We start from the raw sequence: 112,282 nt of genomic DNA, 5'->3' as shown, positions 1-112,282 counted from the left end.
GGCGCTATCACAGGCCCGCATGTGGATCTCGATATCGTCAGCGTTCATCGTACACTCGCGTCTTTGTTAAAGACGAGAGCATCCATGCCGCCATCCGATGCAATCTTATTCATGAGTGTTTGAGGTGTCATATTCTGCAAGACTGACCATCCCATCGTTTTGTTTCTATGATAGCGAAAAATGTCGAACATTCTCCTAAGAGCTCCCCGCTTTTGAGGCAGGAAGTTCTATTGATCACTATGAACGGGAATGTGGGCAGAAACTGTTCTCTACGAGACACAAAGGCGTGAAGTACACTGAATGGGCGTGCTTTGTACCGGCTTCATAACGTGGGTGTGAAGGCGCAGCGTCAAGGCATCCCTCGAATTCGCTTAGATAAGTTGCGCAGTTCGCAAAGCACAACCAGATGCGATCACATCTGCTGAACTCGCCGTCAGATGGCTTGGATAAGTGTTGAAAGGCACCGCTTCTTACTAAGGCGCCTTATATCCTCGAGCAGGTATCTCTTTTTAAATCAGCATCTTGGAGATGATGTTGATGTTCTGATCTTCCTGATTTGCCTGTAACGCCTCAATTCCAGCCCGCATGCCTTTTACCAGCGTATCCACGGACATGCTTGGTGCACCGAGATTTTGGATCATGGCGGCGACTTCAGGCAGATGGGGCAGATGCACCCAGCCTGCGCGGATGGGAAGTTTGTTTTCTGCAATGTGGTGCAGGATGCCATACATGAGGTGATTGCAGCAGAAGGTGGCAGCTGAATCTGAGATATCCGTTGGCACTCCAGCATCCCGCATAGCCTGTGTCATGGCTCTAAGGGGAACTGTGGCGTAGTAACCAACCGGGCCATCAGGCACCGTCAGTTCTCCTTGAAGCGTGACGCCTGCGGTATCAGTGACGTCGTAACGCGCACAATCATTTAGGTTTTGCGCTAGACGTTCCAGCGTGATCATGGAGCGGCCACCGTACTCGCCCAGCATGAGGACAGCGCTGGGTTTCAGCTCTTCCATGGCGGCGACAGTCTCTTCAATGCAGCGGAAATACGCCCCGGAGACAATGCGGGAGACAATCTTTGCGCCTGCGATCTCTTCGCCATCCAACGCCAGTGCCAGTTTTTCAGCGGGATTGGTCGGCGTGTTGGCATAAGCGCCGAAGCCGGTGATGAGAATGGTGTCCATGGGATGCCTGCTCCTTCTCACTGTGTTCCACCATCAGTATCGGGAGCAGCTTAAGTCTTTGTTCAAGAGACAAAGACAGATGGAGCGAGTTGCAAGCAGATCAGGCTTCTTACAACTCGCTATAATATAGATCGTATGTCTGAAACCGATGCTTAAGATGCAATTTTCACCGTAAAGGAGAGATCGTCGGCGCCACTCCAGGTCGTAACATCTACATTTATGTTCTTGAGCCAGTTCACAACAACAGGACGATTATTTAATCCATGTTCAGCGGTTGTTACACAGACCCAAAACTCACCTTGATCAGCTAACTGATATCGGATCATTGCTTGAATTTTGTTGTTTGAATCTCCGGCTAAGCTAAATGCACTTTTACTGCTGTGAGCAGGTATCTTCGAGATGGTTTCCACGAAGGATCCATTGTAAGCGGAAGCTCCGATGATCGTAGCATCGTAGTTGCTCGTGTTTTCCATTTCGCAGTAAGCATGCTTCTGCCGTGCCATTGCCTCAGTCATATCCCAACACCTCTGTCTTTGAGCCCAGCGTAAATGCCAGCAACAGGCATCATGAAAGGCTCATACACAGATGCAATCCCCGAGATTTACATCTGCATATGTACCGAGGTAATGAGGCCACTCCCCTACAAAGCGCTCTCGATTTCAGCGACTACAGCTTCGGCTGCGGCGCGGGGGTCTTCTGCACGGTAGATTGGGCGGCCGATGACGAGGTAGTCGGACCCTGCTTTGATGGCATCGTATGGGGTCATGATGCGGCGCTGGTCGCCAGCATCGGAGCCTTTCGGACGGACACCCGGCGTCACGATGCAAAGCTTGTCGCCAACCTTTGCACGCATTGCAGCAGATTCCACCGGAGAGCAGACAATACCGCCAACGCCAGCTTCAACTGCATCAAGCGCGCGCTGTTCGACAAGGTTTGCAGTTGGGCCGACATAGCCAGCGTCTTTTACGTCCTGCTCGTCCATGGACGTGAGGACGGTGACACCCAGCAGGCAGAGGTCTTTGTTGCCAACTTCTTCCAGTGCCTTCACCGCTGCACGCATGTTTTTCGGGTACGCATGGATGGTCATGAACTTCATGCCCATTTTTGCGACGTTTTTCACTGCGCTGGTGATGGTGTTGTCGATATCCAGCAGCTTTACATCAAGAAAGATGGAGTGTCCTTCTTTGGCCAGCTCTTCCGCGAACTGCAGGCCACCTGCAAACTGGAGCTGCATGCCGATTTTGTAAGTGCCGACAAGCCCTTGTGTCTTCTTGACGAGCTCACGCGCTTCATCAACTGTTGGAACATCCAGAGGGAGGATCAGGCGATCGACTGCATTTGCTGGGCGATAAGACATGCGAGGCTCCAAATATCTGCCGGATAAAGCCGTTTGCTTTTAATGCGATGGACGTGAACTGCTTCATCCTCATTTCTCAAGCGTATTCTCATCCGAAAACCGAAATCACTTTTCGGGAATACGCTGCAAACGGCCCAGTTCCTAACAGTTTGTGCCGAGAAATACCAGAGGGAGTAGCAGATCCTAGCTTTTTCATCTTTGGGTATTTGCAGCGATCCCTTAGCCTGTTAAAACGGCGCGTCTTTAAATGCTTGTGCAGGGGTTTTGCATGAGTATAAGGGCTATAAACTTATCAAGGGACATCCCATGCGTCAGGCCACTATTGCCCGCGGCACTAAAGAAACGACGATCTCTGTTTCCATCAATCTGGATGGCACAGGCAAGTATGACATCAAGACCGGTGTTGGTTTCTTTGATCATATGTTGGAACAGCTTTCCCGACATTCGCTCGTGGACATGACCATTCGCGCAGATGGTGACACCCATATTGACGACCACCACACCACAGAGGATGTGGGCATTGCTCTGGGACAGGCGTTTAAAGAAGCGCTTGGCGATATGAGCGGCATCACCCGCTATGCAGATACGCATCTGGCGATGGATGAAGCCCTGACCCGTGTGGCACTGGATGTTTCCGGTCGTCCTTTCCTTGTCTGGCAGGTGGACTTCCCACGGGACAAGGTTGGCACGTTTGATGTTGAGCTTTTTGAAGAGTTCTTCCGTGCGTTTGCCATGAATGCAGGTTTCACTCTGCACATTGCAAACCTTTATGGCACCAACTGCCATCATATTGCGGAAACATGCTTTAAAGCGGTTGCGCGTACAGTACGCACAGCTATCGAACCAGATCCACGCCAGAGTGGACGCGTGCCGACGACGAAAGGTCAGCTTGGCGGCTAACCTTTTTCGGCCCGCAGCTCTACCAGTTATGGAGAATGCAATTGGCTGTCTATTATGTCATGACCGAACCAGGGGTTTCTCTTGACCACCTGAAGGACGAGGACGCACGAAACATCAAATTCGTGAAAGACGGCTTTTCGTGGTGGGCGATGCTCTTCCCCCTCCTCTGGTCTCTCTATAACCGCATGTGGCTGGTCTTCCTTGGCTATCTGGCCGCGATCATTGCATTGGTGTTTGTCGCCGATGCCTTTGGCTCGACTACAGGCGGTTTTATCACCGTGCTTGCTACGCTGTTCTTTGCGATGGAAGCCGGGTTCCTGAAAAGCTGGAGCCTGCGCCGCAAGAACTGGCAGACCGTCGGTTTCATCACTGCCTCCAATCTGGATGAGGCAGAAATCCGTTTCTTCGACCGTGTTTCCCGTCGCAAAGGCGAAGCGCGGCCTCCACAGGGGCCTCAGGCTCCACAAACCAGCGACACAGATGTCGTTGGAATGACACTCAAGCGATAACAGGAGTTCCTTCATGAGTGTGGCAATTATTGATTATGGTTCTGGCAACTTGCGCTCCGCGGCAAAAGCGTTTGAGCATGCAGCCCATAACCATCATCATACTCATGAGGTGACGGTGACTTCGGATCCAACCGTTGTCGCCAAGGCTGACCGCATTGTGCTGCCGGGCGTTGGCGCGTTTGCGGATTGTCGCCGCGGCCTGCAGGCTGTTGATGGCATGGAAGAGGCGCTGGCGGAAGCTGTGCTGACTAAGGGCAAGCCGTTCATGGGCATTTGCGTTGGCATGCAGCTGCTGGCAACCCGCGGGCTTGAGTTTGAGAAAGCTGAAGGGCTGGACTGGATCAGCGGTGATGTGACCGCGATGAAGCCAGCTAATCCTGAGCTAAAAATTCCTCACATGGGTTGGAACACCATCAACGTGACTGGTGATGAGCACCCGGTTCTTGAAGGTATCAAAACCGGCAGTGATGGCCTGCACGCTTACTTCGTGCATTCCTATCACTTTGCTACTGCCAACTCTGCACACCGTTTGGCAAGCTTTGACTATGCGGGTGAGTTCACTGCGATGGTGGGACGAGACAACATCGTCGGCACGCAGTTTCACCCTGAAAAGAGCCAGAAGCTCGGCCTTTCCCTGATTTCCAATTTCCTGAGCTGGGCGCCGTAACGGCTGCCCGCTTTCAGTGACACAGACAAGTCCAAGGACAGAATTATGATTATTTTTCCAGCGATTGACCTTAAAGGCGGCCAGTGCGTTCGTTTGAAACTGGGCGACATGGATCAGGCAACCGTGTTCAACGATGATCCAGGTGCGCAAGCGAAGGCGTTTCAGGATCAGGGTTTTGAATGGCTGCACGTTGTTGATCTGGACGGTGCGTTCGCAGGTGAGAGCAAAAACGGCGAGGCTGTTGATGCGATCCTTGCCAACACCAGCAATCCGGTTCAGCTGGGCGGCGGCATCCGCACCATGGAGCACATCGACAACTGGCTGGCGAAAGGCGTTGCGCGCGTCATTCTCGGCACCGTTGCTCTGCGCGATCCTGAGCTGGTGAAGGAAGCTTGCAAGAAGTATCCGGATCGCATTGCCGTTGGCATCGATGCCAAAGGCGGCAAGGTTGCCGTTGAAGGCTGGGCAGAGACTTCTGAGCTGACCGTGATTGAGCTGGCGAAACAGTTTGAAGATGCTGGTGTTGCAGCCATCATCTACACGGACATTGATCGTGACGGCGTTCTGAAGGGCCTGAACATCGAGAGCACCCTGGAACTGGCTAATGCTGTGAGCATTCCAATCATCGCTTCTGGTGGCCTTGCAGACATCAAGGACATTGAGCGTCTGATTCAGCCTGATTGCGATATTCTGGAAGGTGCGATCTCTGGCCGTGCGCTGTATGACGGTCGCCTTGATCCTGCTGAAGCTCTTGATCTGATCAAGAAGAGCCGGGAGGGCCTCGCATGACCCTGAAGGCACGTATTATTCCATGCCTTGATGTGAAGGATGGCCGTGTCGTGAAAGGCGTCAACTTTGTTGACCTGATCGACGCTGGTGACCCAGTTGAGGCAGCGAAAGCCTATGATGCGGCGGGTGCTGATGAGCTGACGTTCCTTGACATCACGGCCTCCAGCGATAACCGCGATACGATCTATGATGTTGTGCAACGCACCGCGGAAGCCTGCTTTATGCCGGTGACTGTTGGCGGCGGTGTGCGCACCGTGGAAGACATTCGCAAGCTGCTGAATGCGGGTGCAGACAAAGTTTCAATCAACACTGCAGCGGTGAAAAATCCTGAGTTTATTCGGGAAGCAGCACAGAAGTTCGGCAGCCAGTGCATTGTTGTCAGCATCGACGCTAAGCGTGTTTCTGCCGAAGGTGAGCCTGAGCGCTTCGAAATCTTCACCCATGGTGGCCGTACACCAACGGGCATTGATGCGGTGGAGTTTGCCAAGAAAGCCGTGGACTTGGGCGCTGGTGAGCTGCTGGTGACCTCCATGGACCGTGATGGCACGCAAGAGGGCTACAATTTGCCGCTTACCCGTGCAATTGCGGATGCTGTACATGTACCGGTGATTGCTTCCGGTGGGGTTGGAACTCTGGATCATCTGGTTGAAGGTGTCCGTGATGGGCACGCGACTGCTGTACTTGCTGCTTCGATCTTCCACTTTGGGACTTACAGTATTGAAGAAGCCAAGCAACACATGGCAGATGCTGGAATTCCTATGCGTCTGGATAAGTAAATTTCGCTCAGGTATTGAAAGTAATCCTGAAGCGGCCTCAACAAGGCTAGTCAAATGACCAATTTTACCCTTTCGGACCTAGAGGCTATCATTGCTGCACGTGCGAACAGTGATGATGAACTGTCTTATACCCGTAAGCTCATTTCCAAGGGCGTTTCCAAGTGTGCACAGAAGCTTGGAGAAGAAGCCGTTGAAACTGCGATTGCGGCTGTAGAGCGTGATAAGGAAGGCGTTGCTTCTGAAGCAGCTGACCTGCTTTATCACCTACTTGTTGTTTTGAAGGTTTCCGATGTGGCGCTGGACGAAGTTCTAGCAAAGCTTGCAGCACGCACCGGACAAACCGGACTGGAAGAAAAAGCCTCCCGTACGGACGGCTAGGTTTCTTCTTGTCATGCGAAGTGGGAGGCACGACGGGCCTTGAGCGCTAACGCTATGCATAAAGAACTCGCTCCAGTTCAGGAACTGGATCTGTCTCCCTACTCTGTGTTTACAGAGACTGAATGGGCGTCTTTACGTGCAGACACGCCGATGACGTTGAGCGTGCAGGAAATTGAAGACCTGCAATCGCTCAATGACTTTGTGTCTCTGGAGCAGGTGAAGAATATTTACCTGCCCCTTTCACGTCTGCTTGCCTATTATGTGGAAGCTTCCCAGAGCCTTCAGTTTGCGACGAAGCGCTTTTTGGGCATGCAGCTAACCCGTACGCCGTTCATCATCGGCATTGCGGGCTCAGTGTCTGTCGGCAAATCCACCACTGCCCGTCTTTTGCAGGCACTCCTTTCGCGCTGGCCAGCCAGCCCGAAGGTGGACCTGATTACGACAGATGGTTTTCTGTACCCGAACTCTATTCTGGAAGCAGAAGGACTGATGCGCCGGAAGGGTTTTCCGGAGAGCTATGACCGTTCTGCCCTGCTAAAATTCCTGACCGACATCAAGGGTGGGGAGCGTGAAGTGCGCGCCCCGATTTACTCTCATTTCTTCTATGATGTGATGCCGGGACAGCATGTCACAGTCGAACAGCCAGACATTTTGATTGTCGAAGGGCTGAACGTTTTGCAGACATCTCACCAGCCGAAAGCGGCAAAAGCCGTGCCCTTTGTCTCTGATTTCTTTGACTTTTCCATCTACATTGATGCGGAAGAGCAAGTGCTGCAACGCTGGTATCTGGAGCGTTTCATGCGTCTGCGTGAGACCGCGTTCCGCGATCCAGGTTCATATTTCCATAAATTTTCCACAATTTCGAATGATAAGGCGCAAGAGATCGCGAAGGACCTTTGGCAGAACATCAATCTGGAGAACCTTCGCCAGAACATCTTGCCGACGCGACCACGCGCTGATCTGATCCTGACAAAGGGTACAGACCACAGCATCGAGACAGTGGCGCTGCGCAAGATCTAAACGAGCAAACGCGCTCTTACATCGCTGACTGACAGACTGGCACCAAGAGGCAGGCGCCAGCCTGTATTGCATTTGTTTGAGCGCTGAGTGCCTGCGGGCTTTCCTTGTGAAGGCTTGCCGGACATTTTGCCTGCCGGCGTGCGAGATGCCCCCCAGCAGGAGCTTGCGTCAGTAAAACGACAGCTGCGCACCATCATCAGACTGGCATGAACCACGAAGCGCGTGAGCGCCTCGACTGTTTCCTATTGCCATCTTTCAGTAATCTCGTGCTGCAACGCGCGCGGGAACCGGTGCTGCTGTGCCTAAAAAGGCTTTCGGAGGGATTATGCTACAGCTTGCAAAAGTATCCGCGTATGCAGGGTTTAGTTTTCTGGTTCTCACGACTGCAGTGGCTGCAGGACCAAACGCTTCTTTTGGTGAACTATCCTTGCCAGAGGAGCCAGTTTCACTGGTTTCCGGCGAAGATACTCTTCCGCAAAACAAGATGACCACCTCCGGCAACTACAATGTCGCCAAGCCAATTCTTGCAAAGGGCTGGACAGCGGCAGATGACGGAACAGTTGGCGCTTCTCTACAGCAGATCCTGCCCGTTGGCGCTCAGTTGAGTGTTCTGGACTGGGCAACAGACGCTACCAAGGGTGAGCTGGTTCGCCTTGGCGTTGATCAGCCTGAAGAAGACGGCGACATTGCCTCTGATATTTACGTTTCCAAAGCAGATTTTTCCAAATACGCATTGACTGAAGTGGCTACACTGAGCCGCGATGAGGCCAACAAAATCGCCGGTAGCGAAGAAGACAGCTACATGGGCTATGCCAGCGCCGTGTTGGCAGCCAGTTCTGGCGGTGTTCGTTCTGCCCGCCGTCGCCGCGGCATGACCTACTGCTACCGCTATGTGAAGAAGCACCTTCTTTCCGAAGGGCTTGTAGATACCTATATTCCAGGTGGATCAGCTTACATGGCAATCAAAGCGCTGCCTAAGTATGGCTTCAAGCGCTTGCGCGTTAGCAGCCCAGACCGCGCTCCAGACGGTTCTATCTGCGTTTACGATCGCGATAAACGGAACCGCCACGGCCACATCGAGGTGAAGAAGAGCGACACCTGCTACTGGTATGGATATGGCTGTAGCAAGAACTCGATGTACGGGCGGCGAGATTTTTATGACTGCTTTGCCAAAGGTGACATCAAACGGAGTTTCTGGGCGTTTACATCATCGAGGAGAGACGATGATGACGATACGAAGGGATCTGCTTCTCTGGTGAGAAAGAACGATCCTTCTGAACGCCTGTAATCAACCTTGATGACGAACCCTGACCGAGAGGTCGGGGTCTTGTCATTTTGGTGTTGTAAACTTTCCAGACCGGGACATTCCGAGGAGCTTTAAAATGCTTGCATATCTAGCTGCACTGAAATCAGTAGAGAAGGCTGAAAAAGATCCTTCTCAAAACCAGAACGAACTGGGGCAGGTTGTCGGTGATGATATGTCTGACTGGACTTCAGCCAAGCAGCCGACAGATGAGACCATGGTTGGTCACTTCTGCCGATTGGAGCGACTGGACCCAGCCAAGCATGCAGAAGACCTTTATGAAGCCTTCAGCGTAGACACTGAAGGCCGGAACTGGACCTATCTGGATGAAGGCCCGTTTCCTGATTTCGAGAGCTTTGAGGCTTACGTTAAAGAGCTTGCGACAGGAAATGATCCGTTCGCCTTTGCCATTATTGAGCAGGAAGGTGGAAAAGCGCTCGGTATCGCCAGCTACATGAACATTGTGCCAGAGACTGGCAGCATCGAAGTTGGACACATTCACTTCTCCCCTCTGCTGCAACGCAAGTGCGGTGGTACTGAAGCGATGTTTTTGATGATGCAGCGGGTGTTCGATAAATGGGGCTACCGTCGTTATGAATGGCGCTGTAACGCCCTGAACAAGGTTTCCCGTAAGGCTGCGGTTCGTCTTGGTTTCAGCTACGAAGGCACATTACGTCAGGCCTCTGTCGTGAAAGGCAAAAACCTTGATACGGCTTGGTTCTCTGTTTTGGATAGTGAATGGCCGGTACTTCGTGCGTCCTTCGAGAAGTGGCTTTCTCCTGCGAACTTCAAAGAAGATGGCGCACGCATCAAGACCTTGAGTGAGCTGATTGCGCGTGAAGAGACACGGGTGTTCTAGCAGCGGTTTCGCAGTCTGCGAGATGATGAAGCCTCGGGCAATCCCGAGGCTTTTTTGTGCGTGCACTTGCCGCAAAAGGACCTATTACGCTCGCTTTTTTGCTGTGCTAGTCTCACCAGCACCTACCTAAGCTTTTCTTTGATACACTTCTGAATGCGATATTTCCTATGCTTGTTTATGCAGATTACATTGGCTATCTCGCGGCCATTATCGGCACATTGTGCTGGCTTCCGCAGACTTTGAAAACGTGGAAGACACGCGAGACAAAAGATCTCTCTCTAGCGGCGAACCTACTTGTGCTGAGCACTGTATTGCTCTGGTTTATCTATGGCATCATGACCGCCGCCTGGCCGCTTGTTGTCGGCAACGTCATCTCCATTATCGCCGTCGGAGCTATTGTGACGGCCAAGCTGATCTACAAGTAAGATTGGGGCAGAAAGATTGGAATTGATTAGATAGAGGTGTGCTCCATTAAGAGCAGGTTCAGCACACCTTTCGGGACGCAATAGACAGAGACGCTGGTTTAAATTCATATCTATCGGGAGGATATGTTTTGACACTCAAGAAGGAACCAGCATGTTCGACCTCAATAAAAACAACAAGAACGCCGCCGCCCAACAAGAACTGAAAGCGCAGTTGGAAGCGCTCCGTTCGAAATCAGGAACAAAGGTCGAAGAAGAACGCGTCGAGGGCGTTCAAAAGAGCGTGCTTGATCGCGCTGCTGCCCCTCGTGAAGTGCAATTGACCCACGATATAGCTGCAGCACGCGAGAAGTACCGCGCAGCCTCTTCCGAAGAAGATAAGAAAGCAGCCATGAAGCATATCTCTGACCTTGAGATGCGTTTGGCCATGGAAAAAGAGAAAAACGCCAAGAGCTGAGTGCTCTGGTTTCAGTAAAGAAAACCCCGGTGCAGAGGGCTGCACCGGGGTTTTGTTTTGAGCTTTTTGCGAAGCTTAGTTTGCCAACTCTGCCAGCATGCCAGCTGCAACGGAGAACTTGGAAACCGACAGGTTCTTCTCCAGAATTTCGCTGGTTGCCTGCTGTGTTCTTTCCGCTTTGCCTGCGTTGCGCTCCAGCCAGCCGTCGAAGCCTTTTTCGTCTTCAAGAGCCTGAGCTGCCAGATCACGCAGTGCGTTTGCAAGGATCGAACGGGAGCGGTCGAGTGCCAGACCGTCGTAGTAGTCACGAATGACAAACTCACGAGCCAGCTCTTCAATCGCGCCGAACTTGAAGTGTTCAGCAACGCGGAAGTAAGAGGCTGCAACTTCGTCAACATCACGGTTGGCTTTCTCAGAGACCAGAACGATATCCGGAATGACCATTTCACCGATCAGGCGAGCAATGCGTGCTGCGATCATGATTGGAACGCCAGCTTCTACCAAACGGTTGGTTTCCGCCTTGAGCATTTCCGCGCGACCTTCTGAGAGGAAGGTTTCCAGACGCGGAGACAGACGCTTCACCGTATCGCGGAAGCGGTTGATCGCTGCTTCCAGGCCATCCTCGAAGGACACATTGCGCAGGAACCAGATGACCATGCCGAGCACCAGATCCTGAACCAGAGTGTAGAGCTCCAGCTGCAGATCACCAGAGATGGTGTTGTCCAGACGGTCAATCTCTTCGTTCAGCTGTGTCAGACCGAAGGCATCACGAACGACCGCGAATGCACGCGCTACATCAGCTACAGACGCGCCGGTCTGGTCGATGATACGGGTCAGGAATGCTGGGCCACCACGGTTGATGATGGAGTTTGCCAGCATGGTCGCGATGATTTCGCGGCGCAGACGGTGGCTCTCAATTTCCTGAGAGTAGGTGTCTGCCATCTCTTTCGGGAAGTAGCGGTACAGCTCTTTCGCGAGGTATGCATCATCCGGCACAGAGCTTTCGAGCAGCTCATCATGCAGAGTGAGCTTTGCGTATGCCAGCAACACGCCCAGCTCTGGACGGGACAGATGCTGACCAGCTTTCTCGCGCTCTTCGATGGTTGCATCGTCCGGCAGGTCTTCCACCGCACGATCCAACAGATCCTGAGATTCCAGCTGGCGCATCATGCGCACCTGATAGCCAAGATCTTCCAAGCCACGGCGATCACAGAGTGAGATTGCCAGTGTTTGCAGGTAGTTGTTACGCAGCACCAGCTGTGCAACTTCATCTGTCATATCAGCCAGCAAGACGTTGCGGTCTGGAGTGGTCAAGGTGCCCTTCTTCACTGCAGCGCCCAGCGCAATCTTGATGTTCACTTCCATATCGGAGGAGTTCACACCAGCGGAGTTATCAATCGCGTCGGAGTTACAACGACCACCGGCACGTGAGAACTCAATACGCGCTTTCTGGGTGATACCGAGGTTTGCACCTTCACCAATAACCTTTGCACCAACTTCAGCAGCCGTGATGCGGATGGAGTCGTTGCCACGATCACCCACTTCAATGTTGCTTTCATCAGATGCGCGGATGTAGGTGCCGATGCCACCGAACCACAGCAGGTCTGCCTTCATCTTCAGAATGGCCGTCATAACCTCCTGAGGAGATGCTTTTGCCTTATTGACGCCGAGCATCTTCTGAACCTGAATGGACAGAGGAATAGACTTGGAAGAACGTGGGTAGATGCCACCGCCTTCAGAAATCAGTTCCTTGTTGTAGTCCTGCCAGGAAGAACGGCCCAGATCGAACATGCGCTTACGCTCGTCCCAGGTCACAGATGGATCCGGGTTCGGGTCGAGGAAGATATCGCGGTGATCGAAGGCTGCGACCAGCTTGGTTGCTTTGGAGAGCAGCATGCCGTTGCCGAATACGTCACCAGACATATCGCCGACACCACAAGCGGTGAATGGCTCTTTCTGGATGTCGCGGTCCATTTCACGGAAGTGACGCTTCACAGCTTCCCAAGCGCCACGTGCGGTGATGCCCATTTTCTTATGGTCATAACCAGCGGAACCACCGGATGCGAAGGCATCACCGAGCCAGAAGCCTTTGTCTTCAGAGATCGCATTTGCGGTGTCTGAGAAGGTTGCTGTGCCTTTATCCGCTGCCACAACGAGGTATGGATCATCCTGATCGTGACGAACCATCAGCTCTGGTGGCAGGATGAGGTCAGCGTCCAGGTTATCTGTCAGATCCAGCAGAGAGGAGATGAAGATCTTGTAGGCTTCTGTGCCTTCAGCGATCCATTCATCACGGCTGCCAGTTTTTGGAAGCTGTTTCGGCAGGAAGCCACCTTTTGCACCAACCGGAACAATCACAGCGTTCTTAACCTGCTGTGCTTTCACGAGACCAAGCACTTCTGTGCGGTAATCCTGTGCGCGATCAGACCAACGCAGGCCACCACGGGCTGCTGGGCCGAAGCGCATGTGAACACCTTCCACGCGTGGGCTGTAGACGAAGATCTCGCGGTACGGCAGAGGCTTTGGCAGACCTTCCACTTTGTGTGGGTCCAGCTTGAACGCAAAGGTTGCTTTCGGCTGGCCAGCATCATCCAACTGGAAGAAGTTGGTGCGCAGAGTTGCGAGGATCAGGTTCTGGAAACGACGGAGGATTCGATCGTCATCCAGGCTCGTTACTTCGTCCAGGCTTGCGGAAATCTCATCAATCAGACGGCTCTCCTTACCCGAACGTTCAAACGTTCCGAGTGTAGGATCGAAGCGTGTATGGAACAGGTGAACCAGCTGCTGAGCGATCTGTGGATAGCGGTTAAGAGTTCCCCACATATAATCTTCAGAATAGAGGATTCCTGCCTGACGCAGGTAGCGGGAGAGCGCGCGGATCATCGCAATGTCGCGCCAAGCCAATCCAGCGGTCAGTGCGAGGGCGTTATAACCATCGTTTTCAGCCTGTTTATTCCAGACTGCGAGGAACAAAGCACCGAGTCGTTCGATGTCCGCTTCAGTGAAGTTGCGGAAGCGGTTCTCATCCAGATGCAGAGTGGTGTCGTGCAGGTAGCTCAGCTCACGATCCGCTGGTGTAATCCGGTAGGTTCTCTCGTTGATGACTCGGAAACCTAGGTTTTCCAGCATCGGAACACGGGCAGACAGCGGAATCGGTTTGTTGAGATGGTATGCACGCAGAGAAATCTGGCCCTTACCTTCACGCTCACGCTTGTAGAAGCTGATCACCAGAGGACGCTTCTCACCGAGCTGCTCGATGCGGCGGATATCTTTGGTTGCGGTCGCTGCTGGTGTTGCAGACGTATAAGCACCATCAAACGCAGAACCATAGCGCTTTAGAAGCGCACCAGAAATCGCATTGCCATAGACGGAGCGCAGAGCTTCTCTCAGGCTGTCAGTCCATGTGCGGACGATTTCCTGAATGGAAGCTTCCAGCTCTGCCTGAGATGGCTGAGGCGTATCACCAACATAACGGCCTACAATGTAGTGGACACGGACCAGAGGGCCTTCCGGGAACGTTGCATACCAAGCGGAAAGACGGCCTTCGTAGACGTTTGCCAGATACTTGCCGACACGCTCACGGATGCTCGTGGTGAAGTGATCACGCGGAATATAGGTGATGATGGAGACGAAGCGGTCAAACTTGTCGGTTCTGGAGAGAACGCGCACACGTGGGCGCTCATTCAGCTGTAGAATAGCGTCTGCGAAGTTGGAGAGCGTATCGACATCAATCTGGAACAGGTCATCGCGTGGATAGCCTTCCAGAATATTGCGAAGCGCGCGACCGCTGTGGCTTTCCGGATCAAAGCCGTGGTTCTTCATTACCTTCGCGGTCTTATGGCGAATGTAAGGAATGGAGCTTGTTGACCGGGTGTAGGCTGTTGCTGTGAAGAGACCAACCACTCGCAGCTCGCCGCGCAGTTTGCCTTCTTCATCAAACAGCTTGACGCCGATATAATCCATATGCACGTGACGGTGCACGCGGCTGCGGATGTTGGCTTTGCCGATGATCAGCGGTTCCGGCTTTAGCAGGAACTCTCTGATTTCCGGTGTCATTACAACGAACTCGGAGCCTTTGCGCAGCACGCGGACGTTAGGATCGGTCAGGATACCCAGACCAGAACCTTCGATCAGGGAAAGTTCGCCGTTTTCGCTGGTATCGTCGAAGATGAACTCACGAATACCGAGAAGAGTGAAGTTGTCAGCGGCCATCCACTCAAGGAAAGCAATCGCTTCGTCAAACTGCTTGTTGTCTGCTTTTGCGCGGACCTGCTGGTACTCCTCAACAGCCAACTGAATTCTGTCGCGCATTGGGCGCCAGTCGTTCACGGCCTGACGAACATCATTGAGAACAAGATCGAGGTTTTCCTCGAGTTGCTTGATGTCCTCATCGGAGTTCAGACGGGTCAAGTGAATATGGATGAGACTTTCGCGGCGAACGGATGGTCCTCCCAGACCAACGGTGCCGTGGAATTTCTGGAGGCCACCGTCATCATCGCGCTCGACAACGAAGAGTGGGTGCAGAACGAGGCGAACTTCGTAACCAGCTGTCTGGATTGCCCCCATTACGGAGGATACGAGGAAGGCCATGTTATCGTTGACTATTTCAACGACGGTGATGTCTTCGAGCTGCTTGCCGTCAGCATTTGGCTGCGGATTGAAAACACGAATTCGATGGGTCCCCAGTGGGTGATTTGCGAAATCAGCCCAGGCTTCCTGCGAAACAACAGCAAGCTCTGATGGGGTGTAGTTCAGGAGATCTTCTGCATCGGCGTGAGAGAAGAGGTCTTCGGCAAACCTTGCTTCGTCTTCGTTTTCGTCAATCAGCAGTGCACAGGTATCGGCAATAAGCCCAGCTTTAGCCTCGGTTGTCGTTCCAGACATTCAGGCGTTCCTCATCCAACATTATAGTCGGCACAGGCTGCGCGAACATGCCACATGGACGCGGCCTATGCCTTTGAAACCTATTAAGGTGCATTTGTTCAATTTTTCAATGCGAAACGCGATAAGAACACCGTAAAAACGTCCTTTTCAGTAGAATGTGTTCGGATGTGAGCGACATACGGGAATTCTTGTAATATTCGAAAAGCCCGCCCGGCGAACCTCTGGTTGCTTGAGCCTCCCTCAACTGCCAATTGAGGACAGAGGTCTAAAAAAACGCACCCTATTCTGTGACAATGGGTGATGGACGTTGTACAACCCCTGAACCTATTCCAACTACAAGCTCCAAGGAGTCAAAAATGTCGGTGCGCGTGTTCATTGATGGAGAAGCCGGAACTACGGGTCTGCAGATCCGCGAGCGTTTGGCTGGGCGCCGTGACATTGAAATCCTAAGCATCACTCCAGAGCGCCGCAAGGAACTGGACGCACGTGCTGAGCTTTTGAATTCTGCTGATGTTGCAATTCTGTGCCTGCCTGATGCAGCTGCACTGGAGAGCGTCTCGCTCATTACCAACGACAGCACCCGTGTGATTGATGCCTCTTCCGCGCATCGTGTTAATCCAGAGTGGGCCTATGGCTTCCCTGAGATGACAAAGGATCAGGCGGAGATCATCTCCAAGGCACGTTTTGTATCAAATCCGGGTTGTTACCCTCAGGGTGTGATCGCAACTATTCGTCCGTTGCTTGAAGCTGGCCTCATCCCATCCACCCATGCGTTCACTGTGAATGCGATTTCCGGGTACACCGGTGGTGGTCGTCAGATGATCGAAAAGTACGAAGGCAACGATAAGGCGTCCTCTTACTGGCCATATGGTTTGCAGTTCGGTCACAAGCACCTGCCAGAGATGCAGTTCTACGCTGACCTTGCTCATGCTCCTTTGTTCCAGCCTGCAGTTGGCAACTACGCACAGGGCATGATGACATTTGTGCCGTTGCAGCTCGGGCAGCTTCGCAACGCTCCAACTGGCAAAGACCTGCACGAAGCGCTTGCTGACCATTTCTCCAGCGTTGCTGGTGATGTGGAAGTGGCTCCGCTTGAGAGCGTGAATGCAATCGAAGACCTGAGCCCAGAGATGTTCAACGGCACCAACAAAATGCAGTTGCACGTGTTTGCCAACGACGATCGGCACCAGGCTCTGTTGGTTGCTATCTACGACAACCTTGGTAAGGGCGCTTCTGGGGCAGCTGTCCAAAACCTGAATATTATGATGGGCCTGAACGAGAGCATCGACCTCGCTGTTGCCTAAGAAAAATTAGAGAATTCCAGAGATCCGAGGAGAGTATTCCATGGAAAAGTTTACAGTACTGACAGGCGTTGCTGCACCTTTGCCGTTGGTCAACATCGACACCGATATGATCATCCCGAAGCAGTTTTTGAAAACCATCAAGCGTTCGGGCCTTGGCACTGCACTTTTCCATGAGATGCGCACCAACGACGACGGCTCCAAGAACGAAGAGTTCGTGCTGAACAAGCCAAGCTATGAGAAAGCTCAGATCCTCGTTGCTGGCGATAACTTCGGCTGCGGTTCTTCCCGTGAGCATGCTCCATGGGCGCTGCTGGACTTCGGTATCCGCTGTGTAATCTCCACCAGCTTTGCTGACATCTTCTACAACAACTGCTTCAAGAACGGCATTCTGCCAATCATTGTAAGCCAGGAAGACCTCGACAAGCTGATGGACGATGCTTCCCGCGGTGCAAACGCGACTCTGACTGTTGATCTGGAAGAGCAGGAAGTTCGTGGCCCAGACGGTGGTGCGATCAAATTCGACCTGGATCCACACCGCAAGCACTGCCTGCTGAACGGCCTTGATGATATCGGTCAGACCTTCGAGAAGACCCAGCACATCAACAGCTACGAAGACAAGCTGGAACTGAGCCATCCTTGGCACTGATTAAATCAGAAGTTTTCAAAGTTTTTCAGGGCGCCCTCGTGGCGCCCTTGCTATATGGAAAGCTCACAAGGCAGGCTCGGAGAGTTAGGTGAGCAAAGATACCGCTACAGGCTTCTCATTCAAATGGCCGCTCACGTTGGGCTTAGTGATTTTGCTTCTGTCAGTCTGGATTGCAGGTTTCACTTCCAGCATTTTTGCAGGAACCTGTAGAAAGCCTGAGATCTCAGAAGTAAGAAAGGTTCGTGCTTGCAATATTGCTCTTAAACTAGAGTTCTGGAACAGCTTCGTCAGTTCTGAGGAGCAAAAGCTGGCTATTTTGTACTTGGAACGCGGAATTGCTCAAAGTCATCTTGATCGCTCCCATGAAGCAGTTGATGATTTTCGGATCGCTATACAAAAAGCAACCGGACTAACCATCAGAGAGCTGACCCAACGCTTAGAAGCTCATGTAGATACAATCGAACACTTCAAGGACAGTCCTGAGATCAAGGTCGATGGAAATCCCTTATCAGTTCTTGAGATTTCTAAACAGAGACGGTTTCAGGAGTTGCTTATAAGAATATCTAAGGAAAAGCCTAGTTCCAAAGCGCGGGCAAGTTGGGAGCGACTACTGCAGGAAGCAGAAAGTCAGCGCAATCCGACATTTCAATAACGTCTCCCTCAGCTCGCACTAGTCTTCCAGCAACTCCACAATCTCCGTGTGGCCTTTGTTTCGGGCGTGGTCGATTGGAAGGTTGCCGTTACGGTCGGCAATAGTTTTGCTGGCGCCGGCATCAACCAGCTTTTCGACGATTGCCTGATAGGGCTCGCTGCCATCACCTAGGATGGTTGCCTCTAGAAGGGCAGTCCAACCGAGGTTGTTGACGTGGTCTAGAGGCGCACCCGCGTCAATCAGCATGGACACAATTTCGACCGCGCCCTGATGGCTGCCATAGATCAGTGCTGATCCTTCATAGACAGATGTAACCATCGCAGGATCGATGCCCAGATCCAGAGCGCGTCGGGCTAAGTCTGGGTTTCGCGTCGTGATCGCGATGTTCAGGACATCACGCTTATTGGCATCTTGCAGGTTGATATCCGCTCCAAGCTTGACCAGATGTTCAAGCAATGCGAGATCACCACGCCGTGCGGCGATGATGATTGCTGTATCGCCTTCTTCATTGCGAAGATCCAATGAGCTTCCAGCTTGAGCGATTTGATCCAGCTTCCTCAGATCTTTCGCTTTGACTGCGGCAAAGAACTCTTCTGGTGAAGTGTTCTGCGCAAGCACAGAGGTGCTTGGTGCTGCAACTGCCAACAGCATTGCCAAGGCAGAGCTTGCGAGTGCTTTGGTGAGTGAGCTTGGCATCGAAGGGCTTCCTCTTTGAGCGAGCTGTTCCATCTCAGTCAAAGCGGCAAACTATGACTGCATGAGGGCATCATGCAGTCATATCACAAGCTTGTGGCTTTATAGGCCGTGTGCTTTTCACATGTTCGTGCAGATGGCTTTAGGCCATATCAGCAACGACCATGGAGATGCCAACGGCGAAGACGCAGAGACTGGCGAGCATAGAGACGCGTTTGCCATTGTTGCTGTTTGCGAGCCATAGGCGTGCAGGGCCGGATACGAGGCTGCCGACGCCATAGTAGACAATCAGGCAGAGAAGGCTGGCAACCATGCCGAAGATCAATGCATAGACCCAGAATGGCATGACCTCAGGCACATAAAACTGCGGCAGTAAAGAGAAGTAGAAGAGCATGCCCTTAGGGTTGAGCAGGCTGGTCAGGAAGCCGAACTTCAGATCGTTGGTCTCAGCCGGTGCTTGCTGTTCTTCTTCGGAGGTCCACATACCGCCAGCAAAAAACAAGCGATAGGCCAGATACATAAGGTAGGCCAGACCCATCCAGCGGATTGCCTGAAACAGCCTTGGTTCTGCAAGGAAGAGGGACTGGAAACCGGCAGCAACCAGCACAGTGAACACAAGGTATCCAGCTGAGATACCGAGAGATGCCTTCAGAGCGGCGGGGCGACCGCTCGCGAGAGCGCGGCTGGTCACGTAGAGCATATCCGGACCAGGAACGATGATCAGACTGAGAATGGTGATGAGAAAAAGGAGAGTATTCGCTGCCATTGGGAGTAAATTCTTGCGGGGGTTTTATTCCAAATTTTCTCCGAATATACTCCTGCCACCACCTTCAGAATATCGAATAGATTCCGAAAAATGAACTCATACGCCCACCTAGACCGAACAGACTTCGCTATATTGGAGATTTTGCAGAATAATGCACTCCTACCCAATAAACAGGTCGCAGCGGAGATAAATCTCAGTCCATCGGCTTGTCATGAACGCATTAAGCGATTGAAAGACAGTGGCATTTTAAAGAGCAGCCACGCTGTTGTGGACCCGAAGGCCTATGGCGTTGGGTTTGAGGCTATGTTCTTCATACAGCTGGACCGGCACGAGGCTCTTTTGGTGGAGGAGTTCATGCAGGAGGTGGTCGGGCTACCGGAAGTGAAATCGGTCACGCTGATCAGTGGGGTTTACGATATCATTGCGCATCTACGTGTGCGCGATATCGATCATCTGAAAAGCCTTGCCTTTGAGAAGTTCACGAAACGGGCTTACATCACCAAGATTGAAAGCTCGATTGTCTATGATTTTAAAGAGAGCAGAGTGCAAAAGCCGCTTTAGTTAGCTTGTGTTTTAGCTGCGCTTTGCCGCGACTTCTTGCTTATGACGTTCGTTGAGAGCGTCCACTTCATCCAGCTTTCGGCCAACGCGCGCCAAAGCAGCGGCTGCGGTGGTGAACTCGTTTGCTTTATCGACGTAAAGCTTGCGAGCAGTTTCAGGAAATTCCTGAAGCATGCGGGAGAAGAGTGCGCGGCGAATGCGGATCAGCTCACAGTTTTCGAGAGCAACTGCGCGGGCTGGGCGTTTGCCTTCAGCCATCAGAGCGTTTTCGCCAAATAAAGTGCCGGGGCCATAAGTGCCGCGGGGACGCGAGTCGCGCCCCATCCCGGTCTCAAGCTGCACCTTGCCAATTGTCAGCACGATGCCGCCGTCTGCCCGCTCACCTTCATTAAAAACGGTTCCACCTTTTGACACCTGCATGGTTTCCGCACTGAAGGCGAGCAGGCGCAGCTGGTCCTCTGTAAATTGCGAGAGGAGTGGAACGCGTCTTAAGATTTCAATGTCGCGGGCTAGACTCATAGTTCTTGAATTAGCCGCTTATGCCTCAAGGCACAAGCTTATATCCACCAGCTTCTGTCACGAGCAGCTCCGCATTGGACGGATCACGCTCAATTTTCTGGCGCAGACGGTAGATGTGGGTTTCCAGCGTGTGAGTGGTAACGCCGGAGTTGTAACCCCATACCTCATGCAGCAGCACGTCGCGTGTTACTGGCTTTTCACCTGCACGGTAGAGGAACTTCAGGATGGAAGTCTCTTTTTCGGTCAGACGAACCTTCGTGCCATTATCGTCCTGCATGGACTTTGCAGCTGGCTGGAAAGAGTAACGGCCAATGGTGAACACAGCATCTTCGCTCTGCTCGTGCTGACGCAGATGCGCACGGATACGAGCGAGCAGAACAGCGAACTTGAATGGCTTGGTGACGTAGTCATTTGCGCCAGCTTCCAAACCAAGAATGGTGTCACTGTCAGTATCATGACCGGTCAGCATGATGACAGGAGCGCCAAAGCCTGCTTTGCGCAGCAGCTTTACAGCTTCACGGCCATCGATGTCTGGCAGACCAACATCCATCAAAACGAGGTCAAAGTGATCTTCTTTTGCTTTTTTGATGCCAGCAGCAGCACTGTCTGCTTGAGTGGTTTCAAATTCATCATAAAGCGACAGCTGCTCAACAAGCGCTTCGCGCAGATCGTTATCGTCATCTACAAGCAGAATTTTACGTGCAGTCATATTCTCACCCAATCACCAATCTTTGGTGCTAGCCCTAAAACTTATCTCACATAAATACATGAAGGGTTGCCGAAAAAAAGGCGAGCAAAAACGTGGTAAATCTCAAAGTTTTTCGTAAAATCTCCTTCACGCGTAAGTGACCCCCGCTTTATTTGGGAGTGTTTCTCCCGGTGTTTTCCGCAGGACAACAGGTTCATCAATGCTCCCTCTCGCAGTACCCACTCCCCCCGCAAAGTTACTTAAAAAGACCCAAAAGACCCTATTTGTGCGGCATACAGGTAACGAGCCTCACACAGGAACGTTGACTTTGGGTGCGGTAACATTTGCGTGTGCACTGGGAAGGTCCGGTTTGACGCACACAAAGCACGAAGGCGATGGTGCGACGCCGATTGGACGTTTTGAACTGCTGAATGTGTATTACCGAGCTGATCGCGGGTCGTGTCCAGTGACCTATCTGCCGGTTTCGCCGATATCTCAGAGTGATGGATGGTGTGATTCTCCCAAGGATGCTCTTTATAACCGCCCAGTCGATCTGCCCTTTGAACCGAGCCACGAGAAGATGTGGCGGGATGATCACCTTTATGACATCGTTGTCGTGCTGGATTGTAATATGTACCCGGCGGTGAAAGGCGAAGGCAGTGCAATCTTCTTTCACGTCGCACGTGAAGGCTTCCTGCCAACGGAGGGATGTGTCGCTGTTTATCCTGAAGTGATGCGAGAGATTCTGAAGGAAATGGCTCCCGGGGATGTGCTCGAAGTCTGTGCGGAATAGTGCAAAACCAGAGGATTCGATTAGGGAGGCTTTAAAGCTGGCCTCTCAATTGTCTCAGGGGAGGCTTTTCCCTGCATTTTCCCTAGTAATCTAAAGTAATTTACTCCATATAGTGCCTTCTTGACGGATTACGCATGAATGGAAGCAAGCTCATGGCGGATACGCTGGTTCCCTTTTTGAAAATGAACGGTTTAGGCAATGACTTCGTGGTGTTTGACAGCCGCGAGAAAAAGATTGTCTTAACTCCGGCGCAAATCGCGACTATCGGAGACCGGGAAAAGGGTATCGGCTTTGACCAGATGATTACGGTCGAGCCTGCAAGTTCCGATGCTTATGCTTTTATGCGCATCCATAATCGCGATGGCAGTGAAGTTGATGCTTGCGGTAACGCAACACGCTGCATTGGCCGTCTGCTAATGGGTGAGGCTGGCACTCCAAGTGTGACCATTCAGACCAACGCTGGCTTGCTGATTGCGCATGCTTCTGACAGTGAAACGCTGGTGAGCGTTGATATGGGCAGGCCTCGCCTTGAGTGGGACCAGATTCCGCTTGCCGAAGAGTTTGCTGATACGCGCGCTATTGAGTTGCAGATCGGGCCAATTGATGCACCGGTATTGCACTCACCAAGCGTTGTGAATGTTGGTAATCCGCATGCAATTTTCTGGGTGGATGATATTGAAGCCCATGACCTTGAGCGATTTGGACCACTGCTTGAGTGTCATCCGATGTTCCCTGAAAAGGCGAATATCTCCCTTGCTCAGATTATCGGCGAAAACGAAATCCGCCTGAAGGTCTGGGAACGTGGTGTTGGCTTGACGCGAGCCTGTGGCACCGCAGCCTGCGCAACTGGTGTTGCTGCAGCGCGTACTGGCCGGGCTGCACGCAAGTGCACCGTCCACTTGCCGGGAGGACCACTGGGTATTGAGTGGCGTGAGGACAACGACCACATCATGATGACCGGTGAAACCGCAATTGAATTTGAGGGCGAGCTTAATCTCGACACCCTCGCCTACACAAAGACCGCTTCGGGGGACGCGGCAATGGAGCCTACGCAGTGAGCATTGATGTTGTGACATTCGGCTGCCGACTGAACGCATATGAGTCGGAAGTGATGAAGAGCGAAGCGGAGGCCGCTGGCCTTAAAGATGCTGTGCTGATCAACACGTGTGCCGTGACCAACGAAGCTGTCCGCCAAGCACGACAAACTATTCGTAAAACACGCCGTGAGAATCCAAATGCACGCATCATAGTAACTGGATGCGCAGCACAAACTGAAGCCGAAACCTTTGCTGAAATGGGCGAAGTGGATCTGGTTCTTGGAAACTCCGAAAAACTGGAGCGCGCCTCTTATGGCCGCGTCGCTCAATTTGGCATTGAAGAAACCGAGAAGGTTCGCGTCAACGACATTATGAGCGTGCGCGAGACCGCGGGCCATCTGATTGATGGGCTGGAAGGACGCTCCCGTGCATTTGTTCAGGTTCAGAACGGCTGTGACCACCGCTGCACCTTCTGCATCATCCCTTATGGTCGCGGAAACTCTCGTTCCGTACCAATGGGTGTGGTGATCGACCAGATCAAACGCCTAGTCGACAATGGTTATGGCGAAATCGTTCTGACCGGCGTTGATATCACCTCTTACGGAGCTGACCTGCCGGGCGAGCCAAAGTTGGGTACGCTCTGTGCCAAAATCCTGAAGCTTATTCCGGACCTCAAGCGCCTGCGCCTGTCCTCTATCGACAGCATTGAAGCAGATGATGAGCTGATGGAAGTGATCGCGCATGATCATCGTCTGATGTCACACCTGCACCTTTCTCTACAGGCTGGCGACAACATGATCCTGAAGCGCATGAAGCGTCGTCACTCCCGTGAGGACACCATTCGCTTCTGCGAAGATGTGCGCAAGATGCGTCCTGATGTTGTGTTTGGTGCTGACATCATTGCTGGTTTCCCGACCGAAACCGACGAGATGTTTGAAAATACGCTGCGCATTGTTGATGAATGTGGCCTGACACATCTGCATGTGTTCCCATTCTCTCCTCGCCCGGGCACTCCTGCTGCACGCATGCCTCAGCTAGATCGCAAGATCATCAAAGAGCGCGCTGCGCGCCTTCGTATCAAAGGGCAGGAAGCTCTGCTGGCGCACTTGCGCGCTGAAGTGGGTAAGAAGCGCGAGATTTTGATTGAGCGTGAAGGGCTTGGTCGTACTGAGCAATTTACTCAGGTTGAACTGGATGCGAATATCGCCGGAAGTCTTGTCTCCGCACGCATTACAGGGCATACCGAGAGACATCTGATTGCAGAACCAATTGGCAAAGCAGCTTAAGCTTTTACATTTCAAAGGTATCTTTCCGGCATGAGCGAAAAGAAGCGCGGTTTTTTCAGTCGCCTATTTGGCGGTTCTTCAGAAGAAACACAGAGCGAGCAGGAGCAAAAAGCACCTGATAGTGCAGAGCTGCGTGAGTCTCTTGAAGGCGTTCAATCCGTTCCGCTTGACCCTGTAAAAGGCCTCGAAGAAACAGCTGAAGCGGTCGCAGATGAAACTCTTGATCTGGAAAATCCAGAGCTTGTTTCAGAGACTGGAGCAGCAGTTGAAGAGGAAGCTTCTGAGAAGCCTCATGATTTGAATGAGACTGAAACCAAAGCCCTCGAAGAGACTGCATATCTGGACACCGACGATCTGACTGAGGAAAATTCAGCAGACTCTCATCCCGAGCAAGATATACTTTCCCCTAAGGTCAGCGATGATGCTGTGCCCGTCGCTGAGGATACTGCCGATGAACGACCGGTTCTCACACATGAGATCACTGAAGCATCAGGAACAGAGGAAGGACCTGAAGAAGCAGGAAGCTCTGAAAGTGTTCGGGAGCACGGAGACGCAGGAGCAGGTGAAGAAGGTCGAGAGATCGAAGAGAGCGGATCGGCTGAAGAGACTGGAGAAACTCCGGGAACTGAGGAAACTGGCGAAGATCTTCCAGTAAAAAAAAGCTGGTTCCAGCGTCTTAAAGCTGGGCTTTCCCGTTCCTCAAATGCACTGACAGAAGGCATCAGCTCTATCTTCACCAAGCGCAAGCTGGATGCGGATACGCTTGAAGAGCTGGAAGACATCTTAATTCAGGCAGACCTTGGCATAGACACTGCAATCGCGATTACGGATCGTGTTTCTGACGGTCGTTATGACAAGGAAATTTCAGGCGAAGAAGTTCGCGCTATTCTTGCTGATGAGATTGAAAGCGTTCTTGAGCCTGTTGCCAAACCACTGGACCTCAACATCGGCCACAAACCGCACATCGTGCTGATGGTGGGTGTGAACGGCACGGGGAAAACCACCACAATCGGTAAGCTGTCTTCTCTGCTTCATGAGCAGGGCAAGAAGGTTATGCTTGCAGCGGGCGATACTTTCCGCGCGGCAGCCGTTGAGCAACTGAAGGTTTGGGGCCAGCGCACCGGCGCTGAAGTTGTTGCACGCGATACTGGCGCAGATGCCGCCGGGCTTGCTTATGATGCGGTTGATGCGGCTCTCAGCAACGACACAGACGTACTGCTGATCGATACCGCTGGCCGTTTGCAGAACAAAGCTGAGCTGATGGACGAGCTTGAGAAGATCATTCGCGTGATCCGCAAGCGTGTTCCAGATGCACCGCATACTACTCTGCTGACACTCGACGCGACTACTGGCCAGAATGCCCTGTCTCAGGTTGAGATCTTCGGCAAGGTTGCTGGCGTGACCGGGTTGGTGATGACCAAGTTGGACGGCACAGCGCGCGGCGGTATTCTGGTCGCAATTGCCCGTAAGTATGGCCTACCGGTGCACTTCATCGGTGTCGGTGAAGGCGTTGACGACCTTGAGCCATTCTCCGCAAAAGACTTCGCAGCTGCTATTGCTGGTAAAGACGACGAGCTGAACTAAGCTAGTGAAAAGACTCGGAAAGGCGCAAGTTGCCTTTCCACTCCTATCTGGTTTCTACAAATTTCACGGAGCTCAATAGACAGGCTCGCACTATCGGGTAGACTGGCAGCTTAATTGCCTCCCCTATCAATTACGAGCCTTCCAATGACTCTTGAGTATCTTCTGACTTCCCTCATTGTTGTTCTGCTACCCGGCACTGGCGTTCTATACACAATCGCGATTGGCCTCGGCAAAGGGCTGAGACCGAGTGTTGCCGCTGCCTTGGGCTGTACGCTTGGTATTGTTCCAGCTGCCTTAGCTAGTATTGTTGGCCTTGCAGCCATCTTTCACAGCAGTGCCCTTGCCTATCAGGTTCTCAAGTATCTCGGCGTTGCTTACCTGCTCTACATGTCTTGGAGCATTCTGCGCAGTGGCGGTGCGTTGGAAGTGAATGATGAGAAACGTGAGCGGACGCTGTATCGCACTGCTCTTGATGGCATTCTGCTCAATGTTCTGAACCCTAAGCTCTCCTTGTTTTTCCTTGCGTTCCTGCCTCAGTTTGTTTCTCCTGGTAGTGAAAATGCGACCTACGCTCTGCTGCTTCATGCATTTGTGTTTATGCTGCTGACCTTTATCGTCTTCATTGCTTATGGAGCCATGGCATCGCTTGCGCGCGATTATGTGATCAACCGCCCAAAAGTTATGGCTTGGCTTAAGCGGGGCTTTGCAGCTACGTTTGGCGCTCTTGGTGTGAAGCTGGCACTCTCTGAGAGCTGACACAGCGAGCTGCAATTCTGAAAAGACAAACTACTGGAACACAATGGATAATCTAAAACTCAGGTTCCCGCCGGTTATGGTTTTTGCTGGCTTTGCGGTTCTTATCTGGCTGGTTGCTCTGCTTCTACCCGGAGACATCAATCTGCACGGTGCAGAGACAGCCTTTCTCGTGATTGGTATTGGAGCTGGCGGCTATTTTGGCGCGACCGGCCTCTCCGAATTTCGACGGGCCCGGACGACAACCAGTCCATCCCATCCTGAGAATGCAAGTGCCATCGTTTCTGATGGGATATACTCCAAGACCCGAAACCCGATGTATCTGGGCCTGCAGTTCATTCTGCTGGGCTGGGCAGTCTTTCAGGGCAACCTGTTTGCGATTCCGGTTGCTCTGGGGTTTGCGGTTTACATCACAGCCTTTCAGATCAAGCCGGAAGAAGCCATTTTGGAGGAGAACTTCGGCAAAGACTATCTGGATTACAAAGCACGCGTCCGCCGCTGGATGTAGCTGACAGCTGTCGAGGCAGATGCTTCAACCTCCACTCCCTTTTGTTACCCTATGGTAAGAATGCGCAAGTAGTGTCCCTAGCGTGATACTGGCCGTTGATCCAAGAAAACAACAAGAGGGAGATCCTGATGGCCGTTCTAATGAAGTTCGATGATATCGATCAGGTCTACAAAGAAACCAGCAAAATCAAAGCTGCACTGAAGAAAGCCAAGGTTGACGAAAAGACCGAAGACGCTTTCATGAAAGAGCTGAACCAGAAGAAGAAGCGCGCCGAGACCAAGTTTCTGGATGAAGTGAACAACGACTCCAAAATCAAAAACTTCAAGGCCGAGTCTCTAAAGGGCGACGGTGGCTTTACAAAAGCGCTCAAAGAAGCTGCTAAGCGGACACCCATTCAGCTGATGGAAGCGAGTGGCAAGGTTACGCTTAAAGTTGGCAAGGATATTGTCGTTGGAACTTAAAGCAGATCGCGTTGAAGCTGAAACGCTGGAACTGCTTTAGTTATTGTATTTGCGTATCTTTATCCGCAAACCGGTTCCCACTTTTCGGCGATACGCTGTAGGTTCCGCTTCTAAGCATTCTATCCGGAACGACCATGGCCGAGAGCTCGGCCATGGATACTTTTGTGTTCTAAGTCTGCGAACTATGTACTGATCACGCCGCCTTCGATGGCTTCCATACGGAACGCTGCAGCCATGAGGGCCTTGGTGTAATCCGTCTGCGGGTTATCGAAGACTTCATCTGACGTCCCTGCCTCCATCACTTTGCCATGCTGCATAACCACCACGTCGTTGGCGAGAGCACGAACGACCTTGAGATCGTGCGAGATGAACAGATAGGCCAGCCCGTGCGCTTTCTGAAGGTCACGCAGCAGGTCCACTACCTGTGCCTGCACGCTCATGTCCAGCGCTGAAGTTGGCTCGTCCAGCATCACGAACTTTGGTTCCAGCACCATAGCCCGCGCGATGGAGATGCGTTGGCGCTGACCACCGGAGAACTCATGCGGGTAACGGAAACGAGTGGCAGCATCCAGCCCCACCTCTTCCAGTGCCGCAGCAACCTTGGCTTCACGCTCTTTAGCAGAAAGATCCGGCATATGGATCTTGAGGCCTTCACCAACAATCTCAGAAACTGACATGCGTGGCGACAAAGAGCCGAACGGATCCTGGAACACGATCTGCATGTCTCGGCGGAGCGGACGCATTTGCTTCCAGGAATGCTCCTGAATATCCGAGCCGTTGAAGCTGATGCGACCATTTGAGGAGATCATACGCAGGATCGCGAGGCCGAGCGTGGTTTTGCCCGATCCACTCTCTCCCACGATGCCAAGTGTCTGCCCGGCACGCACAGTCACGTCGATGCCATCGACAGCCTTGATGTGGCTAACGGTTTTACGCAGGAAGCCGCGTTTGACCGGGAACCAGACTTTGAGGTCTTTCGCTTCGACAATAATCGGCTGACTGGTATCACCAGCGGGTGGATGGCCCTTTGGTTCAGCAGCCAACAGGTGCTGAGTGTACTCGTGTTTGGGGGTCTCGAAGATATCTTCGGTGTTGCCCTGCTCTACGATCTTGCCCTGTGTCATCACGCAGACGCGATCTGAGATCCGTCGCACGATGCCAAGGTCATGCGTGATGAAGAGCATGGCCATGCCGGTACTCTTCTGCAAGTCCTTCAGCAACTGCAGAATTTGTGCCTGAACCGTCACATCAAGTGCAGTTGTTGGTTCATCCGCAATCAGCAAGTCCGGCTCGTTTGCCAGTGCCATGGCGATCATGACACGCTGGCGTTGACCACCAGAGAGCTGATGCGGATAGGACTTCAGGCGCTCTTCCGGGTTCGGGATGCCAACCTGATGCAGGAGCTCCAGAACGCGCTTTCTGGCGTTTGTATCGCCCAGACCACGGTGGATCTTCAGGATCTCCGCAATCTGCTGCTCAATGGTGTGTAGCGGGTTCAGAGAGCTCATTGGCTCCTGAAAGATCATGGAGATCTTGTTACCGCGTACATGGCGCATTTCGCTTTCGGACGCTGCAATCAGGTCTTCACCCTGATAGACAATCTTGCCCGTTGGATGGCTGGCAGACGGGTATGGTAGAAGCTTAAGCACTGACAAAGCCGACACGGATTTGCCTGAGCCACTCTCTCCCACCAGTGCAACAGTCTCACCTTTCCTGATCTCAAAAGAGATCTGATCAACGGCGAGGTTTGTTTTCTCGCCCTGATGGAAGGCGATGGACAGATCCTCAACAGAGAGGAGCGTTTGATTATCGGTCATATGCGATCCTCCCTTCTTCAGTTCATCGTTTTGCGTGGATCAAAGGCATCGCGAACGGCTTCACCAATGAAGATCAGCAGGCTGAGCATGATGGACAGAACAAAGAAGCCTGTCATGCCAAGCCATGGTGCCTGAAGGTTGTTCTTGCCTTGCTTGAGCAGTTCACCCAGTGAGGCTGATCCCGGAGGCAGACCGAAGCCGAGGAAGTCGAGCGCAGTCAGCGTGGAGATAGACCCGTTCAGGATGAACGGCATGAAGGTGAGTGTTGCTACCATCGCATTTGGCAGTAAGTGACGGCGCATGATCGTCCCGTTGGAGACGCCCAGCGCACGTGCTGCGGAGATGTACTCAAAGTTTCGTCCTCGCAGGAACTCTGCACGGACAACACCGACCAACGCGACCCATGAGAATGCGAGCAGGATTGAGAACAAGATCCAGAAGCCCGGCGTCAATACCGAGGATATGATCAGAATGAGGTAGAGCGTCGGCATTGCGGTCCAGATTTCAATGAAACGCTGGAAACCAAGGTCAACCCAACCACCGTAAAAGCCCTGCACAGCACCAGCGCCGATACCGATGACAGACGAGGCTAATGTAAGAGCCAGGCCAAAGAGTACAGAGATACGGAAGCCGTAGACAAGACGAGCAAGCACATCGCGGCCCTGATCGTCTGTGCCAAGCCAGTTCCAGTTGCCGATGGTGCAGTTTGGATCGTTCACGCCATCCGGATAGCGCTCACAGCGCTGTTCCTTATCCATCATCCAGCTTGGAGGAGCTGGTGCTGGAACGGGGATCTCGTTGTTCACTGTTTGATAGGAGTAGCGGATTGGCGGCCAGATCATCCAGCCATTGGCCTCAATCTCTTCCTGAATAAACGGATCGCGATAGTCAGTGGTTGCGAGGAAGCCACCGAACTTCTCTTCCGGGTAGTCCACGAAGATCGGTGACAGCAGCTCGCCTTTATAGGAGACTAAAAGCGGACGATCATTCGTGATGAACTCGGCACAGAGCGTTAGCACAAACAGGACGAGGAAGATCCAGAGAGACCAGTATCCGCGCTTGTTGGCTTTGAAGTTTTGCAGACGGCGCTGATTGAGCGGAGACAGCTTCTGCTTCTTTTCAGGCGGCTGTGTCTGCTCTGGCAGTGGATTGATTGTTTCGTAGCCCTGATCCTGAAGGCGTTTTTCGAGTTGCGTGTCCATTGCTCGTCACACCTCCCGGCTTTCAAAATCGATCCGGGGATCAATCCACGTGTAGGTGAGATCTGAAACCAAATTCACAATCAGGCCCATTAACGAGAAGATATAGAGCGTGGCAAACATGACTGCGTAGTCACGATTGAGGGCAGATTCAAAGCCCAGCAAACCTAGACCATCCAGCGAGAAGATTGTCTCGATGAGGAGTGAGCCTGCAAAGAATGCTGAAATGAACGCGCCTGGGAAGCCAGCAACAACGATAAGCATGGCATTGCGGAATACATGACCATACAGCACCTGACGCTCTGTCAGGCCCTTGGCACGCGCGGTTTGCACATACTGCTTTCTGATTTCGTCCAGGAAGGAGTTCTTAGTCAAAAGGGTTGTTGTCGCGAAGGCTGAGAGCGCCATTGCTGTCAGTGGCAGCACCAGATGCCAGAAGTAATCTAGGATACGTTCCGGCCACGACATATCGCTCCAGCCTTCCGAGGTGAGGCCTCTGAGCGGGAAGAAGTCCCAGAAGGAGCCACCTGCAAACAGAACGATCAGCATGATTGCAAAGAGGAAGCCCGGAATTGCATAGCCCACAATGATGATGCTGGAGGTCCAGACATCAAACGAGGTGCCATCCTTGACTGCTTTACGGATGCCCAGCGGGATAGAGATCCCATAGGAAATCAGCGTCATCCAGAGGCCAAGCGAGATAGAAACCGGGAGCTTTTCGACGATCAGATCCACAACGGCAATATCGCGGAAGTAGCTCTCCCCGAAATCGAAGGTGGCGTAATCCAAAATCATCCGGCCAAAGCGTTCCAGCGGTGGTTTGTCGAAACCAAACTGAGCTTCGAGCTCTTTGATGAATTCAGGATCAAGCCCCTGAGCACCGCGATACTTCGATCCTGCGCTGTCTCCACTGCCCTGATTGGCGGCAGCCGAGCTACCAAAATCACTGCCACCACCTGAGATGCGGCTGGTTGCTGATACACTATCCCCTTGCAACTGCGCGATGACCTGTTCAATTGGTCCACCCGGTGCAAACTGGATAATGACAAAGTTAATCGCCATGATACCGATGAGTGTCGGGATCATCAAAAGCAATCTACGCAGAATATAGGCGCCCATGGGCTTCTTTTGTCCCTAACTTTCCTTGCCGATGCGAGCGGCTTTTTCCGAGTCTACCCACCACGTTGTTTCAACGGGGAAGTCGTAGGCAGGCATGTCATTCGGAATGCCGAACATGTCCCAGACAGCGACTGTGTGGAAGGCTTTGAACCACTGAGGCACCCAATAGAAGCCTGCTCGCAGAACTCTATCCAATGCTCTGGCAGCGGTTATCATTTCCTCACGCGACGACGCATTAAGCGCTTTTTCCACCAGATCATCGACCGCAGGCACCTTGATGCCTGACAGATTGTAAGATCCGAAGGTTTCAGCAGCTGATGATGTCCAGAAATTGCGGATGCTTGGTCCAAGCGTTGGCGTCAACGCGAAACGGTGCCCAACAATGTCATAATCAAAATCATCTACACGCTTCTGAAATTGTGCTGGATCGACAACCCGGAAGCTTGCTTCAATGCCTAACAGTCTGAGATTCTTGACGTATGGCAGTACAATTCGTTCGAAAGCAGGCGAGTTGGAAAGAAACTCCATGACCAACTGCTTTCCGTCAGGACCAACAAGTTGCTCGCCACGTCTGTAGTAACCTGCCTCTTTCAGCAGGAGAGATGCTTCTCTGAGAAGCTTGCGATCCTGACCGGAACCGTTAGAAATCGGCTGGGTGATCGCCTCACCGAAAACCTCTGGCGGCAAGTCCTTCTTGAAAGGCTCCAGCAAAGCCAGTTCCGCTTCACTTGGCTGGCCAACTGCTTTCATCTCTGAGTTTTCGAAGAAAGACTGCGTTCTGGTGTAAAGATCATAGAACAGGGCTGAGTTGGACCATTCAAAGTCGAACGCGTAGCCCAGTGCCTCACGAACCTTCGGGTTAGCGAACTTCTCTTTCCGCGTGTTCAGGAACCAGCCTTGCGCTCCGGATGGGAGGCGGATGGCGAACTCCTTCTTTACAACGCGTCCTTCTGTGAGCGCCGGGAAGTTGTATTCCGTTGCCCATGTCTTGGAGGAAAACTCTTCGTGGAAGGTCAATCGACCCTTCTTGAAGGCCTCAAAGGTTGCCTGACGATCACGGAAGAAATCGAGGCGAATGATCTCGAAGTTGTGGTGACCCTTTGTTACCGGGAGATCTTTTGCCCAGTAGTTCTCGACCTTCTTGTACTCGATGTAACGACCAATCTCGTAGCGGCCCACCATATACGGCCCGGAAGACAATGGCGGCGTCAGCGTTGAGGCCTCAAAGTTGTAGCGGGTGTAGTAGTTCTTCGAGAAGATAGGGAGAGTTGCTATCAAAAGGGGAAGTTGCCTACTGTGATTGCCCGAAAAGGCCACAGTGACAGTGTGTTCATCCGGTGCAGTCGCAGAAACCATCTCCTTGATGGACTGACTGATGATCGGATGGCCCTTCTCCTTCAGGGTCATCAAGCTGAAGACTACATCTTCCGCATTGAGCACTGAGCCATCATGGAAGCGGGCTTCCGGGCGGATCTTGAAGGTGACGAAGTTGCCATCTTCTGAGACCATCGCACTTTCAGCAACCAGACCATACACTGCATCCGGCTCGTCATAGGCGCGGATCATCAAGCTGTCGAAGCAGCGCTCCATGCGTGGTGGGGCATCCCCTTTGAGGATGAAGGTGTTGAACGTGTTGAAGGTCTGAGGATTTTGATTATAGCCCCAGCTTGGAGCCGTCATGGCGATCTTGCCACCAACAGGCGCTTCCGGGTTGACGTAGTCAAATGACGTGAAGTTGGCTGGATATTTCAGATCACCAAAGACCGACAGACCATGGCTCCAAGTGCCAGCCTGCACGGGCAACGCGCCCCCCGGAACGAGGAACGCTGCTGCTGTTGCTGCACTGAACTGCAGGAAGCTGCGTCTATTGATATGGCTTAGCTTCATCAATTGGCCTCCTGTATTTTCTTCGCTTTTTCTTCGTCCCACCACCACACGGTCGGGAAGCCGATACTGAACTCAGGAAGTCGCTTTGGATGGGAGAAACGATCCCAACGAGCGACGCGGCTGAATGGAGAGGTCCAACCCGGCACAACGTACTGCTCCCACATCAGGATGCGGTCCAGAGCTTTTGTGGCCGCGACCAGATCATCGCGATCATGCGAGTTGATGATGATCTCGATCAGCTCGTCAATTGCAGGGTTCTTGATGCCAGCGTAGTTCTGGGAGGCTTCACTATCAGCGGCGTTAGAGCCCCAGTATTCTCTCTGCTCATTACCTGGAGACAGAGACTGGGCCCAGCCGGTATAGATCATGCCGAAATCACGGCTACGGACGCGGTTTACGTATTGTGAGCTGTCGACCACGCGTAGCTGCAGATCAATGCCTAGCTTCTTCAGGGATGCCTGGTAACGCAGAGCGACACGCTCAAAACGGCCACCGTTCAGCAGGTACTCAATGGTGAACGGCTCACCAGTTTCTTTGTTGACTAGCTTGCCTTGCTTTTGAACATAGCCAGCTTCTCTGAGAAGGCCGATTGCTTTTCTCAGGTTGCTGCGTTCTTGACGTGAATCTTCAGAAACCGGATTTTCATAAGGTTCAGTGAAGACTTCAGCAGGTACAGGCGATTTCAGGGATTTCAGGATTTCCAGCTCACGCCCTTCTGGCAGGCCTGCTGAGGCCAGCTTGGTGCCGTCAAAATAGCTGGTGAACCGGCTGTATTGATCGAAGAAGATCGTACGGTTCATTTCCTCAAAGTTGAGAGCATAGTTCAGTGCGCGGCGAACGCGGCGGTCCTGAAACTTCTCTTTACGAGTGTTGAGGATGAAACCCAGCATGAGGCCGCTGCCACGGTATGTCTGAGGAAATTTCTCCAAGACAATGTGGTTCGCTTTCACCGCAGGAATGTCATAGGCGGTCGCCCAGTTTTTCGCGGTGGTTTCTGTGCGCCAGTCAAAACGGTCGGCCTTGAAGGCTTCCAGCTGCACGGTTTCGTCGCGATAGTAATCGTAGGCAATCGTATCGAAGTTGTTGGAACCAACATTCACGTTGAGATCTTTGGCCCAATAATCATTAACACGATCAAATGAGATAGAACGACCCGGGACAACCTTTCCGATCCGGTATGGACCTGATCCAAGAGGCACTTCCAGTGTACCTCTGGAGATGTCGCGTGGGTTGCCGTCAGCGTCTTTCCCAGTCCACCAATGCTTTGGCATGATGTAGAGAGAGCCAAGGATTTGTGGGGCTTCTCTATTACCAGGCTTATCAAAGTTAAACCGGATCTCAGTTGGGCTCAGAATGTCGTAGCCCGTTACATGGCGATAATAGTACTTTCGGGATGGGTCCTGCGTAGTCCATTGGTCAAATGACCAACCCACATCCTCTGTCGTGATTGGCTTTCCATCATGCCAGCGTGCATCAGGGCGCAAACGGTATACCACCCACGCATAGTCATCAGGATACTTCATCGCATCTGCGATCAAGCCATATTCCGTAGAGGACTCACTCATGGATGGGGTCATCAGCGTATCGTAGATGAGGCCAAGACCGCCGGCGCGGACGCCCTTTGATGCGACGATGTTCAGGCTATCGTACGTCCCTGTTGTCGAGAGCCGTACTTTGCCTCCCTTTGGGGCATCCGGATTGACATACGGGAAGTGCTTAAAGCCCTTCGGCATCTGAGGTGTACTGATGAGAGAGTCTGCGTACCGCCACTCAGGTTCATTCGTTTCAGCAATTGCTGCGGAGGACGTCAGGCTTGCGAGAGCAAGCGCCAAACCTGTTAGTGAGCTATATAGTTTGGTACGCACAACATTCCTCCATAAATACAATCAGTAGTTCTAGCGTAGAAAAGTCACCACGCGCTGAAAATTGAGCTTTTCTTGCAGCTTTCAGCTAAACTTAAACTAAGATTACGGCTGAAAACACTTCTGCGACAACGTCTTTTGCCAAGATGACAAAAATTTAACTGGAAGAAACGAGGAAAAGGTTAGCATTCACCAGAAAGTAGACAATAAAAAAGCCGGGATTAAATCCCGGCTCTTTGACAATTCTACCCTCACATATGCGGGAGGGATATAAATTCAATTTTAGTTGATTGGCACTGGGTTGTCTGAGAGTGAACGCAGGTAAGCGATCAGATCAGCACGTGGCTTGTCTTTTTTCAGACCAGCATAACCCATGGAAGTACCAGCAACGTGTTTCTTAGGTGCTTTGATGAACTCGTTCAGCTGCTCGAAAGTCCACTCAGGATTGTTTGCTGCGAACTCCTGCATTGCTGCGGAGTAAGAGAAACCACCGTGAGAGGCAGGCGCGCGACCTACGATACCCCAGAGAGCAGGACCAACCTTGTTTTTGCCGTCCTGATCAAAGGTGTGACACGCTGCACACTTCTTAGCTTGCTTTGCACCAGCATCTGCATCAGCAGTTGCGAGCAGTTCCTCAATTGAGACAACCTTGGTTTCTTCCGCAGCTTCTTCACCTGCACCGTTGTCGGCACCAGCTACTTCGATTTCAAAACCGCGTTTTTCGTCTCCATGAGGCGCGAAAATAATGTCTGACAAAACATTCAGGCCCATGAATGCAACCAAAGCGAACAGAATTGCGCCGGCAATTTTGTTCAGTTCAAACGAGTTCATAGCTCACACGCTCCGAATATTGGTTAGGCTAGCCGTATTGCAGCAGGCATGGCACCTAACTCGATCTGTGTATTTTGCTGGGAAACTACAGTTATTTTCGGGCACTTGTCCATAATTTAATTAGTGTTTTTCCTAGGACTTTTGAAGTGATGTGGACCAGAGGTTGATCTTTACGATCTGAAAAAACCAATGAACACAATGCCTCTCGCACGGCAGCAGTTTAAAATCGCTATAAACTACTGATTTATTCATAGATATCCCGCTCAGCACGATTTTGATTGCACCTTAAGGCGCAGTGCAACCATTTTACCTGGGCTCAACTGTATGCGACAAAATATCACACCAAAATTGTTTCCCATCTGGGGATTTTACGGTGGAGGACCAAATGTGCCCGTGGCAAACGCCATTCTTGAGGTCTTTTCACCTTATGTTTCGCCTCTGAGTATTATTAGAGTTTGCAATCCCTCATATCTAGGGCAATTTGTGAGAGTGATTGTTTCGCAAAAGTTGGCGAAGCCTCAAATGTACCATGATTTAAGATTGCCGTGAGTGTAGTGATGTCAGATCAGCGCAAAGTCGTGTTTCAAGGAGAAGTGGGAGCTAACTCCCACATGGCGTGTAACGCCGTTTACCCAGAGTACCAAGCTATCCCTTGCCCGACTTTTGAAGACTGCTTTCACGCGATCGAGTCCGGTGACGCCGAGCTTGGCATGATCCCGATCGAGAATTCGGTCGCAGGACGTGTTGCGGACATCCATCACCTGCTTCCTCGCAGCAATCTGCACATTATCGGCGAGTACTTCATGCCGATTCGTTTCCAGCTGATGGGCATCAAAGGCACCAAACTGGAAGAGCTGAAGAGCGTTCAGAGCCACATTATGGGTCTGGGCCAGTGCCGAAACTTCATTCGTGATCATGGCCTTAAGCCAATCATCGGTGCTGATACCGCAGGCTCAGCTCGTCAGGTTGTGGAAGGCGGTGATAAAACTGTTGGTGCTTTTGCTCCTGAACTTGCTGCGGATGTGTATGGTTTGGATATCCTCGCACGTGATTGTGAAGATGCGGCACATAACACCACCCGCTTCGTTATCCTCTCTCGTGAGAAAAAGCAGGCCGTCAATACCGGCCAGCCGATCATTACTACTTTCATCTTCCGTGTTCGCAACGTTTCTGCTGCTCTTTACAAAGGGTTAGGCGGATTTGCGACCAACAACGTCAACATGACGAAGCTGGAATCCTATCAACTTGAAGGCCAGTTTTTCGCTTCAATGTTTTACGCAGATATTGAAGGACACCCAGAAGAACCCAACGTAGCCCTTGCACTTGAGGAGCTGGCGTTTTATTCGACTGAACTGAATATTCTTGGGGTGTACAACGCTAGTCCGTTCCGCGAAAAAATTCGGGAACCTGAGGCTAATCGTGCCTTGCGTCCTACACCAGGAAAATAACAGTTGTAGGCCTGCTCCAGCGGTGAGCCACCTATGTATCGATCCGGACAGTACTGAGCCGGGCTAGTTACAAGGACTTTACATGTCTGAATTCAAGTTTGATGCATTGTGCATCGGCAATGCAATCACTGACGTCTTCTCTCATGTGGAAGATAGCTTTCTCGTTGATCAGTCTTTAGTAAAGGGCTCCATGCGTTTGGTCGATACAGACGAAGCTTTACGTCTGTACGACCTGATGGGTCAAACAACCCGTATTTCCGGCGGCAGTGCTGGCAATACTGCAGCAGGTATTGCGTCTCTTGGCGGCACGCCTGCATTCATCGGCAAAGTAGCTGATGACGAGATTGGCGAAGTTTATCGCCATGACATGAACAGCATTGGTGCGCATTTCCAAACCAGTCCACTTCGTGATGATCTGGCATCTGGCCGTTCAATGATCCTGATCACCCCGGATGGTGAGCGGACCATGAACACTTACCTGGGATCCGCAACCAAGCTGACAGCGCTTGATATCGATCCTGAAGTGGTTTCCAACTCCGCGATCACCTACATGGAAGGGTATCTGTGGGACGAAGAAGCAGCTAAGAAAGCCTTCCTTGAAGCTTCCCGCGTTGCTCATGAAGCCAGTAAACTGGTTTCTCTCTCCCTTTCCGATAGCTTCTGTGTTGACCGTTTCCGCGATGAGTTCCTGGAGCTGATCCGCGAAGACAAGGTCGACATTCTGTTTGCCAATGAGCACGAGTTGAAAGCGCTCTATCAGACATCCGACATCGAAACCGCGATTGCTCTGGTTCGTGAAGACTGCACGCTGACCGCTCTGACCCTTGGCTCTGAGGGTGCGATGGCGATTTCCCGCGAAGAGACCGTACACGTTCCGGCAACAGCGATTGTTGGCGGCGTGCGTGACCTGACCGGCGCTGGTGACCTGTTTGCCTCTGGCTTCCTGTTTGGTCTGGCTCGTGACTTCAGCCTGAGCGACTGCGCTGAGCTTGGCTGCTTGTGTGCTGGTGAAGTGATCAGCCACGTTGGCGCCCGCCCAGAAAAGCCTCTCAACCAGATTGCAGAGCAGAGTGGTTTCACTCTGGAAGCCTAAAGCAATTTGCGTTCAGGCAGTGATGATTTAGGCGGCTCTCGGGCCGCCTTTTTTATTTGTAGATCTGCTGAATGTCTTCTGCGTTGTTGACCTGAAAGAAGAGCGGCTGTGCAGTTCCGATATGCAGACGCTCGGTTTCTTCCTGTCTGAGCTTGCAGAGCTTTGAGATCAGTCCTCTGATTGTATTACGATGCGACGAGATGAGGATATTTTTCCCGTTAGAGAGCTGAGGCAGGACGCGATGCCGGAACACTCCCAGCGCTCTGTTCGCTGTCATCTCCAAACTCTCCCCGCCCGGTGGAACGGCATTCAATGAGTGTCGCCATTTGTGGACTTGCTCTACACCGTGCTGTTGGCAGACTTCTTCGATTGTTTTGCCGGTTAGCTCACCATAAGCACGTTCGTTGAAAAGCTTATCTTCAATCACATGCAGATGAGACTGTTCGGCTTCCTCAAGAATGTGCTCCAGCGTCTTGCGTGCTCGTGTCAGGGCTGAGGAGTAAGCAAGGTCAAACTGTATTGCATGGGCTTTTAGAGCGCGGCCCGCGCTTTTGGCTTCTTCAATGCCTTTGGGTGTCAGGTCAGGATTGCCCTGCCCTGAGAACACTCTGCGAGCATTCCATTCGCTTTGCCCGTGGCGTACCAACACCAACAATCCCATAAGACACGCCTCGTCGATCTTCCTTACTGCGTGTCTTATATAGTTTCATTTGCAGGCCTAAACCCGACTTTCGTTGAAACATCCCACAGTGATTTTACGCAGGTTCCAGAATGTTCGTGGGCAAGCCGTCCAGGCTGGTAGCGTTGTGCTTGCGCCAGTAGTTCTCCAGCTCTTCACGATCCATTGTTTCATAGTAAGGCAGGAACTCTTTCTCAACACGCGTATCAACCAGATCCATGCGAGGAACTGTTGAGCCGCAGGAGGTCTGGATGAGTTCGATATCAAGATCGAAGATCTGGCGGCATCCCGGCAGATCAGGGAAGAGGCTGATCATCTTGTCCCAATCAGCATCTCTTGGATGAAGGACACTTGCCTGACCAAACACGCGCAATGTGAGGCGTTGTTCGCCGAAGGAGCAGAACATCAACGTCATGCGTCCATCTTCCTGAACGTGGGTGGCTGTTTCATTGCCGATGCCCGTCAGGTTTAGCCAGATAATCCGCTCATCACTCAGCACCCGGAGCGTGTCCATGCCTTTGGGAGACAGATTGATGTGCCCCGTTGCGGCGGCTGTCGCCACGAAGAACATCTGCTGCTCTTCGATGTGCTGACGGAATCTGCGGTTCAGTCTTTTGGCTTTGATCATAATGGTCAAGAACTGCTTGAGAGATGCCTAGTCAGCATCTGCGTACTGGACGTTGATGCGGCGCTGTTCGCTTGCGTAGCTGCCGGAGCGGCCTTCGTTACGCTTGTCATAGCCTCTTGACCATGCCTGCCAGAACTCCTCTGAAGAGCTTTCCATTTCCATGATCTCAGGTTGGACCACAGGGGTCTTTGGCAAGACAGTGTTGGGCAGCTGCACCACCTGAAGCAAAGGCCGATGGCGTGGAAAGCTGATCGGCACATCCTGCTTGCGGAGCTTCACATTTATGAAGAGGGGAGAACAGAACCAGCTGGAGTCAATCATCGCTTCAAAGCAATCATATGCCGTGTTGGAGGGTAGGTTGATTGGTCCGCGAACCCAGTGGCACTGTCCTTCATCGCCGATAAGGCTGTACCCGGCGCCAATCTGGACGATATCGCCTTCTGGAAACACATCCAGAAACGGCGGATAATAGTCCTCAAGGCCTTCCGGGCAGGTATTCCTGTAGTCTTCCACAAAGTCTGTAAGATACAGCCGATCCAGCAAGGTCCACTCGCCATCTGCCCCAAGTCGGTACAGGACCTCTGATCCGGTCCACATCAGGTAGAAATCAACTGGCGGGTAGACATACCATCCCTGACGAGAAGCAGTAATGAGGGGTTCACAATACTTCATAGCCCGGGCGGGCATCATGCCAAGGTTCGTTCCATCTGCCTTTACAACGTTGGGGGCAGACTTAACCATTCTTACAAACTTCACGGAAATTCCCTCGCAGACAATACACTCTGCAAAATGAAGCGAGGCAGACTAAGCTGCCTCACACATTAAATTATTTTGGCTTTTTCTCTTCATCTTTAGGAGCCAGGCCACCGTTCAATTTTGCTGGCTTAGCTTGTGCAGATGCTGGGCGACCGTCGTTTGCTACTGAAAACTTCATAGGTTGTCCTCTCAATCAAATAACTAATGTGGTCATACAATTGCTGTATGCATTAAGAGGCTTGCACCTAAAATTACGTAGCGCAAGCTTAATAATAATCACTGCATCATTATCTATTATTGATAATCTTCAATGCATTACATTTCACGGACTTAGTATTTAATCAAAGTCTATTTGTGTGAATAATATTTATATTTTAAGATTCTAATTCAGCTACTGGCGAGGGGAATAACTGCGGGCAAATAAAAAAGCGGCTCCAGGAGCCGCTTTTATGATTCTGAGTTGTAGGGCTGGCTTAGACTTCAGCCAGATCCTCAACGGAAAGAACCTTACCTTCTTCATCCAGGCGATAAACAACTGGCTTACCTGTGCCGAGTTCACGCTTGAGGATTTCTTCAGGTGAAAGACCTTCAAGTTCCATGATCAGGGAACGCAGGGAGTTGCCGTGTGCAGCAACGATCACGCGGTTGCCTTCCAGAACTTTTGGAAGAATGTCAGAGCGGTAGTAAGGCAAGGTACGCTCTGCAGTCATCTTCAGGCTTTCGCCGCCTGGAGGAGGCACGTCGAAAGAACGACGCCAGATGTGAACCTGCTCTTCACCGAACTTCTGACGCGCTTCGTCTTTGTTCATGCCGGTGATGTCGCCGTAGTCACGTTCGTTCAGAGCTTTGTCCTGAGCGGTTGGCAGGTCTTCCTGACCAAGTTCGCCAAGGATCAGCTTGAGAGTGTGCTGAGCGCGCAGCAGGTCAGAAGTGAACGCCAGATCAAACGTCAGGTTCATTTCCTTGAGCTTCTTGCCCGCAGCTGTTGCTTCTTCAACACCCTGTTCTGTCAGGTCTGGGTTTTTCCAGCCGGTGAACAGGTTTTTCAAATTCCATTCGCTTTGTCCGTGACGGACGAGAACCAAAAGGCGTTCCATCAAACTCTCCTGGAGAGGTTATGTGTTCTTGAAAACAGTTGTCTTGGAAGACTGTTTTCAAAGGTCATTGCGCATACCCCGTTGTGTACCAGAACCCCGGGAATGCGCTGTGTATCACTCGTCGTTCAGGCCGAGAACATCAGCCATTGAGTATAGGCCCGGTTGCTGCTTGTGCGCCCAAATGGCGGCTTTCACAGCACCGCGAGCAAAAATCTGTCGGTCTGTTGCAATGTGCGAGAGTTCTATACGCTCTCCTTCACCTGCAAACATCACCGTATGTTCACCTACCACTGAGCCGCCGCGCAGTGTTGCAAAGCCGATGTCGCCTCTGTTGCGCTCACCTGTGATGCCGTCACGTGAGCGAACACTATGAGTTTCCAAGGAAATTTCACGTCCTTCAGCTGCAGCTTCACCGAGAAGCAATGCTGTACCAGACGGAGCATCGACCTTGTGTTTGTGGTGCATTTCCAGAACTTCGATGTCGAAATCTTCATCGAGGGCCGCTGCTGCCTTTTTTACGAGGCCAGCCAGCAGGTTCACACCTAGGCTCATGTTGCCGGATTTTACAATGCGGGCCGATGTCGCGGCGTGAGCCAGCTCAGTCGATTGAGCGGAGGTCATGCCGGTGGTGCCGATGACATGCACGATTGAATGACGGGCTGCGGCGTCTGCAAAGGCAACGGTTGCTTCAGGCAGTGTGAAGTCCAGAACACCGTCTGCTTCTGCGAAGGCTGCGTCGAGGTCGGACGTGATTGCAACGCCAAGCTTGCCGCATTCGGCCAGCTCACCTGCATCCTTACCGAGGAACTCTGAGTTTTCGCGTTCAATCGCTGCGGAGACTACCACTCCGTCCATTTCGTTTACGGTGCGCACCAAGGTCCGGCCCATTCGGCCAGCGGCACCGACAACAACCAGTCGCATATCACTCATCTCATTCCCCCGAGCTGCCAACAGCCCCTCCAAACTTAAGGTGTGAGTGGGTATAGCAGGCAGTTTGCATTGTTTCAAACCGATATGGCCCCAGAGGCAGCTCCAGTCGTGGTTGTGAGGTTTTCTCAACCTGCACTTTATAGAAAATGCGGATGGCACGCCTTCTATGACATAGACATCTCTCTATTTTTGCCTAGTCTGTGCAGGTCTTCATTATTGCAGCGAGCTGACTTTACGCTGGAACCCATCGGAAGAATGGGATTTTGAGAGCTCGCCCATTCTGGGTTCTACTATGGATAATATTCGCGGCAGCGCCTGGATGGTGCTGGCTATGTTGGGGTTTGCCATTGAGGATACACTCCTCAAGACTGCGACGGCTGCTGTGCCCGTCGGGCAGACGCTCATGCTTTTTGGTGCAGGTGGAACTTTTGGCTTTCTGTTGCTGACCTGGAGACGGGGTGAGCGGGCCTTTGCGCCGGAAGCTTTGAAGGCCACACTGTTTACGCGGGCTATTTTTGAGATTACTGGCCGCCTGTTCTTCCTCCTTTCTCTGGCGCTGAATACTCTTTCCAGCACCTCTGCAATCCTGCAGGCCACTCCGATTGCGGTTACACTGGGGGCGGCGGTGCTCTTTGGAGAGCGGGTGAGCTGGCAACGCTGGCTGGCCATTCTGATTGGGTTTGTTGGTGTGCTGATGATCATCCAGCCGAGTTCTGAAGCCTTTCAGGTGACGTCCATTCTTGCCATCATCGGCATGATTGGATTTGCAGGGCGGGATCTTGCGACGAGAGCTGCTCCCCCTGCCCTCTCCAACATGCAGCTTGGGGTGTATGGGTTTGGGGTGTTGATCCCCACCGGAGCGCTCTATGCATTCTGGTCCGACGGTTTTGTCTGGCCTGATCTTTACAGCGGCCTGATCATCGCTGCTGGCACTCTTGTGGGCATTGGCGCCTACTACTCCCTCACCGTAGCCATGCGCACCGGCATGGTGTCTGTGGTCACACCGTTCCGCTATTCGCGTTTGCTCTTCGGTCTGCTGTTGGGCTTTATCATCTTTGACGAGAGCGTTGATGCCATGACGCTGGCAGGGTCAGCGATCATTGTAGTGAGCGGACTGTATATCCTGATGGGGAACTCACCCCGCAAAGCTGTGGCCTCCAAGGAAGCCGCGGAGCGGGCTTAGAAGCACTTATAGCACCGCGTGGGTTTCCAGGCGGTGTTGGACTGAAGTCTCCCGTTTCTCACGGGTGGAGCAAGGCGAACAGGCTCTGCCTGCGCTACTTGTTAGAAATGTTTCTTCGGCATTGGCTGTTCGCCTCGCCCGGGCCTTTTATCATGAACACGCGGGCTCCCTCTCGAACAGACGCGACAGGCACGTTTGCGCATCATAGATGCGCTTCATGCCTTTGACAGTTTCCTGTCACCACCGGACGCCCTCCGGAACGACCCCAAGCTCCCTACTACCACTGTGGTCTCAATAGGGTATGGCGCTTCACCGGACCTCCCGACACGATACGTTACCTCATGCCGGTAGCCCAACCCCGCCCACGCCACGGAGCGGTCGGTCCACTCCTGCCCGAATGCGTGGGCACAAGATCAAGCTTAGTTAGGTTTTCGGCTAGGGGGATAAGTTTTATGAGTACGCTTTGCCAAGTTGCAAACACTCATACTGGGATGGCACCAATCACGCTTCAATTTCTCTTAGATCAACTCACTGAGTGTCTTGGCGGACAAAGCGATCATTCGCTGCGGGTGCGAGAATGTAGGTACACTGCAGGCGTTGCTGACGCAGAGGGCCATTACCGGACATTCAGGCTACTCTACCAAGGGCTGAAGCAGAATATCGAACCTATCCTTCTGTCCATACGGCTTTGACAGTGAACATGATAAAACCGCTGCTTGTAACCTCGGTTTGCTTCACATAGCAGCCACAAGACAATACGTGGCGAAGTTTGGAAGCACTTCCAGATGTCTCCAGCGAGTTCTATATAAGAAAATTCAATTTAGTTATAAAGAGTTACTTCCTAATCCAAGGTGACCGCAGATAGTGGCCTGCGTCACTCTGTCAATTTTCTTTTTCAGGTTCCCTTCAGCTTCTCTCCATAGCGTTTTTGCCGAGGGCGATAATCTAGATGTGAATACATCTTTGAATTTATAAGAGAAACTAAGAGAAGCAAATGACAAAAATCCAAGAGTCATGCGAGAGAACGCCGGATAATGGAGGGATGGGCCGGAGAGACTTTCTTCGCAAATCAGTTGCTGCGGGAGTCGGGTTAACTGCTGCTGCGCAATTATCAGCAGGAGGTGCGCAAGCAACAGTTCCTGATACTTCAAATATTCCACTTATCACTTTGGAAGAACACTTCACCACACCCGAACTTCAAAGCAAAAATACGTCGGGCGATAAGAGGCTTTTTTCTGGTGGCGGAAGTCGGCCTGAGCTACTTGACGTGGGTGCAGGCCGGATCGCTGACATGGATGAAGCGGGCATCGACATTCAAGTGCTCTCCACAGTAACACCAGGCGCTTCAAAAATAACAGGTGCTGAAGGTGTAGAGTTCACCCGCAAGTTTAACACTTGGATAGCAGAGGAAGTCATTGCCGCGTACCCAAACCGCTTCCGTGCTTTTGCTACCCTCCCCCTTAGCTCACCTGAGGCTGCAGCTGATGAACTTGAACGCTCCGTACGAGAGTATGGCTTCGTAGGCACCATGACCTATGGCCCAATTGACGGAAAGTTTCTTGATCATGCGGACTACGCACCGCTACTTGCGCGCGCTGAAGCCCTTGGCGTTCCTATCTATATCCATCCTAACTGGCCATCCCCTACTGCAATGCAGGCCTACTATGACGGACTTGGTGATGACTTAACCAGTCGTATTCTCAGTGGGCCAGGATATGGTTGGCACCAAGAAATAGCCGTGCAATGCCTGCGTTTGATTGTTGGCGGTGTGTTTGACCGCTTTCCAAACCTGCAGATTGTCGTTGGCCACATGGGTGAAGGTCTACCGTTCTATTACTGGCGTGTTGGAGAAGATTTGGATCGCATTGCTCAAAAGCGCCTGCAAAAACCAGTTCAGCAATATTTTCACGATAACCTCTGGATTACCACCAGTGCGTTCTTCCGTGATGAGCTGTTAAATCTCGCTTTGGCAACGATGGGCGAAGATCGTGTCATGTTCTCCGTAGACTATCCTATGGCAAGCGCAAAAGTCGGTGCCGACTGGCTCCGTGCAGCTGACATACCACTAGCCACAAAAGAGAAAATCGGCTCAAAGAACGCTATGAAACTTCTTGGTATAGACAAGATTTAACACAAAAAGTTGCTATTGGAAGTATGCCATACAGGCTGGTTTTTTTGTTGTTTGGATAGCTTGTTGGGATGAAAGCTCGTTACTCTCCCGCATCCTTATCCAAAACCGTTTCCGGCTTTCGGCGAAACAAAAAAAGACCGGCCCATTTCTGAGCCGGTCTTCTTTATTTCTAGCGAATTCTTGTCATTTGATTGCATCAAATGGAACGCGCTGTATTCAAGCCGAGACGCTAGGAATATTAGTCCTTAGCTTTCTCTTCTTTTTTCTCTTCGCGAGGGATTTCCTGACCGGTTTCCTGGTCAACAACCTTCATGGAGAGACGAACTTTACCGCGCTCATCGAAGCCCATCAGCTTAACGAAGACTTTGTCGCCTTCTTTGATCACGTCGGTCACTTTTGCGACTTTGCGTGGAGCCAGCTGGGAGATGTGAACCAGACCGTCACGTGCGCCGAAGAAGTTTACGAATGCGCCGAAGTCTACAGTCTTAACAACGGTACCTTCGTAGATTACGCCAACTTCTGGCTCTGCAGCGATGGAGTTGATCCAGTTCAGAGCAGCTTTAATTGCTTTACCATCGGAGGAAGCCACCTTAACGGTGCCGTCGTCTTCGATGTTCACTTTCGCGCCGGTCTTCTCAACGATCTCACGGATCACCTTACCACCAGAACCGATCACTTCACGGATCTTGTCTACTGGGATCTTGATGACTTCGATGCGAGGAGCGTGTTCGCCGAGCTCGGAGCGAGCTTCGGTGATTGCTTTCGCCATTTCGCCGAGGATGTGAACGCGGCCACCTTTAGCCTGCTCCAGAGCGACTTTCATGATCTCTTCGGTGATACCGTCGATCTTGATGTCCATCTGCAGCGCGGTGATACCGTTTTCGGAACCAGCTACTTTAAAGTCCATGTCGCCGAGGTGGTCTTCGTCGCCAAGGATGTCGGAGAGAACTGCGAAGCGCTCGCCTTCCTTGATGAGACCCATTGCGATACCAGCCACTGGAGCTTTCAGCGGAACACCTGCGTCCATCAGGGACAGGGATGCACCACATACGGACGCCATGGAGGAGGAACCGTTGGACTCGGTGATTTCGGATACAACGCGAACGGTGTATGGGAAGTCGTGGTGTGCAGGCAGCATTGGGTTAACAGCGCGCCATGCCAGTTTACCGTGACCGATTTCACGACGTCCTGGGGAACCCATGCGACCAGCTTCACCTACAGAGTATGGAGGGAAGTTGTAGTGCAGCATGAAGGTTGCTTTTTTGGTGCCTTCCAGCAGATCGATGAACTGCTCGTCTTCACCAGTACCCAGTGTTGCAACAACCATTGCCTGAGTTTCACCGCGGGTGAACAGGGAAGAACCGTGTGCACGTGGCAGCATGCCAACTTCAGAAACGATGGAGCGCACTGTAGACAGGTCACGACCGTCGATACGGGAACCGGTGTCCAGAATGCGGCCACGAACGATTGCAGCTTCAGCCTTTTTGAACAGGTCGGAGATGACGTTCGCTTCAGGAGCGCCTTCTTCACCAGTTACGAGAGCTTCAACAACTTTCGCTTTCACAGCGTCAACGGCGTTTTTACGCTCGGTTTTCGCGGTGATGGAGTAAGCAGCGCCCAGCTCTTCGTTTGCTAGTTCCTGAACTTTACCGAACAGGTCGGAATGATCAGGCAGGTTCAGTTCACGAGGCTCTTTCGCAGCTTTTTCAGCCAGCTGAATGATTGCGTCGATAACAGGCTGGAAGCCTTTGTGACCGAACATCACAGCGCCGAGCATCACTTCTTCGGAAAGTTCCTGAGCTTCGGACTCAACCATCAGAACAGCGTCGTTGGTACCTGCAACAACCAGATCCAGATTGGTTTCTTCCATCTGGTCAACTGTTGGGTTCAGAACGTATTCGCCGTTGATGTAGCCAACACGTGCACCACCGATTGGGCCCATGAATGGAACGCCGGAGATGGTGAGAGCAGCAGAAGCGCCAACCATTGCAACAACGTCTGGAGCGTTTTCCAGATCGTGAGACAGAACGGTCAGAACAACCTGAGTTTCGTTCTTGTAGCCATCAACGAACAGCGGACGGATCGGACGGTCAATCAGACGGGAAGTCAGGGTCTCGTGCTCGGACGGACGGCCTTCGCGCTTGAAGAAGCCACCTGGAATGCGGCCAGCAGCGTATGCCTTTTCCTGATAATTTACGGTGAGTGGGAAGAAATCCTGACCTGGCTTTGCGTCTTTTGCAGACACAACAGTCGCAAGAACTTTAGTCTCGCCGTAAGTTGCGATGACTGCGCCGTCTGCCTGACGGGCTACCTTGCCGGTTTCAAGGATGAGCGGACGTCCGCCCCAATCTACTTCCACGCGATGTATATCAAACATATCTTTATCCTAACGTTCGCCTCAGTGCCTGATGGTCGTCATCAAGCTCGAGGCTGTCATTTGCCAGCAATGCGCGCACGAACTCCTTGAGTATCAAGGGCGCGATGCCTTTTCAGGTCGAACGATTGCAGGCAAGACAGCAAGAAGCTCTGTGTTTGTTGCGCGTGCTTTATCCGAAAACCGGTTTTCACTTTTCGGAGGAGCGCTGCGAGCTTCTGGCAATCCTGCCAGGTCTCCATTCGCCTGCATAAATTCTGGAAGAGGCCTTCCTCCGCCAGACTATACCTCCCGCATTTTCCAGAGATACCTCGGAAATAAGAGGGAGTAAGCAAAACGCGGCGAGCTTTCGCTGCCGCGCTTCAAATTCTTCGTCTTAGCGACGAATGCCCAGACGCTCAATCAGGGACTGGTAACGAGCAACGTCTTTGCCCTTGACGTAGTCAAGCAGCTTACGACGCTGAGAAACCATTTTCAGAAGACCACGACGGGAGTGGTTGTCTTTCTTGTGACCCTTGAAGTGCTCAGTCAGAACAGTGATGCGGTGAGTCAGGATAGCAACCTGTACTTCTGGAGATCCGGTGTCGCCTTCTTTGACAGCGAATTCCTTGATCAGTTCTGCTTTTTTTTCAGGCGTAATCGACATCGATTTTTCCTTATCTAATGGCAGCCGAAGCTGCATCTTATTGAATGTGCTCTGTTACAGAGCCATGTGCTGAACTCGGGCCGTGCCAAGATGTCGTCTAGCAGGGTCAGGCCAACACATGTTGGCCGGGCAAGCGTCTGCTTCCCAGCGGCGGGACTATGACTGAAAAACTCTCAAAAAACCAGAAGAATCTTGAGATGGTTGCAGCCAGAGACCCAATGAGAGTTATTTTCTGATTTCGGCCAGTGATTACGGAAAATTTCCCGCAATCACCTGTCATATTCTGTTGTAATTGCGGGCATAACCATCAAGCACTGCGCTTAAAGATTGAAAACCCGCTTCGGCTTGAACTCGCCTTTGGAGACTTCGCCAAACGCGATCAGTTTGCCGCCTGAGACCACATAGATCTCTTCCGGGCCAATCGGTGCATCCGCGCCGCGCAGCAGAACCGGGTTGCCGCGCTTCACTTTTGCGGCAGCATCGCCGGTGATGCGCACTTCGGCAAACTGGTGCAGGGCGGTTTCAACCGGCTTGATGTAGCCAATCAGCTCAGCGTTTTCGAGCGGGTTGAGGACAGGAGGCTCTTCGCCTTCTTCCACCTCTACCATCATCGCTTCCTTCGCTGCGCGCAGCTCATCCAGCGTAACCATCTGCTCTTCGCCGAAAGGTCCAACCAGCAGTCGGCGCAGGTCGGTGACGTAGCCGCATGTTCCGAGGCGCTCGCCGAGATCGCGGGCCAGAGAGCGCACATAGGTGCCCTTGCCACACTCAGCTTCGAACACCGCGCGGTTTTCATCGATGTACTCGACGAGATCCAGACGGTGGACTTCGATCACACGGGCTTCCAGCTTCACGTCTTCGCCATCACGCGCCAGATCGTAAGCACGGTTGCCGTCGACTTTGATTGCGGAGAAGATTGGTGGAACCTGCTCAATCCGACCACGGAACTCAGGCAGGATCGCGAGGATCTCGTCCTGTGTCGGGCGGACATCAGAGGTTTTGACCGGCTCACCCTCAGCATCGTCAGAAGTGGTCTGCGTGCCCCAAGTGACCTCGAAACGGTACACCTTGCGGCCATCCATGATGTAAGGAACGGTTTTGGTCGCCTCACCGAAGGCAATCGGCAGGCAGCCAGTTGCGAGCGGGTCAAGGGTTCCTGCGTGTCCAACCTTTTCAGGATGGAAAATTCTCTTCAGCTGACCCAACGCGTCGTTGGAGGTCAGGTTCAGAGGTTTGTCCAGAACAAGCCATCCGTTTACCGGGAAACGGGGTCTACGTCGCTGCTGTCTGCGCGCCATACTTCTCAGCTCTTATTCGTAAAATCTGTGTGAGAACGACGGCGATTAATCGCGGTCGTCTTCACCCTGATCGTCTTCGTCATCAATGCCGCCATCAGCAAAGTCTTTGCGGATGCTTGGCTCATGGAGCAGACGGGTGATGAGATCGTCATCGTCGAAGCGGGTGTCTGCTACGAAGCGGAGGTCACAGGTGTACTTCATAGTGACACGGCGAGCGACCTGACCACGCAGGTACTTTGCATTACGCTTGAGGGCTTCAAGAACGACCTCTACATCGCGACCACCCATTGGCATGACGAGAACGTCTGCCCAACGCAGGTCTGGCGACATGCGAACTTCAGGTACGGTGATGATTACACCATCCAGATCCGGGTCACTTACCTGACCGCGTATCAGGATATCTGAGAGTTCTTTGCGGACAAGCTCACCTACACGCAACTGGCGCTGTGACGGCTGGCCTGCAAATTCATCGCGTGCTTTTGCCATTGTTTTCTCTTTTTATTTCAGAGTTGCACTGCATCGCGCTGATCGCCTTCATGCCGCTTGCAGTCACTCGCTCTTGTAACAGCAGAGCGCCGACGGAGTTGACCCCGCCGGCGCTACTGAATGCTTTTAGATTGAACTCAGCTCTTATCAGAGAGAGCGTGCAATCTCTTCTACCTGGAAGCACTCGATGACGTCACCGACGCGCATATCCTTGTAGTTGGTGAAGTTCATGCCGCACTCAACGCCGGACTCAACTTCTTTAACTTCGTCCTTGAAGCGTTTCAGTGTGCCCAGTTCACCTTCGTGAACAACAACGTTGTCACGCAGCAAGCGAACCTGTGCACCGCGCTGAACCACACCTTCGGTGACCAGACAACCTGCAACACGACCAATTTTGGTGATGTTGAAGATTTCTTTGATGTCTGCGTAGCCGAGGAAGGTTTCGCGACGCTCTGGAGCAAGCATGCCAGACATGGTGGACTTCACATCGTCGATGAGATCGTAGATCACGCTGTAGTAGCGGATTTCTACGCCTTCACGACGTGCGGCTTCCTGAGCCTGTTTGTTTGCACGAACGTTGAACGCCATGATCGGAGCTTTGGAGGCAATCGCCAGAGTGATATCGCTCTCGGTGATACCGCCTACGGATGCTGCAACAACACGTGCACCGACTTCGTCGTTGCCCAGTTCTTCCAGAGCACCCTGGATTGCTTCGGCAGAACCCTGCACATCGGACTTGATGATGAGCGGGAATTCTTTTTTGCCTTCTTCCTGCAAGCCCTTCATCATTGCTTCCAGAGAACCACGAGACCCAGCAATACGTGCTGCAATCTGATCGCGTTTCTGGCGCTGACGATATTCGGAGATCTCGCGTGCGCGGCCTTCGTTTTCGACAACTGCAACCATGTCACCAGCGGATGGTGTGGACTGGAAGCCAAGAACTTCAACCGGCTTGGAAGGACCAGCTTCCTTAACCTGCTTGCCGTTCTCGTCGAGCATTGCACGGACACGGCCCCATTCGGAACCAGCGATTACAACGTCGCCAACTTTCAGCGTACCCTTCTGAACCAGAACGGTTGCAACCGGACCACGGCCCTTGTCGAGCTTGGCTTCGATTACGGTACCTTCAGCTGTACGGTTCGGGTTCGCTTTCAGCTCAAGAACTTCAGCCTGCAACAGGATCATTTCGATCAGCTTGTCGAGGTTGGTGCCTTCTTTTGCGGAAACTTCCACGTCGATCACGTCACCACCCATGGATTCTACAACGAGGTCTTCGCGGAGAAGGTCGTTGCGAACGCGGGATGGATCAGCACCTGGCTTGTCCATTTTGTTGATCGCGATGATCAATGGAACGCCAGCAGCTTTTGCGTGAACAATCGCTTCCTTGGTCTGTGGCATCACACCATCATCCGCAGCAACCACGAGGATAACTACGTCGGTGGACTTGGCACCACGTGCACGCATCTGAGTAAATGCGGCGTGACCAGGAGTATCGATGAAGGTGACCTTCTGATCGTTCTGCTCAACCTGGTATGCACCGATGTGCTGTGTAATGCCGCCAGCTTCGCCAGAAGCAACGTTTGCCTTACGCAGTGCATCGAGAAGCGAGGTTTTACCGTGGTCAACGTGACCCATGATGGTCACAACCGGAGGACGGCTTACCAGTGTTGTTTCATCGTCTTCAATGGTGAAGAGACCCTCTTCAACATCCGCCTCAGAAACACGCTTAACGGTGTGGCCCATTTCCTCTGCGATCAGTTCAGCAGTATCGGCGTCGATGATGTCGTTGATCTTCATCATCTGGCCCTGCTTCATGAGCAGTTTGATCACGTCAACCGCACGCTCAGACATACGCTGTGCGAGTTCCTGAATGGTGATCGCTTCAGGCAGTGTTACTTCACGTGCTACCTTCTCGCGAACTACCTTCTGCTGACCTTGACGCTTTTCCTTCTCACGACGACGGCGCATGGAAGCCAGTGAACGGCTACGGCCCTCGTTGTCACCGGTTGCGCGGGTGATTGTCAGTTTTGACTTACGACGATCGTCGCCTGCGCCACGGTTAGGTTTGCTAGGAGCCTCTGGCTTCTTGTTCCGGGTTACCGGCTTCAGAGCCATCTTCTTGGTGTTTGCCTTACCAGTCTCCATGCTCTCAGCTGGAGCAGCTGCTGCGCCTGGACGTGCACCGCCCGGACGAGCGCCTGGACGTGGACCGTCGAGACGTGGAGGCTTGCCATCACGCATTGGTGGACGGCCACGGTCGCCACCTGGACGAGGACCACGATCACCACCTGGACGCGGACCACGATCACCCTGAGGGCGAGGACCACGATCGCCAGCTGGGCGAGGACCACGATCACCGCCTGGACGAGGGCCGCGCTCACCCTGAGGGCGAGGGCCACGATCGCCACCGCGATGCGGACGGTCACCAGAACGCTGAGGACGGTCACCACGGTCGCCGGAGCGCTGTGGACGATCACCGCGAGCTGGACGCTCTTCACGCTGAGCTGGTTTTGGAGCTTCAGCAGCTTTTGCCTTTGCTTCCGCTTCAGCCTTTGCTTTCGCTTCTGCTTCAGCTTTTGCACGCACTGCAGCTTCTTCAGCTTCGCGCTTTGCACGAGCTTCGTCTTCTACGCGCTGCTTTTCAGCTTCAATTGCGCGCTGACGTGCCAGTTCTTCCTGACGCTTAGCTTCTTCAACGCGACGCTTCTGGTCTTCGACCTCACGTACCTTTGCCATCTTCAGCGCTGCGAGACGTGCGTCTGCTTCGCCCTTGGTCAAGGTTTTGAGGACTGCACCACCGCCCTGGCCGCCATTGCCGCCACGACGCTGACCGCCACGCTGGTTGTTGTTTCGGTTGCCACCGCGACCAGCAGCTTCACCACGCTTCTGAGCATCGCCAGCACCGCGACGTGCCTGCTGAGGACCGCGATCCTGAGCTGGACGCTTTTCAGTGCGACTTGTGGAGGCCGCAGGAGAAGCAGGAGTTGCAGATGCAGCGGAACCTTCCTGGCCCGGTACAACTACACGGCGCTTCTTCTTTTCCACGACGACTGCCTTGGAGCGGCCGTGGGAGAAGCTCTGCTTAACAGTGCCCTTCTCAACACTGCCTCCGCGTTTGAGGCCCAGCGTTTTCTTTTCCCCGCCGGCGGGATTGTCGTGGTTGTTTTTGGTATCGCTCATATTGCCTTCAGTCCTGCGTCACTGCACCCTTTGTACCGTCGTCGTCAGCCCCAGCAGAAACATCCCGGAATTGCGCAAGGCGTTGCGCGTGCTTCACGAAGTTTCTGCCCGCCTCGCCGGCCAGCAGTACAGCATGTATAACGTTTTCCCGATCCAGATGCGTACTCATCTGATCCGAGGTAAACAGGCGGATCACGCTGAGACGATCCACCTTGCCAAATCTAGAAGCGGCTACGGCCGCCAACTTACGCACACCATCTTCAGAGGCATCAGTGGCGTGCACCAGAGCAAGAACACTCTCCTTCTTGAGAGAAGCCTCGACTTTCGAATAGCCGACAATCAGGTTGCCAGCTTTTCGGCTCATGGACAGTGCGCCCAGAGCTGCCTGCTCCAGCAGTTCGTCAGTGTGGTCGGCCAAACCTTCTTCAGCGTTAACCTGCTCCTTAAAGCCTCTCGAGAAAGCGCGCTTTTTAATCGCTTCCTGCAAGACAGACTTCTTTGCGGTCACCCAAACCCCACGTCCCGGGAGGGTGCCTTTCACATCAACTACAACAGTTTTGTCAGGAGCCATAACGAATCTGAGAAGCTCTGTCACCGGTAGAACTTCACGCGTTACAGCGCAGGTACGTTCTGGCGGCTCATTTTTTCTCGGCACTTCGTTTTCCCAACCCAACTATTGTTGTTATTTTTCATTCAGTTACGGGGATGTAGAAATCTGCAGGCTTCTGCTGCAATTTCAACACACCCCCGTATAAAACTTTTTTCTGCAGTCAAGCGGCTACAGATTATTCAGAGGACTGCTCGCCTTTTGCGTCTTCTGCACCGCTCTCTTGCGCCAATTCCTCGTCTGCGTCAACCGCAGTCTCGTCAATTGTTTCAGCTTCGAAGGATTCTTCGTCGCCTTCAAATTCGCCTTCTTCGACTTCCAGCTCTTCCTCGGAAACCTCAACGAGGTCTTCCGGAGAGATCCAGCCAGCAGCAACGCGGGCGGACATGACGATCGCTTCCGCATCAGCGCGAGACAGATCAAAACCGCTCAGAGTACCTTCCACGCGAATGGTTTCTTTATCCTTGCGCTCTGTCCAACCGACGAGATCGTCAGCTGCACAACCTGCAAGGTCTTCCATGGTTTTGATTTCGTCTTTACCCAGTGCGACCAGCATCGCGGATGTAAGACCAGGGACCTGAACCAGCTCTTCGGAAACGCCAAGCTGACGACGCTCTTCTGCGAGTTTAGCTTCCTGTTCTTCCAGGTACTCACGTGCACGAGCTTGGATTTCGTCGGCTGTTTCTTCGTCGAAGCCTTCAATGGACGAGATTTCGTCGATGTCAACGTACGCGACTTCTTCTACAGAAGTAAAGCCTTCTGATGCGAGAAGCTGAGAAACCATCTCGTCAACATTCAGGGTGTTCTGGAAGAGATCGGAACGGATCTGGAATTCTTTCTGACGACGCTCGGACTCTTCAGCCTCGGTCATGATGTCGATGCCCCAGCCGGTGAGCTGAGATGCCAGACGCACGTTCTGACCACGACGACCGATTGCCAGAGACAGCTGATCATTAGGAACAACAACTTCGATGCGCTCGGAGTCTTCGTCGAGAACAACCTTAGCAACTTCAGCAGGCTGCAGTGCGTTCACGATGAAGGTCGCTGCATCGTCATTCCAAGGAATGATGTCGATTTTTTCGCCCTGAAGTTCGCCAACAACTGCCTGAACACGGGAACCACGCATACCAACACACGCGCCAACCGGATCAATGGAACCATCGTTGGACAGAACAGCGATCTTAGCGCGGGAGCCCGGATCACGAGCAACTGCTTTGATCTCGATAACACCGTCGTAGATTTCTGGCACTTCCTGCGCGAACAGTTTAGCCATGAACTGAGGGTGTGTACGGGACAGGAACACCTGCGGACCGCGCTGTTCACGGCGTACGTCGAAGATCAGTGCGCGAATGCGATCGCCATTGCGGAAGATTTCGCGTGGGATCAGCTCGTCGCGACGAACGATAGCTTCGCCTTTGCCGGTGTCGACAACAACGTTGCCGTATTCAACGCGCTTAACAACTGCGTTGAGCACTTCACCGATGCGGTCTTTGAACTCATCGTACTGCTGGTCACGCTCTGCTTCGCGCACTTTCTGCACGATAACCTGCTTCGCGGACTGAGCAGCGATACGACCGAAGTCCAGCGGTGGCAGTGGATCTGCCATGAAATCACCGATGGTTGCGTCCGGGTTGCGCTCCTGCGCATCAACCAGAGCAATCTCGGTGGAGATGTTTTCGACAACCTCAACAACCTGCAGCAAACGCTGGAGGCGGATTTCACCGGTTTTCGGATTAATCTCGGCACGAACTTCAGTCTCGGTGCCATAACGGGAGCGAGCGGCTTTTTGGATTGCATCCTCAAGAGCAGCAATCACGATACTACGGTCGATCGACTTTTCGCGGGCAACCGCATCAGCGATCTGCAGCAGCTCCAAACGGTTTGCGCTGATAGCCATTCCTCGTCAACTCCTTCCACGCCCTGCTTTCTTCACACCAGCAGGAACATCAAAACAAAAGGGTGGCTCTCTTAAAACCGGAACCGCCCATACCCCTTGCGCAACACAAACAGCTAATCAGTGATTGAGGTAACTGTCGTCGTCCGTAGGCTCCCCACGGGCTGCTTTTGCGGCTTTGTCGGCCTTTAGAGCCGCATCAATCAGTTCATCGGTCAGAACCAATACGGCTGACCCGATCTCATCCAGCGGAAGATGCGCTGCTTCGTCCTGACCTTCCTGTACGTCGGTCATTCTGATGACAGCATTACCCTCTTCCACACCGATGATGTGTCCACGATATCTCTTACGCCCAGCTTGCGGCACAGACATTTCGATTTTCACAACATGTCCGACCCAGCGTTCGAAGTCGCCAGCGCGTACGAGCGGGCGGTCGATACCTGGAGATGAAATTTCGAGATGATAGGCACCGGAGATTGGGTCGTCCACGTCCAGCGCCGGGGAAACTGCGTGGCTGATTTCTTCACAATCTTCAACAGCCATCGTCCCGTCCGGGCGCTCTGCCATGATTTGAAGGGTGCAGCCATTGTTTCCGTTTACACGGATGCGCACCAGCCGATAGCCCAGATCAACAATGACCGGCTCGACAATTTCAGCTACGCGGGCCTCAAGACCCTTTTCCTTTACAATCCGGGGATCGGTTTCGTCCACTTGGTACCTATCGTCTTAATGCAAAGACATACTTCGTGTCTTTGGCAGTTATTTTCGGATACCTGATTTTCGACAGTCAGGCATCAATACCGACTTAGCTAATAAAAAAGAGCGGGTCCTTTCGGGGCCCACTCCTCAATGCTCTTAACTGAGCCGATAGAGAACTCTTGCTCTGCAATATAGTCATTTGACCACTGTATGCAACAGAAAATCAAAGATGAGAGCAGACAAAAGCAAGATGCTTTTAGGTTTTCGTCTCTTCAACTCGTAAAAATGTCAGGTAACGGCCAATTCTGCCTTCACGATGTGCCTTGCGCTCATAACGTGTTCCCGGCCAATTGTGCCACGGGGTGCGCCAATCGGCAGCACACTGGGCACTCCATTCAAAGGCAGGATGCTTGCGGCAGTGCGACAGGGTCCAGTCCACATAGGTGTCGATGTCACTGGCAAATCGATATTCGCATCCCGGCTTCAACGCCCGCGCGATGCGCGTCAGGTTGATCTGGTTCACGAAGCGGCGCTTCCAGTGTTTCTTCTTCGGCCATGGATCCGGATAGAGCTGGTAGGCCATGTCCAGTGACGCAGCTGGGAGCCAGTCGAGCAGTTTGCCTGCATCGTCATCATAAAGGCGGATGTTCTTGAGGCCATGCGCTTCGATGCTGGTGACAGCCTTGATGATGCCGGAGCTGAATGGTTCGCACCCGATGAAGCCAATCTCAGGATTTTCTCTGGCGCGGTGAATGAGGTGCTCGGAACCACCGAACCCGATCTCCAGACAAACGCTTTTGACTGGCACGGGGAACAGGTCCGCCAAGTTTTCAGGAGGCGTCTGTGTCAGGTCCAATGCCACTGTTGGCAGGACCTCCTCAAGCAATTGCGACTGTCTCGGACTTGCTGGCTTTCCGACGCGGCGGCCGAAAAAGGAGCCTTTGTAGTGATCTACCATCGTTCTCATAAATACAAACTGGCCGGAGGTTGCCCCGGCCAGTTGTTTATTCTCTAGCGTTAGAGGTTAAGCGTAGGCTTTCTCTACAGCATCACGCAGGTTATGGACAAGGTCGATTTTCTCCCAGGAGAAACCGCCGTCCATTTCAGCTTCGCGACCGAAGTGGCCGTAGGCTGCTGTACGTGCGTAGATTGGCTTATTCAAGCTAAGGTGCTCGCGGATGCCGCGCGGGGTCAAGCTCATGACTTCGCGGATCGCAGCTTCAACGCGCTCGCTTTCAACACGGCCTGTGCCATGCAGGTTCACGAACACGGACTGCGGCTCGGCAATACCAATCGCATAGGACAGCTGAATGGTACATTTGTCAGCCAGATCAGCAGCCACAACGTTTTTCGCGAGATAGCGTGCAGCGTAGGCTGCGGAGCGGTCAACCTTGGTTGGATCCTTACCGGAGAACGCACCGCCACCGTGTGGGGCAGCACCGCCGTAGGTGTCTACGATGATCTTACGGCCTGTGAGACCACAGTCGCCGTCAGGACCACCGATTACGAACTTACCGGTTGGGTTGATGTGCCAGATGGTGTTGTTGGTCACCCAGTCACGCGGCAGAGCCGCACGGATGTAAGGCTCAACAACAGCACGCACATCATCAGATGTCATGGTTTCATCCAGATGCTGAGTGGACAGCACGATGGATGTTGCCTCTACTGGTTTGCCATCTTCATAACGGATGGAAACCTGGCTCTTCGCGTCCGGGCCAAGCATTGGCTCGTTGCCGGATTTGCGTGCATCTGCCAGCAAACGCAGGATCTTGTGAGAGTACAAGATCGGAGCTGGCATCAGCTCTTCAGTTTCGCGGCATGCGTAACCGAACATGATGCCCTGGTCGCCGGCGCCTTCGTCCTTAGAGCTGGAGGCGTCTACGCCCTGAGCAATATCTGCGGACTGGCCATGCAAAAGAACCTGAATGTCGAGGTCTTTCCAGTTAAAGCCGGTTTGCTCATACCCGATGTCCTTTACAGCAAGGCGGGCGATGTGAGCCAAATACTCTTTTGTGAGAGTGGCCGGGCCGCGGGTTTCACCTGCGATAACGAGCTTGTTCGTTGTTGCAAGCGTTTCACAAGCCACGCGGGCTTCTGGCATTTCCTTTAGAAATGCGTCTACGATCGTATCTGAAACGCGATCGCAGACTTTGTCGGGATGGCCTTCTGAAACCGATTCCGACGTGAACACGTAGTTCTGACGAGCCATTGGCAAACGTCCTTCTGGGAAGAAATATATAATTGAAGCGACGGCATATCCGTCGCTTCTGGTGTTACATCAAACAAGGAATGTCGATTACGTCAAGAGATTTAGATCAAAATTGCCAGAGAATTGCGAAAATTTACGGATCACAAACTTAATCTTCATCCCCAGCAATACTCTTCACGAGCTCTACAACCTTTTTCCGGACTTTCGGGTTTTCAATGCGAACGAAAGCCTTGTTGAGAGCTAAACCATCAGAAGATGACAAAAAGTCGACAACGTAGGTGGTTTGTGGGTTATCACCAACGCCTGGGGTCTCATCCGGGGTACCCGGTGCATCTTCAAAGAAAAAGGCGACAGGCACTTTCAGAATGGTCGCAATGTGCTGCAAGCGGCTTGCACCAATCCGGTTTGTCCCTTTTTCGTACTTCTGGATCTGCTGGAATGTAATGCCAAGGCTCTCGCCAAGTTTTTCCTGACTCATGCCAAGCATCATGCGGCGCAAGCGTACTCTGCTGCCGACGTGAACATCGATAGGGTTTGGTGCTTTTTTGCTGGGCATTATCAAAGGCCCTCTTCTTTGGTTTTTTACGGTGCCTTACCGTGGGTTTTTATTTAAACGGGAGCGCAATGCAGCGACTCTCGCAAGAACGCAATTCATCAAACCTGCATTTCGACAGTTGCCAAAACAACCTCTCACAGAGGCATCGATGGCAGGCCCATAAGGTTTTTTTGAGGCCAGATCTGACGATCATGGTGAAAACCTTTACGTGTATTAGATGACGACATTTGCGTGCATTCGTCAATCTCTACGGGTAGGTAATAATTTCTCCATCACCAATAGGAGACTAACAACTACTAGAATAATTCCCCAAAAAATTGAATCACCCACCCTCACGTAAAGCGTGGGCCTTAGTATTTCAGGCAATTCACTATTGAAACTACCTTTTTTATTTAGAACAACTTCTGCGAGTATTCTACCATTGGAATCTACTAGGCTGGAAATACCAGTATTTGCAGCTCGCACTAACGGCACGCCTTGTTCAACTGCTCGAATTCTTGCCTGCGCCAAATGCTGATACGGACCGGCTGTTTCGCCAAACCATCCGTCATTTGTTAGATTTACGAGCAAGTTAGGCCGCTCGGATTCCGGGAGGACCGTTTGCGGGAAGATCGCCTCATAACAAATCAGAGGCTGGAAACTAAATGAATTTTTTAAATCTATTTTCTTGTGCCGAGCTGCCGCTGTGAAGTCTGCTGGCGCAGGAACCAGACGCTCCACACCAATGGATTGCAAAAGCCAGCGCATTGGCAAATATTCTCCGAAGGGAACAAGCCGCACTTTGTCATAGATATCTATGAGTGCACCTTCGTCTGATACAACAAAAGTACTGTTAAAAAAGCGATTCTGGTTCCCTGAGAGTTCTCTGCGAATACCACCCGTAATCAACATAGTATTTTGGGGAAGTGTGGCTCCGATGGCCTCCAGAGCCCCTGGCTGCTCATCCAGAAGGAATGGGAAAGCCGATTCAGGCCAGAAGATCAGGGTCTCACCGACCCGCTCCATCTCTGCCAGAGCCTGCTGTGTCTGCTGCAGATAGAGTGGGAGAAGCCTTTGTCGGTTTTCGGGCTTCCACTTGTCCGCCTGAGGTACATTGGGTTGTATTACAAGTACCCGAAGCCCCTCAACCGACTGTTGCGGGGCCTGCAACCTATTCGTTCCGTATACAACCACGCCAGCCCACACCACCGCACACGCAGAGATATAGACGACGGCAGCTTTGCGCCCTTGGTCGAACAGGACCACAGGCATGGAAAAGACGAGGAGAACGAGGAAGCCAACGCCGTAAATACCGAGGGCAGAGAAGCTCTGCATCAGAGTCAGGTTATCGGCAAATGCATAGCCCCAGACGTTCCATGGAAAGCCTGTCAGGATGTGTCCGCGCAGCCAATTGGAAAGCGCAAGGGCAACCACAAACACCAGAATGCGGGAAACGCCACTCGTCCAGAACAAAGACGCGGCGCCGATGACGATGGCAGGGATTAGAGCCAGACCACCGGGCAGAATGACCAGAGCGAACGGGATCATCCAGCCGTAGCTTTTGGCGTCGACGAGGAACGCTTCCGCGATCCAGAATAATCCGATCAGGAAGAACCCGAAGAAGAACGCCCAAGCCGTGCGGAAGAAGGCCGCAAAGCGCGCTTTTCGGCGTTCGGCTGCGCGTTCTTTGACACCATCGAGAAGGAAGATCAGAAGTGGCAGTGTCACCCAGAGAACAGGGAACGCGCCGTAGGGAGGGAATGCAAAGGCTGAAGCCAAACCGGCTACGAAGGCCAGCAATTCGCGTCTCCACCCTGATAATTCCCGAATACTGTTTATCAGAGTTCGAGCGTTACCAATGGCAGAGACCATTCCCCACTCCCGAAAATCAAAATTTTAAAATCAGCAATACGACGCTTATTCTGCAGCTTCAGGCCGGCGCGGGCGTATTCTTTGAACCGCAACGCGCTGGTCTGTTCTCCGCTTGGAAATGCGCAGACGCTTGATACGGCGCAGGTCCGCATCGATCACTTCGAATTCAAAGGCCGGAAGGCTCCTGTCGATGATCAACTCACCACGAACCGGCACCCGATCCAGAATGGAGAACAGGAGACCACCAAGGGTGTCCACTTCTTCCGTCTGCTCTTCGCCGAGTTTGAAGTCTGCTCCAAGCTCTTCCTGAAGATCTTCCAAATCAATTCGAGGATCAACCACCCAAACGCCGGGGCTGACATTCATGATAAGTTCTTCTTCGTCCTTATCATGCTCGTCTTCAATATCGCCAACCACGGTCTCAACGATGTCCTCGAGGGACACGAGACCGTCTGTTCCGCCATACTCGTCAATCACCAGTGCCATCTGCACGCGGGTGACCTGCATCTTCTTCATCAAATCAGAGGAAGACATGGACGGAGGAACGAAGTGCAACGGGCGGATCAAACCGGTGACGTTGAGCGGCGTCGACAGGTCAACGCAAGACAGATCCAGCAGAGACTTTTCTTCTGCTGTCTTTTCCGAGGCGTTCTTCTCTGGTTTCACCAGGGTCAACGGGACTTCGGATTTCTTGGCTTTTACAGCCAGTTCAACGAAGTAGGACATTAGGTCCTTGATGTGGACCATGCCCCGAGGGTCATCCAGATTGTCATGATAAACCGGCATACGGGAGTGACCGGAAGCCTTGAACAGGGCCATCACTTCACCGATTGTGGTGGTGTCTTCCACGGCCTCAATATCGGCACGCGGGATCATAACATCTTCAACACGAGATTCGCGCAGTTGGAGGATGTTGGTCAGTAGCTCGCGCTCTTCCTTCGTGAAGGCAGCATCAGCGCCTTCGCTGTCACGGGCGAGCTCATCTTCCAGGTCTTCGCGCAATGAAACGGCCGCGCTTTTACGGAAACCTCTAAACGGATTCAGTTTTGATTTCAGCCTGGTCCACACACCAGGCCTGATCGCTTGTGGCTCAGAGGTATCTTCGGCGACGGCTGTGCCGGTACTACTTGCAGGCTCTGCAGTTTCAGCCTGAACGGAGGTGCTTGCACCTTCTGTACTTCGAGGTTCCGGGTTCATCTCTCTCTCGTTGTTCCCTGCATTCACTGTGAGTGCCGGGGTATCATTTATCTGCCGATAGTGGCGCATCTTTGTATGGATCAGGGATTTGTAAGCTCGCCAAAATCAGGCGTTCTTCCGCTTCCATTTCCTCCGCTTCCTCATCTATCTGGTGATCATATCCAAAAAGATGAAGGGTTCCATGAACAATAAGATGAATTAAATGGTGTTCGAATGGAATCCCAAGCTCTACAGCTTCGCGCTTTACCGTCTCATTTGCAATAATAATATCACCTAATAGCGGGCCGAATGGTGGCTCTTCGCTATCATCTCCCGGAAACGACAAGACGTTCGTCGGTTTATCCTTCTGACGCCACATCTTATTCAGTTCCTGAATATGAGCATCATCGGTGAAGACGAGGGAGACTTCTGTGTTTTCTATTACAGAGAGGTCACTTGTTGCGAAAGCAGCGGCGATTGCCTTTTCGGCAATCGCTTCCAGTGTTTCTTCACTTTCCCAATCGCCTGCTTCAATCAGCAGGTCGATGTGTACCGGGCAAGCCGTTGTCATTCTTTGGAGCCTTGCTCTTCGTTTTCTTTGGCTGCAGCGTCTTCAGCCTGTCTGCGTTCTTTGGCTTCCAACCGGCGACGGCTCTCATTGTCGTAAGCGCCTACGATGCGGGCCACGAGTTCGTGACGCACAACATCACTCTCTGTGAAGTCTACGCGCGAGATACCTTCGACACCGCTGAGGATCTTCAATGCTTCACGCAGACCAGACATCTGGCCCGGAGGCAAGTCGACCTGGCTCGGATCACCCGTGACGATCATCTTGGAGTTTTCACCCAATCGCGTCAGGAACATCTTCATCTGCATGGATGTGGTGTTCTGCGCTTCATCAAGGATGACGATCGCGTTTGAGAGCGTACGACCGCGCATGAATGCGAGGGGCGCTACTTCAATCATGCCGCTTTCGAGGCCACGCTCCAGCTTTTCCGGCGCCATCATTTCGTTGAGGCCGTCGTAGAGCGGACGCAGGTATGGATCGACCTTATCCTTCATGTCACCCGGCAGGAAACCGAGGCGTTCGCCTGCTTCAACAGCAGGGCGAGACAGGATCATGCGATCGATTTCGCCACGTTCCAACAGCGCTGCTGCATAGGCAACGGCGAGGAAGGTTTTACCTGTACCGGCTGGTCCCACACCAAAGGTCAGATCAGAACGGTCCATTGCCCGAATATAGGCATCCTGCGCAGCAGTTCTGGCAACCAACGTCTTACGACGTGTTGCAATCTGCGCAAATGCCATGCGGGATTTCGGTTCCATCGTTGGCAGAGAAAGCTGAGCTTCAGCCACTTCTGCCAGACGGATCGCTCCATCTACATCGCCGGGTGTGATGTCGTGGCCACCCTGAAGCCGCGTATACAGCGACTCCAGAGCAAGCTTGGCTTGCTCTGTGGAGGTTTTGTTGCCACGAATGGTGACCTGATTGCCGTGAGCGATCGCTTCAACACCCAGACGCTGTTCAATCAGCGCCAGGTTCTGGTCAAACTGACCGAACAGATCACTTACCAGTCTGTTGTCTTCGAATGCCAACACCACATGCATCATATCAGATGCCGCAATGGGGCGCATGGCCGTCCTTGAAGCGGACGTTGTCTGGGCTTTGCCCTTCAAATAATGCCTCCGTTCGCCTTTACGCGAGAATCTGGGAGCATCATGCACTTAAACAAGGCGACCTTCCAGACTATTTGCGCTGGCAGCGACAATTTCTACTGATCTGATTTCACCATACAGGTCCAGAGGTGCATTTACATGAACAGGCTGGAGCCAAGGTGAACGACCTGCAAGCTGGCCTTCTCTGCGGCCTTCCTTTTCAAACAGTACATCAATTGTTTTGCCAATCAATGACGCATTGAAGTCTTTTTGCTGCGTGCTGAGCAGCTCCTGCAGCTCTGCAAGGCGTTCAGACTTCACTTGCTCGTCGATCTGCTCTTCCAATGTAGCACCCGGTGTGCCTGGGCGCGGGCTGTATTTGAAGGAGAATGCAGAACCGTAGGTGACACGGCGGATCAGATCCAATGTGTCTTTGTGGTCCTGATCGGTTTCACCCGGGAAGCCAACGATGAAGTCACCAGAAAGGGCAATATCGTCACGCGCTTCACGAATGCGGTCGATCAGGCGGAAGTAGTCATCGCGGGTGTGTTTGCGGTTCATTGCCTTCAGAATTGCATCGGAACCAGACTGAACTGGCAGGTGCAGGTAAGGCATCAGAATGTCGAGGTCGCGGTGAGCAGCAATCAGGCTGTCTTCCATATCCCGTGGGTGGGATGTGGTGTAGCGCAGGCGCTCGATACCGTCGATTTTTGCAAGGCGGAACAGGAGTTCGCCGAGACCCCATTCACGGCCATCCGGACCTTCACCATGCCATGCGTTGACGTTCTGGCCGAGCAGTGTCACTTCGCGAACACCGGCAGCAGCCAGACGCTCGGTTTCCATGACGATCTGTTCCACTTTACGGGACACTTCCGCACCGCGGGTGTAAGGCACCACGCAGAAGGTGCAGAACTTATCGCAGCCTTCCTGAACGGTCACGAACGCGGTAACGCCACGCTTGCGAACAGCTTCCTTGGAAGGCGTTGCGAGGTGTTTGAACTTGTCCTGAATATCGAACTCGGTCTCAACGACCTTTGAGCCATTGGAGGCACGTGTCAGAAGCTCTGGAAGGCGATGGTAGGACTGAGGGCCAACAACGAGGTCGACAACAGGCGCACGGCGGGAGATTTCGGCACCTTCGGCCTGAGCCACACAGCCAGCAACAGACACCATCATCTGCTTGCCGTCTTTGGCTTTCTCTTCCTTGAGCTTACGAATACGGCCAAGTTCGGAGTATACCTTTTCTGCCGCTTTCTCGCGAATGTGGCAGGTGTTCAGGATAACTAGATCCGCATCGTCCGGATTTTCAGTTTTTTCGTAGCCATCGTTGCTCAGGGCATCGTTCATACGATCGGAATCGTAGACGTTCATCTGACAGCCATAGGTCTTGATGAAGACCTTACGGGTCGCTTCGGTTTTCTCGAGCGCCTCCGTTGCGTTGTCGGATTGGCTCTGGTTTTCGTGGTCTACTAGGTTATCCATTAAATCCTCGAGTGGATCTGCAGCCGGGTTATCTTCTTCTTGCAATGCCCGGCAACTCGAGCGCATCTGCTCTTTTTATCAGCAGCGCCAGCTCGTCATTTTCAGAATTTTGGAGAGCTTTACTCTGTTTTTCACAGAAAGAGAAGCCTAGACTTGATCAGGCTTGGACCTGCTCTTGCTGTTTGGGAAGATTTCCCTGCAATGCTTCAATGGTCATCCCTCTGACCTGCTCCTCCAAATCACGCGTTAAGCGCTTGCGATTAGTCGCTTTTTCGATTGGGACAGGCGTACCCCACGTCAAATCAACGTCCAGTCCACCTTCTTTGATGACAGACCAGAGATGTCCTGCGAGTTCCATGTCTCCGTACCACGCAACATGGGCGCGCCAGAAGCGGCCCATTGGCATGCCCTGCAGGCGCGTGTAGGCGATGGAAAGCGGCTGCACATAGGCAACCTCCTCATCTCCTACATTCATTGCGTGGTGAACGGCTCCCACGAGCGCCGAGCGGAAAGGCAGCACCTCGTTGCCATTGCTGGAGGTTCCTTCCGCAAACAGCACCATGGCATCGCCCTGCGCCATGCGCTTAGCGACTTCCTGAGCTACACGGCCTGTATCGGATCTTCGTTGACGATTGACAAATACGGTCCGCTGGAGCTTGGCGAAGAGGCCAAAGATCGGCCAGCCGGCAACTTCAGATTTTGCAATGAAACTGAGTGGTTTCGTACAGCCCAGAACCACGATGTCCAGCCATGAACAGTGATTGGCGGTGACGAGAAGAGGGCGTTCGGACGCCATTTGTCCGTGTTGGTGGACGCGCAGTCCTATCAGGCGGGAGGCTGCTTTGTGCCAGAGCAGAGGAAATTGCCGCTGAACCGGCCAGCCTAGCTTCATTGCGACCCACTGAGGGGGAATGAGGGCCAGCGTAACGATCGTTAGTGCGGCGATTATGCAAACTGCTCTGACAGTTGCCATGCTCGGCCTCTATTTTTCGTCTATCGGAATGCCGTAGAGCTCCAGACGGTGATCAACCAGTTTAAAGCCCAGCTTGCGCGCGACTTCTTCCTGCATCTTTTCGATCTCTTCGCTGCGGAACTCGATCACATCGCCAGAGCGCAGGTCGATCAGGTGATCGTGGTGCTCATCAGATACGGTTTCGTATCTGGAGCGACCGTCGCGGAAGTCGTGACGTTCAATGATGCCGGAATCTTCGAAAAGCTTCACTGTGCGGTAAACAGTTGAGATGGAGATCTTTGGATCGATCTGGGAAGCTCTTCTGTAAAGCTCCTCCACATCAGGGTGATCTTCAGCAGACTGAATTACATCAGCAATCACGCGGCGCTGTTCTGTCATTCGCATGCCTTTGTGAGCACACATTTCAATCAGCGTCATTTTTTCTTCTGCCGTCATTTGCCCCATATTCCTCAAAATCACGCAGGCACCACAATATCAGTCTGCTTCGGTATCCTAGCTCCCAAAACTGTGAGAGAAAAGAACCAGTTTCACTGTAGCGCGCTTTGAGCGTGAGCTAAAAGCCTCGTCTCACATGCGTAGTGTCGCTTAAAGGAGATCGCAACGCATAACAAGCGCTGTTCCACTGCCTTCGCTAGCCGCATAGTATGCTTTTCTTTCTCCAACCTGCTTGAAACCCAGTTTTTTGTAGAGTTTCAGCGCAGAGTCGTTGGTGTCGTCCACTTCCAAGAACAGTGCTTCGGTACGATCAGAGTAGAGCTGGAAGATGGCAGCTTCCATAAGTTTTCGCCCTATTCCCTTGTTTTGTTTTTTGGGAGACACCGCGATGGTCAAAACTTCTGCTTCACCAGCAATCGAGCGAATAACGACAAACCCCAGATCGGTTTTGCCAGTTACGCCGGATGTGCGGGCAGACAGGAAGAAAACTCCCTTCTGCTCGAAGATTGTGGTGAGTTCTGCAGTGCCCCAGTTTTGCTTGAAGCACTCGGCATGAAGTTTCGCCAGTTTAGGCAGGTCGTCTTTCTCAGCGCGCTCGATTACCGGAGGCTTTTCTGATGTCCACCAGGACTTCATTGACGACGAACCTTTCCTTTCTCACCCGGAACAGCGTCAGGGGCACGCAGATAAAGTGGCATCGGCGCTTTGTCCTGACGCTTAGCACCTTTACCGAGCTTGGCGATGTAGTCAATCGATGCAGCGGCTGCATCGTTGCAAACACGGGATTTATCAATCCCGGCAGCATTGGCAACAGCCTGCGCAGCAGAGCCTGCGAGGATTGTTTCGTCGTCCAGCGAGTGAGCAAGATCTTTTACGGTTGAAACACGGGCTTCACCGATTGGGGCGCCAGTTTCATCGAAATTCTGACAATACACTTCATCACGGCGCGCATCGAGAACTACCAGAATTGGTTTTCTGACAGGAGCAGCGTCCAAAGCTTCGTGTGCGATTGCGGCCAATGTTGTTACGGAGACAACCGGTTTTTCAAGCACCAGCCCAAAGCCGCGGGCGATGGAGAGGCCGACACGCAAACCGGTAAAACTGCCAGGGCCAACATTGACGACAATGCGGTCCAGCGAGTTGAAGGTGGTCGAGGAGTCCGTCATGACACTCGCAACCATGCCCATGATGCGCTCGGCGTGGCCCCGGCCGAGATCTTCGCATTGGGAGACAATATCCGATGTTCCACCGTCATCAGTTAAAACGGCGGCAGCACAGGTACTTAGTGCGGTATCAATAGCAAGCAACTTCATAAGTTCGGCTTATCGTTAGGGCAGCTGATTGTCGAGCAACCAATTCGTTTAACACCCGGAGTATTTTTAGGCCTTGCAACAAAAAGGGCAGCTGGTGCTGCCCCATTTCAGAAGAATTACATTAGCAAAAACTACATTTGTCTAACTTCTTGAACTTCTGGGATGAAATGCCGCATGAGGTTCTGGATGCCATGGCTCAAAGTTGCGGTTGAGGATGGGCAACCCGCACACGCGCCGCGCATGCTCAAATAAACGATACCCTCACGATATCCCCGGAATGTTATGTCGCCACCGTCCTGAGCAACGGCAGGGCGCACACGGGTTTCGAGGAGCTCTTTGATCATGGTTACGGTTTCCTCGTCTTCTGCGTCGAAGAACTCTTCTCCAATGTCGCCGTCACCAGTTTCCTCACCTTTGAGGATTGGGGTGTTGGCCATGAAGTTTTCCATGATCGCACCGAGAATGGCCGGGCGCATATGCTGCCAGTCAGTCTCATCCTTGGTGACGGTGATAAAGTCATGTCCAAAGAAGATGCCAACAACACCTGGAATAGAGAAAAGCTTCTCAGCCAGCGGCGAGATAGCGGCTTCTTCTGCCGAGCGGAAATCGCGCGTGCCTTCCGGCAATACTACGCGGCCAGGCAAAAACTTCAGGGTTGCCGGGTTTGGTGTCGCTTCGGTCTGAATGAACATGGTTTTGTTTCCGATTTTTATGCCAAAGAGTATTCTTAAGCAGTCGCAGCACAGTTTACACTACTTCACGCTTCAGCAATGACTGTTTTCAGTTCTATATGATAGGTAAACCTGATCAGGCAAGAGCATCCAGTGCATCATCGTCCAAATTACCTGGCACGATGGTTGTCGGGATCGGGAATGTACCTGCCGATTTACCCGCTATGGATGAAACAAGAGGGCCTGGCCCTTCCTTGCTGGTTCCTGCTGCCAAGACGAGAATCGCAATGTCTGCGTCTTCTTCAATCAGGGCGATGATCTCATCTGACTGATGGCCTTCGCGAACGACCAGCTCAGGTTCTGTTCTTGCCGCAGCTCTTACTCTTTCAGCAGCTTTTGCCAGAATTGTATCTGCATTATCACGCGCTTCCTGGCGCATGATGTCCTCAACCCCTAGCCAATGCTGGAAATTTCCCGGTGCAATAACGTAGAGCAAGAGAACAATACCGCCGGTGCGGGCTGCACGCTTTGCGGCATAAACGATGGCTCGACCACATTCTGGTGTATCATCTACAACGACCAGAAATTTGCGGTGGTGACCTTCTTCATTACTTTTGCGAATAGCTACCATGTCGGCATGCTGCCACTTGAGGTGGTATGCGGCAAGTATTTTTCCTTGCCACATTCCGCTAGGTTTTCTTTTTCCGACTGATTTTTGAGTCAGTTAGAGGATGAACTGAGACAAATCGACGTTCTTGGCCAGTTCGCTGACATTGGATTTCACATAGGCAGCATCAATAGTGACCTGTTCGCCAGACTTATCTGGAGCGGCGAAGGAAATCTCGTCAAGCACGCGCTCCATCACTGTTTGCAGGCGGCGAGCACCGATGTTCTCGACAGTCGCGTTCAGGTCTACTGCGATGGTGGCGATTTCGTCGATCGCGTCATCGGTGAACTCAATGGTCACGCTTTCTGTACCCATCAGAGCAACGTACTGCTTGATGAGGCTCGCTTCTGTGTCTGTCAGGATCTTGACGAAGTCTTCTTTCGTCAGTGCCTTCAACTCAACACGGATTGGCAGACGGCCCTGAAGCTCTGGCAGCAAGTCAGATGGCTTGGACACATGGAATGCACCAGACGCGATGAACAGAACGTGGTCTGTCTTCACCGGACCATGCTTTGTGGAGACAACGGTACCTTCGATCAGTGGCAGCAAGTCGCGCTGAACACCTTCACGAGATACGTCGCCGCCGTTGCGGCCATCCTTCGCACAAATCTTGTCGATCTCGTCGAGGAACACGATACCGGAGTTCTCGACCAGTGCGATTGCTTCCTGAACGATCTTTTCTTCGTCGAGCAGCTTGTCGGACTCTTCCGCCAACAGCACTTTGTGGCTGTCTTTGACGTTGGTGCGCTTTGGCTTGGTCTGACCGCCAAATGCTTTGCCCAGCATGTCGGAGATATTCATGACACCTACGCTGCTGCCTGGCATGCCAGGGATATCAAAGCTTGGCATTTGTGGGTTGGCGCGAACTTCGATTTCGATTTCACGCTCATCCAGATCACCTTCACGCAGTTTCTTGCGGAATGTGTCGCGTGTGGCAGGGCTCGCATTGGCACCGACCAGCGCATCCAGAACACGCTCTTCCGCCAGAACATGCGCTTTTGCTTCCACGTCTTTACGGCTCTGCTCGCGCACCAGTGCGATAGCGGATTCCACCAGATCGCGGATGATCTGTTCTACATCACGACCGACGTAGCCGACCTCGGTAAACTTGGTAGCTTCAACTTTTGTGAAAGGAGCATTCGCAAGTTTAGCCAGACGACGGGAGATCTCAGTCTTACCAACACCGGTTGGACCAATCATGAGAATGTTCTTTGGCTGAACTTCTTCGCGCAGCTCTTCATCCAGCTGCTGACGGCGCCATCTGTTGCGCAGCGCAATTGCTACGGCGCGTTTAGCATCATGCTGGCCGATGATGTAGCGATCAAGTTCACTAACGATTTCCCGTGGAGAGAAATTTGTCATTTTCTTACTTTCTAGTTCCGGATAGGTGGCAGATATGTAGCGAGTGTGGTTCCTGCAAGAGGGCGCATGACGATCCGTCGCGCCACGTTCCAGCCCGAACCGAGCAGCAATACAAAACTCCCAAGCAATACAAGGGAGATAGCAGTCAACTGCGATGCTGAAAAGTCAGCGGACTCCAGCAAATAGGCTAATGCAAAGCCGAGGTAGCTCAGCGCTGCAACCAGCATTGCACGGCGATCAATAACGAGGGCAACCGCGCCAAATGCCAGCACAACTGCAATAGAGACCACTGCGTAGGTTTCTGTCAGCTCCTCAAAATACATGCCGCTCAGGATTGAGTGCACGATGAGTGGAGCTGCAAGCAGATGAAGCCAGAAGGCTTTGTCCGTGTTTAGTGTTTCGCGACGCGTGTCCTTGGTGTCGAAGTACATGGCGCAAGCGAAAGCGAATAGACCGCAGACCAGAGATACCCATGAGAGGTAATCAAGGATTTGCGTGTCAGTCACGTAGGTCAGGACGCCAACGATCATGCCCATGATCCCGGCAACAATCACCGTCAGCGTGATTGGCACTTTGAAGCGCCAGTAGAACAGCGATGCACCACCGAGAGCAAAGATTGAACTCAGGATGACCTGAACAGCCTCAGACTCATCGTTCAAGACTGAGGGCGTGAACAGGCCAAAGCCAACAAGGGCGATGGCACCGCCGAAAATTCCCGTCAGCAGAATGGATGGCAGAGCGAGTTTCTTGATCTTGGTGAACCACTCAGCCAGCACCCATGAGATGATTGCTCCAGCACCGGCAACAGCTGCTGTTGAGAGGCCGCCTTGTGTCAAAGGTTCCCCTAGGCCAATGCCATAGCCAGCAAAGACAATCAGAATTCCGAGGCTGATGAAGATGTCATGAAAGCCACGTGTGAAACGGACCTCTTCGGGATCGTGCGTGTTTTCCTGATCCTGCTGCTTCTGAAGGTTAGCGGCTTGAAGAGATAAATAGGAGACGAGCTTATCAGCTTGATCTGCGCTGATAATTCCTGCGGAGACGGCTCCGGTAAGGGATGCTCTTGTTATCATCAGATCCTCGTCAAATCCAAATGGGACGTAAAGACTTCAAGTATCCTCGGCTTAGCAATTTAAGCTGATCTAAAAGTGTCCTGAAAACGGGCTGGAGATCCCAAATCACTGACCTCCAGCTAGCTCTTTTGCAACGCTTACTCTTCGTCAAGTATTTCGACTGTGACGTTGCTGTTTGTGTAGACGCAGATGTCTGCTGCGATCGTCATGGACTTGCGGCAAATCTCTTCTGCGGTCAGATCCATATCAACCAGCGCACGAGCTGCGGACAGGGCGAAGTTTCCGCCGGAGCCGATGCCCATGACGCCATTTTCTGGCTCAAGCACATCACCGGTACCTGTCAGCACCAGAGAGTGCTTTTTGTCGGCAACCAGCATCATAGCTTCCAAGCGACGCAAATAGCGGTCTGTCCGCCAATCCTTTGCCATTTCCACGCAAGCGCGCATCAGCTGGTTCGGGTATTGTTCCAGCTTTGCTTCGAGGCGCTCAAACAGCGTGAATGCATCAGCAGTGGCACCTGCAAAGCCCGCAATAACTTTGCCGCCAGCCAGTGGGCGGACCTTACGTGCAGTGCCCTTAATAACCGTTGATCCAAGAGATACCTGACCATCTCCAGCAATTACGACTTTGCCGCCTTTGCGCACGGTCAAGATGGTTGTGCCGTGCCACTGTTCAGGTTCACTCATTCATTTTTCTCCAGAGTTCAATTGGCAGCGGAGCAAACTCCCGCGCAACTCATTTTCAAATTTGTGTCTGCGGTATTATGTATGTAGTCCTTTGCGCATTGCCAATGCGACAAGCCAAAAAAACTCAGTTATCCTGTAGCTTTACGTGGCTCGCCTCGCTCACGAAGCGTTCAATAAGCTTATGCAATCGCTTGATCTGGTGGTCTTTTGTGAGGTCACCATTCTCATCAAAGGATTTGCCGGCAAAGTTTATTGAGATCATTTCGGGCAGAACCAAACACCCCAGAGAGACCTCCATGATCGTTCTGAGATGCATTAGTCCGCGCAAAGAGCCATGCGCTCCAGGGGAAGCGCCGCCGACGGCATATACGGATGTATGGAAGAGTTGGAGCGGCTCTTCTTCCGGCAGCTGGATGCGACTGATCCAGTCGAGAGTGTTTTTAAGCAGCGGGGTAATGGAGGAGTTGTACTCGGGGCTGGCGATGAAAATGCCGTGGTGGGTTTCAATGAGCTTTCTGAGCTTGAAGGCATTCTCGGGGATACCCGTTTCATCTTCCAGATCACCGTCGTAGATTGGGAGAGGATAGTCAGCGAGGCTGATTGTTGTAACGTCCGCGTTTGCGATTGTCAGATGCTTTGCCACCAACGCAGCCAACATCTTGTTATAGGACCCTTTACGGGTTGAACCTGAAAACACCAGTATCTTTGGCTTCATAGGGCTATCCTCACGACAGGGCTCAGCACTCTCGCGCTTAAGAGTGGGAAGATCTCGGATAAATCCGGCACGCAGAATACCCCATAGTACCCAAGCGTAAGGTTTATGGAAGACATGTGTTTTTAGGTGTTTGCCCGCTTAAAGCACTCTATCGCAAAATCAAAAGGGCTTGCGATAGATCCAGACCCGCGCAGGCGGAATGTTCTTCACGATCCATCCGGTTTTCGACCAGCTGAACATTTTGGATTTCAGCGAAACCGGAGAGGCCAGAGAATAGGAGAACTGAATGAACGGCGCGCCCGGCCTCATCAACGCAAAGGCATCACGGATGCACTTCAGGCGGAACTCCATAGGACGAGAGATCAACGGAAGGCTGGAGACAACGGCACAGAGCGAGTTGGGCTCGATGTGCCCCAGACTCGGATGCATGTTGTAGGCGTCACCCTGTACAACATTCAGGCCTTCGAATTTTTCGCTGAGATGCTCGCAGAAGTCGGGGCTGTACTCCAGGCAGGTCAGGCGTTCTTTGGAGATTCCAGCTTCCAGAATAGCTTTCGTTACCGGGCCTGTGCCAGGACCAAGCTCTAAAACTGGATTTTGGGATTGGACGGGAACGAACTCTGCCATTCTCTGGGCGAGAACGGGGCCGGAGGGTGCGACCGCTCCGGTCGTGAGTGGTGCTTCCACCCACGCCCGAAGAAACTTGGAAGGTTCACGAAATTTGTTCAAGGCGTTTTCAGCCCGGGACCGCGTTTCGTGAAACATTCAACTCTCCGTAGCAACAACAAAGGGTACTACTGAGATATTACTGCTTGATGGCCTTTTAAAGTCCTAAGCTTTGAAATTTTCTAAAAAATCTTTGGCCTTCGCGAAAAAGCCAGTAGATTCAGGATGGTTTTCACCAGAAGATTCACCTTCAAATTCTGAGAGAAGCTCTTTCTGCCTCTTCGTAAGGTTTGTTGGTGTCTCAACGGCAACCTGGATATACATGTCGCCCTTCTGGCTAGACCGCATTACTGGCATGCCTTTACCACGCAGACGGAACTGCTTGCCGGTCTGAGTGCTTTCAGGAACCTTCACGCGGGCGGTGTTGCCATCCAGTGCCGGAACTTCAAACTGACCACCCAGAGCAGCGGTTGTCATTGAAATCGGCACGCGGCAGAAGATGTCTGCACCATCGCGCTGGAAGAACTCGTGCGGACGAATGGACAGGAAGATGTAGAGATCGCCAGCCGGACCGCCGCGAGCACCTGCTTCGCCTTCACCCGACAAGCGAATACGCGTACCATCCTCAATGCCTGATGGAATGTTGACTGAGAGCGTGCGCTCTTTTGTTGTCCGGCCTGTACCGCCACAGCTGTCACATGGATCAGTGATGATCTCACCACGACCCTGACAGGTTGGGCAGGTGCGTTCCATGGTGAAGAAGCCCTGAGCCGCTCTCACACGCCCTGCACCGCCACAGGTTGGGCAGGTGGATGGACGAGTTCCGGATTTAGCACCGGAGCCGCTGCAAGGTTCACATGTTACGGAAGTTGGAACCTCGATCTCGACGGATTTGCCTTCGTAGGCTTCCTCAAGAGAGATTTCCAGATTGTAGCGCAGGTCAGCACCGCGTTCACGACCGGAGCCGCGACGGCCACCGCCGCCGCCGAAGAACTCATCAAAAATGTCTGCCATGGAAGAAGCAAAGTCGCCCGGACCTGCTCCACCGCCACCACCAAAGCCGCCGTTTTCAAAGGCTGCATGGCCAAATCGATCGTAGGCTGCGCGCTTTTGCGGGTCTTTCAGGGTTTCGTAAGCTTCGCTTACTTCCTTAAAGTTTGCTTCCGCTTCATCATCACCAGGATTGCGGTCCGGGTGGTATTTCATCGCAAGTTTGCGATAAGCGCTCTTAAGTGCCTTTTCGTCGACCTCCCGTGCTACCCCCAGCACCTCATAGTAGTCGCGTTTAGACATTATGAAATAAGCTCCAAAGACGTGATGTCTATCTGCGTTTTGAAGCCTCAGGAGAACGTCAGCTCAGTCTGAGGTAACTGGTGGCAGTCGAAGCCATTCTTGCTTTACAGCGAATTCACTCGCGGACTGCACTCTTCTTCAAAACAAAACTGTTTACTGTTCAGCTGGTCAATCTGGTGCAGCTTCAAGCACAGCGCACGCATTCCCAGCACCCCATATGTAGGAAGCAGTTCCTTCGAATGCAATTGCACCCCAAAGGTTCTGTTTAACTCAAATCTTCCATACAGTCGGGAAATACTTCAATAAAGTTCACCTCGCAAGCCCGTTGGAGCTTGCGAGGTGAAAGTATTAGTTAGCTGGACTTTTTGTCGTCGTCGCGAACTTCTTCGAAGTCTGCATCAACAACATCGTCAACTGGCTTTGGCTCGCCATCGTCTTCAGCGCCTTCGCCAGCTTCTTCAGCTGCCTGAGCGTCTTTGTACATAGCTTCGCCGAGCTTCATGGAAGCTTCTGCAAGAGCCTGAGTCTTCGCCTGAATGTCTTCGAGGTCTTCACCTTCGAGAGCCTGCTTCAGAGCTGCCAGAGCGCTTTCGATTGCAGACTTGTCTTCTTCAGAGACCTTATCGCCGTACTCTTTCAGAGACTTCTCGGTGGAGTGGTGCAGAGCTTCACCCTGGTTTTTCGCTTCAACCAGTTCCTTACGCTTCTTGTCTTCTTCAGCGTGGGACTCAGCGTCTTTCACCATCTGCTCGATGTCGTTGTCGGACAGACCACCAGATGCCTGAATGCGGATCTGCTGTTCTTTACCGGTGCCCTTATCCTTAGCGGATACGTTCACGATACCGTTGGCGTCGATGTCGAAGGTAACTTCAACCTGTGGCACACCGCGTGGTGCTGGTGGGATACCAACCAGATCGAACTGACCGAGGATCTTGTTGTCCGCAGCCATTTCACGCTCGCCCTGGAAGACGCGGATGGTCACTGCAGTCTGATTGTCTTCAGCTGTAGAGAACACCTGGCCCTTTTTGGTTGGGATCGTGGTGTTACGGTCGATCAGACGTGTGAACACGCCGCCGAGGGTTTCGATGCCGAGGGACAGAGGTGTAACGTCGAGAAGCAGAACGTCTTTAACGTCGCCCTGCAGAACGCCAGCCTGAATTGCTGCACCCATTGCAACAACTTCGTCCGGGTTCACGCCTTTGTGCGGCTCTTTACCGAAGAACTGCTTAACAACTTCCTGAACCTTAGGCATACGGGTCATACCACCGACGAGAACGATTTCGTCGATTTCACCAGCTGCCAGGCCTGCGTCTTTCAGAGCTGCTTTCATTGGGTTCACGGTACGCTGTACCAGATCGTCAACGAGCTGCTCGAACTTCGCGCGGGTCAGTTTCAGGGTAAGGTGCTTAGGACCGGTTGCGTCTGCTGTGATGAACGGCAGGTTGATTTCGGTCTGGGAAGAAGAAGACAGCTCGATCTTTGCTTTTTCAGCAGCTTCTTTCAAGCGCTGCAGAGCCAGCTTGTCGTTCTTCAGGTCAATGCCCTGTTCTTTTTTGAATTCGTCTGCGAGGTAATCAACCAGACGCATGTCGAAGTCTTCACCACCGAGGAAGGTGTCACCGTTGGTGGACTTCACTTCAAATACGCCGTCACCGATTTCCAGGATGGAAACGTCGAAGGTACCACCACCAAGGTCGTAAACTGCGATGGTCTTACCATCGTTTTTGTCCATGCCGTATGCAAGGGCAGCAGCAGTTGGTTCGTTGATGATACGCAGAACTTCAAGACCAGCGATCTTACCGGCATCTTTGGTTGCCTGGCGCTGAGCGTCGTTGAAGTATGCAGGAACGGTGATAACTGCCTGGGTGACGGTTTCACCAAGGAAGCTTTCAGCGGTTTCTTTCATCTTCTGCAGGATGAAAGCAGAAATCTGGGATGGGGAGAACTTCTCACCCTCAGCTTCAACCCATGCGTCGCCGTTGTCGGCTTTTACGATTTCGTATGGGACGAGCTTTTTATCTTTTGCAACAGTCGGATCATCAAAACGACGACCGATGAGGCGCTTAACAGCAAACAGGGTGTCTGTTGGGTTGGTTACAGCCTGACGCTTCGCTGGCTGGCCTACAAGGCGCTCACCATCATCAGTAAAAGCAACCATAGAAGGGGTAGTACGCGCACCTTCTGCGTTTTCAATTACCTTGGCGTCTTTGCCGTCCATTACAGATACGCACGAATTTGTCGTGCCGAGGTCGATACCGATGACCTTTGCCATGTTTTTCACTCTCCTTTCGGCAGACCGCCCGAACCCCGAAGGCCTTCGGATAATGTCGGATCAGCTTCCAACCGGTCCCCAATACATTGCACTTGCGTGAGTTGTCGCAAACACGCAAGAAAACTTCAATTGGCTATATAAGAGGGGTCCCCTGCCCCTGCAAGGGACAGGACCCGATATATCGACACAAGACCTATCCGAAGCCTTTTTCTGAGTTAAGAAACCGAAATTTTCTTTGGAAAACCACCCAGAAACACCTCTATTGCATCCCACTTTTCTGCGTTACCCCCATTTCTAAGAGGGTGTTTGTGGATAGAGCTCTTCCAGTGAGATTGAGTTCCCATTTTCCTGGACGATACGGACGTGCTCCCGTGAAAGCTGTCTTGCAGCATCTACGCCGCATGCATGAGCGATCATGTCCACTTCCATCCGCACGCTATGGCAGAGGGCTGCACCTCTACAGATCCGGAACAAAGCAATTTTCCATTCTTAGATTGCGGAACACATATGTACAGCTAGACTGCCCTTCATATTTTAAAATATGATTTCTAGTGGGACTTTTCATGGCAAATTGGATTAGAAACTTAAAAACACTCTATGTCGGCGCCACCGTTGGGATGTTTGTTTACACCTTAGGGCTCCCTTATTACGAGAATGGCTGCTGCATAATGGACAGGAGCGCCTCACTCCCGCAACTTTTAGATGAGCACGGACTCTTAATAACTATAGGAATGGTCATAAAGACTTTTCTTTTGAGCTCAATCATATCTCCAATAAGTGTCGCTTGTCTTAGTCCAGCATATTTCTACTTATTACATAAGCAAAAACCTAGTTTACAGGTTACCTCTAGCTTTTTGGGTACTTGGTATCTAGCGTTAGCGTTCTCACCGTCGACCCCAAATGCGTTTCTAATACTAGACGATCTACCAGAATGGCTTTTCACCAATTACCACTGGATTGAAGCTTTCTTGGTCTACTCCTACATATTTTTCTGTTTTTTTGGTGCACCATTCTTGATGTTCTATCTATTGAAGAAACTGCTAGGAAAAACATACCCAGCAGAAGGTGAGGCATACGGCTACAACTCAAACACAAATGATGGCAACACCAACAGCCATCAGAGCGGGTAGCGTTCATAGATCTCTTCCAACGGTAATGAGTTCCCATTTTCCTGGACGATACGAACGTGCTCCCGTGAAAGCTGTCTTGCAGCATCTACGCCGCATGCATGAGCGATCATGTCCACTTCCATCCGCACGCTATGGCAATAGGCAGCTACGCGGTGGCTTTTCTCGGTGGGATCGAGGCCAGCCTGTAGGGCTTCGTTGTGGGTGGTGATGCCGGTTGGGCATGTGTTTTTGTTACATCGCATGGCCTGAATGCAGCCCAATGAGAACAGGAAGCCACGCGCTGTTACCGTAAAATCTGCTCCCGCACACAAAGCCAGAGCGACAGCTGAAGGGGTGATGCGTTTGCCGGAGACGATGATACGGATACGGTCCCGCAAATCATGCTTTCTCAAAACATGATCCACGATCGGCAGAGATTCGGAGATACGCAGGCCTACGTTATCCATGAGCGGCATTGGTGCAGCACCTGTACCGCCATCTGCGGAGTCGATGGTGATGAAATCAGGGGCGTGCTCAATGCCGCGGTGGTTAATTTCATGGCAAAGTTCTTCGATCCAGTGAGCTGATCCGATAACCGTTTTGAAGCCAACCGGTTTCTTCGCAATTGAACGGACCCGACTTATGAAGTCGAGCAGTTCGCCGGTGTTGCTGATTTCGGGGTGGCGATTTGGTGAGTGGGAAGGCTGACCGACTTTGATGCCGCGGATCTCTGCGATTTCAGGTGTCACTTTGCCGCCTGGAAGAAGACCTCCTTTGCCGGGCTTGGCCCCTTGTGCCAGCTTGATTTCAACCATCTTGACCTGCGCATGGTCCGTGATGACTTTCAGCTTATCTTCATTGAGGGTGCAGTCTTCATTTCGGCAGCCGTATTTCGCTGTGCCGATCTGGAAGACGATGTCAGCACCACCTTCGAGATGATATGGCGACAGACCGCCCTCGCCGGTGTTCATCCAGCAGTTTGCCATCTTGGCACCTCGGGAGAGAGCGAGGACGGCTGGGCGCGATATCGCACCGAAACTCATGCCAGAGATGTTGAAATAGCTGGGTGGGATATATGGGTTCTCGACATAAGGACCGATCAGGAGAGGTTCTGGCTCGTCGATTTCCTTTTCCAGCTTGGCGAAGGGAGCGTTAACGAAGAGTGCGGTGCCCGGAATGCTCAGGTTTTTAGTTGAACCGAAGGCCATGGTGTTGCCTTCGGCTTTTGAAGCGTGGTCCACCCAGTTTCGCTCTGCTCGGTTGAACGGCATTTCCTCACGATCCATCGCAAAGAAGTATTGGCGAAAGAACTCGCCCAGATAGGAAAAGAGCGCTCGGAAACGGCCAACAACGGGGAAATTGTGTCGTATTGCATCTTTATGCTGTCTTCGATCAACCACATATAAAACGACAACCGCAATGAGCGTGAGCAGAATGAGCAGAGAGACAAATGCTGCAAAAATATTCAGCACAGCTGCGAGCAACGGAGGAAGAAGGTGCATTTGTGGTTCTCCTTAACCGGGAAACCACTATTTTGAGGAATATGGGTTAAATTCACTTTCGGCAAATCTCTCCAAGTTTTCCGTTTTTATAAGCGGACTTTTCAGCAGATTAGCCGGATTGAAATGAGGTGTTTTGATGCAGTTGAGCGATGACTTTCCTAAGGGGTTCAAATACCTGCCGGGCTACTTCTCACTTGAGGAGCAGAAGGAGCTTGTTGAGACACTCAGATACCTCGTAAAAGAAGCGCCTTTGTTCACTCCAGTGATGCCACGCACTGGGAAGCCGTTTTCTGTTCGCATGACAAATCTGGGCTCCTTAGGCTGGGTGTCTGATCGCAACGGCTATCGGTATCAACCTCAGCATCCAGAGAGTGGACAGCCTTGGCCGGAGATACCGGAAGTCTTGTTGAGCTTGTGGAAGCAGGTGGGTGAGTGTGAGGCGGCACCAGAGGCCTGTCTCGTCAACTACTACGCGGCGACCGCAAAAATGGGCATGCATCAGGACCGAGATGAAAAGACGTTTGAAGCGCCGGTTGTCTCCGTCAGTCTGGGAGACACAGCCGTATTCCGCCTTGGCAGCGTAAAGCGCGGAGGCCCGACACAATCACTGAAACTGAGCTCAGGAGACGTGGTTGTTTTGGGAGGAGCGTCGCGGCTTTGCCATCACGGTATTGACCGCATACTTGGCGGGAGTTCGAGCCTACTCAAAGACGGAGGCAGGTTGAACCTGACGCTCCGCCGTGTCTCGCCGTTCTAGTTGGCAGATCAGGCTTCTTCCAGCGCGCTTGCCATGAAGAAGGCTTTGATGCCGTTTGAGACGAAACGGATGGTGCCTTCCACGATTTCGTCCTGATCCAGCTCTTCATCATAGGGGCCTTTTGAGGCGCCGGTGACGACATACAGCGCTTCAAGCGTGGCGCTGTGCATGAGCATCATGAGTAGCTGTGCCCGAGGGCCTGTCGGAATATCGCTCTCTGTGGCCTTTGCCAGCGCCTTAGTGATACGCAGGATGATCTTGGGAGGCTCCCAGGAGTGCATGATCTTCTGGCCGGACTCAGGATCTGAGAAGACTTGCCGGATGAGGACCACGAACGGGACCAGCTTACCAGTGTCTCTGGAGATGCCTTGAACGATCAGAGGCTCCATAAAGGCTCGGGTGATTTCCTCGACATCTGGTTGGCGCCCGCCAACTTCCAGAGCGTCGAGGCGCTGCATGCGCATGTCGTCGATTTCACGGAGACGGCGCATGAAGACAGCTCTGACGAGGTCTTCTTTGCTGCCAAAATGGTAGTTTACGGCAGCAACATTTGCGTCTGCTTTTTCAGTGATCATTCTCACTGAAGTTTCCGCAAGACCATGTTCAGCGAGCAAGCGTTCAGCGGCATCAAGTAACCGTTCACGGGTCCCCAGTTCAGAACTGTCTGGCACAGCGGCACCTCCAGGAAGATAGTTTTACAAATGCTTTGAGAGTTTCCCTAAGACTCTGAGTAGTCCCTTAGAAATCTCAAATACTTCTTTCAAGCTATCTTGCTTTTAGCACGTTTTACTGGGTTACAACCCGCCTACAATTCATATCATCAATTGCAATGACTATATAAATCTTAGATAAAATTATGCAGTAACTTAGTATGATCTAATTATTTCTAGATTATTGAGGAAATAGCCGGCTAACCAATAAAAAACGGGAGCGTAACAACTCCCGTTTTTCATAGTATCAACTCAGAAATTCTTAGAGATGGATGCCATAGGCAATTGCAGAGAGGGCAAGAGCAATGACCCAGAGCGCTATGCGGCCAGAGCGGCTGTGCTTTGCCTCTGACTTTCCAATTGCATCAGCTGTTGCCTCGTCAAATCTCAGACCATTGTTGGCCATCGACTCAAGCTGATTGGAAAACTTGCTCGCGCGATCTGCGATAATTGGCAGGTCACTGGCCAGACGGCCCAGAACAGTCACACCGGTTGCGAGGTCTGAAATACGTCCCATTGGCCCCAGATTGCGCTGAATCCAGCTGGTGACTACAGGGTCGGCTGTGTTCCACATATCCAAATGCGGGTTCAGCGAGCGGGCGACGCCTTCTGCCAGAACCATGTTTTTCTGCAGTAAGATAAGCTGAGGCTGAGTGTGCATATTGAACATCTCAGTCACTTCAAACAGCTGGGTCAGCAGGCGAGCCATTGAGATCTCACTGGCATCATGTCCGTGGATCGGTTCACCAATAGCCCGGATCGCCTGAGCGAAGATGTCAACGTCCTGATCAGCTGGTACATAACCTGCTTCGAAGTGAACTTCAGCCACTCTGAGATAGTTGCGAGTGATAAAACCGTAGAGGATCTCAGCAAGGAAGCGGCGCTCTGAGAGGCCAAGGCGTCCGGTGATGCCCAGATCTACTGCGACCAGCGTTCCATCTGGTTCTACGAACAGGTTGCCTTGGTGCATATCCGCGTGGAAGAAACCATCGCGCACTGCGTGGCGCAGGAAAGTCTGGATGACCTTGTTGCCAAGCTCGGCGAGATCATGGCCAGCTTCTTCAATGCCTTCCAGATTGGAGAGCTTTACGCCATCAACCCACTCCATGGTGAGCACAGAACGAGAGGTGCGTGGCCAGTCTACGCTTGGAACGCGGAAATCTGTATCATCCTTGCTGTTCTCACCCATTTCGGAAAGGGCTGCAGCTTCCATGCGCAGGTCCATTTCCAGAATAACGGCACGCTCATAAGTCTCAACGGTCGCAAGCGGACGGAGACGGCGGCTTGCCGGGCTGAACCGTTCTGCAAGACGTGCAGCAAGATAGAAGCTTTTCAGATCGCGTTTGAAACCACGTTCCACGCCGGGGCGTAGGACTTTAACCGCGACTTTTTCCAGCTCACCATCGCGGTTCCGAAAGTACGCTGGGTGCACCTGTGCGATGGATGCTGCTGCGACAGGCTCACCAAACTCTTCGAAATGGTCTTCAACGGTTTTGCCGAGCTGCTCTTCAACCGTTTTACGCGCATATTCGGTGAGGAATGGCGGTACATTGTCTTGCAGAGCAGAAAGTTCTTTAGCGGCTTCCTTACCAACCACATCTGGGCGTGTTGCGAGGAACTGGCCCAGCTTGATGTAGGAAGGGCCGAGGCGGTTCAATGCATCGGTCAGGCGGGCGGCTGCGTCTTTCTTCTCAATTCCACGGCGCTCAACCATACGAGCCATGCCGATGGCAAGGCGCGGTCCGGGAGGCAGATCCGGCAGAGAGACAAGTCCAAACACACCTTCGCGGGCCATGACATAACCCGCGAAAATCAGACGCATAAATGGCACAATATTAGCGATCATAACTGGTTAGATTTTCCAGCCGGAGTGAAGTGCAGCGATACCGCCAGTGTAGTTTCTGTATGTGACACGCTCAAAGCCTGCGTCCCGTATCATCTGCGCAAAACGTTCCTGATTAGGAAACTTTCGGATAGATTCTACGAGGTAGCTGTATGGATCACCGTCACCTGTCACGACCTGTCCGATTTTTGGAATGGCGTGGAAGGAGAACAGATCATAGACCTTATCAAGCGCCGGAACATCAACCTGAGAGAACTCAAGGCACATGAAGCGGCCACCGCGCTTCAGCACTCGGAATGCTTCGCTCAGGGCTTTGTCGATTTGCGGAACGTTTCTGATACCGAATGCGATGGTGTAGGCATCGAAATGCTTATCCGGGAAAGGCAATTCTTCTGCGTTGCCTTGAATGAACTCGATGTTTTCGGCAAGGCCAGCTGCGTTTGCGCGGTCTTTGCCTACACCCAGCATGGAGCCGTTGATGTCGCAGACGGTTGATTTGATGGTTCGGTTGGAACGCTCAACCACACGGGTTGCGATGTCGCCAGTGCCGCCAGCCACGTCCAGATGTCGCCAAACGCGGGCGCCATTCTTTGGTGGGTTCAGGCTGGAAACCATCGCATCTTTCCAGAGACGATGCAGTCCACCAGACATAAGGTCGTTCATCAGGTCATAGCGGGATGCCACTTTGTGGAAAACATCATCCACCAGATCCTGCTTTTCACCTTCGCGAACTGTGCGAAACCCGAAGCTTGTTGCCATTTCAGTCGGGTCTGTTACGGATGCCTGCTCAGGGGTTGAGAACTCACGCGCCATAATCAAATCACTCCATTTCGCGGGCGAACATAGTACAGCTTGTTACAAAGCGCTATTCTAGAACGCAATCTTTGCCCAGCAGCAAACCACTGTACCAACGGATATCTTATGCCTGAATTACCGGAGGTTGAAACAGTCCGCCGCGGACTAGCTCCTTTTTTTGACAATGCAACAATTTGCAGAGTTGAACAACGCCGACCTGATCTTCGCTTCCCATTCGGCGATGATTTTGTAGAACGACTGGAAAATCGTCAGGTCGTTTCCTTCAGTCGCCGTGCCAAGTACCTGCTGCTTGATCTGGATAGCGGCGATGTTCTGGTGATGCATCTCGGCATGTCCGGCTCATTCCGATGGATCGAGACTGAAGATGCAGAACCGACGCAAACCGTTGAAATGTATCATGCAAAAGGCAAGCATCCGCAGCATGATCATGTGATCTTTCATGTTCGCCCTGCTGATCGCGAGACGATTGTGAAGATCATTTACAACGACCCGCGGCGCTTTGGGTTCATGGTTCTCATTCCACGCAGTAAGTTGGCGACGCATCCGATGTTTGTCGATATGGGCATTGAGCCGCTCGGCAACGAGTTGGACGGAGCTTATCTTGCCAAGCTGTTTGAGAACCGGAAAACGTCACTCAAAGCTGCTTTGCTCAATCAGAAGTTCATTGCAGGGTTGGGTAACATTTATGTGTGTGAAGCACTCTGGAGAACGGGGTTAAGTCCTTTCAACAGCGCATCCACACTTGCGGGCAAGTCCGGCAAGCCGCTCAAGAAGGCAGATGAGCTTTCCAATCACATTCGGGAAGTGCTGCAGGAAGCGATTAAGTCCGGAGGTTCTTCCCTGAAGGATCACCGGCAAGCTGATGGATCTCTCGGGTACTTCCAGCACAACTTTTCGGTCTACGATCGTGAAGGACAAGCCTGCCGAACGCCGAAGTGTTCTGGCGTTATTGAACGCAAGGTTCAGAACGGGCGCTCAACCTTCTTCTGCCCTAAGTGCCAGAAATAATTATGCGAGCTGATATGTCACGCTTGAGGGAATTGCATTCCCTTGAGCAACTGTCTAGGACACAGGCATAATATTTAAGAAGCGAGTGATGAGAAAAGGATAGCCCTATGAAAATCGGTGTAGTTGGTGTTGGCGCGGTTGGAAGTACTGCTGCTTATGCCATGGCCATAAACGGTGTGGGCAACGAAATCGTTCTCGTCGATTACAACCCAAAACTCGCCATTGCTCAGGCAGAAGACATTCTTCACGCGACCCCATTCGCACGCCCGATGAGCATTATCGGTGGTGATTACAGCGACCTGAAAGATGCGGCCGTTGTTGTGATTGCAGCTGGCGTGAACCAGCAGCCGGGAGAGACCCGTATTGAGCTGCTGGCGCGAAACGCAGGTGTGTTTGCAAGCGTTATTCCGGAAGTGCTGAAGTACGCACCAAACGCGATCCTGATTATTGCGACCAACCCCGTTGATATCATGACCCAGGTTGCGACCGAGATCTCCGGTCTGCCACGCAATCGCGTGATTGGGTCTGGTACTATTCTGGATACAGCGCGCTTCCGTACGCTGCTGGGTAAGCATCTGGGCATTACGCCAACATCTGTGCATGCGGACGTTCTTGGTGAACATGGCGACAGTGAAGTGTTGGTGTGGTCTGGCGCGAAGGCTGGTAACACGCCGCTGTTTACGTTCGCAGAGCAGATCAACAAGCCAATCACACAGGAAGTGCGTGAGCGCATTGATCATGGCGTTCGCTACGCGGCTTACTCCATCATCGAAGGCAAAGGCGCGACCAACTACGGTATTGGCTCCGGCCTCTCCCGCATTGTGAAAGCCATCCTGACCAATGAGCACGCTGTCATCAGTCTTTCTATCGTCAATGAAGAGATTGTCGGCGTGAAGGATACGGCTCTTTCTGTACCACGCGTGCTGGGAGCTGATGGCATTGAAGCGACGCTGTTCCCAAGTCTGGATGAAGTGGAGCGCAGTCAGTTGCAAGCTTCCGCAGTTGCGCTGGAAACAGCTGCAAAAGAAGTGCTTTCCAAGCACCTGAAATAACGAAGGTCCCGCAAAAGCATAATTTCGGCAGTTTTATTAGGCTTTTGCGGAATTTTCTTATTCCTACCTTGGCAAATTCCTGTTTTTCACCTATGCCACAGACCTAGTTTCTGATGCACAAGCGCATACAATCGCCAAGTTAGCTATTGGATTAGGTTTTTGCGCGTGTTTGTGCACTACTTGCAGCGCGGAGAGTATTGATGACACAGGCGGACATCGGCCTTGTAGGGCTGGGCGTCATGGGAGCTAATCTGGCTCTCAATATCGCAGACAATGGCTATAAGGTAGCGGTATTCAACCGTACTGCAGAGGGAACCCAGGCTTTCATGGAAAAGGCTGGTCACCTCAAGGATATGTTCATTCCATGCTACAGCACTGAAGAGCTGGTAGCGAACATCAAAGCCCCTCGTCCTATCATTCTGATGGTACCGGCAGGCGCACCTGTTGATCAGCAGATTTCTGTTCTGAAAGATCACCTGAAAGATGGTGATATCCTGATCGACGCAGGTAACAGCGACTTCCACGACAGCAACCGCCGCTACAAAGAACTGGCTGATACGCCATTCACCTTTGTTGGCATGGGCGTTTCCGGTGGTGCAGAAGGCGCTCGCTTTGGTCCTTCCATCATGGTTGGTGCTTCTGAAACCGCATATGCGCGCATTGAGCCGATCCTGAAAGCAATCTCAGCAAAGCACAATGATGAGCCTTGCGTTGCTCTGATGGGCCCAGAAGGTGCTGGCCACTTCGTAAAGACCCTGCACAACGGCATTGAATATGCTGACATGCAGATGATCGCCGAAGTGCACGAAGTGATGACCTCTACCCTAGGCCTGAGCATTCAGGAACAGGCAGAGATCTTCTCCAAATGGAACGAAGGCCCTCTGGCATCTTACCTCATCGAAATTACTGCAAACGTGATGGGTGTGGTTGACGAAGAGAGCGGCAAGCCAATTCTTGACGTTATTCTTGATACAGCTGGTCAGAAAGGTACTGGTCGCTGGTCTGCTGTTGAAGCGCACATGTTGGGTGTTCCTGCAACCGGTATTGATGCGGCTGTTGCTGCTCGTTGCCTTTCTTCTGCACGCGAACTACGCCAAGAAATTGCTGATATCTACCCGCAGTCGGATGCAATTCTGACTTGGGAAGAAAAGCAGGAAGGCATTGCAGCGTGTGAACGTGCGTTGATTGCTGGTAAGATTTCTGCTTACGCAGAAGGCTTTGCTGTACTAGCTGCAGGCGGCAAGGAAAACGGCTGGGATCTGCCGATGGGCGATATCGCTCGCATCTGGCGTCAGGGCTGCATTATCCGTTCTCGGTTCCTGGATGAGATTGCACAAGCGTACGATGAGAATCCTGAACTGAAGTCTCTATATCTGGCCCCTGCAATTATCGAACGCATGAAAGATGCAGTTCCAGGTCTGCGCGATGTGCTGAGCCTGTGCGTCACAAACGGTGTCCCAACACCTGCTCTTTCAGCAGCACTTGCTTCCTTCGATATGATCCGCCAGAAACGCACTGCTGCTTATGTTATTCAGGGTCAGCGCGACTTCTTTGGTCAGCATGGTTTTGAGCGTACAGACAAAGAAGGCTCCGGCTTCCATGGCCCATGGCCTGCAGGTGGTGCGTAAGCCCTAAACAACTTAGGCATGCTAGTTATTAACTAGGCTGTGCTATGCCTGATTGAAATTTATCGCAGAAACTGGCAGGACCGCATGTGTGGCCCTGCCCGTCCTTTAAAAGGCTGGCATGTAGTTGCTACAAACCGAGCCTTTACTAATCCCGGGAACTAGACGTGACTGCCAATTCACCCAACGGAGCTGAGATTTACCGCCGTCTCATTAAAGCGATTGAGAGCCGTGAACTGAAACCCGGCAGTCGCCTGCGGGAAGCTGAACTGGCAGAGAAATTCGGTGTGAGCCGCACCCCGATCCGCGAAGGCCTAAAGCGCCTTGAGGCGCAGGGGCTTGCTGTTCACGAGCCAAACCGCGGCATGGTTATTCCTAGTCTGGACCACAACCAGATCAGCGAACTTTACTATCTGCGTGAAGTGTTGGAAGGGACTGCTGGCCGCCTGGCTGCGCAGCATGCTTCGACGGCTGAGATCGAGATTCTGCAGGAGATGGTTGAGTCTGACATGCAGAACCTTGCGGATGCTGAGCGTCTGATCAAGACCAACCGTGAGTTCCACCGGCGTTTCTATCTTGCCTCACACAACCGCTATCTGGTTGAGCAGATCGATCATATGCGTTTGTCCCTGCTGCTGCTTGCAGGCACAACCCTGACGGATGATGATCGTCGGCGGTTGGCGATTGAGGAGCATGCTGAGATCGTGGATGCGATTTCCAAACGTGACTGTGACCGCGCTGACAAAGCTGCCCGCCACCACATTGCGGAGGCGCATAAGGCTCGCTTGAAGTTCTTCACTCAGTTGACCTGATCCAACCAAAAATTTGGTGATTTGGAGCGCGTTCTGCCATCAGAGCGCGCTTTTTGTTTAAGTGAGTCGGTATAAGTACCTAGAAAACCAGCCCAAATAAGCTTCACTTTTATTAGCCTGAGATATCACATAAGTTTCATATGAACATAGTAGATGTTCATATGAACAGCATATTTGCGGATTGAAGCAGACTTTGTGATGGAAACAACGCTCACTATCAGACAATCAGAGATCATTTCTCTCGTGCGATCCAGCGGTTTCGCAAGTGTCGACTCGTTGTCCGACCAGTTTGCCGTCACCACTCAGACCATTCGCCGAGACATCAATCGGTTGAGTGAACTAGGGCTTTTGAGGCGAGTACACGGTGGTGTGGAAGTTCCTGCCAATCGGGGCAACATCACCTACAAAGCCAGGAAGATCCTCAATCTAGAGGCCAAGAACGCAATTGCGCATTCCGTTGCTGAGTACATCGGTGACGGCGCAACGCTTGCATTCTCCATCGGCACGACTCCGGAGATTGTTGCAGAAGCACTTGAGACCCATGAAGGGCTGAAGGTCTTCACTAACAACATGAACGTTGCCATTGCCGCTCTTCGGAATACCTCCAGTGAAGTGACAATTGCTGGCGGACGGTTGCGGCATGGGGATCTGGACGTTCTTGGTTCCAGTGCAGAAGGCTTTTTCAGGAGCTACAAATTCGACATCGGCATCTTTGGTGTTGCTGGCGTGGATAGTGACGGAACGCTTCTGGACTTCAACGAGGATGAAGCTGCTGCACGTCAGGCTATTTTGGCAAACTGTCGCCAGTCATTCCTTGTTCTGGACCATTCCAAGTTTGGCCGTCTCGCCCACGTGCGTGCGGGTTTCCTGAGTGATGTCACCCGGATCTTCTGCGAGGAGACGCCGCCAGCTTCAATCCTTTCAATAATTGAGAAGTCATCTGCAGAACTCGTTATCTGCAAACAGGAGCCACCTCTATGAGCAGCCTGCACCATCCAGCTCGCCTTGAACTTACGAACCTGACCAAGTCATGGGGCGATACAACGGCAGTCAACAACGTGAACCTGTCGGTGGAAGGTGGAAGCTTTACGGTTCTTTTGGGGCCCAGTGGATGCGGTAAGTCCACAACGTTGCGCTTGATTGCCGGGTTGGAAGAGGCAACTTCCGGGCAAATCATTATTGGCGGGAGAGATGTGACTTATCACTCTCCCGCCCAGCGCGACATTTCCATGGTGTTCCAGAACTATGCGCTCTTTCCGCATATCTCTGTTGCCGAGAACATTCTGTTTGGCCTGAAGGTGCGCAAGGTTGGCAGAGCGGAGCGGGATGAACGGTTGAAGAATGCAGCTGATCTTCTCGGTATCTCTCAATTGCTGGACCGGAAACCATCACAATTGTCAGGAGGGCAGCAGCAACGTGTGGCTCTTGGGCGTGCCATCGTCTCACAAAAACCGGTTTGCCTGATGGATGAGCCGCTTTCTAACCTTGATGCCAAGCTTCGTCAGGAGATGCGTGTTGAGCTGCGTGCTCTACAGCAGCAACTTGGTCTGACAATGGTTTACGTAACCCACGATCAGACCGAGGCTATCACCATGGCAGATCAGGTGTTGCTGATGAACAAGGGCGAAGTTGAGCAGGTCGCAACACCGAAGGTGATTTATGAGCGACCAGCCAGCGTGTTCACAGCACGCTTTATCGGAACACCGCCCATGAACATCGTTGAGCTGGATAAGGTTCGTGCGGTGACGCCAGAGACCGCCCAGTCCTTGTTGCCTGAAGCGCCAGAAGGTTGCCTGCTGGGCCTGCGGCCAGAGGACATCAGATTAACTGGTGAAAACGGTATTCCTGCTCAGGTTGTGAGCCTTGAATACATGGGAGCGGATACGCTGGCGAATTGCTCAGTCGGCGGTGAAAAGCTGCTTGTACGCGTGAAGGGCAGCACTGAGTTAAAACCGGGCCAGAATATTGGATTGGCCTGGGACGAAGAAATTCCTGCAAGTTTTCAGAGAGATACCGGCAAGCGCCGGGAAGAATTCAAGCCGGTCGAGGTGCAATTCGAGCCGGCTTGAAAAACGCGCATCAGCGCATTGGAGTGCCCCAAAAACTAGGGCAATTTGAGGATATAAACCTATGAAATCCATTTTCAAGTCTTTAGGTCTGGCAGCTTCTGCCGCTGCTCTATCCCTTGGTACTGCGATCAGCGCTCATGCGGTTGATCTGCAGTTTTATTTCCCTGTAGCTGTTGGCGGTAAAGCCGCTCAAACCATTGAAGAGCTGACTGCAGAGTACGCAGCTGCAAATCCTGATGTGAACATTGATGCGGTTTATGCCGGTTCCTATCAGGACACCGTTTCCAAAGCGCTGACTGCAGCTCGCGGCGGCAATCCTCCGCAGCTCTCCGTGATCCTGTCAGTCGATATGTTCACTCTGATCGATGAAGACGTGATTATTGCATTTGACGAGATCGCCAACACCGAAGAAGACAAAAAGTGGCTGAACAGCTTCTATCCTGCCTTCATGGAGAACTCTCAGACTGGTGGTAAGACCTACGGCATTCCTTTCCAACGCTCCACTCCAGTTCTGTACTGGAACAAGGAAGCATTCAAGGCTGCTGGTCTGGATCCAGAAAAAGCACCTGCAACATGGGAAGAAATGGTTTCCATGGGCCAGAAGCTTGTCAAGAAAGATGCATCCGGCAACGTGACCCAGTGGGGTGTGCGTATTCCGTCCTCAGGCTTCCCATACTGGCTGTTCCAGGGACTGACCACCGAGAACGACGTTATTCTGGCAAACTCTGACGGCAACAAGACCAACTTCGACGATCCGAAGGTTGTTGAAGCACTTCAGTACCTTGTCGATCTCTCCGCCAAACATGGCGTGATGGCTCCGGGTATCATTGAATGGGGTGCAACGCCAAAGGCCTTCTTCGAAGGTAACACCGCGATGATGTGGACCTCTACTGGCAACCTAACCAACGTGCGCAACAACGCTCCGTTCGACTTCGGCGTTGCCATGCTGCCAGCAAACAAACGTCGTGGTGCTCCTACCGGTGGCGGTAACTTCTACATCTTCAAAGACTCCAGCGATGAGCAGAAGAAAGCCTCTGTAGACTTCGTAAAGTGGATCACCGCTCCAAAACAGGCTGCAAAATGGTCCATGGCGACTGGTTATGTTGCTCCGTCTCCAGCAGCCTGGGAAACTGATGAGATGAAGGCTTATGCTGCTGACTTCCCACCAGCACTGGTTGCTCGTGAGCAGCTGAAGCATGCGGTTGCTGAGCTTTCCACCTACCAGAACCAGCGCGTAACCCGCGTGTTCAACGATGCTCTGCATGCTGCAATCACCGGTAAGAAAACACCGGAAGACGCTCTGAAGGGTGCACAAGCTGAAGCAGACCGTATTCTTTCCGAATATCGCTAAGCTCTTTTGATTTCTCGTGATCCAGCGAGGCGCAGCTGTTTTGTGCCTCGCTCCAGCATTTTTCAAGAGGTTGCCAGATGACCAAACGTATGCAGTGGATTTACGCGTGGCTGTTGCTCACTCCAGCAATGGTTATGTTGTTCGCGTTTACCCACTTCCCGGCCATCACCACCATCATCAATAGCTTCTTCTCCACTCCACGTGGGCGCAGGCCAGCCAAGTTCGTCGGATTGCGGAACTATGAAGAGCTGATGGCAGATCCAATCTTCTGGAAAGTGCTGGTCAATAACCTTTGGTATGCGATGGCAACCATTCCCGCATCCATCGGTATCTCGTTGCTTATGGCTATCTGGGTGAATGACAAGCTTAAGGGGCGCAGCCTTGTACGTATGTCATTTTTTGCACCAACGGTGTTGCCGTTGATTGCAGTGGCGAACATCTGGCTATTTTTCTACACGCCGGGCTTTGGCCTGATTGATCAGATCCGGATGGGTGTCTTTGGACTTCCGGAAAATTCCTGGCTGGGCCAACAGGAAACCGTGCTGATCTGCATGATGGTGGTGACTATCTGGAAGGAAGCCGGATTCTTCATGATCTTCTATCTGGCAGCTCTTCAGGCCATTCCACCTTCCTACAAAGAAGCCGCTGATATTGAAGGGGCAAGCCGCTGGACGTTCTTCTGGAAGATCACATGGCCACTGCTCATGCCAACAACTTTGTTCGTATCTATCAATGCTGTTATTAACTCCTTCAGATTGGTGGATCACATCTTCACCATGACGGGCGGTGGGCCAGATAACGCCTCGTCTTTGCTGCTCTTTTATATTTACGAGGTGGCCTTCAAATACTGGCAGACCTCTTACGCTGCCACGCTAACCGTTGTGATGCTGGCTCTACTCTCGATCATCGCGATCGGCCAATTCTTCTTCATGGATCGTCGGGTGCATTACAGATGAGTGACTTATCTCTTTCCAAAACAGTTGAAGCTGCTCCTCCACGCCAGTTCGATTTTGACTGTGCGCTCAACACGTTCGGAGCCTGGACGCTCGCGATCTTGTGGGCCTTGCCTTTGCTGTACGCGATCTGGACGGCGTTTCACCCAGCAGCTTATGAGGCCAACTTTGAGCTGTTTGCTCCGCTTACTCTGGAGAACTTCACCAAGGCATGGTCAGCAGCACCGTTTGCTCAGTATTTCCTCAACACGACCATGCTGGTGACGCTCATTCTGATTGCTCAGTTCGTACTCTGTACTTTGGCAGCCTATGCCTTTGCTCGCTTTGAGTTTCCAGGATCCAACATTCTGTTCACACTTGTGCTTTTACAGCTACTGGTGATGCCGGACATTCTGATCGTCGAGAACTACAAGATGATCAGAAACCTTGGCCTGATAGACACCATTGTAGCGATTGGCCTGCCGTACATGGCATCCGGTTTTGGGATTTTCCTTTTGCGGCAGACGTTTAAGACCATTCCTCGAGAGCTGGATGAAGCCGCTCGAGTGGAGGGTGCTGGTCCACTACTGGTTCTCTGGAAGGTATATGTGCCGCTGGCAATCCCGACCTACCTTGCTTACGGGCTTGTTTCTGTCAGCCACCACTGGAACAATTTCCTATGGCCGCTGATCATCACGAACTCCGTTGAGACGCGGCCGGTGACTGTTGGGCTCTCAATATTTGCAGCAGTGGATGGTGGTGTGGAATGGAGCGTGATCAATGCGGCAACGCTGATGACGTCTGGCCCGCTGCTCATCGCTTTCTTGCTGTTTCAAAGACAATTTGTGCAGAGCTTTATGCGTGCGGGGATTAAGTAGGGAATTAGTAATTCCTACCCTTCAAATTTGATTGAAATAGGTGACCTTCGAGGAGGTTCACGACAGTTTTTTGAGGGGAATAGATGAGACTTGTCGCGATTACAGCCAGTATTCTTGCAGTATTACTCGGAATATCCGGATGCGCTGTGGTTTCAGTAGGCGGTGCTGCCGTGTCTGTTGCATCGACAGCAGTCACAACAACTGCAAAGGTTGGGACAAGTGTCGTAGGAGGAGCGGTTGATCTTGCTATTCCCGACGATAACGAAGATGACGATGAATAATCCTATTACTTCAATAGGATAGATTGTTATTGAAGATTATTCTACGGTAACGGACTGATTACTCGCCAAAACCACGCCGATCGCGCGGTGTAGCTCATTCATCTGATCTTCATCCAGAACTTCAACGAGTTCATCGCGCGTTTCTGCATCCAGTTGTTCGAGAGTAAATTGCTCAGCCGGAAGCTCGACCAAAGGCTCTGCACTTGCAGAAACTGGCAGGATTGCGCCATCCAGACGCTCTGCTTTGACGCGAGCATCTTCTAAAATGACGTGCACAAGGCCACGGCGGTCATCCGGAAGATTAACCTCAGCAACAATCGCGTTTACTGTATCGCGGTCTCCGAGCAGCAAGACTGGTGGCTTGGACGTCGCAGAATTGGTCATGGACAGGGCAGTGAGCAACGCGCCCAAAAGCACTACTAGAAAATACGGCATATACTAGATTCTTACGGTCGAAACGTTAGTTCAAGCTCAGATTATACAAGACAGAAGTATGAAGTAATAACCGCTCGAACTGGTTCATTTCTTTATATTCTTCCAATGTCTTACGCGCTAGTGCAGGATCATCCGTGATAATTCCGTCTACGCCCATGGAGATGTAGCGTAACATGGTAGACGGATTGTTAACCGTCCAAACAAAAACCTGCTTATCGGTCTCTTGTGTTCTTCTGATGAAGTTCAAAGAGGCGGAAGCGGAGGAGACGGCTACGAAGTTTCCTTTGAGTTCGGAGAAATTGCCGATAGATGTGGCAGTAAGAAGGCCGATGTTCCAGTTTGGCTCAATTTTTCGCATTCTGGTGAGGGCTGGGCGGTCTAGCGACATGATTGCTATGTCGTTTTCCATGTTCGCTTCTGTGACTATGCGCGCGACCTCGTTTTCGAGGTTTTCGTTGCGGCTGCGGGGATAATATTTGAACTCAATGAGGAGAGTTGCCTTTCCCTTCACAAGCTCAAGAGCCTCACGGAGCGTTGGAACGCGCTCGCCCTGGAACTCCATATCGAACCATCCGCCCACATCGAGTGACTGGATTTCCTCCAGTGTCAGATCCCAGGGGCTGGCTGGGTTACTGATAAGGCGCATGAAATCGCTGTCGTGGGCAATGACCACGGAACCGTCTGCAGTCTCCTGAACGTCTACCTCAATCCAGTCAGCTTTATCTTCCAGCGCTCGCTCAATGGCCGCTATGGTATTTTCGGGAGCATGAGAGGAGGCACCACGATGGGCGATGATCAGGACGTCTTTTTGTGGCAGGTCGGCTGAGACCCAATAAGTTCCCGTCAGCACTACAATGGTTCCAACCACGCCAATAAGAGCAGCGAGGCGCAGAGGTGTCAGTGGGTTAGCCCACTTGCTCTCCAGCTTTGGTGTGTGCGGAACCTCGGAGAACGTATGCCCTTTGCCATCAGCCACAAACAAAGCTGCCTTGAAAAGCAACGCCATAGTGCCAGACATCACGCCGCTGATCAGCGTATTTCCGACGAACAAGAGCACAACGAGGCTGCCCAAGATTGCGGCTAGTGTCTCAGGAGAGCTCTCGCCAAAAGAAATGGCGTAAGAGCCAACAAGTTCCAGAGAGATCAGGAACAGCGCATGGATGGCGATATCGATCAGCAACCAAAGAGAAACTGCACCTGCAAAAACCGGGCGAAGGCCACGTGAAAGGAAGCGAGCTCGTGCAAAGGCAGAGCCGACAGGATGATCTCTCAGCACTACCAATGGCAAAGACAAGCCCCAGACGAGGATTGCATAGAGTGGCATAACTATAACCAGAGCTACGCCAATTCCTATGAAGAAGGCAGCCATCCAGAACTCAACGGGTTGAAACTGGAGGTAATAGTTGATGTCGTGCTCTTGCAGAAAGATCAGCACGCTCAAGGCGATAATAGCCAGCCCCGGAACCATGGCCATCACCAATCGCTGTGTCAGCCGCCATGTAAACATGCCGAGACGCGGGAACATGCTGAGTGTTGAGAACAGAGCATAACGTGCTGCTGGGAAAGCGCTTTCCTGTCTGTCCAACACTGCAAGCATGGCCACCTGCTCCAGCAGCGCCATGGCAATGAAGACCACAACAAAAACGAAGGCACCGAACAGGCCTACCGGTGACAGAAAGAAGGAAGCGATCTCATAGTCAGCCAGAACCGCGTTGCCTGACAGGCCGATAACGAAGTTACCGAGACCAGCCACGATAGGTGTGATTGCAACTGCGCCCAGGAAAACGAAGGCGTAGTGCACCAGCAGCAAACGGAACGCGTTTGCTTTCCAACCATGGAATATCAATTGTGCAAGCGTGTGTAATCGCGCCGCCATAGCCTGTTCTTATCGTTGTTGGTGCAGACAGACTGACTGATTAATGCCAATTTCCTGAAATGTACCTGAAGAAGGTTCCGTAAGAGCGTATGGCTGATACGAAGTCAAGATATGCCAAACAAACGGTAACAACTGAGCAGGGGATTCGCGTATTTTCCCAATATTATCCCATTTATTTATGCGAATGATTAGCAACTGCAAAAGTACAGAAAAGCTTTTAATGACAATAAGTTGCAACTGAAACTCATATTTAGAAAAAGTCTAAACTACTGAAAGTGCTTGCTTTTAAACTTGACAACAATAGTCAGGAATATGAAATAGCCGCAGTTTCTCGCGCTTTAGAGCGTGAATACGTTTGCTAACTGAATTCGTGCAGCCTGGATTTTCCATGCTTAGCGTGAGGCGAGTTCACTGCACATTTAAGGGGATTACAATGAGCTTTATCCGTGGCGCTTTGCTCGGCACTGTAGCACTCGGCAGCCTTTCCACCGTTGCTGTCGCTGCAACTCCTTCTGACGTTCTTGCAACCTACGGCGATATCGCCCAGGCAGCGTTCGAAGACTCTCTGACAACTGCAAAAACTCTGCAGGTCGCAATCGACAAGCTTGTCGCAGAGCCAACCGAAGACAATCTGAAGGCAGCACGCCGCGCATGGATTGCAGCTCGTAACCCATACCAGCAGACCGAAGTTTACCGTTTTGGTAACGCGATCGTTGATGACTGGGAAGGCAAGGTCAACGCTTGGCCGCTGGACGAAGGTCTGATCGACTACGTTGATGGCGCTTACGGCAATGAGTCCGAAGAGAATCCATACTACGCTGCAAACATCATCGCGAACGCGAAAGTGACTGTTGCTGGCGAAGAAATCGACGCAACCGAAATCACTCCTGCTCTGCTTGCTGATCAGCTTCAGGAAGCTGGTGAAGTGGAAGCAAACGTAGCAACCGGTTACCACGCAATTGAGTTCCTGCTGTGGGGACAAGATTTGAACGGAACGGGGAAAGGTGCTGGCAACCGTCCTGCTTCTGACTTCGACACTGCAAACTGCACCGGCGGCAACTGTGAGCGCCGCGTACAGTATCTTCAGGCAGCAACCACGCTACTTATCACCGATCTGGAAGAGATGGTGGCAGCATGGCAGGCTGACGGCGCAGCACGTAAAGATCTGGCTGATAAAGGCGAAGCTGCAGGCATCGCAACCATCCTGACCGGCATGGGTTCCCTGTCTTACGGCGAGCTGGCTGGTGAGCGTATGAAGCTTGGCCTGATGCTGAACGACCCTGAAGAAGAGCATGACTGCTTCTCTGACAACACCCACATGTCTCACTACAACGACGTGGTTGGCATCAACAACGTATTCCAGGGCAAGTACACCCGCGTTGATGGCACTGTTGTTGAAGGCGCTTCCCTTAAGGACCTGCTGGCAAAGGCAGATTCCGCAGTTTCCGCTGAGCTGGAAGGCAAGCTGAACGCATCTCTGGGTGCATTCACTGCTCTGAAAACCCGCGCAGAAACCACTGAAGCGTACGACCAGATGATCGGTGAAGGTAACACCGAAGGTAACGCTGTTGTTCAGGCAGCAGTTGACAGCCTGGTTGACCAGACCTCTTCTATCGAGCGCGCAGTTAAGGTTCTGAAGCTGGAACAGATTGCATTCGAAGGCTCCGACAGCCTCGACAATCCTTCTGCAGTATTCGAATAAGAAATCCGGTCCCGCATGAGGCATCTCATGCGGGACTTATTCCCTTTGAGCCTTCTTTTGCGTTGAAATGTGCGTTGGTTTGCGTGAATTAGCGTTTTTGCGAAGGCCTATGTAATACAGGCACCCGTTATGCCAGGAATGGTTCCAGCCACACTTCGCCGCCGTGCCGGAGTGATAGCCACTACCGCCGCCGCTTTTACCAGCATACTTATTCCCCCCGCTTCTGCTGTTGATCTGGACCAGCGAACCGACCTGAGCGCTGAAGACAAAGCGAAGGTCAGCCGGGTTCTGAAAGCGCCGACAGATTTCACCAAAGCTGAAAATTTTGAATTGATGCAGGCCGGGAAGTCGACGACCCAGAAGCCGCTCAATCGTGCTGTCTTTACTTTCCCAAGTGCCAATCTGCCTTTTGAGAAGCATCAGGACTTCCGTCTGGGGGAAAGCCTCTTCCAGAAGCTTTGGGTCTCTACCCCAAGTTCCACCCGTGCCTCTGACGGTCTTGGCCCGCTGTTTAACGCGCGCGCCTGCGAGAGCTGCCACCCGAAAGCCGGACGTGGCCGCCCACCGATTGATGACGAGCGCCCAGTTTCCATCTTCATGCGCCTTTCTGTTGCCCCTTCCACACCGGAAGAGCGGGCTCGGATTGAGAGCGGTGAAGTTCCTCTCCTTCCAGAACCAACCTATGGCGGCCAGTTGCAGAACTTTGGCGTGCCGGGTGTGCCTGGTGAAGGCGAGATGAAGATTACCTACGAAGAGATCAAAGTAGACCTCTCCGAAGGCGAAGTCGCTTACTTACGCAAGCCGACCTATACCATTGAGAACCTTGCTTACGGTCCGATGTCTGAGCATGCGTTGATTTCTGCCCGTGTTGCACCGCCGATGATTGGCCTTGGCCTGCTGGAAGCGATTGCAGAGACCGACATCACCTCTCAGGCTGATCCGGATGATTCAGACAATGACGGCATTTCCGGCCGTGTCAGTTGGGTGAACCCTGCTGATCCTGACAGCAAGATGATTGGCCGCTTTGGCTGGAAGGCGCTGAACGCGACCGTTCTATCCCAGTCTGCTGGCGCGTTTGCCGGTGATATTGGTATCTCAACACCTTATGACCTGCGTAACTACGGCGACTGCACCGAAGCGCAGACCGCTTGTTTTGAGCAGGCCCATGGCGAACAGGAGCACCTTGGTGTTTCCGAGGCCCCGGACCCGGTTCTGGACCTGGTTACATTCTACTCCCAGAACCTTGCGGTTCCAGCTCGCCGTGATGTGAGTGACGCGCAAGTGCTTGCTGGTAAGAAGGTATTTTATGAGGCGGGCTGTGCAAGCTGCCACACGCCAAAATACGTCACCAGCCGCACAGCAGAGAATCCAGAGCATCAGTTCCAGCTGATCTGGCCTTATACAGACCTGCTGTTGCACGATATGGGCGAAGGTTTGTCTGATGGTCGCCCAACAGGTTCCGCCAGTGGAAATGAATGGAAAACACCGCCGCTTTGGGGTATTGGACTGACTGAAACTGTCAATAATCACAGGTTCTTCCTGCACGATGGACGTGCACGCGGCTTGCTGGAAGCAGTGCTGTGGCACGGTGGTGAAGCGGAAGCTGCCAAAACCCGTGTGGTTGAAATGCCTGCTAAGGATCGAGCCAATTTGATCCGGTTCCTGGAGTCTCTTTGATGCAGTTTAAGCGCGCTGTCACTTTCAGCCTGGCCCTGGCCGCCGTTACCGCAGTATCTACCCCCTCTTTTGCGGCAGATGCTCCGGACTATGCTCAGTTCACACGCTCCAGCGTTGAACAGTACATCCGGCCAGCAGCCCAGCAGCTTGTCAGTGCGCTTACTGATCTTGAGAAAAGCACAGGCGACCTTTGCACCACACCCAATGCAGACAACTCTGCGGTCTTCAATGAAGCCTTCAGCAAATCCGTTGCTGCGCTGGCAGGTGTCGACTTTCTGAGATTTGGCCCGATGGCGCAGGACAATCTTGCTCAGCGCCTCGCCTTTTTGCCGGACAGCCGCGGTGTTGTGCGTCGGCAGATCAATAAAGTGGTCGCCAAGCAGGACCCAACGGTTCGTGAGCCTGCCGCGCTCTCCGTAAAAAGTGTTGCCTTGCAGGGCCTGACGGCTCTGGAGCGCATCTCCTACGCCAGCGATGGGTCTCTGACCCTTGGCACTGGTAAAGACGCAGAGTTCCTTTGTGACTATGCCGAGAGCATCAGCATCAATCTGGTGGGCGCCGGACTGGAGCTGGAAGCGGAATGGGCGTCTCCCGATGGGTTCTCTGAGGTTCTGCTGAACCCAAGCAAAGACGGCGGCGTGGTGCACACTCACAAAGAAGCTGCGGAGATGGTGTTCAACTCCATCACTACCGGCCTGATCGTCGACAAAGACCAGTACCTGCTTGTTGTGCTTGGCAAGACTGAGAAGAAAGCCAACCCGAAGAAGGCACCTTTTGCCCGCAGTGGCAATGCGGTGACCTATCTTTCTGCAAGCCTTGCTGGCCTGCAGGGCGCCTTGAATGCAGGCGGCTATGCCAAGGTTCTGGAAGATGAGCAGGACTGGGTGGACAGCTCGCTCAATTTTGAATTCTCCAATGCGCAGCGCGTGCTTGCCAACTTGCCGAAGCCGCTTCAGGACACAGGCAAAGAGCCTGAGGTTCGTGAGCAGCTGCGCTACCTGATCACCATCATCGATGGCATCAAGGTGGTGATGGCAGAAGATCTTGCTGGCTACCTTGGCCTTGCCGGAGGCTTCAATGCGCTTGATGGCGACTAAACCCCTTGCTCTGAGCCGACGGCAGTTTCTGACAGGCCTGGCAGCCTCTGGCGTTGCACTCAGCGCCAGCAGCTCTCTGGCCTTTGCCAGTGGTCTGCCATTTGCAGAAGCGGAAGACCTGCAGCTGTTTGCCAGTGCTCTGCGCACGCCAACCGGCAGTTACGCGCTGGCCGTGTTCAGTGAAGACGGTGAAATCCTCTATCAGACAGCGCTGCCGGATCGTGGTCATGCCATTTCCTTTGACCGCAACAGCATGCGCCTGCTCTCCTTTGCGCGTCGTCCCGAGAACTTTGCGGTGCTTGCGGATCTGACGGGTGCGCGGGAGCCTCTCGTGTTCACATCTCCCGAGGGTCGGCACTTTTACGGTCACGGCGTGTTCTCGCCTGACGGTCGCCTTGCTTATGCGCCCGAGAATGACTTTGAGAATGTGCGCGGTGTGATCGGCGTCTATGATCTTTCCGGAGACCAGCCAAAGCGGATTGGCGAGTTTGAGAGTTACGGCGTTGGCCCGCATGACTTGCTGATGTCACCCGATGGCTCCCAGCTTGTTGTTGCCAATGGCGGAATTGAAACCCACCCTGATAAGGGACGCGAGAAGCTCAATCTGGACAGCATGCAGCCGAACGTGGCGTTCATTGACACCGCGACCGGCGATCTGCTCGCCAAGCAGGCTTTGGGTTCGGATCTGCATCAGCTTTCTCTGCGCCACATGAGCTTTGACGGCAATGGCGACGTGTGGGTTGGCGGCCAGTTTCAGGGCGCCAAGGATGCAACACCTCCGCTGATGGTGCATCTGGGGCTCGACAAGGCAGCCACTGCACTGGAGATGCCTCTGGAGGTCACGCAGGGCCTGCAGAACTACGTTGGCAGCGTGGAGATGAACCGGACGGGCGACGTGATTGCCGCCTCCTGCCCGCGCGGCGGCAAGATCCTCTACTGGGATGTGGCGGAGCGTTCGTTCATTGGCTTCCACCAGGTTGCAGATGGCTGCGGTGTGGCTCCGCTGGACGAAGAAAGCTTTGCGATTACTGATGGAAATGGCGCCATCAGCTTTGGTGGAACCGACGATGACGTGGCCCAGATTATCAGCCAAAGCGCAGGCATCAGCTGGGATAACCACCTGACACCACTGGGTATCTTGCGGGAGGGATAGGTTCTCCCGCGCCTTTCCACATTTTCGAGGGTTGTTGTAATTGGCGCATTGCGGCGCGGCCTAGGATCGGGTAAAGACTACAGCACCTCAAGGGCCTTCACGCCCGATACAGGCACCCGTAGCTCAGTTGGATAGAGCGCTGCCCTCCGAAGGCAGAGGCCGCAGGTTCGAATCCTGCCGGGTGCACCATATTTTTCAATGAGTTAGCTGAACACTAAAAGTGGCCCATTCCGCAAAAATAAGCACATAGTAAGCACGCAGCTGCATCAGGTGTGGATACATCAGGCCCACCCTCACTCGCCATTTAAGTAAATTTCCCAAAGACGATGCATAAATTACAATTAACATATTGAAAATCGATCTGAACGTGCCTATCTCAACGTAATATTGATGGATAATTACATCTTCTATCTATTCAAATTTAGATATTAAGAGGAGTCGCTCATAAGTTTGTCGCCGTTCGATGTCGATTTTCTCAAGCCTAGCTGAGAAAACAGATACCACAGGCGGGGTACACCAAGGGCACTTAGCGCCTTAGGGCTATTCGAACAAAACCACAATCAAGAGTTTACTGACCAGCACAACCGCTGGGAGTGATCTTGCGTGCGTTTTGTGAGAAATAGTGCCTAGGCTTTTTTTATATTCGCTTTCTCCAAAATTCACGCTTCACACACAAATGAAGCGGAGAAAGTAATGCTTCAATCTACATTTTCTGGAATATCTAAAAAAGACTTCACAACTGTGGTGTTCAGGCAGGTTATGCTCTTCTATCGTTCCGATATGCTCGACCTAGAGCATGTACGTGAACTTTACGATGCCGAGTTTCCTAAAACAGCAAAAGCTCGTACGCGCAAGCGCTCCACCACATCAAGACGACGTACTGCGCGTCGTAGGTTACTTCCCCGAAAGTATTGCTTAGATGATCTGCTGACAGCTGACGAGGCAGGCAAGGTCCTCAATATAAGCCCCAAGACGCTTGCTAATTTAAGGTGTGCTGGTGGTGGTCCCGAGTTTCAAAAACTCACTAATCGGACAATCCGATATCGTTACGCCGACCTCCAAGCGTTCATCGAGCAAAACACTAAGCAAAACACATCTGAGTATGGCGGGATGGGACAATGAAACGCCTTCCAAAAAATTTCGAATCTCTCGCAGTTACTAGCTCCCGACAGAGGCAGCTTATGCGTGACACTAAGCAAAAAGGCATAATACTTCCAAAGTGCAGGAGAAGCGCTAGATGTTGCAGAGAACATTGCCACATTTGCCTGCGGCTATTCAGGATAAATCTGGTGAGGCAAGCAGGCATGCTAGGTCTTCATTGCGATGAGAAACATTGGCAGATGCTGACCTTGACCCCTAACGATCAGCCTATCCCCAAAGGGGAGCTATCCCAGACTAATCAGCAGAAGGAAGTTAAGAAGCACCTTAAAAGGCTTGAAAGACACCTTCCCAACGTTCTGGTTATTGGCGGTCTAGACATCGCTCTCAAATATGAAGGCAATGAGCCTATAGGTTGGCAACCGCATCTTCACCTCTTGATATATGGGATCAGCAGGCAAGCTTCCTTAAAAGCTCTCCGGGCAGCTTACCCCAAATCTGAGTATTCTCCAAAGCCTATACGGCATGAACACATTAAAGGTGGGTCTTTCTATGAGGCTCTCACCTACTGTTACAAGAGTCTTTACTTCCCTAGGGGAAGCGGAAGCCAAGTCCGTGAAGGGAAAAAGCGCGGTGGTCTTCCTAGGCAGTATGAACTGGAACTTCGAGCATACCTCGCCAAGTGGCCAATTGGTAAGCGCATGGTTCTTCGCTACGCGAAGTTTCATGGTCCTACCAATAAAACAAAACGGCGGCTTTTGCTCAAACCTCCATATGACAAGGAATTTGAGAAGCTGTCGTCACCACAACGAAAAAACTCAGCCAACAGATGCAACGTTGCTACGCACAAACGCATCAACAGGGCTGGTAGAGCAAAAGTCCGGGTTTGATTGTGGGTACACTACACAACCTCTTCTTTGCCCGAAACTCGAACATTACGACACAACAAATTCTGCCGCGACGCCGCGACAAGCGCGACATTTCCTACGGCAAACACGTACAGTCTTGAAGGGAACATTGCCATGACTAAGAAAGGCGCACATATTGAAATCCACCTTCTCGAACATCAGTCAACAAAAAATGACTGGGTCGGCATCGAATACGATAGGCGAGGTGGTAGAGATCGTGAATGGCATTTTATGAGATCTGAAGATTTTCATGACAAGAAAAAGTTGAACGCGCTCATTGCACAAAAAAGCATGATCGTTGGCGATCTCAGCCATGAAGAAATAGTTAGAATGCTCCCCAACGAGGTTGGAATGCTTCTCGAACAGCCTGGTTGGGCCGGGCCTACTAAAAGTCGAAAATTCGTATTGTTCGAAAACATTGTTAAAGAAGACCGCAAGCAATGCTACTTCTCTTCAAGACCGGCTGAAGCTCGAGGTCTCGGACTCGTTAGTGGGGATCTTGAACGTTGGACTTCTGAAGTCGCAACAAAAGCACTTGCATCATATCCTGCAACTATTGCGCTGCTCGCCAGCTTCGCTTCACCGCTACTGCCTTTGGCTAAAACAACCGAAGGTGCCGTGATTAACTTCGTTGCAGCGTCCTCAAGCGGAAAGACCTCAATAAACAAAGCAGCGTATTCAGTATGGGGAAATCCCAAACACCTGCCAAGCTGGGGAGGAACATTAGCTGCGATTACACAGACAGCTTCTGCTCATAATCAGTTGATTTGCCCGTTTGACGATGGAGAACTCTCCGATCCGGACCCTAAAAAAAGGAACTTGAAGCTACACTCATTCACACATATTTTGGCCGACGGGTGTCCCAAACAATATTCCAAAACCGTGAAAGCTGAGCATGAAAGTCCGCTGTTCACCTGCTTTGCTCTTTCATCCAATCCGATATCCATAGAGACAGCACTTAAAAATAGCCTTGAACGCACCGACGGTGATCGCGTTCGGTTCTTAGAGCTACCCGTACCTAACGGGGACAATGGAGGGATCTGGGCCATAGGGCCAGAGAGAAAAGTTAAGCGTAGAGGGGATATGAATGCCTGTGCGCAAAGATCGAAGTCTCTGGTTTCACACTCAGAACAAAATTTTGGAGTGGCAGGCAAAGCATACGTCAGTTGGATGGAGAAGAACTATGCTAGGCTTGAAGAACGTGTTTCTAAGCTCACAGGAGACTTCTTAAAGAAATACTATCCCAACCTTGGGGGAACCCGCCTTCGTATCGCTGAAAAGTTTGCACATATATATGCTGGCGGTATTTTTGCAGTTAACGCTGGGATCTTGCCTAAGCGCCCCATCAGCTTCGCTAATGCATGTCGTTATGCTATCGATGAAGTGTTTAGGACCGCTTTTTCACAACAGCTAAACTATAGTGCGGCACAAGACGCTTTGGGCGAATGGTTTGCAGATCCAGAAAAATTTCCAGAGTTCAAAAACAGGAAATCCCGAAAATTAAACAGTGAACAGGCACAAAAAGGTTTTTATGTACAAGAGGAGAATGCGATCTATGTTCGCCTTGACGTCTTAGAGACCTTCCTTGGTGGACTATTGGGAGAGGGAGACGTATCCCGTAAAGCCACTCGCGAACTACTCGAAGTGCTATCAGGCAAGGGTATATTCTGCAAACCTCCCAACGGGAATCTAACCAAAGATGTGCGCATTGGAACTCGCAATAAAAAAATCAAATTATTGAGGTTTGACTATTCTGCCTACGAGAAAATCGATTAGCTATTAGTAAAAAAGGCAGGCTAAAAAATTCCATTAGCTTGCAGCTACATCGTGTTGAACTTCAATAAATAATTGATTTAAAAAGATAAAATCTTGACATACGTACTTTTATCCACTACTATAGATAAGCGTTGAAGCAATTCAGCGCTTTCTTTTTGCGGGTATTCCAATAGCCCGCTTTGCCCTGAATGGCTCAATGGCAGGTTAAGCCTGCACCGACTTCCTTTCCCAAAATCTGGAGATATGAAGATGGCAGACGCAGCCAAACAGATACCCCATGCCGACTCTAACGATGTTCCAATCCTGATTGTGTTTCACAAAGAGGGCAAGGAGCCAGCTCGCGGATCGTGGTACCCCGCCGATGAGACGGATGCCGCACGTGCGGCTTGCCATGAGATGGAGCTGTTCTCGCTTGAGGTCAAAGGGCCGGAGCTGCAGGCTCTGGCGGAACAAGTGCCCAAAGGGCAGGTCTTTTCAAGCGGGAAGTTATTTATGCCTCGCATCAAGAAGAGTGTATACGAGGGGCTGTGCAATCTACTGCCAACAAAGGTAACCACACCTCAGCTGCATATAGTCGCTGGTAGCCAAGCTGAAGAAGCTGCCGAGAAAGCATCCCAAGGCGATGTAACAGTAGACGATGATAATGGCACCATTCCGAAAGATTGGTCAAAAACGGGAGTTGGCAGCCCTATTTTGGCGCGTGAACATGAAGAAGACTGCTGGTACCTTGCGATCATTTTGGAAAGCCTGGACGCCAACACCTTCAAGCTCAAATGGCGCGACTACCCAGACGAGCCCATTTTTACGCGGCAGATCTCGCAGCTTGGCACGCTGCATCCCAACGTTGATGTCAGTGAACTGGAATGGGAGTGGGAATAGCCATGACCAGTCTAAGCGAACGTATTAGGCAGCTCAACGACGCTTTCCGCTGTTCATTGCATGGCGGGCAGGTTGTATTGACGCAAGGCGTGCTTAGCTTGCCCGCTGAGGGCCAATCAGCCCTTCTTGAGGGCGTACGGCGCTTTAATTCGTTCAACGCTGACAACAACCTTTATAACGAGCATGATTTCGGCAACCTGAAGCACGCGGGCGTCACCTACTTTTGGAAGATCGACTACTACGACCAAGATTTACAGTTCGGTTCACCCGATGCAGCAGACCCAAATGTAACCAAACGCGTGATGACCCTGATGCGAGCAGATGAATACTAAGAACAAATCAAGATCAAACTTAACCCAGTCACTGCGATTTGCTGACTGGGTTTTCTGTTACACCTTTCCGTTGGTGTCGTAGATTTACTGCCAACCGAAAACTTCACCAGCTCAAGAGTACTGACGACAAACTCGGTTCCCTTAAGCTACATACAGTCAAAGAACAGCTATCTAGTACGTGAATGCTTGATCAGCCTGCACATCAGAGGGTACTACCGTAAGGCAAACGCATGCCCGCCTTGCTGCCTTAGCATACGCTTAAGTTCTTACTCACTTTTCCTATGCCTGCCACAGATCAGCTTGTTGTTGTGCGGGCATTGCTGCCCTTCGCTGCACTGCAAGAGCTCAGTGGAGTGAGTATCGGTTACCAGCGTCGAGGGCCACAAGCGGACATTCGGGCGGTTCCATTATGAGTTGCATCGGATCGTCAAGAGATAGGTGCCCTCCATCAAGGCCCCAAAAGACCTAATCACAAACTGCTACAAAGCTTGATGGGGGAGCCTGTGAGCCGGCGTGCTTATGCGCGACTGATCACACATTTTCGAATGCACGCCTACAGCAGCAAGAGGATAAGCCTCTAAAGTAATTTATGCCTGCTAACAACTAGCACCTCAACACGTCAGAAAAGCTCTTTTCAAATTCAGGTAGACACGTATATCATATTATTGTATCCAATATCCAATCTATCAATCAATGTAGCGAGGTAGGAGTTGATATGACGGTTTGGACGGGTGTGTTTCCGGCGGTGACGACGAAGTTGACTGAAGTTGGGGCAGTGGACATTGAAGCCACGAAGGCGAGTATTGACCGGCTCATTAAAAATGGTGTTTCAGGCGTGATCGTCTTGCCGATGCTTGGCGAGAATGCTTCGATGAACATGGAAGAACGCGAAGCGATTATTCGCGGAGCTGTTGAAGTGGCGAATGGGCGCGTGCCTGTGCTTTCGGGCCTTGCTGAAGTTACGCTTGAAAATGCGAAAGCAAATGCTGCGCTCTATAAGAGCTTTGGCGCACAAGGGCTTATGGTGTTCCCGAGTCTTGGTTACAAGACCGATATTCGCGAGACTGCGGAGTGGTACAAAGGCATTGCCAACGCCTCTGATCTGCCGATCATGATTTACAACAACCCAATCGCCTATGGCGTGGATGTAGACATTGAAACGCTGAGACTGCTGAAGGATGTACCTGAGATTGTGTGTGTCAAAGAAGAGACTGGGGATGTGCGCCGCGTCACCGATCTTTATGTAGAGTTTGGCAATAGATTTAGCATTTTCTGCGGCGTTGATGACCTGATCGTAGAAAGTTCCGCACTCGGTGTAACCGGTTGGGTGTCTGGCATGACAAACGTCTGGCCTGCAGAAGCAGTCAAGCTGTTCAATCTCTGCAAATCTGGCAACTATGAAGAAGCACGCAAGCTCTATCATGTGCTCACACCATCATATCACCTGGATGTGCATGTGAAGCTGGTCCAGTACATCAAACTGGCAGAACATCTTGTCTATGGTGCGCCAGAGTGGACGCGTGCCCCTCGCCTGCCTTTGGTCGGAGAAGAGCGGGAATACGTGGTGAGCACAGTTCAGAAAGCTATTGAAGACTTGAAAGCACTCTAGTGTTTGAAGGAGTATTGGTTGCTGGACGCTCAGGTTCGGCAACCATAAGCTGTTTATAGATTGGGGAAATTATGATTGAGCACGTTACACTCAGTTTAAAGGAAGCATACGAGCTCAGTCTCTCGGTCTTACAAAGCAACGGCTTTAACGAGGACCATGCCCGAAGCATTGCAGATGTAATCTGTGCATGTCAGCTGGATGATTGTCATTCACACGGGCTGTATCGATTGTTAGTTTGTAGCAATACCATCAGAGCAGGTCACGTAAATGGTGAGGCAGGCGTTACTCTAACTGAGCCATCTCCAGCATCTGTTCGTGCTGATGCACAAGGTGGGTACTCGCTCGTTGCCTTTGAAAAAGCTCGCCCTTTGCTCATCCAGAAAGCCAAGCAGATGGGTATCGCAGCGCTTGCGATCAATAATTGTTATCACTTCTCGGCCCTTTGGCCGGAGGTTGAGAAGCTTTCTGAAGCCGGTCTGGTAGCGATGGCGATGGTGCCAAGCCATGCCTGGGTCGCACCCGCTGGCGGCTCCAAAGGGACAATGGGCACAAATCCAATTGCGTTCAGCTGGCCTCGTGCAGGCAAAAAGCCCTTCACATTTGACTTTGCAACCAGTGTTGTTGCACGCGGAGAGATTGAGCTGCACCGCAGAGAAGGACGGCCTTTGCCGGAAGGTGTGGCCATTGACAGCGCAGGCAACCCAACAACGGATCCGGATGCTGCACTGGATGGAGCTATGCTCACATTTGGTGGTTACAAAGGCTCTGCACTCTCCATCATGATTGAGTTACTTGCTGGTCCACTGATTGATGACCTGACAAGCATTGAGAGCCTGGAGTTTGACGGGGGCAAAGGCTCAACGCCATATCATGGTGAGCTGATCCTTGCGTTTGATCCCAACCTGCTATCTGGCGGCAGAATACAGGAAAACGATGCTCGCGCAGAAAGGCTGTTCTCGCAAATCGTTGATCAGGGGGCACGACTTCCATCACAGCGCAGATATGAAACCCGCGAGAAAAACTCAAAGAGAAACGCGGTGGAGATCCCGAAGGCTCTTCACGCAGATATTCTGAAACTGCTTGAACATGAGAACATGACCTAGGCCTCACAAGAAGCAATGAGGCCCTGTTCATTACAGAGCCTTTTGCTTCCTGCTTCAGTCAGCGCGATGAACTGCAACTTCAGCAAGCATGCCTTCTTTGGAATCCAGAATATGTTTCCGAAGCAGCTCGATTGCTTCGTCGACTTTTTTCTCTTCGATTAGCTTCAGAAGCTGACGGTGTTCATCCTCAGCCTTATCCATAGCACCATCAGCTTTGAGCTGAAGACGGATGTAGCGTTCAATCTGGCTATTGATTTGCTTGATGAACGCCAGAGATTGCTTGCGGCCTGCAGAGGCACACAAAGCCACGTGGTACTGGGTGTTCAGTGCCCCCCAGGCAGCCACATCTTTGGATTCGTAGGCGCTTTCCAGACTATTCAGAATCTCTCTTGCCGCAGCAAGATGCGGTTCCGTCATAGCCGGTATGGCAACCCTTAAGGTCTCAACTTCAATGAGTTCACGCAGATCATACATTTCTGCGATTTCATCAAGTGAGAGCTCAGTTACAATCGCGCCGCGATGGGCATGGAAAGCAACAAGGCCTTCTGCCTCAAGGCGCCGGAGCGCCTCCCTGACAGGCATGCGCGAGACTTCATATTCCTCGGCAATTTGCTCTTGGCGAATTTGATCGCCGTCCTGAAACTCACCGCTTAGGATCCTCTGGCGAATGTCAGCAGCAAGCGCATCTGGAACACTTTGTCGCTTAATAGACCGCTTCAATTCCATTTTCTGCCTCACACCTTCTCAAATCGCCTTATTGGATACTATGTTCCTGAATAGAGGTTCGCTCTATCAATTTCATCAGGTCATCGACTTCTATCAACAAGCCAAAGTGCTTCAGCCCTCCTGAAGCACCAGTCTGCGTATCAAACGATGCTGGCTGCCGTACTACGCAAATCTTTCAATTCCATATGGTTTTGGGTCGATCACGGGCTCTCGTTGTAAAACCAGATCCGCAATCAATCTGCCCGTTGTAGGGCCCTGTGTCAGTCCCAAATGGCCGTGGCCAAAGGCATAGTGTACGCACGGTGTCTTGGGAGATCGGCCAATTACTGGCAAACTGTCCGGTGTTGCTGACCGGTGCCCCATCCATTGATCGCCATTGTCGGTTTGCAAATCCGGAAGCATCTTCGCGGCCAATTTTGCCAGAGCACGGGAGCGTTCAAAGTTGGGCGGAGTTTTCAATCCTGCAAACTCAGCAGCTCCCCCAACGCGTAGTCCTTCTGCGATGGGTGTGACGGC

General features: G+C 52.2%; 103 protein-coding genes and 1 tRNA gene. 48 read left to right on the top strand and 56 right to left on the bottom strand.

Features of this window, described 5'->3' with window-relative positions; genetic code table 11:
- Positions 1-509: 509 nt before the first annotated feature.
- The 3 genes from pcp to pyrF all read right to left on the bottom strand — a co-directional run bounded on the left by pcp (position 510) and on the right by pyrF (position 2,535).
- On the bottom strand, positions 510-1,178 hold the full coding sequence (pcp, locus tag PJE062_RS08155; RefSeq protein WP_008548244.1) for a pyroglutamyl-peptidase I: 669 nt from the start codon (positions 1,176-1,178) through the stop codon (positions 510-512).
- Between the two features lie 152 nt (positions 1,179-1,330).
- Positions 1,331-1,693 carry a hypothetical protein gene (locus PJE062_RS08150; RefSeq protein WP_008548543.1) on the bottom strand — a complete coding sequence of 121 codons (363 nt, stop codon included), beginning with the start codon at positions 1,691-1,693 and terminating at the stop codon, positions 1,331-1,333.
- Positions 1,694-1,818: 125 nt separating this feature from the next.
- Positions 1,819-2,535, bottom strand: a complete 717-nt coding sequence (pyrF, locus tag PJE062_RS08145; protein WP_008548301.1) for an orotidine-5'-phosphate decarboxylase — start codon at positions 2,533-2,535, stop codon at positions 1,819-1,821.
- Between the two features lie 306 nt (positions 2,536-2,841).
- Here pyrF and hisB point away from each other — a divergent pair, with 306 nt between their 5' ends.
- The 11 genes from hisB (at position 2,842) to PJE062_RS08090 (ending at position 10,615) form a co-directional block, all read left to right on the top strand.
- Positions 2,842-3,435 (top strand): imidazoleglycerol-phosphate dehydratase HisB, encoded by a 594-nt coding sequence (gene hisB / locus PJE062_RS08140; protein ID WP_008548769.1) that lies wholly within the window; start codon positions 2,842-2,844, stop codon positions 3,433-3,435.
- 35 nt (positions 3,436-3,470) lie between these two features.
- Positions 3,471-3,944, top strand: a complete 474-nt coding sequence (locus PJE062_RS08135) for a DUF2628 domain-containing protein (RefSeq protein WP_037036377.1) — start codon at positions 3,471-3,473, stop codon at positions 3,942-3,944.
- A 13-nt stretch (positions 3,945-3,957) separates the two neighbouring features.
- Complete coding sequence (hisH, locus tag PJE062_RS08130) at positions 3,958-4,611, top strand: imidazole glycerol phosphate synthase subunit HisH (protein ID WP_008548690.1); 654 nt, start codon at positions 3,958-3,960, stop codon at positions 4,609-4,611.
- A 45-nt stretch (positions 4,612-4,656) separates the two neighbouring features.
- Positions 4,657-5,400, top strand: coding sequence for a 1-(5-phosphoribosyl)-5-[(5-phosphoribosylamino)methylideneamino]imidazole-4-carboxamide isomerase (gene hisA / locus PJE062_RS08125; RefSeq protein ID WP_008548661.1), 744 nt, complete (start codon positions 4,657-4,659; stop codon positions 5,398-5,400).
- Positions 5,397-6,176: an imidazole glycerol phosphate synthase subunit HisF gene (hisF, locus tag PJE062_RS08120; RefSeq protein ID WP_008548610.1), complete on the top strand. Its 780-nt coding sequence runs from the start codon at positions 5,397-5,399 to the stop codon at positions 6,174-6,176. The genes hisA and hisF overlap by 4 nt, the downstream gene beginning before the upstream one ends.
- Positions 6,177-6,230: 54 nt before the next feature.
- Positions 6,231-6,554, top strand: coding sequence for a phosphoribosyl-ATP diphosphatase (locus tag PJE062_RS08115; protein ID WP_008548771.1), 324 nt, complete (start codon positions 6,231-6,233; stop codon positions 6,552-6,554).
- A gap of 54 nt (positions 6,555-6,608) precedes the next feature.
- Positions 6,609-7,574, top strand: a complete 966-nt coding sequence (coaA, locus tag PJE062_RS08110) for a type I pantothenate kinase (RefSeq protein ID WP_008548706.1) — start codon at positions 6,609-6,611, stop codon at positions 7,572-7,574.
- Positions 7,575-7,899: 325 nt separating this feature from the next.
- Positions 7,900-8,862, top strand: coding sequence for a hypothetical protein (locus PJE062_RS08105; protein WP_008548335.1), 963 nt, complete (start codon positions 7,900-7,902; stop codon positions 8,860-8,862).
- A gap of 94 nt (positions 8,863-8,956) precedes the next feature.
- Positions 8,957-9,736, top strand: coding sequence for a GNAT family N-acetyltransferase (locus PJE062_RS08100; RefSeq protein WP_008548709.1), 780 nt, complete (start codon positions 8,957-8,959; stop codon positions 9,734-9,736).
- Between the two features lie 167 nt (positions 9,737-9,903).
- Positions 9,904-10,161: a SemiSWEET family sugar transporter gene (locus PJE062_RS08095; RefSeq protein ID WP_008548548.1), complete on the top strand. Its 258-nt coding sequence runs from the start codon at positions 9,904-9,906 to the stop codon at positions 10,159-10,161.
- Between the two features lie 151 nt (positions 10,162-10,312).
- Positions 10,313-10,615 (top strand): hypothetical protein, encoded by a 303-nt coding sequence (locus PJE062_RS08090; RefSeq protein WP_008548432.1) that lies wholly within the window; start codon positions 10,313-10,315, stop codon positions 10,613-10,615.
- Positions 10,616-10,690: 75 nt separating this feature from the next.
- Here PJE062_RS08090 and PJE062_RS08085 read toward each other — a convergent pair whose 3' ends face one another.
- Positions 10,691-15,499 carry an NAD-glutamate dehydrogenase gene (locus PJE062_RS08085; RefSeq protein WP_008548507.1) on the bottom strand — a complete coding sequence of 1,603 codons (4,809 nt, stop codon included), beginning with the start codon at positions 15,497-15,499 and terminating at the stop codon, positions 10,691-10,693.
- Positions 15,500-15,855: 356 nt separating this feature from the next.
- Between PJE062_RS08085 and argC the strand changes: the two genes are divergently transcribed.
- The 3 genes from argC (at position 15,856) to PJE062_RS08070 (ending at position 18,101) form a co-directional block, all read left to right on the top strand.
- A complete protein-coding gene (gene argC, locus PJE062_RS08080; protein ID WP_037036376.1) occupies positions 15,856-16,803 on the top strand; it encodes an N-acetyl-gamma-glutamyl-phosphate reductase in 948 nt (315 codons plus the stop codon).
- 40 nt (positions 16,804-16,843) lie between these two features.
- A complete protein-coding gene (leuD, locus tag PJE062_RS08075) occupies positions 16,844-17,449 on the top strand; it encodes a 3-isopropylmalate dehydratase small subunit (RefSeq protein WP_008548815.1) in 606 nt (201 codons plus the stop codon).
- Positions 17,450-17,537: 88 nt separating this feature from the next.
- On the top strand, positions 17,538-18,101 hold the full coding sequence (locus tag PJE062_RS08070) for a hypothetical protein (protein WP_208982217.1): 564 nt from the start codon (positions 17,538-17,540) through the stop codon (positions 18,099-18,101).
- An 18-nt stretch (positions 18,102-18,119) separates the two neighbouring features.
- Here PJE062_RS08070 and PJE062_RS08065 read toward each other — a convergent pair whose 3' ends face one another.
- Both PJE062_RS08065 and PJE062_RS08060 read right to left on the bottom strand, forming a co-directional pair.
- Entirely contained in the window at positions 18,120-18,797 is a 678-nt protein-coding gene (locus tag PJE062_RS08065) for an ankyrin repeat domain-containing protein (RefSeq protein ID WP_008548541.1), read from the bottom strand.
- Positions 18,798-18,936: 139 nt separating this feature from the next.
- The gene (locus PJE062_RS08060; RefSeq protein WP_008548481.1) at positions 18,937-19,560 is read right to left on the bottom strand and encodes a LysE family translocator; all 624 of its coding nucleotides are present in this window, start codon (positions 19,558-19,560) and stop codon (positions 18,937-18,939) included.
- Between the two features lie 90 nt (positions 19,561-19,650).
- On the opposite strand from PJE062_RS08060, the gene PJE062_RS25980 reads away from it, so the two are divergent.
- Complete coding sequence (locus tag PJE062_RS25980) at positions 19,651-20,121, top strand: Lrp/AsnC family transcriptional regulator (RefSeq protein WP_083793227.1); 471 nt, start codon at positions 19,651-19,653, stop codon at positions 20,119-20,121.
- Positions 20,122-20,133: 12 nt separating this feature from the next.
- On the opposite strand, the gene PJE062_RS08050 is transcribed toward PJE062_RS25980, so the two are convergent.
- Entirely contained in the window at positions 20,134-20,541 is a 408-nt protein-coding gene (locus PJE062_RS08050) for a cyclic nucleotide-binding domain-containing protein (protein ID WP_008548605.1), read from the bottom strand.
- Positions 20,542-20,665: 124 nt separating this feature from the next.
- Positions 20,666-21,349, bottom strand: coding sequence for a response regulator transcription factor (locus PJE062_RS08045; RefSeq protein ID WP_008548237.1), 684 nt, complete (start codon positions 21,347-21,349; stop codon positions 20,666-20,668).
- Between the two features lie 265 nt (positions 21,350-21,614).
- On the opposite strand from PJE062_RS08045, the gene PJE062_RS08040 reads away from it, so the two are divergent.
- The 7 genes from PJE062_RS08040 to PJE062_RS08010 all read left to right on the top strand — a co-directional run bounded on the left by PJE062_RS08040 (position 21,615) and on the right by PJE062_RS08010 (position 27,750).
- Positions 21,615-22,121 carry a L,D-transpeptidase gene (locus PJE062_RS08040; protein WP_371256240.1) on the top strand — a complete coding sequence of 169 codons (507 nt, stop codon included), beginning with the start codon at positions 21,615-21,617 and terminating at the stop codon, positions 22,119-22,121.
- A 134-nt stretch (positions 22,122-22,255) separates the two neighbouring features.
- The gene (gene dapF, locus PJE062_RS08035; protein ID WP_157039102.1) at positions 22,256-23,179 is read left to right on the top strand and encodes a diaminopimelate epimerase; all 924 of its coding nucleotides are present in this window, start codon (positions 22,256-22,258) and stop codon (positions 23,177-23,179) included.
- Positions 23,176-24,444 (top strand): tRNA (N(6)-L-threonylcarbamoyladenosine(37)-C(2))-methylthiotransferase MtaB, encoded by a 1,269-nt coding sequence (gene mtaB / locus PJE062_RS08030; protein WP_008548836.1) that lies wholly within the window; start codon positions 23,176-23,178, stop codon positions 24,442-24,444. The genes dapF and mtaB overlap by 4 nt, the downstream gene beginning before the upstream one ends.
- A gap of 30 nt (positions 24,445-24,474) precedes the next feature.
- Positions 24,475-26,028 (top strand): signal recognition particle-docking protein FtsY, encoded by a 1,554-nt coding sequence (ftsY, locus tag PJE062_RS08025; RefSeq protein WP_008548273.1) that lies wholly within the window; start codon positions 24,475-24,477, stop codon positions 26,026-26,028.
- Between the two features lie 144 nt (positions 26,029-26,172).
- On the top strand, positions 26,173-26,784 hold the full coding sequence (locus PJE062_RS08020) for a LysE family translocator (protein WP_008548798.1): 612 nt from the start codon (positions 26,173-26,175) through the stop codon (positions 26,782-26,784).
- A 43-nt stretch (positions 26,785-26,827) separates the two neighbouring features.
- Positions 26,828-27,289, top strand: coding sequence for an isoprenylcysteine carboxylmethyltransferase family protein (locus tag PJE062_RS08015; protein WP_037036372.1), 462 nt, complete (start codon positions 26,828-26,830; stop codon positions 27,287-27,289).
- 128 nt (positions 27,290-27,417) lie between these two features.
- The gene (locus PJE062_RS08010) at positions 27,418-27,750 is read left to right on the top strand and encodes a hypothetical protein (protein WP_008548597.1); all 333 of its coding nucleotides are present in this window, start codon (positions 27,418-27,420) and stop codon (positions 27,748-27,750) included.
- Between the two features lie 182 nt (positions 27,751-27,932).
- Here PJE062_RS08010 and PJE062_RS08005 read toward each other — a convergent pair whose 3' ends face one another.
- The 6 genes from PJE062_RS08005 to PJE062_RS07980 form a co-directional block, all read right to left on the bottom strand.
- Complete coding sequence (locus PJE062_RS08005; protein WP_008548545.1) at positions 27,933-29,567, bottom strand: ABC transporter ATP-binding protein; 1,635 nt, start codon at positions 29,565-29,567, stop codon at positions 27,933-27,935.
- Positions 29,568-29,584: 17 nt separating this feature from the next.
- The gene (locus PJE062_RS08000) at positions 29,585-30,769 is read right to left on the bottom strand and encodes an ABC transporter permease (protein ID WP_008548702.1); all 1,185 of its coding nucleotides are present in this window, start codon (positions 30,767-30,769) and stop codon (positions 29,585-29,587) included.
- 6 nt (positions 30,770-30,775) lie between these two features.
- Positions 30,776-31,885 (bottom strand): microcin C ABC transporter permease YejB, encoded by a 1,110-nt coding sequence (locus PJE062_RS07995; protein WP_008548652.1) that lies wholly within the window; start codon positions 31,883-31,885, stop codon positions 30,776-30,778.
- Positions 31,886-31,900: 15 nt separating this feature from the next.
- Complete coding sequence (locus tag PJE062_RS07990; protein WP_008548346.1) at positions 31,901-33,772, bottom strand: ABC transporter substrate-binding protein; 1,872 nt, start codon at positions 33,770-33,772, stop codon at positions 31,901-31,903.
- Positions 33,772-35,637 (bottom strand): extracellular solute-binding protein, encoded by a 1,866-nt coding sequence (locus PJE062_RS07985; protein ID WP_037036370.1) that lies wholly within the window; start codon positions 35,635-35,637, stop codon positions 33,772-33,774. Before PJE062_RS07985 ends, PJE062_RS07990 begins: the two co-directional genes overlap by 1 nt.
- A gap of 279 nt (positions 35,638-35,916) precedes the next feature.
- On the bottom strand, positions 35,917-36,465 hold the full coding sequence (locus tag PJE062_RS07980; protein ID WP_008548275.1) for a cytochrome c family protein: 549 nt from the start codon (positions 36,463-36,465) through the stop codon (positions 35,917-35,919).
- Positions 36,466-37,022: 557 nt separating this feature from the next.
- Here PJE062_RS07980 and PJE062_RS07975 point away from each other — a divergent pair.
- Both PJE062_RS07975 and PJE062_RS07970 read left to right on the top strand, forming a co-directional pair.
- Entirely contained in the window at positions 37,023-37,913 is an 891-nt protein-coding gene (locus PJE062_RS07975) for a prephenate dehydratase (RefSeq protein WP_008548526.1), read from the top strand.
- Positions 37,914-37,995: 82 nt separating this feature from the next.
- The gene (locus PJE062_RS07970; RefSeq protein WP_008548253.1) at positions 37,996-39,006 is read left to right on the top strand and encodes an adenosine kinase; all 1,011 of its coding nucleotides are present in this window, start codon (positions 37,996-37,998) and stop codon (positions 39,004-39,006) included.
- A 52-nt stretch (positions 39,007-39,058) separates the two neighbouring features.
- On the opposite strand, the gene PJE062_RS07965 is transcribed toward PJE062_RS07970, so the two are convergent.
- The 5 genes from PJE062_RS07965 to dapB form a co-directional block, all read right to left on the bottom strand.
- On the bottom strand, positions 39,059-39,667 hold the full coding sequence (locus PJE062_RS07965) for a 2,3-bisphosphoglycerate-dependent phosphoglycerate mutase (protein ID WP_037036368.1): 609 nt from the start codon (positions 39,665-39,667) through the stop codon (positions 39,059-39,061).
- A 94-nt stretch (positions 39,668-39,761) separates the two neighbouring features.
- The gene (locus PJE062_RS07960; RefSeq protein ID WP_008548220.1) at positions 39,762-40,313 is read right to left on the bottom strand and encodes a pyridoxamine 5'-phosphate oxidase family protein; all 552 of its coding nucleotides are present in this window, start codon (positions 40,311-40,313) and stop codon (positions 39,762-39,764) included.
- Positions 40,314-40,340: 27 nt separating this feature from the next.
- The gene (locus PJE062_RS07955; protein WP_208982215.1) at positions 40,341-41,069 is read right to left on the bottom strand and encodes a DUF6065 family protein; all 729 of its coding nucleotides are present in this window, start codon (positions 41,067-41,069) and stop codon (positions 40,341-40,343) included.
- A 473-nt stretch (positions 41,070-41,542) separates the two neighbouring features.
- Positions 41,543-42,169, bottom strand: coding sequence for a 2,3-bisphosphoglycerate-dependent phosphoglycerate mutase (locus tag PJE062_RS07950; protein WP_037036366.1), 627 nt, complete (start codon positions 42,167-42,169; stop codon positions 41,543-41,545).
- A 111-nt stretch (positions 42,170-42,280) separates the two neighbouring features.
- Positions 42,281-43,096, bottom strand: a complete 816-nt coding sequence (gene dapB, locus PJE062_RS07945; RefSeq protein ID WP_037036360.1) for a 4-hydroxy-tetrahydrodipicolinate reductase — start codon at positions 43,094-43,096, stop codon at positions 42,281-42,283.
- A gap of 292 nt (positions 43,097-43,388) precedes the next feature.
- Here dapB and PJE062_RS07940 point away from each other — a divergent pair, with 292 nt between their 5' ends.
- Together PJE062_RS07940 and PJE062_RS07935 are read left to right on the top strand one after the other, a co-directional pair.
- Positions 43,389-44,279, top strand: a complete 891-nt coding sequence (locus tag PJE062_RS07940; RefSeq protein ID WP_014283431.1) for a DMT family transporter — start codon at positions 43,389-43,391, stop codon at positions 44,277-44,279.
- A 994-nt stretch (positions 44,280-45,273) separates the two neighbouring features.
- A complete protein-coding gene (locus PJE062_RS07935; protein WP_247643110.1) occupies positions 45,274-46,410 on the top strand; it encodes an amidohydrolase family protein in 1,137 nt (378 codons plus the stop codon).
- Positions 46,411-46,648: 238 nt separating this feature from the next.
- On the opposite strand, the gene pnp is transcribed toward PJE062_RS07935, so the two are convergent.
- From pnp to PJE062_RS07780, 30 genes are all read right to left on the bottom strand, one after another.
- Positions 46,649-48,787 (bottom strand): polyribonucleotide nucleotidyltransferase, encoded by a 2,139-nt coding sequence (gene pnp / locus PJE062_RS07930; RefSeq protein WP_008548667.1) that lies wholly within the window; start codon positions 48,785-48,787, stop codon positions 46,649-46,651.
- Positions 48,788-49,160: 373 nt separating this feature from the next.
- Positions 49,161-49,430 (bottom strand): 30S ribosomal protein S15, encoded by a 270-nt coding sequence (gene rpsO / locus PJE062_RS07925; protein WP_008548711.1) that lies wholly within the window; start codon positions 49,428-49,430, stop codon positions 49,161-49,163.
- A gap of 320 nt (positions 49,431-49,750) precedes the next feature.
- Positions 49,751-50,728 (bottom strand): tRNA pseudouridine(55) synthase TruB, encoded by a 978-nt coding sequence (gene truB / locus PJE062_RS07920; RefSeq protein WP_008548626.1) that lies wholly within the window; start codon positions 50,726-50,728, stop codon positions 49,751-49,753.
- 45 nt (positions 50,729-50,773) lie between these two features.
- Positions 50,774-51,214: a 30S ribosome-binding factor RbfA gene (gene rbfA / locus PJE062_RS07915; RefSeq protein ID WP_008548288.1), complete on the bottom strand. Its 441-nt coding sequence runs from the start codon at positions 51,212-51,214 to the stop codon at positions 50,774-50,776.
- A 147-nt stretch (positions 51,215-51,361) separates the two neighbouring features.
- Entirely contained in the window at positions 51,362-54,394 is a 3,033-nt protein-coding gene (gene infB, locus PJE062_RS07910) for a translation initiation factor IF-2 (RefSeq protein ID WP_008548673.1), read from the bottom strand.
- A 7-nt stretch (positions 54,395-54,401) separates the two neighbouring features.
- Entirely contained in the window at positions 54,402-55,049 is a 648-nt protein-coding gene (locus PJE062_RS07905) for an RNA-binding protein (RefSeq protein ID WP_083793233.1), read from the bottom strand.
- Positions 55,050-55,179: 130 nt separating this feature from the next.
- Positions 55,180-56,898 carry a transcription termination factor NusA gene (nusA, locus tag PJE062_RS07900; RefSeq protein ID WP_008548691.1) on the bottom strand — a complete coding sequence of 573 codons (1,719 nt, stop codon included), beginning with the start codon at positions 56,896-56,898 and terminating at the stop codon, positions 55,180-55,182.
- A 117-nt stretch (positions 56,899-57,015) separates the two neighbouring features.
- Entirely contained in the window at positions 57,016-57,606 is a 591-nt protein-coding gene (rimP, locus tag PJE062_RS07895; protein ID WP_008548845.1) for a ribosome maturation factor RimP, read from the bottom strand.
- Between the two features lie 244 nt (positions 57,607-57,850).
- Entirely contained in the window at positions 57,851-58,552 is a 702-nt protein-coding gene (gene trmB, locus PJE062_RS07890) for a tRNA (guanosine(46)-N7)-methyltransferase TrmB (RefSeq protein WP_037036356.1), read from the bottom strand.
- Between the two features lie 66 nt (positions 58,553-58,618).
- A complete protein-coding gene (gene metK, locus PJE062_RS07885) occupies positions 58,619-59,803 on the bottom strand; it encodes a methionine adenosyltransferase (RefSeq protein ID WP_008548292.1) in 1,185 nt (394 codons plus the stop codon).
- Between the two features lie 148 nt (positions 59,804-59,951).
- Positions 59,952-60,362, bottom strand: coding sequence for a helix-turn-helix domain-containing protein (locus PJE062_RS07880; RefSeq protein ID WP_037036478.1), 411 nt, complete (start codon positions 60,360-60,362; stop codon positions 59,952-59,954).
- 237 nt (positions 60,363-60,599) lie between these two features.
- Positions 60,600-62,210, bottom strand: coding sequence for an apolipoprotein N-acyltransferase (lnt, locus tag PJE062_RS07875; RefSeq protein WP_008548499.1), 1,611 nt, complete (start codon positions 62,208-62,210; stop codon positions 60,600-60,602).
- Between the two features lie 45 nt (positions 62,211-62,255).
- Positions 62,256-63,407 (bottom strand): hemolysin family protein, encoded by a 1,152-nt coding sequence (locus PJE062_RS07870; protein ID WP_143111096.1) that lies wholly within the window; start codon positions 63,405-63,407, stop codon positions 62,256-62,258.
- A 43-nt stretch (positions 63,408-63,450) separates the two neighbouring features.
- Entirely contained in the window at positions 63,451-63,957 is a 507-nt protein-coding gene (gene ybeY, locus PJE062_RS07865; RefSeq protein WP_008548226.1) for an rRNA maturation RNase YbeY, read from the bottom strand.
- The gene (locus tag PJE062_RS07860) at positions 63,954-65,063 is read right to left on the bottom strand and encodes a PhoH family protein (protein ID WP_008548763.1); all 1,110 of its coding nucleotides are present in this window, start codon (positions 65,061-65,063) and stop codon (positions 63,954-63,956) included. The genes ybeY and PJE062_RS07860 overlap by 4 nt, the downstream gene beginning before the upstream one ends.
- A gap of 48 nt (positions 65,064-65,111) precedes the next feature.
- Positions 65,112-66,524 carry a tRNA (N6-isopentenyl adenosine(37)-C2)-methylthiotransferase MiaB gene (gene miaB / locus PJE062_RS07855; RefSeq protein WP_008548367.1) on the bottom strand — a complete coding sequence of 471 codons (1,413 nt, stop codon included), beginning with the start codon at positions 66,522-66,524 and terminating at the stop codon, positions 65,112-65,114.
- A 157-nt stretch (positions 66,525-66,681) separates the two neighbouring features.
- Positions 66,682-67,497, bottom strand: a complete 816-nt coding sequence (locus PJE062_RS07850; protein ID WP_037036355.1) for a 1-acyl-sn-glycerol-3-phosphate acyltransferase — start codon at positions 67,495-67,497, stop codon at positions 66,682-66,684.
- A 9-nt stretch (positions 67,498-67,506) separates the two neighbouring features.
- Positions 67,507-67,932: a Fur family transcriptional regulator gene (locus tag PJE062_RS07845; protein ID WP_008548754.1), complete on the bottom strand. Its 426-nt coding sequence runs from the start codon at positions 67,930-67,932 to the stop codon at positions 67,507-67,509.
- A 150-nt stretch (positions 67,933-68,082) separates the two neighbouring features.
- Positions 68,083-68,568: a ribosomal protein S18-alanine N-acetyltransferase gene (gene rimI, locus PJE062_RS07840; RefSeq protein ID WP_008548422.1), complete on the bottom strand. Its 486-nt coding sequence runs from the start codon at positions 68,566-68,568 to the stop codon at positions 68,083-68,085.
- On the bottom strand, positions 68,565-69,245 hold the full coding sequence (tsaB, locus tag PJE062_RS07835) for a tRNA (adenosine(37)-N6)-threonylcarbamoyltransferase complex dimerization subunit type 1 TsaB (protein ID WP_008548511.1): 681 nt from the start codon (positions 69,243-69,245) through the stop codon (positions 68,565-68,567). Before tsaB ends, rimI begins: the two co-directional genes overlap by 4 nt.
- A 131-nt stretch (positions 69,246-69,376) precedes the next feature.
- Positions 69,377-69,937: a NifU family protein gene (locus PJE062_RS07830; RefSeq protein ID WP_008548596.1), complete on the bottom strand. Its 561-nt coding sequence runs from the start codon at positions 69,935-69,937 to the stop codon at positions 69,377-69,379.
- A gap of 115 nt (positions 69,938-70,052) precedes the next feature.
- Positions 70,053-70,547 (bottom strand): universal stress protein, encoded by a 495-nt coding sequence (locus PJE062_RS07825; RefSeq protein WP_008548304.1) that lies wholly within the window; start codon positions 70,545-70,547, stop codon positions 70,053-70,055.
- A gap of 93 nt (positions 70,548-70,640) precedes the next feature.
- Entirely contained in the window at positions 70,641-71,945 is a 1,305-nt protein-coding gene (gene hslU / locus PJE062_RS07820) for an ATP-dependent protease ATPase subunit HslU (protein ID WP_008548289.1), read from the bottom strand.
- A gap of 11 nt (positions 71,946-71,956) precedes the next feature.
- Positions 71,957-73,018 carry a hypothetical protein gene (locus tag PJE062_RS07815; RefSeq protein WP_008548267.1) on the bottom strand — a complete coding sequence of 354 codons (1,062 nt, stop codon included), beginning with the start codon at positions 73,016-73,018 and terminating at the stop codon, positions 71,957-71,959.
- Between the two features lie 137 nt (positions 73,019-73,155).
- Positions 73,156-73,704, bottom strand: coding sequence for an ATP-dependent protease subunit HslV (gene hslV / locus PJE062_RS07810; protein WP_008548483.1), 549 nt, complete (start codon positions 73,702-73,704; stop codon positions 73,156-73,158).
- Positions 73,705-73,828: 124 nt separating this feature from the next.
- Positions 73,829-74,419, bottom strand: a complete 591-nt coding sequence (locus tag PJE062_RS07805) for an NADPH-dependent FMN reductase (protein WP_008548356.1) — start codon at positions 74,417-74,419, stop codon at positions 73,829-73,831.
- A 159-nt stretch (positions 74,420-74,578) separates the two neighbouring features.
- Positions 74,579-75,184 (bottom strand): class I SAM-dependent methyltransferase, encoded by a 606-nt coding sequence (locus PJE062_RS07800; protein WP_208608903.1) that lies wholly within the window; start codon positions 75,182-75,184, stop codon positions 74,579-74,581.
- A 66-nt stretch (positions 75,185-75,250) separates the two neighbouring features.
- Positions 75,251-76,378, bottom strand: a complete 1,128-nt coding sequence (gene dnaJ, locus PJE062_RS07795) for a molecular chaperone DnaJ (protein ID WP_008548319.1) — start codon at positions 76,376-76,378, stop codon at positions 75,251-75,253.
- Positions 76,379-76,730: 352 nt separating this feature from the next.
- Entirely contained in the window at positions 76,731-78,701 is a 1,971-nt protein-coding gene (gene dnaK / locus PJE062_RS07790; protein WP_256377904.1) for a molecular chaperone DnaK, read from the bottom strand.
- Between the two features lie 1,066 nt (positions 78,702-79,767).
- Entirely contained in the window at positions 79,768-81,261 is a 1,494-nt protein-coding gene (locus PJE062_RS07780) for an FMN-binding glutamate synthase family protein (protein ID WP_008548817.1), read from the bottom strand.
- Positions 81,262-81,397: 136 nt separating this feature from the next.
- Here PJE062_RS07780 and PJE062_RS07775 point away from each other — a divergent pair, with 136 nt between their 5' ends.
- Positions 81,398-82,018, top strand: coding sequence for an alpha-ketoglutarate-dependent dioxygenase AlkB (locus PJE062_RS07775; RefSeq protein WP_008548592.1), 621 nt, complete (start codon positions 81,398-81,400; stop codon positions 82,016-82,018).
- A gap of 8 nt (positions 82,019-82,026) precedes the next feature.
- Here the strand turns inward: PJE062_RS07775 and PJE062_RS07770 are convergent, their stop codons facing one another.
- The 3 genes from PJE062_RS07770 to ubiE all read right to left on the bottom strand — a co-directional run bounded on the left by PJE062_RS07770 (position 82,027) and on the right by ubiE (position 85,384).
- Positions 82,027-82,689, bottom strand: coding sequence for a TetR/AcrR family transcriptional regulator (locus PJE062_RS07770; RefSeq protein WP_008548637.1), 663 nt, complete (start codon positions 82,687-82,689; stop codon positions 82,027-82,029).
- A gap of 301 nt (positions 82,690-82,990) precedes the next feature.
- The gene (gene ubiB / locus PJE062_RS07765; RefSeq protein WP_008548250.1) at positions 82,991-84,574 is read right to left on the bottom strand and encodes a 2-polyprenylphenol 6-hydroxylase; all 1,584 of its coding nucleotides are present in this window, start codon (positions 84,572-84,574) and stop codon (positions 82,991-82,993) included.
- 6 nt (positions 84,575-84,580) lie between these two features.
- Entirely contained in the window at positions 84,581-85,384 is an 804-nt protein-coding gene (ubiE, locus tag PJE062_RS07760; protein ID WP_008548603.1) for a bifunctional demethylmenaquinone methyltransferase/2-methoxy-6-polyprenyl-1,4-benzoquinol methylase UbiE, read from the bottom strand.
- Between the two features lie 108 nt (positions 85,385-85,492).
- Between ubiE and mutM the strand changes: the two genes are divergently transcribed.
- The 9 genes from mutM (at position 85,493) to PJE062_RS07715 (ending at position 95,114) form a co-directional block, all read left to right on the top strand.
- On the top strand, positions 85,493-86,395 hold the full coding sequence (gene mutM / locus PJE062_RS07755) for a bifunctional DNA-formamidopyrimidine glycosylase/DNA-(apurinic or apyrimidinic site) lyase (protein WP_008548726.1): 903 nt from the start codon (positions 85,493-85,495) through the stop codon (positions 86,393-86,395).
- Positions 86,396-86,502: 107 nt separating this feature from the next.
- Positions 86,503-87,447: an L-lactate dehydrogenase gene (locus PJE062_RS07750; protein ID WP_008548488.1), complete on the top strand. Its 945-nt coding sequence runs from the start codon at positions 86,503-86,505 to the stop codon at positions 87,445-87,447.
- Between the two features lie 200 nt (positions 87,448-87,647).
- On the top strand, positions 87,648-89,075 hold the full coding sequence (gene gndA, locus PJE062_RS07745) for an NADP-dependent phosphogluconate dehydrogenase (RefSeq protein ID WP_008548725.1): 1,428 nt from the start codon (positions 87,648-87,650) through the stop codon (positions 89,073-89,075).
- 164 nt (positions 89,076-89,239) lie between these two features.
- Positions 89,240-89,884, top strand: a complete 645-nt coding sequence (locus PJE062_RS07740; protein WP_008548547.1) for a GntR family transcriptional regulator — start codon at positions 89,240-89,242, stop codon at positions 89,882-89,884.
- Between the two features lie 198 nt (positions 89,885-90,082).
- A complete protein-coding gene (locus PJE062_RS07735; protein WP_208982213.1) occupies positions 90,083-90,865 on the top strand; it encodes a DeoR/GlpR family DNA-binding transcription regulator in 783 nt (260 codons plus the stop codon).
- On the top strand, positions 90,862-91,953 hold the full coding sequence (locus PJE062_RS07730) for an ABC transporter ATP-binding protein (protein ID WP_008548452.1): 1,092 nt from the start codon (positions 90,862-90,864) through the stop codon (positions 91,951-91,953). The genes PJE062_RS07735 and PJE062_RS07730 overlap by 4 nt, the downstream gene beginning before the upstream one ends.
- 61 nt (positions 91,954-92,014) lie before the next feature.
- The gene (locus PJE062_RS07725) at positions 92,015-93,304 is read left to right on the top strand and encodes an ABC transporter substrate-binding protein (RefSeq protein ID WP_008548790.1); all 1,290 of its coding nucleotides are present in this window, start codon (positions 92,015-92,017) and stop codon (positions 93,302-93,304) included.
- Positions 93,305-93,381: 77 nt separating this feature from the next.
- Positions 93,382-94,260 carry a carbohydrate ABC transporter permease gene (locus PJE062_RS07720; RefSeq protein WP_008548479.1) on the top strand — a complete coding sequence of 293 codons (879 nt, stop codon included), beginning with the start codon at positions 93,382-93,384 and terminating at the stop codon, positions 94,258-94,260.
- Positions 94,257-95,114 carry a carbohydrate ABC transporter permease gene (locus tag PJE062_RS07715; protein ID WP_008548559.1) on the top strand — a complete coding sequence of 286 codons (858 nt, stop codon included), beginning with the start codon at positions 94,257-94,259 and terminating at the stop codon, positions 95,112-95,114. The genes PJE062_RS07720 and PJE062_RS07715 overlap by 4 nt, the downstream gene beginning before the upstream one ends.
- Before the next feature lie 317 nt (positions 95,115-95,431).
- Here PJE062_RS07715 and PJE062_RS07705 read toward each other — a convergent pair whose 3' ends face one another.
- Both PJE062_RS07705 and PJE062_RS07700 read right to left on the bottom strand, forming a co-directional pair.
- The gene (locus PJE062_RS07705) at positions 95,432-95,830 is read right to left on the bottom strand and encodes a hypothetical protein (RefSeq protein WP_008548345.1); all 399 of its coding nucleotides are present in this window, start codon (positions 95,828-95,830) and stop codon (positions 95,432-95,434) included.
- 25 nt (positions 95,831-95,855) lie between these two features.
- The gene (locus PJE062_RS07700; protein ID WP_008548360.1) at positions 95,856-97,706 is read right to left on the bottom strand and encodes a glycerophosphodiester phosphodiesterase; all 1,851 of its coding nucleotides are present in this window, start codon (positions 97,704-97,706) and stop codon (positions 95,856-95,858) included.
- Positions 97,707-98,139: 433 nt separating this feature from the next.
- On the opposite strand from PJE062_RS07700, the gene PJE062_RS07695 reads away from it, so the two are divergent.
- The 12 genes from PJE062_RS07695 (at position 98,140) to PJE062_RS07640 (ending at position 111,040) form a co-directional block, all read left to right on the top strand.
- Positions 98,140-99,408 carry an imelysin family protein gene (locus tag PJE062_RS07695; protein ID WP_008548212.1) on the top strand — a complete coding sequence of 423 codons (1,269 nt, stop codon included), beginning with the start codon at positions 98,140-98,142 and terminating at the stop codon, positions 99,406-99,408.
- 129 nt (positions 99,409-99,537) lie between these two features.
- Positions 99,538-101,085: a di-heme oxidoredictase family protein gene (locus PJE062_RS07690; protein ID WP_008548738.1), complete on the top strand. Its 1,548-nt coding sequence runs from the start codon at positions 99,538-99,540 to the stop codon at positions 101,083-101,085.
- Positions 101,085-102,182 carry an imelysin family protein gene (locus tag PJE062_RS07685; RefSeq protein WP_037036351.1) on the top strand — a complete coding sequence of 366 codons (1,098 nt, stop codon included), beginning with the start codon at positions 101,085-101,087 and terminating at the stop codon, positions 102,180-102,182. The genes PJE062_RS07690 and PJE062_RS07685 overlap by 1 nt, the downstream gene beginning before the upstream one ends.
- Positions 102,172-103,335, top strand: a complete 1,164-nt coding sequence (locus PJE062_RS07680; protein WP_008548202.1) for a DUF1513 domain-containing protein — start codon at positions 102,172-102,174, stop codon at positions 103,333-103,335. Before PJE062_RS07685 ends, PJE062_RS07680 begins: the two co-directional genes overlap by 11 nt.
- 112 nt (positions 103,336-103,447) lie before the next feature.
- Positions 103,448-103,524, top strand: a tRNA-Arg gene (locus tag PJE062_RS07675).
- Positions 103,525-104,028: 504 nt separating this feature from the next.
- The gene (locus tag PJE062_RS25765) at positions 104,029-104,457 is read left to right on the top strand and encodes an AlpA family transcriptional regulator (RefSeq protein WP_050773870.1); all 429 of its coding nucleotides are present in this window, start codon (positions 104,029-104,031) and stop codon (positions 104,455-104,457) included.
- 167 nt (positions 104,458-104,624) lie between these two features.
- Positions 104,625-105,323, top strand: a complete 699-nt coding sequence (locus PJE062_RS07665; protein WP_157039101.1) for a hypothetical protein — start codon at positions 104,625-104,627, stop codon at positions 105,321-105,323.
- 132 nt (positions 105,324-105,455) lie between these two features.
- Positions 105,456-107,117, top strand: coding sequence for a DUF927 domain-containing protein (locus tag PJE062_RS07660; RefSeq protein ID WP_008548322.1), 1,662 nt, complete (start codon positions 105,456-105,458; stop codon positions 107,115-107,117).
- Positions 107,118-107,366: 249 nt separating this feature from the next.
- A complete protein-coding gene (locus PJE062_RS07655) occupies positions 107,367-107,996 on the top strand; it encodes a hypothetical protein (RefSeq protein ID WP_008548382.1) in 630 nt (209 codons plus the stop codon).
- Positions 107,997-107,998: 2 nt separating this feature from the next.
- Complete coding sequence (locus PJE062_RS07650; RefSeq protein ID WP_037036346.1) at positions 107,999-108,328, top strand: DUF3768 domain-containing protein; 330 nt, start codon at positions 107,999-108,001, stop codon at positions 108,326-108,328.
- Between the two features lie 715 nt (positions 108,329-109,043).
- Positions 109,044-109,937: a dihydrodipicolinate synthase family protein gene (locus PJE062_RS07645; RefSeq protein WP_008548373.1), complete on the top strand. Its 894-nt coding sequence runs from the start codon at positions 109,044-109,046 to the stop codon at positions 109,935-109,937.
- A gap of 71 nt (positions 109,938-110,008) precedes the next feature.
- Positions 110,009-111,040 carry an Ldh family oxidoreductase gene (locus tag PJE062_RS07640; protein WP_008548199.1) on the top strand — a complete coding sequence of 344 codons (1,032 nt, stop codon included), beginning with the start codon at positions 110,009-110,011 and terminating at the stop codon, positions 111,038-111,040.
- A 54-nt stretch (positions 111,041-111,094) separates the two neighbouring features.
- Here PJE062_RS07640 and PJE062_RS07635 read toward each other — a convergent pair whose 3' ends face one another.
- On the bottom strand, positions 111,095-111,766 hold the full coding sequence (locus tag PJE062_RS07635; protein ID WP_008548207.1) for a GntR family transcriptional regulator: 672 nt from the start codon (positions 111,764-111,766) through the stop codon (positions 111,095-111,097).
- 162 nt (positions 111,767-111,928) lie between these two features.
- The coding region (locus tag PJE062_RS26510) for an FAD-binding oxidoreductase (RefSeq protein ID WP_198136832.1) at positions 111,929-112,282 on the bottom strand (354 nt) is incomplete at its 5' end.

Source organism: Pseudovibrio sp. JE062, from assembly GCF_000156235.1.
GTDB lineage: Bacteria > Pseudomonadota > Alphaproteobacteria > Rhizobiales > Stappiaceae > Pseudovibrio.
The sequence above is the reverse complement of the archived record's forward strand: the minus strand, read 5'-3'. Positions and strand labels throughout refer to the sequence as shown.

Excerpts from the sequence above, each read along its gene's own strand:
- PJE062_RS08015 (WP_037036372.1), top strand. The coding sequence starts at position 26,828 with ATGGATAATCTAAAACTCAGGTTCCCGCCGGTTATGGTTTTTGCTGGC.
- PJE062_RS08085 (WP_008548507.1), bottom strand. The coding sequence starts at position 15,499 with ATGTCTGGAACGACAACCGAGGCTAAAGCTGGGCTTATTGCCGATACC.
- PJE062_RS08090 (WP_008548432.1), top strand. The coding sequence starts at position 10,313 with ATGTTCGACCTCAATAAAAACAACAAGAACGCCGCCGCCCAACAAGAA.
- PJE062_RS08060 (WP_008548481.1), bottom strand. The coding sequence starts at position 19,560 with ATGGCAGCGAATACTCTCCTTTTTCTCATCACCATTCTCAGTCTGATC.
- pnp (WP_008548667.1), bottom strand. The coding sequence starts at position 48,787 with ATGTTTGATATACATCGCGTGGAAGTAGATTGGGGCGGACGTCCGCTC.
- PJE062_RS07660 (WP_008548322.1), top strand. The coding sequence starts at position 105,456 with ATGACTAAGAAAGGCGCACATATTGAAATCCACCTTCTCGAACATCAG.
- PJE062_RS07750 (WP_008548488.1), top strand. The coding sequence starts at position 86,503 with ATGAAAATCGGTGTAGTTGGTGTTGGCGCGGTTGGAAGTACTGCTGCT.
- PJE062_RS07640 (WP_008548199.1), top strand. The coding sequence starts at position 110,009 with ATGATTGAGCACGTTACACTCAGTTTAAAGGAAGCATACGAGCTCAGT.
- PJE062_RS07990 (WP_008548346.1), bottom strand. The coding sequence starts at position 33,772 with ATGAAGCTAAGCCATATCAATAGACGCAGCTTCCTGCAGTTCAGTGCA.
- pyrF (WP_008548301.1), bottom strand. The coding sequence starts at position 2,535 with ATGTCTTATCGCCCAGCAAATGCAGTCGATCGCCTGATCCTCCCTCTG.
- PJE062_RS07980 (WP_008548275.1), bottom strand. The coding sequence starts at position 36,465 with ATGAACTCGTTTGAACTGAACAAAATTGCCGGCGCAATTCTGTTCGCT.
- PJE062_RS07845 (WP_008548754.1), bottom strand. The coding sequence starts at position 67,932 with ATGACGGCAGAAGAAAAAATGACGCTGATTGAAATGTGTGCTCACAAA.
- PJE062_RS07830 (WP_008548596.1), bottom strand. The coding sequence starts at position 69,937 with ATGTTCATTCAGACCGAAGCGACACCAAACCCGGCAACCCTGAAGTTT.
- PJE062_RS07970 (WP_008548253.1), top strand. The coding sequence starts at position 37,996 with ATGTCTGAATTCAAGTTTGATGCATTGTGCATCGGCAATGCAATCACT.
- ybeY (WP_008548226.1), bottom strand. The coding sequence starts at position 63,957 with ATGACAACGGCTTGCCCGGTACACATCGACCTGCTGATTGAAGCAGGC.
- metK (WP_008548292.1), bottom strand. The coding sequence starts at position 59,803 with ATGGCTCGTCAGAACTACGTGTTCACGTCGGAATCGGTTTCAGAAGGC.
- ftsY (WP_008548273.1), top strand. The coding sequence starts at position 24,475 with ATGAGCGAAAAGAAGCGCGGTTTTTTCAGTCGCCTATTTGGCGGTTCT.
- ubiB (WP_008548250.1), bottom strand. The coding sequence starts at position 84,574 with ATGATCGCTAATATTGTGCCATTTATGCGTCTGATTTTCGCGGGTTAT.
- PJE062_RS07940 (WP_014283431.1), top strand. The coding sequence starts at position 43,389 with ATGGATAATATTCGCGGCAGCGCCTGGATGGTGCTGGCTATGTTGGGG.
- hisH (WP_008548690.1), top strand. The coding sequence starts at position 3,958 with ATGAGTGTGGCAATTATTGATTATGGTTCTGGCAACTTGCGCTCCGCG.
- PJE062_RS25980 (WP_083793227.1), top strand. The coding sequence starts at position 19,651 with ATGAACTCATACGCCCACCTAGACCGAACAGACTTCGCTATATTGGAG.
- miaB (WP_008548367.1), bottom strand. The coding sequence starts at position 66,524 with ATGGATAACCTAGTAGACCACGAAAACCAGAGCCAATCCGACAACGCA.
- PJE062_RS07995 (WP_008548652.1), bottom strand. The coding sequence starts at position 31,885 with ATGGGCGCCTATATTCTGCGTAGATTGCTTTTGATGATCCCGACACTC.
- dnaJ (WP_008548319.1), bottom strand. The coding sequence starts at position 76,378 with ATGTCTAAACGCGACTACTATGAGGTGCTGGGGGTAGCACGGGAGGTC.
- tsaB (WP_008548511.1), bottom strand. The coding sequence starts at position 69,245 with ATGAAGTTGCTTGCTATTGATACCGCACTAAGTACCTGTGCTGCCGCC.
- PJE062_RS07735 (WP_208982213.1), top strand. The coding sequence starts at position 90,083 with ATGGAAACAACGCTCACTATCAGACAATCAGAGATCATTTCTCTCGTG.
- gndA (WP_008548725.1), top strand. The coding sequence starts at position 87,648 with ATGACACAGGCGGACATCGGCCTTGTAGGGCTGGGCGTCATGGGAGCT.
- hisF (WP_008548610.1), top strand. The coding sequence starts at position 5,397 with ATGACCCTGAAGGCACGTATTATTCCATGCCTTGATGTGAAGGATGGC.
- PJE062_RS07780 (WP_008548817.1), bottom strand. The coding sequence starts at position 81,261 with ATGCACCTTCTTCCTCCGTTGCTCGCAGCTGTGCTGAATATTTTTGCA.
- rbfA (WP_008548288.1), bottom strand. The coding sequence starts at position 51,214 with ATGGCAAAAGCACGCGATGAATTTGCAGGCCAGCCGTCACAGCGCCAG.
- PJE062_RS07775 (WP_008548592.1), top strand. The coding sequence starts at position 81,398 with ATGCAGTTGAGCGATGACTTTCCTAAGGGGTTCAAATACCTGCCGGGC.
- rimI (WP_008548422.1), bottom strand. The coding sequence starts at position 68,568 with ATGAAGTCCTGGTGGACATCAGAAAAGCCTCCGGTAATCGAGCGCGCT.
- PJE062_RS08105 (WP_008548335.1), top strand. The coding sequence starts at position 7,900 with ATGCTACAGCTTGCAAAAGTATCCGCGTATGCAGGGTTTAGTTTTCTG.
- PJE062_RS08050 (WP_008548605.1), bottom strand. The coding sequence starts at position 20,541 with ATGCAGGTGTCAAAAGGTGGAACCGTTTTTAATGAAGGTGAGCGGGCA.
- PJE062_RS07960 (WP_008548220.1), bottom strand. The coding sequence starts at position 40,313 with ATGATCAAAGCCAAAAGACTGAACCGCAGATTCCGTCAGCACATCGAA.
- PJE062_RS07705 (WP_008548345.1), bottom strand. The coding sequence starts at position 95,830 with ATGCCGTATTTTCTAGTAGTGCTTTTGGGCGCGTTGCTCACTGCCCTG.
- argC (WP_037036376.1), top strand. The coding sequence starts at position 15,856 with ATGTCGGTGCGCGTGTTCATTGATGGAGAAGCCGGAACTACGGGTCTG.
- hisA (WP_008548661.1), top strand. The coding sequence starts at position 4,657 with ATGATTATTTTTCCAGCGATTGACCTTAAAGGCGGCCAGTGCGTTCGT.
- PJE062_RS07825 (WP_008548304.1), bottom strand. The coding sequence starts at position 70,547 with ATGGTAGCTATTCGCAAAAGTAATGAAGAAGGTCACCACCGCAAATTT.
- PJE062_RS08045 (WP_008548237.1), bottom strand. The coding sequence starts at position 21,349 with ATGACTGCACGTAAAATTCTGCTTGTAGATGACGATAACGATCTGCGC.
- pcp (WP_008548244.1), bottom strand. The coding sequence starts at position 1,178 with ATGGACACCATTCTCATCACCGGCTTCGGCGCTTATGCCAACACGCCG.
- PJE062_RS07680 (WP_008548202.1), top strand. The coding sequence starts at position 102,172 with ATGGCGACTAAACCCCTTGCTCTGAGCCGACGGCAGTTTCTGACAGGC.
- ubiE (WP_008548603.1), bottom strand. The coding sequence starts at position 85,384 with ATGGCGCGTGAGTTCTCAACCCCTGAGCAGGCATCCGTAACAGACCCG.
- PJE062_RS07715 (WP_008548559.1), top strand. The coding sequence starts at position 94,257 with ATGAGTGACTTATCTCTTTCCAAAACAGTTGAAGCTGCTCCTCCACGC.
- PJE062_RS07700 (WP_008548360.1), bottom strand. The coding sequence starts at position 97,706 with ATGGCGGCGCGATTACACACGCTTGCACAATTGATATTCCATGGTTGG.
- trmB (WP_037036356.1), bottom strand. The coding sequence starts at position 58,552 with ATGGTAGATCACTACAAAGGCTCCTTTTTCGGCCGCCGCGTCGGAAAG.
- dapB (WP_037036360.1), bottom strand. The coding sequence starts at position 43,096 with ATGAGTGATATGCGACTGGTTGTTGTCGGTGCCGCTGGCCGAATGGGC.
- nusA (WP_008548691.1), bottom strand. The coding sequence starts at position 56,898 with ATGGCTATCAGCGCAAACCGTTTGGAGCTGCTGCAGATCGCTGATGCG.
- truB (WP_008548626.1), bottom strand. The coding sequence starts at position 50,728 with ATGGCGCGCAGACAGCAGCGACGTAGACCCCGTTTCCCGGTAAACGGA.
- PJE062_RS08010 (WP_008548597.1), top strand. The coding sequence starts at position 27,418 with ATGGCCGTTCTAATGAAGTTCGATGATATCGATCAGGTCTACAAAGAA.
- PJE062_RS07720 (WP_008548479.1), top strand. The coding sequence starts at position 93,382 with ATGACCAAACGTATGCAGTGGATTTACGCGTGGCTGTTGCTCACTCCA.
- PJE062_RS07725 (WP_008548790.1), top strand. The coding sequence starts at position 92,015 with ATGAAATCCATTTTCAAGTCTTTAGGTCTGGCAGCTTCTGCCGCTGCT.
- PJE062_RS08100 (WP_008548709.1), top strand. The coding sequence starts at position 8,957 with ATGCTTGCATATCTAGCTGCACTGAAATCAGTAGAGAAGGCTGAAAAA.
- hisB (WP_008548769.1), top strand. The coding sequence starts at position 2,842 with ATGCGTCAGGCCACTATTGCCCGCGGCACTAAAGAAACGACGATCTCT.
- leuD (WP_008548815.1), top strand. The coding sequence starts at position 16,844 with ATGGAAAAGTTTACAGTACTGACAGGCGTTGCTGCACCTTTGCCGTTG.
- PJE062_RS07965 (WP_037036368.1), bottom strand. The coding sequence starts at position 39,667 with ATGGGATTGTTGGTGTTGGTACGCCACGGGCAAAGCGAATGGAATGCT.
- infB (WP_008548673.1), bottom strand. The coding sequence starts at position 54,394 with ATGAGCGATACCAAAAACAACCACGACAATCCCGCCGGCGGGGAAAAG.
- PJE062_RS08135 (WP_037036377.1), top strand. The coding sequence starts at position 3,471 with ATGCAATTGGCTGTCTATTATGTCATGACCGAACCAGGGGTTTCTCTT.
- coaA (WP_008548706.1), top strand. The coding sequence starts at position 6,609 with ATGCATAAAGAACTCGCTCCAGTTCAGGAACTGGATCTGTCTCCCTAC.
- PJE062_RS07935 (WP_247643110.1), top strand. The coding sequence starts at position 45,274 with ATGACAAAAATCCAAGAGTCATGCGAGAGAACGCCGGATAATGGAGGG.
- PJE062_RS07650 (WP_037036346.1), top strand. The coding sequence starts at position 107,999 with ATGACCAGTCTAAGCGAACGTATTAGGCAGCTCAACGACGCTTTCCGC.
- PJE062_RS08115 (WP_008548771.1), top strand. The coding sequence starts at position 6,231 with ATGACCAATTTTACCCTTTCGGACCTAGAGGCTATCATTGCTGCACGT.
- PJE062_RS07655 (WP_008548382.1), top strand. The coding sequence starts at position 107,367 with ATGGCAGACGCAGCCAAACAGATACCCCATGCCGACTCTAACGATGTT.
- PJE062_RS07635 (WP_008548207.1), bottom strand. The coding sequence starts at position 111,766 with ATGGAATTGAAGCGGTCTATTAAGCGACAAAGTGTTCCAGATGCGCTT.
- PJE062_RS07685 (WP_037036351.1), top strand. The coding sequence starts at position 101,085 with ATGCAGTTTAAGCGCGCTGTCACTTTCAGCCTGGCCCTGGCCGCCGTT.
- PJE062_RS08000 (WP_008548702.1), bottom strand. The coding sequence starts at position 30,769 with ATGGACACGCAACTCGAAAAACGCCTTCAGGATCAGGGCTACGAAACA.
- PJE062_RS25765 (WP_050773870.1), top strand. The coding sequence starts at position 104,029 with ATGCTTCAATCTACATTTTCTGGAATATCTAAAAAAGACTTCACAACT.
- PJE062_RS07975 (WP_008548526.1), top strand. The coding sequence starts at position 37,023 with ATGTCAGATCAGCGCAAAGTCGTGTTTCAAGGAGAAGTGGGAGCTAAC.
- PJE062_RS07850 (WP_037036355.1), bottom strand. The coding sequence starts at position 67,497 with ATGGCAACTGTCAGAGCAGTTTGCATAATCGCCGCACTAACGATCGTT.
- PJE062_RS08095 (WP_008548548.1), top strand. The coding sequence starts at position 9,904 with ATGCTTGTTTATGCAGATTACATTGGCTATCTCGCGGCCATTATCGGC.
- mutM (WP_008548726.1), top strand. The coding sequence starts at position 85,493 with ATGCCTGAATTACCGGAGGTTGAAACAGTCCGCCGCGGACTAGCTCCT.
- PJE062_RS07815 (WP_008548267.1), bottom strand. The coding sequence starts at position 73,018 with ATGATAACAAGAGCATCCCTTACCGGAGCCGTCTCCGCAGGAATTATC.
- PJE062_RS08020 (WP_008548798.1), top strand. The coding sequence starts at position 26,173 with ATGACTCTTGAGTATCTTCTGACTTCCCTCATTGTTGTTCTGCTACCC.
- hslV (WP_008548483.1), bottom strand. The coding sequence starts at position 73,704 with ATGAGTGAACCTGAACAGTGGCACGGCACAACCATCTTGACCGTGCGC.
- rpsO (WP_008548711.1), bottom strand. The coding sequence starts at position 49,430 with ATGTCGATTACGCCTGAAAAAAAAGCAGAACTGATCAAGGAATTCGCT.
- PJE062_RS07800 (WP_208608903.1), bottom strand. The coding sequence starts at position 75,184 with ATGTTTCACGAAACGCGGTCCCGGGCTGAAAACGCCTTGAACAAATTT.
- hslU (WP_008548289.1), bottom strand. The coding sequence starts at position 71,945 with ATGACAAATTTCTCTCCACGGGAAATCGTTAGTGAACTTGATCGCTAC.
- PJE062_RS07645 (WP_008548373.1), top strand. The coding sequence starts at position 109,044 with ATGACGGTTTGGACGGGTGTGTTTCCGGCGGTGACGACGAAGTTGACT.
- PJE062_RS08005 (WP_008548545.1), bottom strand. The coding sequence starts at position 29,567 with ATGACCGATAATCAAACGCTCCTCTCTGTTGAGGATCTGTCCATCGCC.
- PJE062_RS07730 (WP_008548452.1), top strand. The coding sequence starts at position 90,862 with ATGAGCAGCCTGCACCATCCAGCTCGCCTTGAACTTACGAACCTGACC.
- dapF (WP_157039102.1), top strand. The coding sequence starts at position 22,256 with ATGAATGGAAGCAAGCTCATGGCGGATACGCTGGTTCCCTTTTTGAAA.
- PJE062_RS08150 (WP_008548543.1), bottom strand. The coding sequence starts at position 1,693 with ATGACTGAGGCAATGGCACGGCAGAAGCATGCTTACTGCGAAATGGAA.
- lnt (WP_008548499.1), bottom strand. The coding sequence starts at position 62,210 with ATGGTCTCTGCCATTGGTAACGCTCGAACTCTGATAAACAGTATTCGG.
- PJE062_RS07695 (WP_008548212.1), top strand. The coding sequence starts at position 98,140 with ATGAGCTTTATCCGTGGCGCTTTGCTCGGCACTGTAGCACTCGGCAGC.
- PJE062_RS07805 (WP_008548356.1), bottom strand. The coding sequence starts at position 74,419 with ATGAAGCCAAAGATACTGGTGTTTTCAGGTTCAACCCGTAAAGGGTCC.
- PJE062_RS07870 (WP_143111096.1), bottom strand. The coding sequence starts at position 63,407 with ATGAACCCGGAACCTCGAAGTACAGAAGGTGCAAGCACCTCCGTTCAG.
- PJE062_RS08065 (WP_008548541.1), bottom strand. The coding sequence starts at position 18,797 with ATGCCAAGCTCACTCACCAAAGCACTCGCAAGCTCTGCCTTGGCAATG.
- PJE062_RS07690 (WP_008548738.1), top strand. The coding sequence starts at position 99,538 with ATGCCAGGAATGGTTCCAGCCACACTTCGCCGCCGTGCCGGAGTGATA.